The following is a 115343-nucleotide window of genomic DNA, read 5'->3' as shown; positions in this document are numbered from 1 at the left end:
TTGCTTCACTACTGGCGTAACCCCTAGCAGTATCTATAAAGTTTATACCATTATCTTTTGCAACCTGAAGAAGTTTAACTGCCTCTTCTTTACTAACCCTTTGAATTGGTATTCCACCAAATCCAACAACGCTAACCTCTAGCCCAGTACTACCTAATTTCCTATATTTCATTATATACCCTCTCCTATACTTTTATATCCAGTATACACCTCACTAACACCATGCAATGATTGTAATCTTGTTATTAGCTCATCTTTTATTTCTATATGCAAATGATTTCCAGCTAAAATAGTTTTTTCATTAACATGTATATACAAAGGTATGTAACCTGAGTATTCTTTAACTATATAGGTTATTTCTCTTAAATCTGTATCCTTTAACTCTTCATTTAACACTATGTGTAATGATTCAATATCTGAGGCAATTGAAGCACATTTATCTAATACTACCCCTGCTTTATCGTTACGAACATTTACAGATCCAGTTATTAATAAAATTTTACCTTCAGATAACTGTGATCGATACTGTTCATACGTTTTGGGAAATACAGTTACATCCACAGTTCCAGAAAGATCTTCTAATACTAAAAAACACATTAAATCACCTTTTTTGGTAGTAATTGTTCGTGATGATTTAATCATACCACCAAGCCTTACGCTCTGTTTATCTAGGTCATTGGTTAGCTCAATACAATCATGTGACACCGAATCCTTAAATGCCTTTTTATATTCGCCTAATGGATGTCCAGATAAATAAAGCCCAGTAAGCTCTTTTTCCATTTCTAACAATCTTCGAGAAGGAAACTCATCTATATCTGGTATGTTTATTACAATCTCACTGTTTTCATCCTCATGAAAATCAAACAATGAAAACTGTCCATTTTGTTTTTTTTCTGTTTCTTTTGAGGACTTACTTAAACACTCCTCAACTACAGCTATTAATTGTGATCTGCGCAATCCTAAAGACTTCATCGCCCCAGCCTGTATTAAGGATTCTATAGTCCGTTTATTAACTTTACCTAAATCTACTCTAAAGCAAAAGTCATAAAGTGAAACAAACGGGCCATCTTTTTTTCTAGCTTCAACTATAGAGTTAATTGCTCCTATCCCTACATTTTTAATAGCCAACAAACCAAAAGTTATTTTATTATCTCTTACTGTAAAGTTATGAGTTGAGTAATTAATATCTGGTGGTACAGTTTCAATATTCATTCTCTCTGCTTCATGTAAATAATAGGCTACCTTAGCTGTATCATTCATTACGTTGGTAATTTCAGCTGCCATAAAGTGAAGTGGATAATTGGCTTTTAAATATGCTGTTTGATATGCTAAATATCCATAAGCACTACTATGAGATTTATTAAAGCCATACTCACCAAAACTAGCCATCTGATCCCATAAAATAGCTAATTTTTTTTCACTATACGAAACCTTTTTTCCACCCTCAATAAACTGCTCTCTATACGACATAACTTGTTTCATTTTTTTCTTTGATAATGCTTTACGTAAATAGTTTGCTTCCATTGGTGTAAATCCAGCAATGTCTTGTACTATTTTCATGACCTGTTCTTGATATACTATAACACCATATGTTTCACCTAAGTGTTTTTCTAAGGAGTCAAATAGGTAGTTTATTTTATCTATATTTGAGTTATTAATGTAATCAGGAATAGACTTAATCGGACCAGGTCTATAAAGGGCATTAATAGCTATGATATCTTCAAGCCTTGAGGGTTTGAGTTGAGTAAGAATATTTCTCATTCCCTCACTATGACTTACGGTCATCTAGAGGTATCTCCTTCACCTAACATTTCATATGACTTACGGTCATCTAGAGGTATAGCATCTATATCTAAATCTTCACCTGTATCCATTTTTATATTTTCTAAGGTATCCGAAATTATTGTTAAGGTTCTTAGACCTAAAAAGTCCATTTTTAATAAACCCAAAGATTCTACTGGATTCTTAGATAATTGAGTAGATACAATACCATTCTTAACTAACACAGGAGCATAATTTGTTACTGTTTCGGGTGCAATTACTACTGCCGCGGCATGTACAGACGAATGCCTTGCTAAACCCTCAATTTTTCTTGCTAAATCATATATTTTTCTTACCTGTGGATCCGATTTATACAACGCCATTAAGTCAGGACTTTCTTCAAGGGCTTTTTGTAAGGTAATTTTAGGGTTTTCAGGTATTAGTTCTGCTATTTTATCACCCATTACTAGGTTCATTTTATCTTCTTTGGGTAACAAATATCTGGCCACATCTTTAACAGATCCTTTGGCCCCAAAAGTACCAAAGGTAGCTATTTGTGCAACCCTATCAGCACCGTATTTTTCTTTTACATATTCTATTACTTCATCTCTACGATTATCTAAAAAATCCACATCAATATCAGGTGGATCTGGTCGATTAAAATCTAAAAATCTTTCAAATAGGGTGTTATATTTTAAGGGATCTATTTCCATTATTCCTAAAGCAAAGGCAATAATGGAGCCCGCTACAGAACCTCTACCAGGGCCTACTCTAATTCCATTATTTCTAGACCAATTAATAAAATCCCATACAATTAAAAAATATCCTGAAAATCCTTTTTTCTCAATAACAGCAAACTCAGTCTCAACTCGGTCTAAAACCTCTTGGGTTATTTCTGGATATCGCTGTTTTAATCCTTCATTTACAAGCTGCCTTAAGTAAGTCTGTTCATTATAACCCTCTGGACAAGGAAACTTAGGTAAATGATAATTTCCAAACTCAATTTCAACATTACAACGTTCTGCAATTTTTTCAGTAATATCAAGGGCCTCTAAATGATTTGGAAAGAGCTTTGCCATATCATCATAGTCTTTAAACCAAAATTCATCAGAAGGAAACTTCATTCTACCAGAAGGGTTCTCATCTCTAGAAGGCTCAAATATACTTCGTTTAGTTTGAATACATAGAAGTAAGTCATGAAATAAGGAATCTTCTTTTTCTATATAATGGGTATCATTAGTAGCAACTAAAGGAATTCCAGTCTCTACACTTAGCTTATATAAACCCTCATTCACGTCTTTTTGAGCAGCAATACCATGATCCTGAATTTCTAAAAAATAATTGTTTTTTCCAAATACATTTTGATACCAAAGTGCTACTTTTTTGGCTTCATCGTATTTTTTGCTCATTAAGGCTCTTGGTATTTCTCCCCCTAAACAGGCACTTAACACTATAATTCCTTCTGAGTATTTTTCTAAAATTTCATGATCTACTCTAGGTTTATAATAAAACCCTTCTGTATAACCAAGCGAACACAGTTTCATAATATTTTTATAACCTGTATTGTTTTCTGCTAACAATACTAAGTGAGCAGGTCCACCATAGGTTTCACTATTGTCATTTTTTTTTCTTGATTTTTTTATAAATCTAGAGCCTGGCGCTACGTATACTTCACACCCTATTATGGGTTTTATATCTGCTGCTTTACATGCCTTATAAAAATCTACATAACCATGCATATTTCCATGGTCAGTAATTGCAATCGCTGGCATGCCAAGCTGTTTAGCTTTTTTAACTAAATCATTTATTCTACAAGCTCCATCGAGCAAACTATATTCTGTATGAAGATGTAAATGTACAAATTTGCTCATTAATAGTCCTCCGTATTACTTATGTTTTTATTCTATGATTCATTATAAATCATTTTCAGTTGCAAATAAATGATTAATAACTGTTTAATTAAAGTTAACACATACTATAACATGTTTAAATTTAAACTTTTTACTAAAAATAATAGGAGAACACAAGGTTCTCCTTATAATCTATTATTGAGCAATTGAATATTTTTATTGCCTATTTTCCTTCTTTTTCGTATGGCTTACCACTTGCTGCTGGATCAACTGTTTTACCAACAAATCCTGCTAAAGCTAGTATAGTTAAAAAATAAGGCAATGAAGCTAAGATTTTAGGTGACACTGAGGTAATTCCGGTGGCCTGTGCAACCAACTGTAATGAGGTTGTAAAGCCAAATAATAAACATGCTAACATAGTTCTAAAAGGCATCCAATTACCAAATATCATGGCGGCTAAAGCAATAAAGCCTCTACCTGCTATCATACCTTCTAAAAATGATGTACCTTCACCAATTGTAAATATCGCTCCAGCCAAACCACCTAATACTCCACTCATAATAACACCGAAATATCTCATTTTATATACATTAACACCTAAAGTATCTGCCGCACGTGGGTGTTCACCTACAGCTCTTAGCCTTAAACCTAATGAAGTTTTATAGAGTATAAACCACGTTACAGGTACCATTATAAAAGCAATATAGGTTATAGGAGAGTGACCTCCAATCATAGGCCCTATAAATGGTATTTTGCGCAGGCCAACAAACCACCTAGGTAATTGCCATGCTAAATCAATTGAAGGAGATTGTCCACCATGTCCATAAAATATATTCAATAAAAAAGCTGTTAATCCAGCTGCTAATATGTTAATGGCTACACCACTTACAGCCTGATTTGCTTTATATTTTATTGAAACCAAGGCATGTAAAGCCGCAATAACTGCACCAGATAAAATAGCAGCCAAAACCCCTAATAATGGATTATGAGTTGCATAGGTTACTACTAGTGCGAAAAAAGCACCCATAGTCATAATTCCTTCTAAAGCAATATTAATTACTCCAGATCGCTCCGAGAATATAGCACCTAAAGCTGTTAACAGTAAAGGAGCTGTCATTCTTAAGGTGATGTAAAAAAGTGAAATCCAAGCAGCTTTATTCATTGTTTGCAACTCCCTTCACTTTTTTATCTCGTCTTTCATAAATCCATTTAACCATTTTATCAGCTGCCACAAAGAATATAATTGCAGCCTGAACAATAGCTATTACCTCTTTTGAAATGCCATAGGTTTGCATAAGTGGTGCTCCTCGCTTTAAAATTGCCATTAAAAAAGCAGCCAATACAACACCTAAAGGATGATTTTGCCCTATTAAGGCAACAGCAATTCCATCTATACCAAAACCAATATTCATACTAAGTGAGGTTGCACGAGCTTGTGTGCCTAATAAATGAGTTACCCCCGCCAAACCAGATAAAACACCACTAATTAACATGGCTATTACAAAATTCTTTGAGACACTAATACCAGCATAACGGGCGGCCTCTTGAGATTTTCCTACAGCTCGCACCTCAAAACCAGTTTTTGTTTTCCATAATATTATATAAACAACCACAGCAGCTATGATAGCTATTAAAATACCCCAGTTAGCCCTAGACGGTGCAAATAGAGATATTTTAGGTAGCTTAATTGCCGGATTAATGGCCCTTGATCCTTGAGCATACTCATCCTTAAACCAATTAGTGCTTCCTACAAAATAGTTATATAGGTGAAATGCAATATAGTTAAACATTATTGATGTGATAACTACATGCAGTCCACGTTTTGCTCTCAGCCACCCTACCAAAGCACCCCATAGCCCTCCAGCTATTGCACCTGCTAAAATTGCTAAAAACATTTGTAAAATAACGGGGATATTATTAAATGTAAAACCAACATAAGCAGCTGCAAATAAGCCAACTAACATTTGACCTTCCGCTCCTATGTTAAACAAACCACATCTAAAAGCAAAAGCCACTGATAACCCTGTTAAGATAAGCGGTACAACATAAACTAAGGCCTCACCAAAGCCATACAAGCTTCCAAATGTACTGTTAAATAAAGCCCCATAACCTCTTATAGGTAGTAGTAGTACTTGTGATAAACTTAAACCATCTTGAATACCAACAAATATCATTATTGCAGCACCCACTAGTAAACCAAGCACTATTGCTGCTATTGGTAGCCTAAGAGCTAGCCAAGAATCTTGCAAAAATTCCTTTACTTTAGTTTTCTTCATTTGATACTACCACCTTACTAGAAACTTTTCCTCCTGCCATCAAAACCCCAACTTTTTGCTCGTTAGCTTCTTCAGCAGTTAACTCACCTACAATATTACCTTCATACATTACTAAAATTCTATCGCTTAGTGATAATACTTCATCTAATTCTAGTGATATTAGTAATACTGCATCTCCAGCATCTCTTTGTTCTACTAATCTTCTATGAACAAATTCTATTGCACCAACATCTAAGCCACGGGTAGGCTGTGCAGCAATAATAACATGTGGATTTCTTTCAATTTCACGAGCAATTATAACCTTTTGCTGATTACCTCCAGATAATTTTTTAGCTTCTACACTAATACTTGGAGTTCTTATATCGTACTCTTTAATTAATCGTTCAGCGTATTCATTGATTTCATTATAATTGAGTATTTCACCTCGCGAAAAAGGTTTTTGATAAAAGTTTTGTAAAACCATATTCTCAGCTAAATTAAAGTCTAACACTAAGCCATGTTTATGGCGATCTTCGGGAATATGGGCTAACCCCTGCTCGTAACGTTTACGAATGGTCATTTTTGATATTTCATTACCCTTCAATTTAATACTACCACTCTCAACTTTAGAAAGCCCTGTAAGTGCTTCTATAAGCTCAGTTTGACCATTACCATCAACACCAGCTATGCCAACTATCTCTCCAGCTCTAACCGTAAAGCTAACTCCCTTCACGGCTGGTAAGTTACGACTATCTTTAACATTTAAATCTTTTATTTCAAGATAATTTTCACCGATTTTTGACTCATTTTTTTCTACTTTTAAGATAACTTTTCTGCCAACCATCATTTCAGCCAAAACATCTATAGTTGCATCAGCAGTATTTAAGGTTCCGATAACTTGTCCTCTTCTAATTACAGTTACTTTGTCACAAGCCTCTTTTATCTCTTTGAGCTTATGGGTAATAAATACAATTGATTTTCCTTGTTTAGTAAGAGAGCGCATTATCTTAATTAAATCTTGAATCTCATTTGGAGTTAAGACTGCTGTTGGTTCATCAAGAATAAGTACATCTGCACCTCTATACAAAGCCTTGAGTATTTCTACTCTCTGTTGCATACCTACAGAAATTTCTTCTACTTTAGCATCAGGCTTAACCTCTAAGCCATATTTTTTGCTTATTTTTAAAATCTCCGCACGTGCTTTTTTAAAATCAAGAACTCCATTGTTAGCAATTTCAGCTCCAAGCATAATATTTTCTATAACTGTAAAGGGTTTTACTAACATAAAATGTTGATGAACCATACCAATACCATGGTTAATTGCTGTTTTGGGATCTTTAATACGCACTATTTTTCCATCAACTAAAATTTCTCCTTCTTCTGGCTCATATAAGCCATACAAAACGTTCATTAATGTTGATTTTCCAGCACCATTCTCACCCAATAAAGCATGTATTTCACCAGCTTTTATTTTTAGATTTACATCTTTATTAGCTATTACGCCAGGGAAACGCTTTGTAATATTTCGCATTTCAATTGCTAAAGCCATATTTCCACCTCACACTAATTCAACTTAACATAATTATAATTATAACAGCAAATAACGTAAAAACCAGACTTTCGTCCGGTTTTTACGTTATTTTATAAAGAATTTTATATTAACAAATGATTATTCAGACCAATTAGTAAATTCTTCTTCGCTTTTTGGAACTGTAATTTCTTTATTAATTATCTTTTGTTTGTACTCTTCAACTTTTGCTAAAATAGCTTCACGATTTTCTTCTGGAATTGTATCTTTGCTTGTTGGAGCAATATCAACGCCACCGTCAGCAAGATTTAGTTCAACTGTTTCTCCGCCTTTAAACTCACCATCTTTAACAAAAGACTCAGTTACCTTAGCCATAGCTGTACCTACGTTTTTCATCATAGATGTTAGCATGTTATCAGGAGCTTCTGCATATTGGTCACGGTCCACACCAATTGTCCAATATCCTTCAGGACCAGTACCACGCTCTTTAGCAGCCTCGAATACACCAACACCACATCCACCAGAGGCATGGTAAATAACGTCTACACCTTGTTCAAACATTGTATCTGCTAAAGCTTTACCTTTATCTGGTTCGCCAAAAGTCTCTGTATAAGAAGAGGTTATTTCAGCATCTGGGTTAGCTACTTTTACACCAGCTCTAAAACCATACTCAAACTTCTTAATTAAGGCACTGGTTTCTCCACCAACAAAACCAATTTTATTAGACTTTGTTGTCATACCAGCTACTAAACCTACTAGGAAAGAACCCTCATGTTCAGCAAATGTTACTTGAACTAAGTTTGGATGATCTAACCAATGCACATCAACAATACCAAATTTTTGGTCTGGCAAAGCCTCTGCTACTTCACTCATTTGGTCAGCTAGTTTAAAACCAACTGCCCATGTTAATGTACTACCTTTATCTACTGCTAAACGAAGATTAGTAGTATAATCTGTTTCTGAATTAGATAGTATGTAGTCAAACTCATAGTTTGTATACTTATCCTTTAATGTTGATAAACCTTCCCATGCACTTTGGTTAAAAGACTTATCATTGATTCCGCCGGTATCAGTTACCATATATACCTTTCCATCAAGTTCGCCTGGTTTTGGACCAGCCTCTTGATTACAACCTGCCATTACAGCAACAAGCATAATCATGGTAATGATTGCTATAGCCTTTTTCATACGATTTCCTCCTTGTTATATCCTGTTACTGTTAGTATTTTCGTCAATGAATTTAAAATTCCTTCAACATAGATGTAAGTTATAAAAAAATATTGGAATATTATAAAAAAAGCTTGATTTTTTAGTTCAGTATGTTAACATGCATTTTGGCTGTTATAACTTTACATGAGAGAAGGATTTATTATGTTATATATTGGGATACTGATAGTATCTGGAATGATTGGAGGAAAACTAGCGAGATTGTTAAAGGCTCCTTCTGTCACGGGGTATCTATTAAGCGGCATAATAGTTGGTCCAGCAGTATTAAATGTAGTAACAACCGATACATTGAATAGTATGGGTTGGTTCAGTAATTTGGCTTTAGCTTTAATTGCATTTGATATTGGTGCTGTATTTAACTTAAAAAATATAAAAAAGCTAGGGAAAAAGGTATTTATAATAAGTATATTTGAAGCTGGTGTAGCATTTATTTTTGTTTTTATTGCCACATTTTACTTATTCAAAATGTCTTTTGCTTTTAGTTTAATGATAGCAGCTATATCTTGTGCAACTGCTCCTGCTGCTACTATAATGGTAATAAATCAATATAGAGCTGATGGACCGTTAGTAAAAACTTTGCTGACTGTGGTTGCTTTAGATGATGCTATTTGTATTATACTTTTTGGAATTTCGTTTTCACTTTCTAAAACTGCAATTAGTGGAGAGTCATTGTCATTACTTAATATGATTTCTACACCACTATATGAAATATCTGTATCATTACTTTTAGGCTGTGTTGCTGGTATTATTTTCTGTTTAAGCCATAAACACTTTAAGAGTGATGATGAAACATTAATTGCTTTGCTTGGCACTGTTATTGTGGCTGCTGGGGTTGCTATGAAATTTAGCTTATCACCATTATTAACCTGTATGATGGTTGGGGCTATGGTAGCCAATCTATTGGGTGACCGAAAGAGAATTTTTCACTTGGGAGAAAGATTTTGTCCTCCTATTTTCTTAATTTTCTTTACAATAGCAGGTGCAACCTTGCACTTAAACGAATTAGCACATGTAGGTCTGTTAGGTGTTGCCTATGTTGTGGCAAGATCACTTGGAAAAATCATTGGTTCTGCTATAGGTGCTAAGCTTACTTCATCACCACGTGTTGTAAGTAGTTATCTTGGCTTAGGGTTATTACCTCAAGCAGGTGTTGCTATTGGACTTAGCTCTATAGTTAACAGTTCTTTACCCAGTATTGGTCCTAAATTAATGACAATTATTTTAGGTGGCGTAGTATTTTTTGAAATCATTGGTCCTTTTAGTGCTAAGTTCGCATTACACAATGCAGGTGAAATGGGTAAACGTGAGTAAAAAAATCCTTATTATAGAATAGAATAGGAGGATTCACCTATGAAACTATTAGTATTGATTCTAAATAAAACAACTTATCTAGAAGACATTTTGCACAAGTTTCATGATATTGGAGTTAAAGGTGCAACTGTTTTAGACAGCACAGGTGTTGGTAGAACTATTGCAGAACACAATGTTTCTAACTTTGCTATTATGCATTCTTTGCGTAAGGTTATTGATGGTGGTAGACCATATAATAAAACTATTATATCTGTTGTTAGTGACGATTTAGTAGAGCCTGCTTTTAAGGGCGTTGCTGAGGTTATTGGAGACCTCTCTCAACCTGGTGTTGGAATAATGTTTGCTGTGCCAATTGATAATGTTATGGGATTGCCTAAAGCATATTATTAAAATAAAAAACGGTTAATGCAAACTGCATTAACCGTTTTTTGCTTTACTTTTGGTATATTTAATAAATAAAACTTATGTTTTAAGCATAAGTATAATACAAAATAAAAATCACTTTTTGTTTTGGAGGTTTTTTAATGCCAATTACAATAAATACTCAATCTTTTGTTTACAAAGAGCAATACAATTTTGCTCGAACATATGTTTATGATGGGCTTAAGCCAAACCTAAAGGGCGATATTAAAGTGGATTTTAACGAAATAAAAACTCAAATAAAAACACCTACAAGAGTAAACAATGTAGTTCAAATAAGGCTTTTACTTGGACCATATACAAAACCTGCTACTTTAAATACTAGCTCAACTATTAAATGGAGAAAAAAAGATACAAGTTTTCCTGCAATTTATAGAAAATTCACATTAACTCAAAAAATTAAGCTCCCCGACAACATTCCTAAAATAAAAAAAATTATATCAACTGATAATCAACTAAATATTCAATCTGTTAAGATTTATTCAGGTAGAATAACTGTAAATTTTTTATTAAATACATGTTTGGTATACCAACCCAAATAAACAATAATAAATGTAGCTAAAAATATATATATTATGTGTATTTATAACTGCATTAACTAATTATAACTAGTATTTTACTGTCAGTTTATATTAATAAACATGTTAGGCTTAAATTTATTTCGCTAAACTAAATTTAGGACTAGCAAATTACTTAAGTACAGTATACAATATATTGAGACATAGAAATGAGGTGTTGTTAATATGACTCAAATCATTGGTATACTGCTTGCCTTTAGTTTAATCATTATTCTAGTAAATAAAAAAGTATCTTTAGGATATGCTTTAATTGTTGGCAGTATAATTGTGGGAATTTTTTCGGGTCTTGGATTTTTGGGTATTAGTAAAACCTTTTTTAGTGCCATAATTGACCCTGTAACTATTAGGTTAGTGGTTGTACTAGCACTGATAGGTGTTTTGGGATCTACAATGCAAAAACTTAATGTGTTAAATAGGTTAGTTTCAAGTCTTAATAAACTTCTAAAAAGTCCTAAATTAACTATATCTGTTATACCTTCAATAATGGGGACTCTCTTAGTTACAGGAGGAGCTGTAATGGCTGCACCTTTAGTAGATGAAATTGGAGAAGATTTAAATCTTTCAAAGTCTAAGAAAGCTGCTATAAATCTCATTTTTAGACATGGCTGGTATTTTATTTATCCTTTAATGCCTACCTTTATATTAATGGCAGAAACAGCTTCCATTAATAAATTTGATATTATTAAACTACAATGGCCATTAACTTTAGCAATGATTGTCTCGGGCTATTTATTATGGATACATCCTGCTAAAATTAAAGACAATATTAAAGATAAGTTAACAAAAGAAAAAGCTAGTAAAGCAGATATAAGGCAATTAATCATTTCTAGTTCTCCGCTTTGGGTTAGTTTATCTTTGGCTTTAATTCTAGAGCAAGTAAACTTTGTCACTCTAGGACTATCAGCTGGAGCAGCTAAATTATTGACACAAATGGCTTTTCCTATTGCTTTATGTCTTGGAATCCTTATAGCCTTAGTAATAGGAGATAAAACAGAAAAAAGTATTACCCAAACAATACTTAAAGGAATATCTCCTTCAATCATTCTAAGTGGTATAGGAATAATGATTTTTAAAGCAATGGTGGGCAAACTTACTGTACTAAATGATCTAGTTATACATTTTTTAGATACCGGAATTCCATTGTTTGTTATTTTTATTACATTGCCTTGGCTTACAGGATTTTTAAGTGCCTCAGCTACCTCGGCAATAGGTATTACTCTACCACTTCTTTTGCCTGCATTGGCTTTGAGCCCTAATCCTATTCCGTTAGTTATGTTAATGTACTGTTCTGCATTTATAGGTTATTTAATCTCTCCATTGCATTTATGTCAAGTATTAACTTTAGAATATTTTAAGGTTAAAATATCCGAACTTTATAAGGAATATATTATTGTTATTCCTCTAACGTTTGTTGTTTCTCTAGTAGTTTATTTTCTAGTGAGATAGAACAGCCATCACTTAATCGGCGGGCTAAAATTCCGCCGATTTTACCTGTTTCTTGAGCACTGAGTCCACCCCATCCATGCCTCACCAATTTATCTAAAAGGCCTAATTCGGCCGCTATTTCATATTTTAATAAATCTCGCTTTACTACATTAAACTTATTGTTTTCCATTAATATCACCTCTTATTATTATTAACACTGATTGCTTATATTATAAGATAAATTATGATCGACAGCCTATTTTTATATATGCAATCCATCATTTTACACCATTTGTATTATTATAGTATATATGTAGCATTTAAATGCTATTAGCGTATACTATTTATTATATTAGTGTACTCTATTTCGTTGTATCTCATGTTGTATTATGTTAAAATACAAACTGAAAGTTTTGAAAATTTAATTTAACTTATTTCGGAGGAATTCTGAGTATGATAAACACATCAGTGCGCAATGCTGATTCTGCTGGTAAATTTAATCGAACGCCTATACCTTCACGTAGGTTATATGTTAATCCGAGTCGTGAAACCTTAAGAGATTGGGCTAAAAGTGATGAACAACTTACAAGGCATAATAGCCCAGTATATGTAACCCAAATAAGATCGAGAAGTGCCAAGAATACCTACATTGTATCGGATAAAACTACTACAGGGGTCTTTCAGCAGGCATGGACAAAACAAGACAGCTTAAAGCTTATTAATCAAGTGCATACCTATTTAGCTAAAAGAGATGTTATTCAAATAGACCGAGTTTTAGGAAATTCTGATCGTAAAATGACCATGCGTATGTACATTACCAAAAAATATGCTCGTATAGCTATGATGTTAGTAAATATGTATTACCCCCCTACCCCTAATCAGGAAAAACTTCAAGATTCAGAGATAGATTTAATAACGGTTTTTGCTCCTGAATTAAACACCCAAAACAGACAAATATTTGCTGATGTAGACTCTAAAATTACCTATATAACAGGTACAGATTATTTTGGAGAAGCCAAAAAATCCTTTTTAAGACAAGCAATGTTTTGTGCAAAAGAATGGGGTGGCTTAGGACTTCATGCTGGTTCAAAAGTACTTAAAGTTAAAAACGATCAGGGTGAAATTGAACAGCATGGCTTTATTATGTTTGGTTTATCTGGAACAGGTAAAACAACATTAACTTTATCAGACCATGGCTTAACTGGCGAAGAAGAATCTATCATTAGACAAGATGACGTAATACTAATGATGCCTAATGGATATTGTTATGGAACAGAAGCAGGTTTCTTTATAAAAACCGATGGTTTAGATGAAAATCAAAAGATCTTATTTGAAGCAGCAAAATCACCAGATGCATCCTTTGAAAATATAGTTGTAAACGAAGAAACCGGTGAAGTTGATTTTGACGACGACTCATTAACTAGTAATGGGCGTGGTGTACTAATGAGAAAAGACATTCCGGGTATTAAAGATAAAATAGACATTGAAAAGGCTAATAAAATAATATTTATTACTCGTAGAAATGATGTAATGCCAGCTTTAGCTAAATTAAACGCTGAACAAGCAGCTGCCTTTTTTATGTTAGGTGAATCCGTAGAGACTGGTGCTGGTGATCCCACAAAACGTGGCCAAAGTAAACGCTGTGTAGGCACCAATCCATTTATAGTTGGTTTAGAATCAGATGAAGGTAACAGAGTACTAGAAATTTTAAGAAATAATCCTGATATAGAGTGTTATTTATTAAATACAGGAAGAGTTGGTACCTCTTATATTTATGGAACTGAAGGCAAAAAAATAAATGTAGCTGTTTCAACTGGTTTAATGAAGGAAATAGCCTGTGGTACCATAAAATGGGAAAAAGACCCTTATTGGGGGTATGAAGTTGCTGTGTCCGCTAAAAATGTTGATTTAGCAGGTTATAATCCTAAAAAATACTTTACAGATGAACAATACCATATCTTAAACGATCGTTTAATGCAAGAAAGATGTGCTTGGTTGCGCCAGTTTCCGGGCTTAAAGAGTGAAATTCTACATGCTGTTTGCAGTATGTAAGTAGAGATTTCGTTCCCTGGAGGCTTCTATAATTACATCGATATATGCGTCATACGCTAAAAAACACCCAAAATACATGCCACTTGTATTTTGGGTGTTTTATGCTGTTCCTTAATCTCAACTTAATTCTGGTGAGCCACGAATATTGTTCTTTTCAGGTTATTTAATAAATAGACGCCCAAAGGACGTCTATTAGATAGATTTATTATTTTTGGTATATTATGTTTCCATCAATCATGGTTACTTCAACAGCTGTAAAGTTACAGAATGGATGTCCGTCCCATACAACGATATCGGCATCTTTGCCTTCTTCTAGGCTACCAACTTTATCGTTAATACCCAAGAATTCTGCTGGGTTTATTGTTACTGATTTAAATGCATCTTCTTCTGTTAATCCAGCTCTCATTGCTAAACCAACATGAACAGGTAACCAGCGTGTTCCACCAGCTACGTCTGCATTTAAACAAACATTTACACCAGCTTCAACTAATACAGCAGGAGTAGTCATACGTACATCCCATAACTCTTGTTTGCTAGGACCCATTAATAATGGACCTACAATAGCTGTAACATTTTTGTCAGCTAAAACATCAGTTATTCTATATCCTTCAGTGCAATGCTCAATAGAGTATTTTAATCCAAACTCTTCAGAAACTCTAATTGCTGTAATAATATCATCGGCTCTATGGGCATGAATTCTTGCTCGATACTCACCACTTAGTACTTTACCTATCATCTCTAATTGAAGGTCTCTATCTGGAGCTGGCTTACCATCTTTTTTAGCTTGCTCAATTTTATTTAAATAGTTTTGGGCTTTAACTAAAGCTTTACGTAAAACAGCAGCATTACCCATACGTGTCATAGGAGATTTTTTATTTGTACCATAACAACGTTTTGGGTTTTCTCCTAATGCCATTTTCATACCTTCTGTACCTGGGTAAATCATTTCTTCTACAGTAGTACCCCTTAATTTAATTGCAACACCAGTACCACCAATAATATTAGCTGAGCCAGGACCGGTATACACTGATGTAACACCATGCTCTCGAACTAATTTAATAGCAGGGTCTTGAGGATTTATTGAATCCATTCCTCTTACTTCAGCTGTAATAGGATTAGTAATTTCGTTAAAATCCATTACCATAGGTACGTTTGGTTCACCCCACAAACCAATATGACTGTGAGCATCAATTAAACCAGGTGTAACCCATTTGTTAGTTGCATCTATAACTTTGGCATCACTTGGAACTTCAATATTTGAACCTACTGCTACGATTTTTCCATTTTCCACTAAAACAGTGCCGTTTTCAATAACGCCATTAGTTACTGTATAAACTTTACCGCCAGTAATTGCATATTTCATTTCATTCTCCTCCTCAACATTAATCTATAGAGTATTCTATTTTAATTTTAAAACTCCTGCTAAAGAGTTAAATTATTTCTGTAGTCTAATAACCATATTAAAAATACTATAAAACAAGCAGTTTATACAGCTACTCGTTTTATAGTATTTTGTGAGTTAATATATTTATTGTTTATTAAGGGGTTGAGGAAAAGCCTTCCATGTAAGCTGCTCTAGTTCTGTTTTTTCTTGCTTATTTTGATTATCTTCATTTTTAGCTAAAACTAACTCTTGTTGTTCTTCCGGAGTAGTATTATTATGCTCTAGCTCAATTTTAGGTTTTTCTATACTCTCTGCTACTGGTGGTTCAACTATTTGAGACTCTGGTGGTAAATGCTCAGATTGTACTTCATCATGGGCTTTGACCTTAGAAAACTGGATAATCTTTTCATTTTCTATGTTTTCCTCTATAGGTTTAACTACAACAATGTTAACATTTTCATTAATATCAGGGTATTTTAATAGCTCATCTTCTTCTTTTACGCTTACTTCTTCCTCATTGAGAGGTAATATTATTCTATCGTTAATATTAATACCTCTTTCAATTACAATATTACATAATGTATTATATACATCAAAATAGCTATCACACACTAAATCATAGTTTACTTCGGTACATAAATTCCATAACAATAAGGTAGGTAATGCTCTCCATTCAGCCTCACTCAAAGGATTTAGATGATTATACTTATTCAATGCTTCTTTGATGTTTTCAGTTTTATCGTACTTAAAGAAACATAATAAATTTGCAATATCAGTTATCTGCCAGTTCCAAATAAATATTTGTTGCCAAGGTTGGAACACACACTGTTCTTCTTCTTTGACTATTCGATTAATATTAAACTTTGGTAAAGTAATTGTAAGTTTTTTCTCAGGGTAATCATATAAGTTTAATTGATTTAAATTATCAATGATTGTCGATTTTAAGGATTCAACATTTTTCTTAACTGAGATTGCTTTTAATTGATTTGCTATATTTTCAGGTGTGGTTAGGCTATCTGCAAAGTCTTTTGCATATACTATTTCTCTACTTAAGTAATGCCATTTTCCCAAAAATGCCATATGATCAACTAAGGAAATTTCGGTAGTTAGCTTTGTATCATTGTACTTTGTTAGATAATAAAAACTACCATCAGACTCTAAAAAAGGAGCTCCATCCGATGTTGTAAACCAGTCACTTATTTTAAGCACATCATTACCTTTTAACGTTTTAAATACATTATAAGCTAACCAAAGCTGTTTACTCGTACCCTTATATTTTTGCATTAAAACCTTGCCTTTGTTACTTTCTAGTACCAAAAGCTTTTTATTAGGATTTACATTTTCCACATCATAAATAACAATGTCATAATTATCGAGTATTTTTAGGATATTTGAGGGCTGTTGGGAATTACTCATTTAAATACCTCCTATATTTACATATATTTTTAAAATATATATGCAACAAACAGGAAGTTTAAGCTTATTTTTTAAATATTTAATTTATACTATAAAATAGCATTATTTAAACATATTTGTTTACAAGGCATGTCACAATTATACTGTTTGCCTTGCATTTCACAAACCCATTCATATAACTCGTTTAAATTATTAAGCTTTGTATTAAAGTGGCATAATACATTACTATTATACTGAAAACATGCTTTTAAACATTTTCCACACGCAACACATTTACTATAATCCCAACTTACTTGTATCATTACATTATCCTCGAATAAGCATTGTGTAAATACTCTGCCTTCTTCACCAGTGACTCAAAATTATCTAAAGTTAAAGACTGGTCTCCGTCAGACAACGCCATTTCAGGCTTAGGGTGTACCTCAACCATAATTCCATCTGCGCCAGCAGCAATTGCAGCTAATGCCATTGGTTCAACAAGCCTCCAGTGGCCAGTGGCATGGCTCGGGTCCACAATTATCGGCAAATGAGTTCGTGCTTTTACAATAGGTACAGCAGATAAATCTAAAGTATTCCTAGTGCTCTTAGAGAAAGTTCTTATTCCTCTTTCGCACAGAACAACATTATTGTTGCCACGAGATACTATGTATTCAGCTGCACTTAACCATTCATCTATGGTTGAGCTCATGCCTCTTTTGAGTAAAATAGGAATATCCGTTTGCTCTCCTACCGCTTGTAACAAAGCATAGTTATGCATATTTCGTGAGCCAATTTGTAACATATCTGCATACTCACAGACTAAATCAATGTGATTAATTGCCACAACCTCAGTCACAATTGGCAACCCAGTTTTTTCTTTAGCTCTTCTCAAAAGCCGTAAGCCATCTTCTCCCAAACCCTGAAAACTATAAGGGGAAGTTCTAGGTTTAAAAGCACCACCTCTTAAAATATGGGCACCAGCTTGTTTAACTTTATAAGCAGTATTTAGTATTTGATCACTATTTTCAACAGCGCAGGGCCCTGCCATAATTGTTAAGTTGCCTGCCCCAATTCTTACACCGTTTACATTAACAATAGTTCTTTTTTTATTTATTGTTTTTCCTACTAAAGATAAAGGTGTCCAAGCATCTACAACCTGAGCTACCCCTTTACAGGTTTCTAAACAAAGAGAATTAATAATTTGAGGCTCAGCTGCTATTGTAAATAACATTCTATTACCACTTTTTGTAGTATGAAATGGCAGACTTGCTTTACTAAGCTTTTTGCTCACCTCTTGCATATCTATATCTTTTGCATCAACATTCATTACTACAACCATTAGCTTTTTCTCCTAACTATCTTTAAACAAGTTATAATCTTTACTTATAAATCAATCTTGACAACTATTGATAATTCTATCACAAAAGACACAAAACCTGACGTTTTTTTTTCGTCAGGCTTGTTTTTTATTATTAACTATTAAGCGTTTATTTAACCTATTTTCTTACCAAGATGATCCATAATTTCATCAGCTATAATTGCTAAACTTATTCCCGAGTTATAACGCTCAACTATATCTAAAGGCTCTTTATCTTTACTATATACCTTTCCATCGTTTGCAATAAATCCCCATGCTTTATAAACAGGACCTGATGGAACTCCAGTGCCAATTACAAAATAATCATAAGTACATCTTTCTTTAATACTATGTCCATGTTTTTCAATAGCTTGAAGTAATTCATGCCATAAATTATTATCTGGTGTCCTACTATAGGGACCTCTATACGGGCATATTTCATTTTCGATAGCAAAGCCCATATCATAATTAGCTATTTTCTGCACCACAGAAGCTAATACATTAACACATATAGTATATATAGCAGGTGTATTACTTTCAGTTATTTCAATATCTTTATTAATCATTGGCAAGCCAATCATTGTTTCTATTTTCTCTGTAATTTCTTCCTCTGTTTTTCCATCCTTGTAATCATTAAAATAATAATATACTTCTGAATCACTTACAGACCTAAAATTACCTAATGAGATATTAAAGTAGCCAAATGCTGAACTTAATGGACTAGCTGGATCTTGTGTTAAGTATACAGTATAATAACCTTTCGTTTTATTTATATATCCTAAAACATGAAGTCTATTGCTAAAGTGGTATTTCTTCACTAAAATATTAATTAATCGATAAGCCAACATAAAATTTTCCCTAGAGTTTGGGTCAACTGCTATAGATCTCATAATTTTCCCCCTAAATTTCAAGTATTAATTAATTTCGATATTCTTGTATTATATCCTGCCTATATACTGAAACTTCATTCTTCTTACTTAACTTTGATTATAATGTATATATAAACAGTATTATCAATTAATTCCTAAATTAACAGAGAATAATAATTTAATTTATCTTTATTTCTGCTCTAAATATATAATTCCATCTGGATGAATACCAGCATCTATTCTATTTACTTCTTTTAAGCTTGTAACATCTACAACAGAAATATCATTGCTTTTATTATTTGCAATATAAGCATATGTTCCACTGGTATTAAATACTGTACCTCCTGGCCATACACCTACTCTTATGCGCTTTATTTCCTTTTCTAAATCTGTATCTATAATAGATAAATCTCCTGATTCTCTGTTTGGAATAAAAGCATATTTACCGTTTGGACTAAATACTAAACGAATAGGTAAAGTGCCAACTTTAATAATTTTCTCTATCTCATAGTGCTCACTATTAATAATATATATATTATTATCATGTTGATTAGCTACATATAATTTGTTATTATTTTTGCAAACTGCAGCTCCTTCTGGACCTGCACCAACAGGAATGTGGCTTAGCACTTTTTCGGTTTCAACATCAATTATAGTCATGTTGTTAGAGCCAATATTAGGGACATATATTAAATCTTTGTTAGGTGAAAAATAAATCATGTGAGTTTTGAGCTGATTAGTAACTATTTCATGCCTTACTTGATTTGTTTGTGTATCTATCACATATACTCTATTGGCATAAGTTGATGCTATAAACACAGACTTATTGTCTTTTGTAACACCTACACCATGTGGAAACTTAAAACCATCATGTTTGATACGATATATTTCTTCTTTTTTATATGTATCTATAACAGATACTGTGTTTCCTCCAGAGTTAGTAACGTAAGCCAATGAACCGTTAGAGTTTAAATCTACTTCGTGTGGATTTATATCTACATCAATCTTTTTAACAGTGTCACCGGTACAAGGATTAATGAACGAAATTGTATGTTCATCCTTATTGAGTACGATTAAAAACCTTGTCATTTTAGCTACCTCCACTTCTATAATTTTAACGTTAATGTTAGAATTATAGCATAAAACTGAGATAAAATAGAGGATATAAAGATGAAAAAGATAACATTTTGCAAACAAAACTTTGAATTAGGTACAAATGTAGTAATGGAAAAACTTATTGAAATGAATCTCAAAAACTATGAGATTAGAACAACTAGGTGTTTAGGAGAGTGTGGAGACTGTTTTACTAGCTGTATTGCAGACTTTCATGGAAAGCTATTGGTTGAGGAAAACCCAGAATTGCTTTTAAACAAGATTTTGCAGTTAATTAGCGAAGATGATATTCAATAATACTCTCATACTACACTTGTACTACTTATAAGTAAAAGTAAGGGGCTATATAACATATTTCTTTATTACTTCGTGCCCTTGGTTTCTTAAAGCATTAATTACTTGCTTTAATCTTGATTAAATACTAAGGGCACAGAAAGATATTAGGAATTAATATAATAGATATTTTTTTGCATGTTCTATGTAGGTGATGTTAACTAGGTACCCTTTAATCAATATTACTTATGCTACTTACCATATTATAGTCTGCCAAGTTAACTATATTATAATCCTGTATCATTTGATTTGTAGTATCTTTGCCTTCCTTTATTATTTCTAAAAATTGCTTAGTTTTTAAGCTTATTTTTCCAAATTTTTCACAGTTAATATCAATTATAACGTCTGCATTTTCTCTTAACTGCTCAGTTGTTCGTAAACTACTTGCTATGTTCATGTATTTTTTTAGACTAGTTATTATACCTTTTACAGGTTCATTATCTACTAACCCTTTAACTTTAACTGCTACAACATAATCTGCACCCATGTTTTTAACTACATCTGCTGGATTATTATTTAATATATAACCATCGACATAAATATGGTCATTATACTTTACAGGATGAAAGATACCTGGAATTGCTATACTAGCTCTAATAGCTTTTGCTACCTCACCTGTGTTAATAACCTTTAAACATCCCTCAGTTAAGTCTATACACACAACTGATAATGGAATATCTAGATCTTTAAAATGCTTTCCTTCAGTTAATCGAATTAAGTCTTTGTATATTTTTTTACCTTTAATTAATGCCAAAGTTGGAAACTTCACATCTATATATCTTTTCCATTCAAGGTCATGGATTAAAGATATCATATTATTAGGTGATATTCCGGCAGCATATAAACCAGCTATTAATGCCCCACTGCTTGTCCCAGCTAAATAATCAATTGTTACCCCTTTATCTTCAAACTCCTGTAAAACCCCAATATGGGCAACCCCCCTTAGTGAGCCGCCACCAAGTGAAAGTCCTATCTTTGTCATTATATTATCCTCCTATTGTTTTGGTTAAATATTTACTGTTAACAATATTATTTAGAGTTTCAAAAATACTTGGCTTTAATTGCTGTAAATATGTATTAACATTATTCGTAATTTCAGTTTTTTTAGGGTTATTAATGATTATGTTTAGTAACTGTTTTTCGGTTATCTTTTTATTGAGCCCATCATATATTAAAGCTAAGCCTTTTAAGTAATGGTAGTTATAATATTCCTGACCAGGCAAACAACTATGAATATAAAACATCTTCTTTCTTTTTAAACATTCTGTTATTGTTATGCCACCAGGTTTACCAATAATAATGCTAGCTTCATCATATAGCTTACATATTTCTGTTGCAGAATTAACATATGGTAAAGGCTTTATGTTTTTAATGTGCAATGCTTCAATATTAGAGAACAGCTTGTTATTAGAGCCACACATAATTTTATAGTTTAGACTACCTTTACAATTTAGGTTGCTTAGTATTTTTAAGATAGATCCATAACCTCCACTGCCACCTGTTATTAATACTGAATTAGGTTTTTCTTTTGTAGCACTAGTTTTGTTAAACACCCTACTTACAGGTATACCTGTTATATATACAAGAGCGTTGTTATTACGTTTTAATATCAGCTTTTTCATTTTTAAGGATGATACAAAATGATACTCTACTTTACTGCAGCCCCAAAAGTTATTAATAAAAAAATCTGTATAGATGTTTAAAACAGGTATTTTACATTTATTTTTTTCCTTAAGTTTATTTATAATAGATGAAGGAAAACCATGCGTACATATAATAAAATCTGGTCTTTCCCTTTTAATTATCGCCTTCATGTTATAAGAAAATAAACAACCTAAACCCTTAGTAAAGTTAAGTTTATTATAGTTTTCTGGTCCAGCTATAAACCTATAGAGTGCTTCATAACTTTGCGGAAATATACCTAAAACTTTTTTATATATATTTGTAATACTTTTCTCTAAGCTACCCCATGAATCAGACAAAATATCTACTGTTATTACCTCATGATTCATTGCCTTTAATTCCTTAGAAACAACATCTGCCACTTTATGATGGCCAGATGTCATGGTTAATAAAGGAAGTATTAAAATTTTTGCCATGTTTATCACCTTTTTAGCTCCTGATTAACCTTAGTTTTCCTTGTAATTAATTACATTATTCTTTTAAATCATATTTATTAAACGAAAAAACTCTTTAATAATAATGTTTTTTTTAATTTGCCTATACTGTGTTTATTTACTTAATTATTACATTGTTCTTATTGTGGTATATTTTTACTTCCTTCAAATGTAAGGACTATGCTATAATATTCATGGTTGCCGTCGAATATTGAGGAGGAATTATAATTGGATGATAAAACAAAGAAAATAAGTCCATCAAACAAATCATTAAGTAAAAAAAGAAGAAAAAAAAGCATGGTGTCTTCTTCTATGTTATGGTTTCTTTTTTAGCTATTCTTTTAATAGCCGGATTAACTGTTGGAGGATTTGTACTAAAGTTTATACTAACTGCTCCTACTTTAAATCCTCATAAGTTAGTGCCAGTTCAAACTTCATATGTTTATGATGACAAAGATGAACTATATGCTACTTTTCATGGTGAAGAAGATAGAACGGTTGTACCTTATCAGGATATGCCTAAAAACTTAATAAACGCTTTTATTGCCATTGAAGATGAAAGGTTTTGGAGCCATATAGGTATTGATTTTGAGTCTATCGGTAGAGCTGTGTTTAAGAGACTAACTGGTGGCCGAATAGAGGGTGCAAGTACCATTACTCAACAGCTACTTAAGCTATCTATCCTTACCCCAGCAAGAAATTGGGAAAGAAAAATACAAGAGCAATGGTTAGCTATTAAATTGGAACGTCTTTACACCAAAGAGGAAATACTACAGATGTATCTTAATCGAGCATTTATGGGTCACTATGCGCATGGTGTTGAGGCGGGTAGTAATATGTACTTTGGAAAGACAGTTAAAGATTTATCATTAGCTGAGTGTGCTATGTTGGCAGGTCTTAACCAAAGACCTAACTATTTCTCTCCATTTAATAATCTTGAGAAATCAATAAATCGAAGAAATTTAGTATTATCTCAAATGGCTAAGCAAGGTTTAATAACTGAGGCTGAAGCTAGTGAAGCGAAAGAAGAGAAGGTAATATTAAATGGTTCAACAAGAAAAAGTCCTCAAAAATACCCTCAGTATACTTGGTACATGAAAGAAGTAGCAAAAAATGTGTTAATTGAAAATGGTTACTGTAGCAATTCAGTTGAAGCAGACAAACTTATTTTCTCTGGCGGAATTCATATTTATACTACCTTGAACCAAGAGATGCAAAAGGCGGTTGAGGAAACCGTGACCGAAATTATGGAAAACCTTGGTGAAGAAGAAGCCGATGGTACAATGGGTCCTCAAATTGCCGCTATGATAATTGATCCACAAACAGGTCATGTTAAAGCAGCAGTTGGTGATAGAGATATCACTCAAAACGGACTGAAACGTTATGCACAATCATATGTACCAACTGGATCAAGTGTTAAACCTGTTATTGATTACGCAATAGCAATTGAAGAAAAAGGATACACAGCAGGAACTATTATTGATGATGCTCCCGTTTCATATAAAGGTTGGGGCCGTGGTGAATATCGTCCTCTAAACTTCTTTAGAAACTTCCAAGGATTATTACCAATGCGAACTGCTATTGTAAAATCTTTAAACATACCTGCAATGAAAACATTTATGGACATAGGCATTGAGCCCTGTATTGAATTCGCCCATAAATTAGGTATAAATAGTACAATTCAACCTTACCCATCGTCAGCATTAGGTGGTTCTGAGCTTAACCTAGAAGAAATGGTTAGAGCCTTTGGGGTGTTTGCCAATGAAGGTCTGCTAGTTTCAAGTAAAGATAGCTCAGATAAATGGCAGAACATTTATATAACCAAAATTACTGACAGCAATGGCAATACAATATATGAGCCTAAAACAGTTAAAAGCAATATTATGAAAAAAGAATCAGCTTATATAATGACAAATATTTTGGAAGGTGTTACAAGCTACTATACAAACGCTAGAACTATTGGTGATTATCCTGCTGCTGGTAAAACAGGTACATCTCAGGGATCTCAGTATACTTGGTTTGTTGGCTATACTCCAGAATACGCAGGTGGTGTATGGATTGGTCATGATAGCTATAATTACTCCCCTGGCTCTGGAGATAATAAAGGCAATATACCTCTTTCGAAAAGAAAGTGGCAAGAACGCGGCGCTGGTTTAACAGGTAGTAGATATCCTGCAAAAGTTTGGGGTACTATGATGAATAAAGCCCTTACAGCTATTGGAGCACCTAAAACTAAGTTCGATGTGCCTGACAATATTATAGGACCTATTCCAATTAGTTCTAAAACAGGATTATTACCAGGACCAAATACACCAACTCAATTTATCTATAATGAGATATTTATAAAGGGAACAGAACCAACAGAAGTAGAAGATTTCTTTAAAACTGTTCGTATTTGTAAAGATACCAGTCAATTAGCTGGACCAAATTGTCCTGCTGAGTCAGTGGTGTTAAGACAGAGGTTTGTTAGAGAAACTGATTATGATAGATATGATATAAAGGGTAATCCATTACAATTACCTAAGGATTCAGTTTGGGAGTTACCTAAACATACATGTACTCTACACACTGGGGTTACCCCTCCTGTAGACCCAAATAATCCTACAGATCCTAATAATCCTGATAATCCAACGGACCCTAGTAACCCAACTGATCCAACAGACCCTAACGACCCTAATGATGGAGATAATCCAAATCCAAATAACCCACCAGCTGATGGTGGAAACTAAAACAAAAAATCGCTCGCAAGAGCGATTTTTTTGGTTTGGATAATTGTAGGCAATTATGGGGTGGACTCGCCTTTGGCATCGTGGGGTGGGTTTGTTAGGGCAAAACGGTTTGGGCTCACCTCGTTCGCGGTGGGGATTTGCTTTGCAAATGGTTGAATATACGTTTCACTTTGTAGCGCCGAGATATAAACATGGCTTGCAGATGCTACTAATTCACAATACATTCTACTACAAATAGATTGAAATTATTTGAATGTAGGGGTTGGTTTCCATTCCAACCTGTGGTTTAGTTATGAGATTTAATTAAGAGCATTATTTCATTAAAACCTTTTTTAGTCGCAATATCTATGGCTGTTTTTCCTTGAATATTTTTTTTAGTTATGTCAGCACCTGCATCTAATAGATATTCAACTACTTCTATTTGGTTTTCTTCAGTTGCAAATATAAGTGGACTATTTAAACTAGGTAGGTTTACTTTTGCACCTTGTTCTATGAGGTATTTAACTACATTAAGATGACCAAATCTTGAAGCTATACATAAGGGAGTTGTCTTTAGGTCATCGCCAGAGGGTTTGTTTATATCAGCCCCACAGGAGATAAGAACTTGTATTATATCTAACTCACCACTATATGCTGCAGCATACAAAGGAGTAAAAACTGTATTATTGTTCACTTGAGCATCAAGTGAAATCAAATATTTAACAATATCTAATGCGCCAGACTTAGCTGCTAAAGATAAAGATAAACAGCTCATCATATCTAATTCTGCACCTTCATTGATTAAAAACTTAACTAGGTTTAAGTTTCCTGTTGCAGCAGCTGTGTTTAATGCACCAGAACCCTTATAGTCTGAATAACTAGATACATTTAGATCGGCACCATATTTCAATAATAATTTAATCATACTCAAATCTTCATTACCAGTTGCATCGTTAATAGGATAATCTTCCCACCCTTTATTTGGGTCAGCTCCATGTTTTAATAGTATCTCAGCTATTTCAGTATTTTTGTTATCTACCGCTAGAGTTAAAGGTAATCCAAAACCAAGATTAACATTCGCTCCTTTTTCAATTAAAAAATTTACTATTTGTGTATTATTTTTTTGGACCACAGTGGATAATGCAGTGTTACCGTAGAAACCCAAAGAGTTTATATCTGCACCATTTTTAAGTAGTAGTTTTAGCAGTTTAGTATCACAGTGTTCTGCGATAATTGTAATTGGATAATCATGTAAATCAAATTTTAAATTAGAGTCAAATCCCTCTCTTAGGAAAAAGCTGATAGCATCATAATCGCCATTTCTTAGACTATTTTCAAAGCCTTCATTGTTGTATTTGTATCCTAATTTTAAGGCTTTACTATGAAAAACCCCTTCGTTTTTAATGCTACTAATATCTGCTCCATTGTTATAAAGAAGTTTAACTATTTCAAAGTGATTTTTATCAATTGCCAATTCTATTGGTGTTGTATCTACTCCTTTGTTTATATCTACACCTTTGTCAATTAATAGTAATCATTTCTAGGTTATTATTGCTAATAGCTATTATTAGAGGGTTTGCAATGCCATTCAATTTAGCATCGTGTTTTAATAGTAGGTTCAATATTTCAATATTATTATTTTTTACAGCTAATTCTATGGGCATGGGTTGAGTTGTTATGTTTGGGTCTACTCCTTTTTTAAGCAGAAACTCAATAATATCATAATTATTTATTTTAACTGCATTATATAAACACCTATCATTATGTAAAATATCAGCACCATTATCGACTAATAATTTAGTAACATAAAAATTACCATAGGATATAGCAGTTTCTAGAGGTTTAGACGATGAATTAACATCAGCACCATTTTCAATAAGTAACTTAATAAGCTCAGTAGATTTTGTACTTATTGCAATTGTTAAGGTACATTGGTTTTTAGTAATTTTTTTCATAAATCCATCTTCGATAAATAATTTGACTGCTTCTATATCACATTGCTTAATACTCTTAAAAAAGCTTTCTTTGTTATATTGATAACCCATAGTTTGTAGTTGAGATTCTATGCTTGGTTGGCAGGCTATGAAGATAAGAGTAACAATAATTAAGGATAATATTTTAAACAAACGTAATGTCATTATGTAACCACCCTAAGGATATTTGGTGAAAGAAATGATTTCTTTAAAATTATGGGAACGCATTGCATGCGTTCCTCAAACTAAAATTATTTTGCATAAGACTCTAGAAAATCAATCATTACTTGTTGTCTATACGATTTTGCGACCTCTAGAGCTGTTTTGCCTAAATGATTCTTAATATTAATGTCTACACCTTGTTCTAAAAGATATTTAACGACTTCTATTCTGCCCATTTCAGCAGCAGTTACTAAAGGGGTAGCTGCATCTGTTCTATGAATATCTGCACCGTTTTTTACTAAAAACTTAACAATATCTAAATAATCATTTTTAGCTGCTTCACTAATAGCTGTTGTTCTATAAGGATCATTAGTTGCATATTTATCTATTTCTGCTCCGTTTTTAAGCAATATATCTAAGAACTCAATATTACCCATGCAGGCTGTTTGACAAATTGGGAGAGGTAAATCACCACTCTTATTAGGGTCTGCACCAAAGTGAATAAAGTAATGAAAAGCTTCAACTGCTTCTCCTGCAATAGCATTTGTTAAGCACCTTTCATAATTAGCCCCATTCTCAACTAGAAATTGTACAAGTTCCAATTTGTTATTATAGGTAGCGATTTCCAAAGCACTAGAGTAGTTCGCATAATTAGATTCAACCTTGTCTTCAATATCTGCTCCATTGAATAATAATAGCTCCATCATTTCATAGTTTTCTTTTTCTGTAGCAATTATAAAAGCAGATGCAGGGAAACCTGCATTTGGGTTAGCTCCTAAGTTTAAAAAGTACTTTACTAAATCAATATTATCTTTACTAACTGCGCAAGCAATACCATCACTTGGGTTAGCCCCTTTCTCAATTAAGTATTGAATTATTTCAATATTTTCAGAAGAAACAGCTTCATACAATGCTGTATTTAAGTAAAACCCACATATATTAATATTTGCCCCATAGTCTAACAGTAATGTTATTAAGTCTTTTCTTTGTTTTTCAGTTGCAACTATTATTGGAAATCTATCGTAATTAATCTCTAAGTTAGGGTCAAATCCTTCAATTAAAAACAGTTTGATTGCTTCATAGTTACCATCATGTAAGCTTTTAATATAATTATCTTCATTAAACATGTAGCCCAAATTAAACAAATCTTTATGGTAAAAACCAGAGTTTTTAATTTTATTAACATCGGCACCATATTCAACAAGTAAATTAAATATCTCAAGATTATTGTTATCAATTGCTGATTGTAAAGGGAGTTTTTTAAGTGCATTATTCGGGTCAGCTCCACTATCTAAAAGTAATTTTGTTATTTTTATATTATTTTTTTGGATAGCTTCATTTAACGGATTAGCAATATTATTTAACTCTGCACCGTACTTAATTAGTAATTTAATCATTTCAGTATAGTTATCTTGAGTAGCTAGCTCTATTGCCATTGGTGTACAAAAATAATTTGGGTCAGCTCCATTTTTAAGAAGGAGTTCAGCAATTGCAATATTTCTTGTAATTATTGCATTTAACGGTTTAGGTGATAAATCTAACCTAGCTCCATTATTCAACAATAGTTTTACTATTGTTAAATTAATTCTTTTACAAGCTGCTTCCAAAGGGCAGTCTGATGAATTTATATTAGCACCATTTTCAATTAGTAAATTAACAATCTCTTCTGATTCAGAATCTACAGCATAGTAAAGAAGACTTTTATTCTTAGAATCAAAAATGTTTACATCAAATCCATCTTCGATAAATAACTTAACTGCTCCTATATCGCATTGCTTAATACTCTTAAAAAAGCTTTCTTTGTTATATTGATAGCCCATGGTTTGTAGTTGAGATTCTATGCTTGGTTGGCAGGCTGTAAGTAGCGATATAATTAAAATAACAAATATAATTGAACTTGTAATATGGTTTTTCATGGCATGGTCACCTCAATAAAAGTCTAGTTGGTAATATATATTGATTATATCAAATAAATAAGATATATGGTATCAGTAATGAATATTTTTATAAAATGGTTATATTATTAGTAATTACTGATTAAAAAAAGAGCCACTTAAATAAATGAACCTCCGAAAATAGATACGGTGAAAAAAGAGTCGTGGTAAAATTACTTTAGGAGATTTTTATATTAGAGAGCAGAAATACACGATTTACACACAAGAGTTGAAAAAATAAATTACCAAAGCATATTTAAGTAGAGAGTATGCTAGTTATAGAGCAGTAGCTATAAAATTTAATGTACAGAATAACCGACCAGTATGAAAAAATCAGCTATAAGAATTTGGAGGAACATATTTTCTATTAGAAAAACGAAGGTATTAAATCTCCGGGTAGACCCAAGACAATAAGTTATAAAAGCATGAGACTAAGAGATCCCTTATAGCTATCCTAGTTGTCTTAGAAGCATGATACTTTTTCAGAATATCACATACCATTTCCTTAAATCTCTATAATTCATGCATTGGACAAATACTCTATAAAAGCTCTATGTTTTTATCTTAATGTTGTAGATCTTATAAAAGAAATCTTTAATAAATGGCCAAAAGATCTGTTATAGACCATGCAACTTAAACGGAAGGATAGGCTAATAATTATCCCTAAAACAACTTATCAATACATGAGAATCCTTGGACTAAAATCACTAATAAGAAAAAAAGGTATCGATATACGACACCTTATAAGGAACAGAAAAACAGATTGTTTCACCAAACATTCTTAACCAGAGATTTTAGAGCTTGTTCACCATTACAAAAATTGTTACTGATATTAGCTATATATACCACAAAAGTGGTCGATTATATCTTAGCGTTATTAAAGACCTTTATAATAATTCAATTTTAGCATATAATATCTCTAATTTAACAACTATAAATTACTTTTTGATACATGAATATGTTGATTGATAAATTCGGAAATGTTCTTGCTGGAGCTATTCTTCATCCTGATTAGGGCTATCAACACACTCTTAAGAAATTTAAATACTACTCACTAATAATAAGCTGATCCCTAGTAATTCTCGTAAGGGTAATTGTTTAGATAATTCACCTTGTGAAATTTTCTTTTCACACATGAAATCTGAAGATCTTAAGTTTTGCATTCCTTCTTGTCAAGATGATTTGGTTTCAAGGGTAAATCATTATATTGAGTTTTATAATTGTGATAGACCTCAATTAAAATTAAATGGCATGACTCCTAATGAATATAGAAATCATGCCTAGTGACTCTTTTTCTGTGTCTACTTATTATGGTTCAGTTCATATTGCATGCGCTTTTTTATTAAAGTAATAGAAGTTGATTAAGGGTATAGGTTTTTCCCGATTGCTTAGCAATCTTCCAGTTTGGTTCTATATTTTCATTTATATCGTAAAACATTATGAGATGTTTGTATGGGGATATTGGATCATCATTCGCATTGTTTCTTTGAAAATGCAGATGTAGTCCGGTACTTCTTCCAGTAGTACCTAAAACACCAATTTTATCACCTGGGTTAACATAATCATCCTTAACAACACATATGGAATTCTCTTTTAGATGCATATAGTCAACTATAGTACCATCATTTAGCATTATACGTACCTTATTACCTCCAGAATGATAAGTAGTTCCACAATTAGTTCCAACTACATTATCTCTTTTTCCGTCTCCATCTTTATCAAAGTATTTGCAATTACAACCATCTCGTACCTCTAAGACTCTACCGTAATCAACTGCACATACATCAATATTTAGGTTATAGATTCCGTTCGCCCAATCTACTCCTTTATGACGACTTCCCCTTGGATATTTTGGATATCCTGCCGTTTCTACACAATTATAGTTTTTAATATCCTCAAATGCAACCGGTGGATGTAAATAATACTCCCTAGGACCTATAGGGTTTGCATTCGCAATATCTGTCCTAACCCAATTTCCTATATAACTTAATTGTCCATTATCATTATTAACATAAGCAGTATCATCTAGAGGATAATACGGTGTAAAATAGGTATATGATCTCATAGTTATGTTACCATTAATAACTTCTCCAACATTTTGTGGTATAAACCCACAATTAATAAGATCGTTAACTGCCTTCTGATCCATAAACCGAACACCGTAACTTAATTGTAATGCCATAAATAACATCTCCTTAGTATTTATTTTGAAAACTAGCTTTCTATTACTTAAAAGACATCGTCAACAACAAAACGTGCAAATTTTAATATTTATTTTTCAAGTTTAAAGCTTCTAACAACTCTTATTACTTCTATATAGAGTACTTGTCTTAGGTCATCACGATATTGTGAGGGGACATATCTTGAGAGAGAATTAATTAAAGGTTCTAATTTATCAAGCATTTTTTGCCATGCAACTTCATTGTCTGTGACTTGAATTTCTTCTATAAGTTCAGTGAATTTCATATTAATCAACCTTAAGATATTTTAGATCTCTAATACTCTCTGTTAGCTCAAGTAGAGATAACCTTAATTGCTCAAGTTTACCTTCAATTCGTACTAATAAGTAGATAGTTATTACAATAGGAAATCCAAAATTACCTATTGACTTTAACATTTCATCCACAAAACATACCTCCTTTTTTAAGATTTATCTTGATCTTATTCAAAGCTTTTTTACGTACTCTAGATACTGTAGATCGAGAAATATTTAAACTACCTCCTACTGATTCATCTGTTCTATTCTCAATTACTGTTAGGGTAATGACTTTATGTTCTCTGGTAGATAGTATGTTTTTAAGAAATTTATGCAGTATTTCTTTGCTAAAGCAATAAAAAAAATCTTGTATTGATTCATCAGGTAATAATTCTAATATTTCAAAAGCTTCTTTTTCCACTTTAGAGTTTAAAATTAAAAGCTCTTTAGAGTAATAATCATTAATATGTTTTTTAAAACGAATAGTTTTGCCCTTTAAGCATATCTTTATATAACTCAAGAATTGTCTGTCTGTAACTAATATAAAAATCACTTCCTTAAATTAAATTATTAGTTAATTTTAATATGTAAATACAGAGATCTAAATTTATAGCTCAACTAAAAATAAACTATCTAATATTAAAAAGGCAAAAAGAAAAGAAAAATGTGCATAAATATAACAGTAATATTAAAAAATATTAGAATAATATTATTTTAATAATTAGAGATTATTATTTCATTAATACTTTATATGCCCAAACATCGATTGGGTATAAACTAAGAACTTGTGGAGAACTGTTAATTAAGTTGTTATGCTCTTAGCAAAAATACAAAACTTGCATAAAAAGAAGTAAGTGTATCGTAGCCAAAGTTGTGATGGTTGTTCACATAAAAAATGTTTATATAAGTACACAGAAAAAGACATAAATAAAAATAAAAATTGAGAATAAATATACTTGGGAAAGGCTTAATGTCACATCGGATAGTTTAATACAAAGTGACCAAGGTATTAATAGAGTTATTCGTTCTATTGAAACAGAAGGTTCTTTTTTAGGAAATGAATAGAAAATAATGGTTTTAGAAGGTTTAATAATCGCTCCCAAGAGAAAGTGTATAAAGAAATACTATTCTATGTATTTGCTAAAAATATTAATAAATATCATAGATTCATGACTAATCAACTCTTAAAATACGAGATAAAAGCATCTTAATTCAATTTTTGCTCTAGTCTATTTTTAAGCTTATTTGTTGTACTTTAAATTAAGCTCACTACCTAATTATTACCATAATATCAAATTTTAAATTTGAATTTTTATTGAAATCTAAACAATTCTAAATAAAAACAGCCGGGAAACTGTTTTTAGTCATTTCCCGACTGCCCCTTTTTTGGTGTGGATAATTGCAGGCAATTCTGGGTTGGACTCGCTTAAAATCTTCGTGGGGTGGGTTTGTTAGGGCAAAACGGTTTGGGCTCACCCGTTCGCGCGGTGGGGATTTGCTTTGCAACGTATCACTTTGTTTACGTGATAATTGCGACGCGATAGCGAGCATAAAGTCCGTGAGCAAGGCGAACCCACCCCGTAGTTGACTTATCAACTACCCACCCCACGATGCCAAAGGCGAGTCCACCCCATATTTCACAAAGTGAAATATCCACCCCGTTAAATAAAAAATAGTTGCCCCCTGCAGGGCAACTATTTTACTTATTTAACTCAACAATGGTTATTCCATAACCGCCTTCAGCCGCTACTCCATAACGCATTGTTACAACTTGTGGATGGTTTTGCAGGTATTCTCTTACGCCTTTTCTTAGGGCACCAGTACCTTTACCATGTATAATACCAACTTCTTTTCTACCATCTAATATAGCTTTATCGAGGTATAAATCAATTTCCTGTTCAGCTTCAGATATTGTTTTTCCTCTTATATCTAACTCTAAACCAATTTTTACAGATTGATTTCTGGTTATTATAACACCAGAGCTTTTCTTTTGTGGTTTTTGTATTTCATCTAAAATATTAACATCTACCCACATTTTCATTGAACCAAACTGAACCTGAACTTGTTTCTTATCGTTAATTTCTGATACTACTACGCCCTCTCTATTCCACTGTAGGTGGCGTACATGCATATCTTTTTTTATTTCTCCTGTAGTAGACTTTTTAACTTTTTTAGGTGGCAATTGTTTCTTGTTCACTATTTTTTTATCATCTTCATGAATATTAATTTCAACTTCACCTAATAATTGTCTGGTTACTTTAATACTCTCTTCCAGATCACTTCTATCTTTAATATTAGCAAATTCTGCTCTAAGGTTGGCAATTAACTCATCTAGCTCTCTTTTTACATTTTTGGTATATTGTTTTGCGTCGTCAATTGCTTTTTGCTTGTGTTCTTTTTCGCGCTCTTGTAGCTTAGCAACTTTTTGCTGGTATTTTTCGTGTAGTTTTTTATTTTGCAGTCTAATTTTATCTGCCTCTAGGTAGGCATTCTCTGCTTTCTTTCTATTGTCCTCAAGCTCCGATATCATGTTTTCCACGTGTTTTTCTTCAGAACTAATATATTTAGTTGCTCCATTTATAACTTCTTGCTGTAGACCTAATCTTTTAGCAATTAATAGAGCATTACTTCTTCCGGGTACACCAATTAGCAATCTGTAAGTTGGCCTTAATGTTTCTACATCAAATTCTACTGAACCGTTTGTAATTTTATGATGGTTATAGGCATATGCTTTTAGCTCACTATAGTGTGTTGTAGCAATTACATAGGTTCCATTTAGAATTAATTCATCTATTATAGACATAGCTAAAGCTGCACCCTCAACTGGGTCAGTTCCTGCCCCCAATTCATCGAATAAAACCAGTGATTTATCGTCAGCTTCATCTAATAGTCTTATTATATTGGTCATATGTGATGAAAAAGTACTGAGGCTCTGCTCTATACTTTGCTCATCACCTATGTCTGCTAATATGTTATTAAAAATACTAACCTCGGAGTTTATATTAGCAGGAATATGTAGTCCCGCTTGCGCCATAAGCTGTAGTAAACCAACTAGTTTTAAAGTAACAGTCTTACCACCTGTATTAGGTCCCGTTATAACTAAAGCCTGAAACTCTTCTCCTAGCTCTACATCTATTGGTACAACCTCTTTACGGGGTATTAGAGGGTGTCGAGCCTGTTTTAAGTTAATATACTGATTATTATTAATCTTGGGTTCAACACCACCCATGTAAAGGCTAAGTTGTCCCCTAGCGTACAAGATGTCTAATACAATACAAAGATCTATAATAGTGCCTAGGTCTTCATAATAGCTATATAAAACATCTCCTAGCTCTCTTAAAATACGCTCTATTTCTTTCTGCTCTTTTTGCTCCCACATTCGTAGTTTATTGTTAAGCTCAACAACCGCCATTGGTTCAATAAAGAGAGTAGAACCACTTGCTGATTTATCGTGAATAATTCCTGGTACCTGTTGTCTACATTCATATTTTACAGGTACAACATACCTATTTTGCCTCATTGTAACAAGTTTTTCTTGTAGATATTTACTAAGTGTAGCAGAGCTCACAATTGAATCAAGCTTGTTTTTAACTTGGCTCTCAATTCTTCGAATTTGTCGTCTTATTTCACCTAACATACTGCTTGCAGAGTCTAGGATAAATCCACTCTCATCTATACACCTATCAATATCTTTAGCTATAAATTTTAGCTCATCTATGCCAACAGTAAGCTCATTCATTAACGGGGCTTTATCATTATTTCGGCGTATAACTTTTAAAGCAAAAGCAAAACACTTTAAGGTAGAAGACATGTTCAATAATCCTTCTATACTTGGTACGGCATTTATTCTTGCTCTTTCTAAAGTTGGTCTACAGTCTTTTAGTCCTCTTAAAGTAAATTTATCGGTAGAAATTAAAAATCGGGCCTCACTAGTCGCCTTTTGTTGGTATTTTACTATCTCTATATCCTTGTATATTTCTAAATTCTCTATTAGATTTTTTGCCATTACACTAAAGGCATATTCACTTAGCTTATTTTTTATTTTATAAAATTCCAAGGTATTTATAGATTTTTTGTCCACTTATACTCACCTCTTTATACATTCTTCTATACCAGCCAGAGCACCTTACTATTATACTTCAAAGTATATGTTTTGCTCAAATTTAAAAAACTGCCGAAACTTATTAGCCTAAGCTATTGTTTCAGCAGTTTGTTGTTTGATGTTAACTATTTTTGCTTTTTTAGTCCACCCAATGTTTCCTGTACCGCCTGATGTTTAAAATCCTTAAAGAGTGCTAATTGAAAGCCTTTTGCATACTCATCTTTTAGTTCATTTAGTTCTTCTAGTATTCTTAAAGCAGCAAGTACAGCAACTTGATGTGTGGATAGCTCTGGAGTAATATTAGCAATTTCGTGCATTCTACCATTTAATTCAGTTGCAAGCTCACTAATATGGTTTTCACCTTGAGGACTTCGCAATCGATATGAATGCCCATAAATATTTACAGATATGCTTCTATTTTCTCCCATCTTTATCCTCCCACTAGAATTATAAGAACTATTATTTACATTATAGCAGAAGCAATTCATTAACACTAGAGTTTATCTTAACTGAGCTGCCAGCTTTTCTTCCATCGCTTTAAGCACTTTAGTATGTGCTTCATTTACTTCTTCAGTTGTCAAAGTTCTATTTTTAGCCCGGTATCGCAATTTTATGGCGCATGACTTATTGCCTTCGCCAATTTGTTTTCCTTGGTAAATATCAAAGATATTAACATTCTCTAACAATTTACCAGCAGCTTTTTTAGCGATAGCAATTATTGTGCTAGCTTCACAGCTATTAGCTAAAACTATAGCCATATCTCTTTCTACTGCTGGATATGGTGCTATTTGTTTATACTTAATTGTTTCTTTAATAAACCCATTTATAGTATGCAAATTAAGTTCTGCATAGATTAGTTTCATATCCGATTCTATTCCTAAACCCTCAACTACATCTGGATGTAACTCCCCAAGATAACCTAGTTCATTTTTACCTAAACTTATCTTAGCTGCTCTGCCAGGATGAAGATAAGGTCTTGTAAATCTTTCATATTTAGGTGTTAATTTAAAGGCATCAAATAAACACTCTACAATTCCTTTCACGCTATAAAAATCGTAATTAGCTACTTCTTTTTTATGCCATTCTTTTTCTCCAATTGGGCCACCAGCCAAAATGCCAATCATTTCATTTTCAATAGGTAACTCCCTATCTTCTACTTTATGAAATACTCTTCCTATTTCAGAGATACACACACTGGCTTGCTGCCGATTTAAGTTATATTTAGCGGCTTGTAATAAACCCGGTAACATAGAGGTTCGCATTATGCTTTGATTACTTGATAAGGGATTGCTAATTTTAATATAGCTTTTAAGTTTATCGTTTTTTGACAACTTTAAATTGTTAAGTTCTTCTTCACCGTGAAATGCCAAAGCTACAACTTCACTAACACCAAGTCCCCTAAGAGTAGTACGTGCTAAACGCCTGTTTTTTATTGGCATTGGTAGCTTTCCAGACTCCTCTATATGGGGTAATGTTGAACCAATTTTATCATATCCACGTAGTCTCAAAACCTCTTCAACTAGGTCTATTTTAGTTGTTATATCCGGACGTCGTGTAGGAATAGTTACTAGCAAGTTGGAATTTTGCTGCTTTACTGAAAAGCCAAGTTTTTGAAAATAAGCTACCATTTCCTCAGTTGGTATATTAGCATCGGCTACAGCTGAGGCTTGTTGTGGATTAAAGAGTATTTCAACCTCTTGTTCAACACTTTTAATATCGCTGACTACTCCATTTACAACTGTACCAGCATTTAAATGCTCTATTAAATAAGCAAAACGATTGAGACCATGCAGTACACGGCTTTGCTCAATTCCTTTACTAAATCTTGAAGAAGCCTCACTAGCTAAACCTAAAGAACGAGATGTTCTTCTTATACTAGGTCCTGTAAAACAGGCAGACTCAAGTAGAATAGTTTTTGTTTCATTTGTTACTTCACTATTAAAGCCACCCATTACACCAGCTATTGCTACAGCCTGTTTATCATCAGCTATAACTAAGTCATTTGTATTGAGCTTTCTTTGTACTTCATCTAGGGTTGTAATTTGTTCATTTTCTTTAGCTCTACGTACTATTATTTGTTGATTTTCTATTTTATGATAATCAAAGGTATGCAGAGGCTGACCATGCTCAATCATAACATAATTTGCTATGTCAACTATTAAACTTATTGGTCTCATGCCAGCATGTCTTAGCCTATTTTGCATCCAAAATGGAGACTGACCATCTTTTATGTCTTTAATAACTCTGGCACTATATTGACAGCATAAATCACTATCTTCAATAGCTATTTTAATTAATTCTTGAGCTAAATTATTATCTTTTTTATCTACATAGTATGAGGGTAACTTTACTTCTCCTCCTAAAAGAGCAGCTACCTCATATGCTAAACCAACGACAGAGCTACAGTCTGCTCTATTTGGGGTTAAGTCAAGCTCTAACAAATAATCTTCCCTATCAAAAACTTTGCTTAAGGGTGTACCAGGTTGTGCTATATTATTTGGTAAAATAAATATACCTTCTTTTTCTTCTTGATGCATTACCTTGTTATCATAACCTAGTTCTTCAAGTGAAATTAACATACCAAATGAGTCTACGCCTCTTAGCTTAGATTTCTTTATTTTAACTCCATTAGGTAAGTTAGCACCCACTCTTGCCACTGGTACAAGTTGATCTTGCTTTACATTTTGGGCACCAGTCACTATTTGTACGGTTTCTTCTCCTACATCAACCTGACAAAGCCACAGTTTATCTGAATTAGTGTGACGCACTACTTCATTTAACCTACCTACCACACAAAAATCAAAGCCTGCTTGTTGGTCATAGATGTTATCTACCACAACGCCTGCATCTGTAAGTCTCTTAGCTAAATCGTAGGCATCTATCTTTATATCAACATATTCTTTCAGCCAATTATATGAAATCAACATAGTTTAACACTCCTTAGTACTGTTCTATCATGCGTAGGTCGTTTTGAAACAATAGCCTTAAGTCATTAATGCCCAGTTTAAGCATTGCCATTCTATCAATACCCATGCCAAATGCAAATCCTGATACCTGTTCTGGATCATAACCAACGTTTCTTAAAACATTTGGGTGTACCATGCCAGATCCTAATACCTCTATCCAACCAGTCTGTTTACAGGTTTTACATCCTTTGCCTTTGCAAAAAACACATGTAATATCAACCTCTGCACTAGGCTCTGTAAACGGAAAATAGCTAGGTCTTAATCGAACCTTTGTATCCACACTAAACATTTGTCTAAAAAATTCCTCTAGCGTTCCTTTAAGGTCTGCCATTGTAATATTTGGACCTACAACTAAACCCTCAATTTGATGAAACATAGGTGAGTGAGTTGCATCATCATCTCTTCTATATACTCTACCAGGACAAATAATTTTAACAGGTTCATTTGGCTGTTTTTCTTCCATTGTATGGATTTGCATTGGTGATGTATGGGTTCTTAAAACTACATCATCATTTATATAAAAAGTATCTTGCATATCTCTGGCTGGGTGATTTTTAGGAATATTAAGGGCCTCAAAACAGTAGTAGTCAGTCTCTATTTCACGACCTTCTCGCACCTCAAACCCCATACCAACAAAAATATCTACCATGTTTTCATAAATCATATTTAAGGGGTGCCTGTGACCTTGTTGTGGTTTTTTACCTGGCAGTGTAATATCCAAAGTTTCTTCTGCTAATCTCTGCTGTTTATGCTGTTCATTTAATTGGTTTACTTTATTATTAAATACAGATTCTAATCCATTTTGGATTTCATTTGCTAGTTTACCTATAATAGGTCTTTGAGTTGCATCGAGTTTACCCATACCTCTTAGCACTTGTCGCAGTTCACCTTTTTTACTTAAATACTGAACTCTAATCTCTTCTAAATGCTCTAAAGAGTTAGCATTTTGTAGCTTCTCTAAGGCTATTTTTTTTAGTTCATTTAATCTAATTTCCATTAAAGTCACCCTTTCATATTTTAAGCTGAAAATATTTTAAATAGTTTAATTTATATTAATGCCCTCAGCTATTTAGCTAAACACATAAAAATGTTTAAACTAAAAAACTGCTTTCGTGCAGGGACGAAAACAGTACGCGATACCACCCGGCTTGATTACATATAGTAACCCACCTCAACAATTATAACGGATTTAACCGAAAAAGCCTACTGTTAGTTCAGCTTTTAGCTCCATGGTGAATTCATTACCTAATTTTGCAGTAAACTCTCAGTCAAAGGTTTACTTTTCCTTTCCAAAACTAGTTAGCAATTACTAGTCCACTTCTTTGCCATGATGTATATAAATTTTTTTTGTATTATATCATATATTATAGCTATTAACAACTAAAATGATACATTATAATACTGCCTGCTATTGCCACATTAAGTGACTCTACTTTTCCATACATTGGTATTTTCACTACTATATCAGCATGTTGTTGCCAAATATCTTCTACTCCATTACCCTCATTACCTAATACAATAGCATAGTTATTAGTTCTATTAACCCTACTAAGCTCTACACTAGCTTCTGTTAAAGAAGATGTAATTATTTTTATGTTATTGTGTTTTAAGAAATCAATAATTTCTACTGAACTTAATCCATAAACAATTGGTATATTAAATATTGAAGACATTGTGCTTCTTAAGGTTTTTTGATTGTATACGTCGCAACTACCTTTGGTGACTAAAATTTGATTAATTTTAAATGCGTCAGCTGTTCGTATCAATGTCCCTAAATTCCCAGGATCTTGAACATTGTTTATCACTAATATATTACAGTTGTTCTTATTAATACTGTATAAAGGTTTTTGGGCAATCGCTAAAACACCTTGGTTATGCACTGTATCACTAACCATATTAAATAGCTTAGTACTTAGTATATGTTGTTTAGTATTATGGGTTATTAAATTTGAAATAACACAGTAATTTTCTTTTTCAATAAACTGCTCACTATAAAAAATTTCACTTATAACAACTTCATTTTCAAGAGCATCTTTAACCATACGAAAACCTTCAATTAATATTTTATTAGCTTTTTTTCTACCCTTTGAGGTTTTTAAGCTATTGATTAATTTAATGTTTTTATTAGTAGTGTTAATAATTATCTCTTTCATTAGTTTAACTCCCGCAGTTTTTGCAACTTAGCAATGTCACCAATTAGTAAAAGGCTTTGCTCTTCTTTTACTAAATCAGCACTACAAGGGTTAAAATTTAGTTCATTATTATTACTCTTTATAGCCACAACTGATACTTCATACTTTGCTTGTAAGTCTAACTCTCTAATACTTTTATTAATCATACTCTCAAATGGCGTAAATTCTACAATACCAATAGTTTTACTTAATTCAATAAACTCTTTTAAATTGGGCGCAGAAATGCTACGTGCTAGTCTTTTTCCCATATCATATTCAGGCAATACTATCTTATCTGCGCCAACAGCCTTGAGTATTCTTTTATCTAACAAATTATCTGCCCGAGCAATTATGTGTTTAATATTCATATCTTTTAATAGTGTTATAATACGAGTAGCAGATGTTATTGAACCAACTGCAACTACAACAACCTCACATGCTTTAATACCAGAGGCTCTTAAAGCTGACTCTATTGTTGCATCACACTCAACAGTTCTAGTAATACTTGGTAACACTTTATTAACTTTTTTACTGTTGTTATCTATAGCTAATACTTGATAACCTAAGTCATTTAAGGTATGAGCTACGCTTCTTCCAAAGCGGCCCATACCAATAATTGCATATTGTTTCATTTAATCACCTAACCAACAACTATTCTTTCTTCGGGATATCTAATAGCCTGATTTTTAACTTGTCGAGCAAAAGCAACTGCTAAAGTCATAGGGCCAACTCTGCCCACAAACATGGTTAAAATTATAGTTATTTTTCCAAAGTAACTAAGAGAACTAGTTATGCCAGTACTCAAACCGACTGTTCCAAAAGCTGACATGGTTTCAAAAAATACATCTAAAAACGGCAGTTGCTCAGTTATTGTTAGTATCGTTGTTACTAATAAAACTAGTGCCAACGATATAAACACTATTGTAAAGGCTTTGTTGATTGTATCTTGAGGAATTCTTCTACCATAAATATTTGCATCACCTTTACCTCGTATAACAGACCCAATCATAAATAATAGAGCACCTGTCGTTGTTGTTTTAACACCACCACCTGTACTTCCTGGAGAAGCACCTATAAACATTAATATAATTGTTATAAATAATGTAGCAGTAGTTAAGCTACCTGTGTCTACAGTGTTAAAGCCAGCTGTCCTTGGAGTAACAGATAAAAAGTAGGAAGAAAGCACCTTGCCTTTTACTGACATTGTTCCTAAGGTAGCTGGATTATTATACTCTAAAGCAAAAAACACTATGGTACCAAAAACTAATAAAGTTAGTGTCATTGTAAGTGCAATTTTAGTATGTAATGAAAAAGCAGAAAATTTTCTACGATAATAAATATCTACCATTACACTAAATCCTATACCACCCATAATTATCAGTGCTGTTATTACTAGGTTAACCACAATATCATCAGCAAATCCAACTAAACTGTTACCAAATAAATCAAAACCAGCATTACAAAAGGCTGAGATTGAGTGAAAAACACCTAATCCTAATGCATTAGGCATTCCATAAATAGGTAAAAATCTGATAGTTAAGATAGCAGCCGCAATACCCTCAATCAGCAAGGTAGTTTTAACTATAACTAAGGTTAGCTTTACTAAACCCTCCATGCTAAAGGTGTTTAAAGCCTCTTGCATTAATAAACGTTCTTTTAAGCTTATTCTTTTACCAATAGCCAATGCTACCATAGTTGCCATAGTCATTATTCCTAAGCCACCAAATTGGATCAATAACATAATTATAAACTGACCAAAAGTAGAGAAAAATTCACTAGTATTTACCACAATTAATCCAGTTACACATACAGCTGATGTTGATGTAAATAGAGCATCTAAAAAGGGTAGGCTACCCTCTTTTGCTGATATAGGTAGCGATAATAATATCGCACCAATTAATATTAAAATTGCGAACCCAAGAGCAAGTATTTGCGCAGGCTTCATTTGAGATATTAAACTACCTCTTCTTTCTATGTGATCTATACTTTGATTCGCATCAGTCATTTATTGCACCACCTTTATCCCATTAAATGTATTATATACATTGCTAATTTAGCAGTCAAAAATTTTTTAGTATCTTTCATTCCATAAGCAATTATTGGATACTCTTTACCACCAATAATTTTTACTTCTTCTCCAACTTTTACTGTGGACATTTTTTTGTAAAAGTATTCTGCACTATTACCCTTTAACATCCAAATAATTATACTGTCTTTACCCTGTTCTTGTAAGCTTTTAACTATTTTTTTAAACATTCTTTTACCTAAGCCATGTCGGGCATGTTCTCGAAGAATATATACCAAACAACTCACCTTCAAACTGACAATACTTAGGATTTCTATTGCTACCTGCACAGGCAAAACCAATAATTTTAGCTTTATATTCAGCAACAATTGAGATAACATATTTATTGCTTACTGTTTTGCTAATCCCCTTAATGGAGTTTTTAACTGATAAATTATCCAGAAAATCTTTATGTAAAATACCTGCATAGGTAGTTTGTCAAGTTTTTTTATGTACTTCTGCCATACCAACTATATCTTGCTCAGTTGCATCTCTTATATTTATCATCTTTAATCCTCATTAAAATAGATATTTATTCATTATAACGTAGTATGTTATTAATTACTAGTATTAACAGATCCCTTATTATAAAGGTTCTCAAGTTTTAATTGTAACAAGGTCAAGCCTGGTTACTCACTACGAACTAAAGTGAGTACACCTAGACTTTTGTATTTTGCTTTACTTGCTGATTCAAATTCATGTATGGCTTACTCAGATCAAATAACCCCTTTATCCAAGTCGATATGCACATTCGCTTTCTGTATTATCTCTTCTTCATTAGAAGACGCAATAATGATATACTGCTTAGATAATACTAGTCTATCTATGATCTGATCTCTGGTATTTACATCCAACCCTGCTGTAAAATCATCAAGTAAGAGAACTGCTGGATTAGCATATAAGGCTCTTGCTAAGGCTATCCTTTTTCTTTGCCCCCCAGATAGTTTGGCTCCATTGTTACCAACTAGCGTATAAAGACCCTTTTCAAGTGTTTTTAAATCATTTTCAAAATCCACTTGATAGAGAATTTTATGGATTAAGGAAATATTCTCTTTTTTACCCATGCAAATGTTATTTATCAGCGTATCACTAAAGAGATAATTTTTCTGAGGTACATAACAGGCAACTGGAGGTATCAGGTAACTATCTTTGACCGTATTCTGTGCTTTTGTAAAGGAAACTTGTACTTTCTCATTCCATTCTCCTGCCAAACCTCTAATAATGGTCGTTTTGCCTGATCCTGTTTTTCCGCTGATTACCACTAATTCACTTGGCTTGATTGGAAATCTTATATCCTTTACCACAGTATCCGTTTCATACCTTACTGTTACCTGATATCCGTTACACAATACCTTTTTGATACCTTTCCTTTTATCTATTATTTTAGACGCTAACTGGCCTCCTGCTACATTTTCCAAACGCCTGTATGAAATACCAGCTTGAATGTAGCTTTTAAAAAGGTTCCCAATTATACCTGGGAGCATGGTTAGAAAATAAAAATAAGATTGAAAGATAGTAAAATCCCCAATTGAAAAAGACTCACTGAAAAAACGCAATCCAATCAATAGTAAAATAACACCCAAAACTATATCCATCATTCCTATTGATACAGCTCTTAACATTGCCCCTAACAACTTGTCCTTCGTTTGATCAGTTTTGCGCTTGCTACATACATCTTTATATTTTTTATACATCATTTCTTTTACAGGCATTACTTTGAAGCTTTCAATATTATTAAATACATTGCCTATATATTCAACTGTGGACCCCGTTGCCAATCTTGCATTGTTTCTGTAGTTTGTAATCTTGTTTTGTAAAAGCTTGGAAAGACCAACAATAACAATAATGGGAATAAGGCTGATAACAGTAAAAAGCGCGTTTATGTTTACTAAAATAAACAATGCAGCAACTGACATGATGACTTTTGGTATCAAATCAATAAATTGCTCAATAAACTTTGTTAAGATACTGACATCACCACGGTAGTAGTTAATACACTCAGTAGATCCAATTCTTCCTTTGCGTGCTATTTTTAATTCTATTGATTTTCTATAAAGATCTTGCTTCATCGTATTTCCAAAACGTGTTACTGAAGAGGTGATTAAATATTCATTGACCTGCTTCCCTAAATTTACGAGAATTGGAAGCATACCTATAAGTATTAGCATGAGTGTAATAGAGAAACCAAAAAGTGTTTCCTTGTTTTCAAGTGCATAAAAAAGGTCCCTGCGAATCAATCCACTGCATAATAAACTTCCCCCGTAAAACACCAGTTCAATGAACAGAGCTAAAAAGTACATCCCGCCATTTTTTTTAATAACAGACCAGCAGTATTTAAGCATCGGTAATCAACTCCTTGAGCATCTCGTCTGTAAAACCACTGCGCGAATCGTGACCTACTAGGGTGCCATTCCTTAGAGCAACCACTTCATCAACAATCTCCAGTGTGGTAATTCTGTGGGCGTTGATAATGATTGTTCTCTCCTTTATCATTGCTTTAATAGCAGACTGAATCATTTTTTCTGTCTTGGGATCTACGTAAGAAGTAATCTCGTCAAGTAGTATAAGAGAAGGTTTTTGTAAAGAAAGCCTTGCCAACGCTATAAGCTGAGCCTCTCCTGCAGAAATGCTATTTACGTTAATTACTGTGTCTAGTCCATCTTTCAATGTTTTATACCAGTGATCCATTCCAAAAAGGTAAAGAGACTTGATAATATCGCTATCTTGTGTTAGCGGCATTCCATAGGTTAGGTTTTCCCTTAGGGTTCCACTAATAATGCTCGCACTTTGCCCTATAAATGATACACTTTGGTAATAGGTATCTAGGTTATACTCTCGGATATCCACACCATTAATTTTGATTGCTCCTTGCTCAGTTTGGCACAGTTTGGCTAACAGGTTCATCAGTGTGGTTTTGCCACTGCCTGTTTTTCCAACCACCCCAACAGCCTTTCCTTTTTCAATGTGTAAATTAATATTTTTTAGCACGGTCTGATTTTTCACATACGAAAACGACACATTCTCAAGGTCCACTGATACAGGGCTATTTTTTAAAAGGTTTAACTTACCAGAACTAATTGAGGACTTGATATCGAGCAGGGAGTAAATTCGGTTCATTGCCGCCATTATTTTTTGCATATGATCAATTTCTACTCTGAGAATCCAGATTGGGGTACTCAATAATCCAACATAGCTGATGAAAGTATAAATTGTTCCAATAGAAATATCATTGCTAAGATAAAGCACTACCCCAATTGCAATGGATAGCACATCGCCTATGTTAAGCAATGTAAATAAACCGGTAAAAGGTATATTTCCTATAAAGCGTGCCTTAACTGTAATTTTGTGAGTTTTGTCTAGTATACGCGACAATAAGTGGCGAGTATATTCCTGTTTGCCAATACCCCTTATGTCTTCTTCTCCCCTTATATGTTCTTCTATGTAGCCAAATTGGGTGGTTTCCGCCTCACGCATCTGCATATATAGGGAAGTTATTTTTTTTCTTGGCAGATAAAAGATCAGCATAATTCCAGTTAGTATTATCGTAAAAAGTATTCCTAGCTCTATGCTGTAAAAATAGAAATAGACTAATATACCACCTATCATCAGTAAACTTCCTATAAGGTTAATAAAAAAAGTGGAGAAGAAATTGGCAAGAAAGCTCACATCACCATCAATGCGTTCTATAATCTCCCCACTTAGATTCTTTTTGTGATAATCCATATCAAGTGAAACAGTGTGCCTGAATAAAACTAGTCTCATCCTGTTTGATGCATGCCAACCAATCGTTTCACTTATAAAAGTATTGACAACATTAAGAAATTCTCTAATTATAGTAAAAAGAATATAAAATATAGGAATTGCAAGTGTAATCTGACCACTGTTAAGTCCATCTAAATAAGAACCAGCAAGTCTGGGAAGCATAAACTTTAAGCTGACACTAACAATGAGTATCAAGAACAATCCGATAATTTGCAGCGTAAATGGTTTCATATATCGCATAGCCATGCGCATTTTTTTGTACATCAGTTACCTCATTTCAATCGCATTCGGATGCCAGACGGCTATTCTTGAATTGTGTGGACATCTTGCTGATAGATTTTATTATATTTGTAGAGAATTATAAATTTGTAGTTAGTTAGTAGAAATGATATTTATTTTACCAGTTTTGAAAAACTGTATCTTAAGGTTTATTGGCTATTTTTTTTGTATGTAGTTAATTCAATAACTTACAATCATAGAATTAAAGCCATCAGAATACTATAGTAGCAAAAAGATATACTAAACATCGTAATACAACTATTGATTGATTATTATTATTTATTTTTTAGTTCAATATGTAGTATATCTTAGAATAATAGGACATAGCGACGCTATATCTCATTAATTAGTAATAATATAATAAAACTATGTTATTAGCAAATCTGTTAACATTTCATTTAGTATATGTTTGCTGATTTCAATAAGTACTTTCATACTTTTCTTAATGGTTGATTGACAACAGATTTTCTTGTATATTTATAACTGCTGTCTAGCAATGAACATATCTTGGGATTATATGTGTTTAGATGCATCCTCACCACACGATAAAATTTTAGAATTAGATGGTTGACGTAATGAAACATTATGTGGTAGCTCATAGAATTTCATTAATTAGGAATAAGAAAAATCTCCCAAAAGACATACCACTGTATTGTCTTTTGGGAGATTTATTCGCATGATAAAGATATCGATGCAATTATGCAATCCTTCGTGGAACGAAGACTTACCCTTATATTTATTGTAAAGCTTCTTTAGCTACATTTACTAATTGAGTAAAAGCTGCTTTATCATTAACTGCTAATTCAGCTAATTGTTTTCTATTAATATCAACATTGGCTAGCTTTAATCCATGCATTAAACGATTGTATGTGATATCATTCATTCTTGCACCAGCATTAATTCTTGTAATCCATAACTTACGGAAATCTCTTGCCCTACGACGACGGTCACGATAAGAATTAGTTAATGCTCGTGTTACAGCTTGTTTAGCCATTCTTAGGTGACGACTGCGTGCACCTCTAAAGCCTTTAGCAGCTTTTAGTATTTTACGTCTACGTTGTCTTGATTTAACGCTCTTGCGTACTCGTGCCATATTATAATCCTCCCTGCGTCAACCTAAAATTGATAAGGTAATAATTTTTTTACTGTTTTTACATTACTCTCGTGTACATAAGTACCTTTTTGTAAATCTTTACGCTGGCGTAAACCTTTACGCATAGCTCGGTGATTTGAATATGCTTTATGTCTCTTAATTTTTTTACCAGCGGTAACTTTCATTCTCTTGGCTGCACCACGCTTAGTTTTCATCTTAGGCATAAGCTATTGGCCTCCCTCTATTTTTTGAGTAATGGGCTGTAAACAACTGTCATGTTACGCCCTTCCATTTTAATCTTTGAATCAGGTTTACCAAATTCTTGTAATTGATTACCTAATTTAATAAGTACTTTTTTACCAAGTTCACTATGAACAATCTGTCTACCTCTAAATCGAACTGTTAATTTTACCTTGTTGCCAGCTTCTAAAAATTTATTTGCTGCTCGAGCTTTTGTCATTAAGTCATTTTCTTCAATAGTTGGAGATAATCGAATTTCTTTTAAATTCACAATATGTTGTTTTTTTCTTGCTTCACGTTCACGCTTGCTTTGCTCATATTTATATTTACCGTAATTTAATATTTTGCAAACAGGTGGACTTGCTTGTGGTGACACCATAACTAAATCTAATCTTTGTTCAGTGGCAATTTTCATAGCCTCGTCAAAAGATATCACCCCAAGTTGAGCTCCATCGCTATCAATAACTCTTAACTCTCGGGCTTTAATTTGATTATTAATTTCCAGTTCTCGACTGATAGTTTACACCTCCTAAAATAAAAAACAGGTAGCAACGCCACCTGTAATTATTAATTAAAATACGGATTTAATTATTAATAACCTCATAATACTCTCATAAGGTGAGAAGCGGTGGCCTCTACTTGCTCTCATATAACATAAGAATGTTACCATAAAGTTTAATCTATGTCAATACAATAGTCAATATTATTTATGATGTGTCTACAAAAAAATCTTACTAAACCTATTCTATAATATTTAATTCTATTGAATTTAACTCCGCACCATAACCACTTTTGTAATGAACTAAACCTTTATTCTTTTCCCAAACAAAAGTCTCATAATAACCTGTTTCAGTACCATTATTATAACTATGATATACACATTTATTATCATTTACAGTTATATAACTGTGAAAACCTTTTTCTGTTTCTGCAACTGAATCTTTTACTGCTGTTTCCTGACAAACTATAACACTATCAGCAGGTATTTCTGCTTTTTTATTAACTTGATTTAAATTTTCCTCTGTAGGATTTATTTTATAAATACAGTCTTTTGTTATGTAAAAATAACCTATTATTAGTCTTTCTTCGTTTAGTACCTCATCAGTATTTAATTTTAGTTGATACAATATTCCTTCTTTATGTTTTACAACTTCATTCACAAACAAAATAATATCTTGTTCATTGTAACTTGCAAATAAAAATTTACCTTGATAATTAACTTGCTCCACATCATTACTAAAAAAATAATTATTGCTAGTTGATTCACCTTTAGTAAGTACATAGCATAAAAGCAATATACTTATAGATATTACTAACAAAACTTTTCTCACTGCAATTCTCCTCTTACCTATACAATATAATTATACTTGCTCTTTACTAGCTATCTCCCAATTTGTTTAATTATATATCTTAGAAATCTGCTGTCAAGCGCTACTTTGCTTTACTTTTACTCATATCTTACCCCTAACCCGTAAGTATTTTTATTATTTAATTTAAAAATATTTACCTTACTATAAAAACAAAAGACACCTACAATTTAAGTAGGTATCTTTACATCGTTATTAAAATGAGCAATTTGGGTACTATTCACCCGTTTTTAATAGCTGACTAACATAGGGTAATATAATAAGGACAACGATTAGTGTGAACTCCACAAACTTTTGACAAATCAGTATCAAGAGTGTTTCTTCCTGTAGCTTTACCAGGATCCATTAAAAATACCATATGATTTACCTCCTTTTTATAAAATTTCTTATAACATTTTTACTTATTAAAGTAAAAAATATTTTTTTATTTAGCTTAGCATGCAACTACTTTACACACACGATCAAAAACAATACAAATATCTGAGAGTTTAACTTTAGTATCATAGTTAATATCTGCATTTTTTTTGCTTGGATCTACTAAATATGTCATTTAATTCACCTCCTTAATATAATCTTATAAGTTTTATTTAACCTATTTTTTGTAATTTGTAATTACAGGTATATATTAACATTATTAAAGTATATTACGTGTCGATATTTGTTGATTCCTTTGTTAGTTTGTAACATTATAAATTCTGTTTTTAATTACATAAGCAATTATAGTGATTTAAAAAAAGAAAAAGCAGAGTTTAAATACGATCTACTCTGCTTTATATTATATTAAGTAATTTACGTATATTTTAAATTTTTATTGATCACTATGTTGTAAAATATTATATTAACACGCCGTTTGCCAATAAGGACATTTATCTGTGTGAACACCACATATTTTAGAATGATCTATAAAATAATATGTGCCCCTACTATTAGGCTCTAATAAAAACTTCATACTGTTAATCCCTCCTTAAATTAAATTAAATTAATGAATTGCTCAATAATATAATTAAGCATCTTCATCTACATATTACCATTTAACTCATTATTTTATTGTCGTAATTTGACGTTTTAGGTGAATAAAAAAACTTTAATTTTTTCCACAAATAAATAAGGGCTGCCTAAGCAGCCCTTATTTATTTGTGGTTTGAATCAACCCATTCTTTAGCATCAATTACATCTTGCAAACTTGGAACAGCTACTTTAGAGCCCTTTATCTGACTATTAATACCTGCCCATGCTGCTGTATAATTGTTTTCAATAGGTCTATTCTCAAGCAACCAACGCACATTACTTTTTTTCATAAATACCTCCAAGATCAGTACGGTAATAGTATCTACTCATTCTCGAAGATATTGCATAGTAATTAAATGTAATTTAATGTTTTATTGGAATTAATTTATCTTCTTATTTTTTATTTCTTCTAATACCAAGTCAATGAAATTATTTAATTCCATGCTACCTACGTCACCCTCAGATCTTTGTCTAATAGCTACATTGTTATTTTCAACCTCTTTGTCTCCAATAATAATCATATAAGGTATTTTTTGAAGCTGTGCTTCTCTAATTTTAAAGCCAACTTTTTCTTTACGTGTATCTACCTCTACTCTTATTTTAGTTTCTTTTATTTTGTTAGCTACCTCTAAAGCATACTGAGCATGTCTATCTGTAATTGGTATAACTTGTACTTGAACTGGAGCTAACCAAACTGGAAATGCTCCTGCATAGTGCTCTATTAAAACCCCAAAAAATCTCTCAAAGCTACCTAAAACTGTTCTGTGAATAGTTACAGGTCTATGTTTTTGGCCATCTTCACCAACATACTCTAACTCAAATCTCTCAGGCATTTGCATATCGAGTTGAATTGTAGCGCACTGCCATGTTCTGCCTAATGAATCTGTTAAATGAAAATCGATTTTAGGACCATAAAATGCTCCATCTCCTTCATTAACTATATAGTTCATGTTTCTTTTTTCTAAAACGTTCCTTAATGAATCTGTGGCAAATTCCCAATCCTCATCACTACCTATTGCTTTTTCAGGTTTGGTACTAAGCTCTACATGATAATCAAATCCAAATACCTTATAGATATCATCCACTAAGCTAATAACACTATCTACTTCTTGCTCAATTTGACTAGGTAACATAAAAACATGGGCATCGTCTTGAGTAAAAGCACGTACACGCATTAAACCATGTAAAGCACCCGATAATTCATGTCTATGCACTAAGCCTAACTCACACATTCTTAATGGTAAATCACGATAACTATGCATCTTTGTTTTGTAAACTAACATACTGCCTGGGCAGTTCATAGGTTTTATGCAACTCATATTATCATCGATTTCAGTTGTATACATATTTTCTCTATAGTTATCCCAATGACCACTCAACTGCCATAGTACTTGATTCATGATAACTGGTGTTCTAATTTCTTCGTAACCATACTCATCATGCTTGATACGCCAGTACTCTTCTAAAATGTTACGTACAATCATACCCTTGCCATGATAAAATGGAAAACCAGGTGCAAACTCGGTATTAAGACTAAATAAATCTAGCTCCCTACCTAATTTACGATGATCTCTTCTTTTTGCCTCTTCTATACGATGTAAATATTCTTCTAAATGGCTTTTTTTCTCCCAAGAAGTGCCATAGATACGCTGCAACATAGGACGCTTTTCATCACCTCTCCAATATGCTCCAGCTATACTCATTAATTTTATTGCTTTAATTTTTTTACTTCCAGGAATATGGGGACCAGCACATAGATCTAGGAAATCGCCTTGGTCATAATAAGTTATAATAGCATCTTCTGGTAAATCCTTAATTAACTCAATTTTATAAGGCTCATTTTTTTCTTTAAACAACTTCATTGCTTCTTCTCTAGAAAGCTCATGTCTTGTAAATTTTAAGTCTTGTTTAATTAGCTTATTCATCTCTGCTTCTATTTTAACTAAATCATCAGGAACTAAACGATGCTCCATATCAAAGTCATAATAGAATCCATCTTTTATTGAAGGACCAATAGCAAGCTTTGCATCAGGCCAAAGGTTTTTAACAGCCTGAGCCATAATATGAGCGCTACTATGGCGAAATATATCCAGTCCTTCAGCTTCATTGATTGTAATTAAATCTAAAGATACGTCGTTTTGTATCTCAAAATTACTATCAACTAATTTGTCATTTACTTTTGCTGCAACTACAGATTTTGCTAACCGAGAGCTGATATCTTTAGCAATTTGCATTGCAGTTATGCCTTTATCATAGCTTCTTTGTGATCCGTCTTTTAAGGTTATTGTTATTTTATTCATCGATAAATCCTCCTTTAAAATTATAAAACTCGTCTCTTAAATAAAGAGACGAGTTATTCGCGGTTCCACTCTTTTTCTAAATAAATTTTTTATTTATTTAGCAACTCGATGCTGTAACGTAGCAAACGTTTTAGCTTATTCTCCAAAGATTTCAGCTAAAAGGTTTGAAGGTGGTCTTCACTAAACAAAATTATAATACATTTTCAGCTACCTGTATCTCTCTTTTATAATTTATTGAATAGCTACTGTCCTTCGCATTACCTATTGTCTATTTCTCACTATTATAAATTTTCTTATATTCAATGTCAACCTATACGAGATTTTAAATTTAATCGACTGCACTTTGAGTTGTTACAGATTTAGTTGACTGTTCCATTTTAATTACTGTAACTCCCAACAAAACCATAATGCCGCCAATAAGTTGCATTACACTTAAATTTTCTTTAAGTAACAACAATGCAAATATAGAAGCAGATAAAGGTTCTATTGAGCTATAAATAGAAGCTGCTGCTGCACCTACCAATCTTATACCTACTATAAGTCCAAACATGCCCACAACAGTACCAAAGAATGCGATACCCAAAACAACTAACCATTGTGACATATCAAGTGATGTCCATAAACTAATTCCTGGTCTAGTAATAATATTTAACGTTAAAGCACAAAAGCTTACTGAATATACTGTTGATATATATCCATCACAATCCGCTTTAAAGGCTTGATTTGTAATTGCAAATATTGAGTAACATAGACCGCTTACAATAATTAAGTAGACACCAATCATTTTATAATCAAAGTGGCCACTGCTAATTCCAACTAATAATAGTATACCTACAAAAGTAAGTAATAATGCTCCCCATCGTTTTAAAGATATTTTTTCTTTAAACATAACGATTGTAATAAAAAAAGTGTATATAGGATGTAAGTAAAATAGTATAGCTGTTAATGAAACTGGCAAATATTTTAAAGCATAAAAATATGCAATTGAAGTAGAAGCATATGCTATTCCACCTTGTACAAACAATTTAGCCATATTAACAAAACCAATATTTACTTCATTTCTATGCTTAATTAAAGCATATATCCACAATAAAACAGCTGCAAAAGTAAATCTCATAGTTAATAACTCAAGCGGTGATAAACCAGCATCATAACCCAATTTACTCCAGATTCCTAAGGTCCCAAATCCAATAGATGAAACAGCAATTACCAGAAATCCTTTTTTGTCTTTTGTCACTTTTTTTTCCTCGCTCTTACATGATGTTAAAATTCCATAGATACTTTAACACACTTTTTTGGTAAAAGCGATCTTTAATTTTGAGTACATAATTTACATGAATTACATATGACTATTCTGTCTTTAAATATTCTATTTAATAGCTCAAGTAAGTCTTTACTTACATTTCCTTTATTATGAATAACTAGTTTACTTGGTGCCATTTTTATTAAAACACTTAATAACATATCGTCCATTGAGATTCCAACACTTTTCAGCTTTTGCGTTTTTGCATCCCATAATTTTTGTAATGAGTTTTCATCTTTATCATAAAGTTTAAACTGACCATCCTTTTGGAATACTACGTGTATACACGGCACTTTATTGCTTTGTAGTTGGTAGAAATATTGAAGAAGTTTAGTAAACTCCTCTTTTTCTCTACTAAGTAAAAGCTCTTGTAAAGCATTATCTGTATATTTACGTAGTTGTTCAAGATATGGTCTTAGTCTAAAGTTTATAAAGCCCTCTAGTATTAGAGTATCATTATCTGCAAAATACTCGAGCAAAGCGTATAAAACTCGATTACGTCTCAGCATATTATCTTTTTCGTTTACTGATGAAGATAAGCTTTTATGTAATTTTTTTTGTGTAAGTATAAATATTTTAGCCCTATCAGATGATGTATATTGAACATAATCTTGATTGATTATATGCCAAATAATTCTTGGCTCTAAATGTTCAATTATAATATCAGCTAAAGCACTAGCAATAAATTGACGAGCTATTTGTTGAACTTCTGAATTGGCAGCGACATCATCTAAGCTAAACCTTATCATTTCTAAGTCACGTAACGGCATCTGTTCCATTTTTAAAGGGTAATTAGTTTTAGAGTAGTTTTGTAACTTTCCCGATAAGCTTTTCCATATAGCACCAATTGGGGCACTTGTTCCAATATATGCAATATCCACGCTGCCCACTCCTTTCTACACGTACATGTATTATTGCCAGACGATTAAATACAATATTCTTAAAACGCTTATAAAAAATAAGGCGTTATAGTAATATAATGCAATATTTAAAATCCCTCTATTATAAAATAAAAAAAAAGTAGGCAAAACGTGCATATAATAGGAAAAAAAATCAAAATTAATTCCTTATTTTCATGCTAACATATTCATTATATATCATTTTTTTACTTTAATTTTTTTTAAAATTTTTGTTCATATTTTAAACTAGTTAGTAAGAAATTTAGAACAATATAAATATTCATGTTCTGTAATTAAGTCTCGAATACGAATATCTATACTTATTATAATGTTAATTAACTCATAAAGTGTACATAGCTAGCTACTTTTTAAAAATGGAAATTTTTTATTAAAAAAAACTACACATTTTCATACGTAGTTTTTTGGTGCCTGGGGTCGGACTCGAACCGACACGGTAATCACTTACCGAGGGATTTTAAGTCCCTTGCGTCTGCCAATTTCGCCACCCAGGCTTATTAAAATGGAGCGGAAGACGAGATTCGAACTCGCGACCCTCGCCTTGGCAAGGCGATGCTCTACCACTGAGCTACTTCCGCATATTACTTGGTGGCGCAGGGCGGAATCGAACCGCCGACACAGGGATTTTCAGTCCCCCGCTCTACCAACTGAGCTACCGCGCCATGTATATTAATACTATTTTTATTTTGGTGCCTGGGGTCGGACTCGAACCGACACGGTAATCACTCACCGAGGGATTTTAAGTCCCTTGCGTCTGCCAATTTCGCCACCCAGGCTTATTTTTTAGTACAATATTATTCTTTTTACTGATTTAATGCCAAAAAAAAAATCTATGTATATAGATTTGCCTACTTTATGGTGAGAACGACGTGACTTGAACACGTGACCTCTACCGTGTCAGGGTAGCGCTCTCCCAGCTGAGCTACGTCCTCCTAAAAAAGTTGGTGCCTGGGGTCGGACTCGAACCGACACGGTGATCACTCACCGAGGGATTTTAAGTCCCTTGCGTCTGCCAATTTCGCCACCCAGGCTTATTTACTTTTATGGAGGCGGCACCCAGATTCGAACTGGGGATAAAGGATTTGCAGTCCTCTGCCTTACCACTTGGCCATGCCGCCGTAAAATGGAGCGGAAGACGAGATTCGAACTCGCGACCCTCGCCTTGGCAAGGCGATGCTCTACCACTGAGCTACTTCCGCATATTTACTTGGTGGCGCAGGGCGGAATCGAACCGCCGACACAGGGATTTTCAGTCCCCCGCTCTACCAACTGAGCTACCGCGCCTTATTATGTGTGACAAAGTTATTTGGCGGAGCCGACGGGACTCGAACCCGCGACCTCCGGCGTGACAGGCCGGCATCCTAAACCGTCTAGACCACGACTCCACTATTTGGTGGGCGAAACAGGGCTCGAACCTGTGACCCCCTGCTTGTAAGGCAGGTGCTCTCCCAACTGAGCTATTCGCCCTTGCCACAGCGGCGAGATTAATTATAGCTAAATATATTTAAAATGTCAACACATGTTCCCAAATTTTTTATATTTTTTTTACACATTATGCTAGTTATTGTACCTATAATGATTGTACGTATTGTTTAAATAGATTGCCTCTTTCAACAAAGTTTTTAAACATATCAAAAGATGCACACGCTGGTGATAATAATACAACATCACCACTCTCAGCTAAATTATAGGCGGTTTTAACTGCCTCTTCTAATGATTGTGTTTTTTTAATAGTCATTTCTTTACTCTGTTTCTTTAATGCATTTACCGTAGATGTATAAATTTTGTCTGTAGTTTTACCCAATAGAACCAAAGATTTTACTCGATTAGCAACTACCTCTCCAAAGTTATCAAAAGGAACATATTTATCGGAACCACCTGCTATTAAAACAATATTATCAGTAAATGAATTTAGACCAGCTATAGCTCGAGTAGGTGAACTTGCAATGCTATCATTATAAAAGGTTATACCATTTAGTTCCTTAACATACTCAATACGATGCTCTACACCAGTAAAGCTTATGGCTACTTTTCGTATTGACTCTAACGTTGCACCAGCTGAAAATGCCAAACTTGCAGCCCCTAGTATGTTTTCAATATTATGTAAACCCACAAGTTTAACTTCATTTTGTTTACAAATAGGGTATTTACAGCTGTTCTCAATTAACGTTAGTTCACTCTCAATTAAACAGGCACCCTCACTTACAGTTTTATGTCTACTAAACATTTTTACTCTTTGCGAAACCAATTTTGCTATTAAAGAAGTCTCTGCATTGTCAAGATTCAAAACCAAAGCATGATTATTCTTTTGCCATAAATATATATTACTTTTAGCATCAACATATTCTTGATAAGATTTATGGTAATCTAAGTGATTTGGACTTAGATTTGTAATTAAAGCATATTGTGGACTTTTTTTCATTGTCATTAATTGAAAACTACTCAACTCTAATACTACTCTATCATTTTCTTGATAATCTAAAACCTCCTCAATTAGGGGTGTACCTATATTTCCGCCTAAATGAACACTATAACCACTATGTTCTAACATAAGAGCTACTAATGTTGTAGAGGTTGTTTTGCCATCGCTACCGGTTACCCCTATAATTGGAGCTTTACACAATTCAAATACTAGCTCTATTTCACTTGTAAGCGTGGCACCATTACTTACAGCATAAACAAACTGTTTTATATCTGGCCTTATACCAGGTGATCTCACTATTAAATCAAATCTTCTATCATACAAAACATCTAGGTAGTTAGAGCCACTTATTACCTCCACACCTTGTTTTTCTAGCTGAATAATACTAGAACTTAGTTGCTCTCTTTCCTTACGGTCACAAGCTGTTATTTTTGCTCCATAGTTATTTAAAAACCTAATTACAGGTATATTACTCACTCCAAGACCAACTACAGCTACAGAATAGTTTTTTAAAGCCTCAGAGCCTGTTAGCATATCTCTGGTTAACATTTAGCCACCCCTTCTATAGATACGGATGTATTTTATTATTTATTAATGAACAATTATAATTATAACAAACTAAATGAGATTGTAACAGAGGTCAAACTCAGACCAATACAAGATAGAACGAACACAAGGTTTCCCCCTACCAATCAGGCTAACATATCAAACAACCTCTCAGTTATTTAAACATCAAAAAAAGCGAACCTCGAGGGTTCGCTTTCACTTCTATGTTTATAAATATCTATAACGCAAATAAAATATCATCGTAACCTGGCCATGGCCATACTTTTTTGTCCACCATTTTTTCTAGTGTATCAACAATTTCACGTAGTTTTTCCATTTCTGGTACTACCGAGTAACGCAAAAACTCTCCCTCAGCATAATAATCATTTTTACATGTAGACTCACTTAATAGGCTACTAATTCTATCACAATTTTCTGTGAGCTTGCTGTAGTATTTGCAAATTATCTCTATCTTATTTTTTTGAATAGTTAAATAACTTTGAGTTCCCACATCACTAAGTTTTTGGTACACTGCTCCTAATTGAAAAAGATACTCATCAATAGCAGGTATGATATAACGTGTTGTTAAATCACACATAGTTAGGGCTTCTATTCTGGTTTTTTTAATATAATTCTCAACATGTATCTCGTACCGAGACTCAAGTTCATCAGCCGACAACACATTCATTTTTTCAAATAACTGCAACGATTTTTCTGCAATTAAATGTGGAACTGATTCTATAAATGAATTGATACAAGGCAAACCTCTTCTCTCTGCCTCAAGTTTCCAATCTTCAGAGTAACCATCACCATTGAATATTACTCTGCCATGTTCGTTGTAAACTTCACCAATTATTTTTATTACTTCTGCCTCTAAATTGTGGCAGTTCTCGAGTCTATCTGCAAAATCAGCAAGTATTCCAGAAACAATTGTATTAAGAACCGTACATGGTCCAGCAATAGACATAGATGATGCAACCATTCTAAACTCAAATCTATTGGCTGTAAAAGCAAATGGTGAGGTTCTATTTCTATCTGTTGTATCGTGTTCAAACTCTGGAATTGTTGTTACACCTAACTTTAGTACATTCTTCTCAGTATTGTCAACATCAACACCAGAAGCAAACTTAGCTAATATATCTGTTAGATGTTGTCCTAAAAATATTGATATAACTGCAGGGGGAGCCTCTGCAGCACCTAAGCGATAATCATTGCCTGGTGTAGAAGCAGCAAATCTCAACAGTTCAGGGTATTTGTCAACTGCTTTAATTATAGCACTTAAAAATAATAAGAATCTTAAGTTATTTTGTGGATTATCTCCTGGCTCTAGAATATTATCTCCATCACAACTTAAAGACCAGTTCACATGTTTACCAGATCCATTCATTCGAGCAAAAGGTTTTTCATGTAATAAACATACTAAATCATGTCTATTAGCAACACGGTCTAATACATCCATTACTAACTGGTTTTGATCTGTTGCAACATTAGTTGTACTAAATAAAGGAGCTAGTTCAAATTGACCTAAAGCAACTTCATTATGCTCTGTTTTAACTGCAACACCTAGCTTCCATAGCTCTTGATCTAGTTCAAACATAAAGTTATGAATTCGCTCTTTTATTGTAGCAAAATAGTGATCATCTAACTCTTGACCTTTAGGTGGCATAGCACCAAACAATGTTCTGCCTGTGTAAATTAAATCTGGTCTTTCATTATAATGTTTTTTATCTACTAAAAAATACTCTTGCTCTGCCCCTACTGTTGGAATAACTTTTTTCGCACTATCATTACCAAATAGCTTAACTATTCTTACTGCCTCTGTAGATAACGACTCCATCGACTTCAGTAATGGTGTTTTTTTATCTAAGGCATGACCATAGTATGAGCAAAAAGCTGTAGGTATACAAAGTATTCCTTCTTTTACAAATGCAGGAGATGTACAATCCCACGCTGTGTAACCCCTTGCCTCAAATGTTGACCTTATTCCACCATTAGGAAATGAAGAAGCATCTGGCTCACCTTTAATTAATTCTTTTCCTGAAAATTGTGCTAATATTCCGTCTTGGGTAGGTGTTAAAAAGGCTTCATGTTTTTGAGCAGTTAACCCTGTCATTGGCTGAAACCAGTGACAGTAATGGGTAGCTCCTCTTTCAATAGCCCAATCTTTCATTACTGTTGCAATTACATCAGCTACATGTGAATCTAAAGCAATACCGTTATCTATTGTTTGACGATATGATCTATAGATGTTTTTTGGTAACCGAGCCTTCATTACAGAGTCACTAAACACATTTATTTCAAATATGTTTTCTAAGTTTACTTTATAAGTCATGTTTTTTCCCCCTTAAACGAATAATTATTAGCATATTCACCGTATTATACACGAAAACACGAATAATATTAGAGATATTATACTTTATATACGGGTTTTTGACAATTGATTTTTTATAATTTCATGAATTTTATCATAAATTATATATAATGTGTACTTAATCTTCTTTTTAATATGCTTTTACATTCAGTTATGTTACCCATATTTACTGTATTTAGTTTACCTAGTAAAACTTAACCATAAACATAAAAGCAAACCAACCTTTTACAGTTAGTTTGCCTCTCTTAAGTTAATATATAGATGTTATTTACTTATTATGAACTATTTTTACTCGTTCGATTTTATTACCATCTACCTCTAAAATAATAACTGAAACACCTAATTCATCAAATACTATTATTTCTTGTTCATCTGGTACTTTACCTAAACGTTCATATATGAGCCCTGATAAAGTTTCTACCTCTTCACTAGTAAAGCTGATATTTAAGTCTTCTTGTATTTTCTCTAAACTTACTCGCGGATCGAGAGTTACATCTCCATTCTGTTGTTTAACTACCTCTGGCAAATCATCATCGTATTCATCTTGAATTTCGCCAACTATCTCTTCTAAAATATCTTCTAAGGTAACTAACCCACCAGTTCCACCGTATTCATCTAATACAATTGCAGCATGTATGCCATGCTCCTTTAACTCGTGCAATAAATCTCCTGCTAATCGTGTTTCGGGAGCAAAATAGGGTTCTCTTAAAAGCCCACGCAGGTTAACAGCTACTTTGCTAGGCTCTAGTAATACCTCTAGTACATCTTTAGCATTAACAAAACCTATGATATTATCTATGGTCTCTTCATATACTGGAATACGAGAAAATCCTGTTTCCATTATTTTATCCACTATATTATTAAAGCCATCGTCAATATCTGCAGCCACTATATCAACACGCGGTATCATTATCTCTTTAAGGTGTGTTTCGCTACTATCAAACACTCCATATATCATATCGCGCTCTGCCTCTAACACATCGCCCTCTTCTTCACCAATAGTAACCATTGTTTTAATGGATTCCTCAGTAAGGTTTAAACCAGATGAGTCTTCTTCCATTTCTTTTCCTAACAATAATTTATTTAGTTTATTAAATACATATACAAAAGGTGCAAATAGTTTACCACACCATTCTATATATTTTGTAATTTTTAATGATAAGGTTGTTGCATGTCTGCCACAGTAATTTTTGGGTAATATTTCACCAAAAATCAGTACTAAAAATATCATGATTATAGTTGTTACAGCTACTCCTTTATCACCAAAAAGTGCTAACTCTAATGTGATACTTGTTGCTAAAACAGTAGTTAGTACTCCTGATAGATTTGTGCCTATCAGCACTATACTAATTAGCCGCTGCATATCACCTATAAGTTTATCTAAACGTACTGCATCTTTATGACCACTTCTTGCTCTATTTCTCACAGCAAGTCTATCTACCGATAAAAATGCTATCTCTGAACCAGCAAAAAATGATCTTGCTGCAAAGGCCAGTACAAATAAAATTATTTTCATTATTACAGAAGGGGTCATTATCCTTGCCCTCCTTCTGATTGAACTGCTAATAAATCCTCATAATCATGTTCATCCATAATATCGCCCACTATTACTTCAAGTAAGTCTTCTAAAGTTACTAAGCCTACAATTTTGCCATTACTTTCTCGAACAATAGATAAATGTCTACTAATCTCTTTCATTTCATTTAATAGCTCACTTACTTTTTGCTGTGGTCTACAGAAGTGGGCAGCTCTCATATACTGAGCTACTGGAGTTTTATACAGCTGTTGCCTTAGTGGAGGCAATAAATCTTTGGCGTATAATACCCCACAAACAAATTCTGAATCTGACTTGTTTGATATTACAGGCATTCTTGAAATGCCTTCTTCTGAGAGTATTTTAGCTGCTGTTTTTAGTGTTTCTTCTTCACCAATACAAATCATTTCTTTTCTTGGAATCATTACTTTAGAAACCAACGTATCTGTGCTTTTAAAGATATTAATAATCATATCTTTTTCATCTGTTTCTACTGCACCCGATTCCTCACCAATTGTAACAGCTGTTTTAATTATCTCCTCTGTTACAATAGAATTTTTAAAGCTACCATCTTTATTACCTGATAGTTTTAATACGAAACTGTGAATTCCATCAACTAAGAATGTTATAGGCTTAAGAATTAAGCCAATCCATTGTATAGGTGATACAACACTAAAAGCAAACCACTCAGATTTATGGGCAGCCAATGCCTTTGGTGTAACTTCACCAAATATTAATAACATTACTGTTACTAATATAGTTGCCAAAAGATTTCCTATTTCATTTGAAAACCAACCAGAACTTATCTTTAATACAATAACTGTCAACATACTAGTAAAAGCAATATTTACTGCAGTATTTCCAACTAACAATGTTGTTAGTAAAGTATTTGGCTTATCTAACAAAGAGCTTACTTGCTGAGCCTTTTTATGCCCTCCATCTTTTAGTTCTCTTATTCTATAAGGACTTAGCCCAAAAAAGGCTGTTTCTGAACCAGAAAACAAAGCTGATAATGCCAATAATACTACTAATACTAATAGTGACAACATACTACTCCCAGGGTCTTCCAACTATTTCTCCCTCCATAAAAAAAAACTTTTTTCAATAATTTGATTTATATAAATATAAAAAACTATATTTATACCATAATATAATACAAGTTCTAATCAAGAATCACAAGTAATTTTGAGTTATTCTTCTGATATACTGCCTTTTATTACTAATTTATTTTAAGTACTTTCTTTTTAACTTAACACTTGCAAAGAAACTTATTAAGATTTTTAACAATACTAATACAGGCACTGCTATTAAAAATCCAGCTACTCCCATGAACTGCCAACCAATTAGCAGGCTTATTAACACAGCAGCTGGTTTTTGGTTTATTCTCCTACCTATAATTATCGGCGTTAAAATCATGCTTTTTACTATTTGAGTAGCTAAAAGCAAAAATATTATTGGCCAGATGTAATCTACATTTGATAAGAAGGTTATAAAAGTGCCTAAGCCTATGCTAATTATTGCTCCGAAATAAGGAATAAAGTTAAATAACCCATTAATTGTACTAAGTAGCAGGGCATATTTTGCTCCTATTATGGATATGCCAAAAAATGTTGTTAAAAATACCATAAAACTAATTAGCACCTGACCACGTATCCAACGACCAATAACAATATTTAGTCTTCTCCCTAAAACGTTTGCGTTTGATCTCCATCGTTTGGGTAATAAATGTTGTAATGCTAAGTACCATTTTTCTCTTTCTAACATCATATAAAAACTTAATACTGGTATTACAACAATTATTGCTAAGTCATCTAGTATATTAGACGACATTAAATGATTTATATACTGTGAGAAAAGGACAGGCAAAGATCTCCACTGCTCTATAAAGATATTTTGCATTGAAACTGGTATTAGGTTAGTTATCTTTACACTGAGCTGTGAATTTACACTAAATATTTCCCATTGATTTGTTATTAAGCTTATCTGTTTAAATATTATGGGTATTAATAGGGCTATTATTATAAGAATTGTAATAACAATAAGCAGCCATATTATTAGCACAGCTAAAAATCGAGGCCACTCTCTTTTTTCAAATTCATAAACAATTGGTGCTAACAAATAAGCCAAAATAAAGGACCAAGTTACACCTTTTAGGGTATAAAAAATAATTGACCTCGATGATATCATGAAGGTTATCACTAATACTATAAATAGTATTTTTAATACCCGTTGTGGTTGTTTTAATTTGCTAAGTAGCTTATTCAAATAGTACACCTCAAAATTTGTATATTACTATCATTCCCAATTTTGAGGCACCCAAAACATAAACTTCTACCAAGCTTATTGCGATAAAAATATGTATTTTAGCTAATTAATATTCTCGAAGTATAGAGGCCTGCAATTGTTATGGTAACCAATAACTTAAAAGTACAAGCAGTAAACTCATAATAAATAAAATCCGACCAAAGATGGTCGGCAGATTATTATGTTAAGTTTATGTTATTTTTACTTGAAAGTAGACCTATAAGCCGGGTTCTGTCGTGAGTAATCATCTATCTTGAATGACAGTTGCCTGCCACTTCATGCGACCAACCCGAAGAACTGGACGGGCTATCCTTATCTTCTTCCTATTAGGTCTTGCTCCAGATGGGGTTTACCTAGCCGATTAGTCACCTAATCGCTGGTGAGCTCTTACCTCAACCGTTCCATCCTTACCAACTATGTTGGCGGTTTATTTCTGTGGCACTATCCTTAGGGTTACCCCCACTTGACGTTATCAAGCATCCTGCCCTATGGAGCCCGGACTTTCCTCAGAGTACGGCTTTGCAGCACTGTACCTGCGATTACTCAGTCTACTTAACAAGCATAAGATAATGTAGCACAGCTTGCTTGAAAAGTCAACTCTAGGCTCGCTTTGCTCACGGTTTTGGCTGCTCGCTTCGCAACGCATTATTTAATAGAAATACTATATCACGTAAGCAAAGTGCTACGTACTTATCCATTTGCAAAGCAAATCTCCACCGTGAACTATATGTTTTATGGAGCGTAGCGTAATAAAATCATTACCTTATAAAACATAATAATAAAGTGAACCCACCCCGTTTTGACCTGTCAAAACCAACCCCATGTAGAGCGAAACTCAAATCCAAACCGTGACCCCTTAGGGGAGCCCCCACCTAAAAAATCTTTTGCTATTATGCACAGTTTGTACTGTGCAACAATATACTAAACTGTAAATCTAATAATTAGGGGGTGACATCATAAGCCAAAAAGTTAAGTTCCCACCTGACTTTTTAGATTGGGTTGGGCAAAATATTGATAAGTTTGATACTAAAACTGGAAAATACTCTGGAGGTAAGTTTCCGGCCAAATACCAAAGTATTCAGAATCAAATTAATCAAAAAGAAGAATACAAGTCTAGTTTTATAGGTTGGCTTCCTTTGTTATTGCTCTTTAGCGCTTACTCTCGCCCTTATTATTACTACAGAAGGCGGTATCCCCCTTACTACAGAAGAAGATACCGAAGAGGTAGAAGGCGTAGACGTAGACGTAGAAGGTAAAGCTATATTTATCTCTTTAAAGGAGGTGAACTAATGAAAGCTTGTGAATGGTGCAAAATGTTAAATAAAATGATGCACAATGCCCATATGGAATATAAGATGTTTCACGAGATGGCTGGTTACGCTCCAAATATGGAAGTTGAAGAGTGGTGCAAACTAATGTCTCGTTGTCGTCATCGTGATTACAATGCCATGAAACGTGTTTATGATATGTATTGTATGAAGAGTGGAACAGAATAAAAAGTTGGATTAGGGTCCCGTAAAGGTTACGGGAGCCATTACATAGTAATTAAATACCGGCCACAGCCTTCACATCTAACTACCTTTTTGCCAACTACTTTTTTATTAATATTATTGGATATTTTAATATGGCAACCACCACATACTTGGTTTTCCATTACTATACTTACAATTTCATTTTTTAGTTTTTTTCTTTTATTTTTATATTCTTTTTTTAATTTATCATTTAACTCTACAACTTTAGATGCTTTAAGCTTCTCTAACTGCAAAATATTTTCATTATGTTTTACTTCTTCTTGTTTTATACTTTGCTCAATTTCTGCAATTTTTTTATTGATATCTCTTAAAACATTTTTTTGCTCAATATGTAGACTTTCTTTTTGATCAATCTCCTCTAGCAGTATTATTATATTATTTTCTAATTCATTTCCTAAAGCTAAATTATTTTCTTTTTCCTTTAACATATACTCTAACTCTTTACTGGTTGTTTTACTGTCATAAATTTTGTTTTCAATTTGATCTAAATGGTGAGATACTTCAACTAAATTTAACTCAGCTGTTTTTAGTTTCTTCTTACTTACAATCAATTCATTATGAGTGTTTTCCCAAACCTCACCAAAACTACACTGATACTCTTTCATTTTTTTTAGCCGGGGATCATTCTTTAATAACTCAACATCTTTCCTTACCCTATCTATTTGTTTATCTAGCTCTTGAACTTCATGCAATATTAGAATTTGTTGATACATATGGTTACCCCCATAAGATTTCTATGCATATACTAAAAATAGCGCATTTTTATTGCGTAATTTGTAAAAAGTTGACGAATAACAAAATATTTTTAGGTATTCTATTATTTCATGTCACTTAACAGTTTTTCTATATCTTCAATTATAGCCATAATGTGTGATATTTTGTCATATAACGTAGTTGTTTTTGCAGATTTTAACTGGTTTAATACTTTTTTGTAATGCTTTAAATCCAGGTTTAATAGGTAATGTAATTCTGCTGATTTGCTTAAGATATTGATTTTACCGTATTCTGCTTCTAGCCAAGAGTTAATTTTCATTTTGCCTTTTTTAACTAGTAAAATTTGATAAACTATATCATTTTCAATAACTAAACTTTCATTAATAACTGAAAAACCATTGTGAGCTAGGTATTCTCGCAAAGCACCATAGGCATTTTGAGGCTGTAATACTAAGAAATCTAAAGTAGAAACTATTTCTCTTCTATTATCAAATATTTCAATAATTGTTGCACCACCTACACCAGCAATAACAACACCATTAACTTCTTTTTTTCGCAATACCGTTAGGCCTGAGCCACATCTTACTTCAATATTGTTTGATAGTTGGTATTTTTTTACCTGTCGTTCTCCTTGTTCGCAAGGCCCTTTAGCTATGTCACCTGCTATGGCATTTTTACAGATATTATTTTGAACGAGGTAGATAGGTAAAAAAGCATGATCTGAACATATATCTGCCATGCTTTCACATTTTGGCATCATGTTAGCGACAGCTTGCAACCTTTTTGATAATTTAATCATCTTAAACCTTAACCAATCCTAAATAAGTTTTTGTGTCAGTAACGTTATTATTAATGCTAACCTTACAAAGGATAACTATACTATAGATATCATAAATAAACAACAGGGTTGCGTTTGCGACCCTGTTGTTAAAAATTATCCTAAGATTTATAATACATATTCTTGCAATGCCATAACTCCTATATCTTCGCTGTGCACTTTTTTCATAACCTGTAAAATTGCCTTGGTTGTATCTGGTGATGTTAAACAAGGCAGACCCATTTCGGAAGCAGCTCTCCGTATTTTAAAGCCATCAGTACTTGATACTTTACCTTTGGTTAAGGTGTTTATTACAATTTGAATTTTATTGTTTTTAATATAATCTACAACGTGGGGCCAGCCTTCAGAAATTTTATTAACTTGCATTACATTAACCCCATACTCTTTAAGTGCTACAGCTGTACCACTAGTTGCCACAATATTAAAGCCCAAATCTGCAAATTGCTTTATATAAGGAATTACTTCATCTTTATCTTTATTGGCAATGGTAGCTAAAATTGTTCCATTGCGAGGTAAATCTATGCCTGCGCCGATTAATCCTTTATAAAGGGCATTATAATAGTCTTTATCAAGACCTAATACCTCGCCAGTAGATTTCATTTCGGGACCTAGATTAGTATCTACCTCAGTTAACTTAGAGAAAGAGAATACTGGTACTTTTACAGCATAGAGATTCTTATTTTTTACAACTCCACTCTTATAACCATAATCAGCTAGTTTTTTACCCAGTAAAGCATAGGTTGCTAGCTTTACCATAGGAACATCAGTTACCTTACTAAGATATGGTATGGTACGGCTTGATCGTGGATTAACCTCTATAACATAAACGTTTTCACCATCTACAATGTATTGAATATTCATTAAGCCAATTATATTTAGTGACTTAGCCAGCTTTAGGGTATAGTCTGCTATTTTCTCAATTGCTTTATCAGTAATAGTTCTAGTTGGATAAACCGCTATACTATCTCCTGAATGAACTCCAGAGCGTTCTATATGCTCCATAATACCTGGTATAATTACTGTCTCACCATCTGAAATAGCATCTACCTCTACCTCTTTGCCAAACACATATTTATCGATTAAAATGGTTTGATTTTCCGCTGTATCTAGGGCAGTTTGCATATATTTTTTGAGATCTTTATCGTTATACACAACCTCCATTGCCCTTCCACCTAAAACATAAGATGGTCTCACTAGTACTGGGTAGCCAATTTCATTAGCTATTGTTAAAGCTTTAGTTATCGATTTTGATGTTCCACCTTTAGGATAGGGTATATTTAGTTCATCTAGCTTAGTGATAAATCTGTCTCTATCTTCAGCGATATCAATATTATCTACGGAGGTTCCTAAAACCTTTACACCTGCTTCAGCTAATGGCCTTGCTAGGTTAATAGCTGTTTGACCACCAAACTGTACTACAATTCCTTCTGGCTTTTCTAGCTCTATAATGTTTAGCACATCCTCTACAGTAAGAGGCTCAAAATATAGTCTATCAGATGTATCAAAGTCTGTACTCACTGTTTCTGGGTTATTATTAATAATTAATGACTCGTAACCAGCCTCTTTTAAAGCCCATGCGGAATGCACACTACAGTAATCAAACTCTATCCCTTGCCCTATTCTTATTGGTCCAGATCCTAACACTACTACTTTTTTGTTTTGATTTGGTAGTGCCTCATTATATTTATCATAACTTGAGTAAAAATAAGGAGTAGTTGCTTCAAACTCACCTGCACAAGTGTCTACCATTTTATAAACAGAGTTTAAGCCAATCTCTTTTCTCATTTCTCTAATATCAACTTCACTCTTATGGCTTAATTTAGCAATTTCTTTATCAGCAAATCCTAACTGTTTAAGCTCAGTTAGTAAACCAGTTGTTAAACCATACCTTAGCAATTGCTGTTCTGCTTTAATAATGTTATTAAAAGCCCTTAAAAACAAGTAGTCAATGCCAGTTAATCTATTTAATCTTTCAAGTGAATAATTTCTCCGTAAACACTCAGCAAGTACAAATAATCTTCTATCATCTGGGTTTACTAATAATACCTGAAGCTCTGTATCATTCAATGCAGCAACTTCCTTTAAGGCAAAACCACTCACGCCAATTTCTAGCGACCTTACGGCTTTAAGCAAAGCCGATTCAAGGGTTCTGTCTATGGCCATAACTTCACCAGTAGCTTTCATTTGAGTACCTAAAGTCCTATTTGCATAGTGAAATTTGTCGAAAGGCCATCTGGGTATTTTAACTACCACATAGTCTAGAGCAGGCTCAAAACAGGCTTTTGTCTTGTTTGTTATGCTGTTCTCTATTTCATCAAGGTTATAACCTAAAGCTATTTTGGTAGCAACTTTTGCAATAGGGTAACCTGTAGCTTTAGAGGCTAAAGCACTAGAACGGCTTACCCGTGGGTTTACTTCTATTAAATAGTATTGCAAACTATGGGGATCTAGGGCGTATTGAACATTACAGCCACCCTCAACCCCTAGTGCATTTATTATTTTTAGGGAGGCGTTACGTAACATGTGATATTCTTTGTCTGATAGTGTTTGGCTAGGTGCTATTACAATACTGTCTCCAGTGTGTATTCCTACTGGATCTATGTTTTCCATATTGCAAACAGTAATGCAGTTACTATTGGCATCTCTTATTACTTCATACTCAATCTCTTTCCAACCCTTTACACTGCGCTCTACTAAAATCTGACCTATTTTACTATGTTTAAAGCCTCTTAAGGCTATCTGTTCTAGCTCGTCTTCTGTTTCTGCTACTCCTCCACCAGTACCACCCATCGTAAAAGCTGGTCGAACTATTATAGGATAACCGATTTCCCGGGCAATCTCTAAGGCCTGTTCAATTGTTTCTGCTGTTCTGCTCTGTAAAACAGGCTCACCTATTTCCTCCATAAGTTGCTTAAACAAATCTCTATTTTCTGCTTTTTCTATGGTATTTAACTGAGTACCTAAGAGCTCTATTCCTAGTTCATTCAATACCCCAGAGTTAGCTAGCTCAATTGCCATATTCAAGCCTATTTGACCACCTAAAGTTGGTAACAGACCATCAGGTTTTTCTTTTTTTAATATTTGGGAAATAAATTCAACTGAAATTGGCTCAATATAAACCCTATCTGCCATGTCACTATCAGTCATGATGGTAGCAGGGTTGCTGTTTACAAGTACAACCTCTATCCCCTCTTCTTTTAAGGCTCTACATGCCTGACTGCCAGCATAATCAAATTCTGCTGCCTGACCAATAATAATTGGTCCTGAACCTATTACCATTACTTTTTTAATATCTTCTCTTTTAGGCATAGTTTTTCCCCCTATTTTTTTAACATAGCTACAAATTTATCAAACAAGTATTTTGAGTCTTCGGGTCCGGGTGCTGCCTCAGGATGATATTGCACTGAAAAAGCTTCGTATATTTTATGACTGACTCCTTCAACTGTATTATCTGTGAGGTTTACATGAGTTATTTCTAAATCTGTATTGTTAAGTGAGTTATCTATAATAGCATAACCATGATTTTGAGATGTTATATATATTCTGTTATTGGTAAAATCTTTAACTGGATGATTACCGCCTCGATGACCAAATTTCAATTTATAAGTCTTTGCTCCACAAGCTAAACCTAACACTTGATGACCTAAACATATACCAAATATAGGTTTTTTCCCAAGGAGATCTTTTACTGTATTAATAACGTAAGGTACATCTTCTGGATCTCCAGGACCATTACTAAGTATTATTCCGTGTGGGTTCATATTAAGAATATCTTGGGAAGTAGTATGAGCAGGAACCACTGTTACCTCACAGCCACGCTCTACTAATGACCGTGCTATATTTCTTTTCATGCCACAATCAAGTATTACTACTTTTTTGTCACCACTACCCATTTTATATTTAGTCTTGGTTGTAACTTCTGCTACTAAATCAGTACTTGACTTTATTCTTAGTTTTGCTATTTCAGCTTCAATTTCTTGTTTACTTAAAGATTTTGAGGTTATTAAACCTTTCATAGTACCTTTATTGCGTAATTTTTTAGTTAAAGCTCTAGTATCTATATTGCTAATTGCAACTATTTCGTTTTTTTGCAAGTACTCAGCAATCTCACATTCAGACCTAAAGTTACTAGGATCATGGCATATTTTCTTAACTATTAAGCCTTTTATTTGAGGCTGTAATGATTCTTTATCATGTTCTGTAAATCCATAGTTGCCTATAAGAGGGTATGTTAATGTAACTATTTGATTGCGGTAAGAGGGATCTGTAATTATTTCTTGATACCCTGTCATACAGGTATTAAAAACAACCTCTCCATCTGTATCGCCAGTGAATCCAAAGTTTTCTCCATAAAATATTGTTCCATCTTCAAGTATAAGCTTGGCTTGTTTCACTTAAAGTTACCTCCTAGTATACCAAAAAGCCCCTGCCAATGATCGACAGGGGCTTATAATAAGCGTACTAACAACTACCCCTTATCAACCTCACTGGATTGCTTTAAAAGGACTATATGGTGACTTTATTTTGTCTTTTCAAACCTCTCGGGCTTATTTAAAAGACGAGTCATATGCATAATAGCTGTAAAACGGGCTAATGTCAATAGTTTTTACTCTAAAAAATCTTTTAACTGTTTACTTCTACTTGGATGACGCAGTTTCCTTAAGGCTTTGGCTTCTATTTGGCGAATTCTCTCTCTAGTAACACCAAATTGTTTTCCAACTTCTTCTAGTGTTCTAGCTCTACCATCCATAAGACCAAATCTTAGTTTTAATACCTTTTGCTCGCGATCCGTAAGGGTATCTAAAACCTCGTTTAATTGATCCTTTAATAGTTCGTAAGCTGCAGCATCAGCAGGAGCAATAGCATCATCATCTGCTATAAAGTCTCCCAAATGAGAATCTTCCTCTTCTCCAATTGGAATTTCTAAAGACACAGGCTCCTGAGCAATTTTAAGTATTTCGTGAACCTTCTCTTCTGGTATCCCCATTTTTTTACCAATTTCTTCAGGGGTAGGGTCTCTACCAATCTCTTGTAAGAGTTGTCTGGAAATTCGAATAAGCTTATTGATTGTTTCTACCATATGAACTGGAATTCTTATCGTTCTTGCTTGATCTGCAATAGCTCTTGTTATGGCTTGTCTTATCCACCATGTTGCATAAGTACTGAATTTATATCCTTTAGTATAATCAAATTTCTCAACAGCCTTCATTAAACCCAAGTTTCCTTCTTGAATTAAATCTAAAAACTGCATGCCTCTTCCTACATATCTTTTTGCAATACTAACAACTAATCTTAAGTTAGCCTCAACTAGCTTTCTCTTCGCTGAAAAATTACCATCTTCCATCAATTTTGCTAGCTCAACTTCTTCTTTAGCTGTTAAGAGAGGAACTCTTCCAATTTCCTTTAAATACATTCTTACAGGATCATTGGTTTTTATGTTAGCAAGATAATCATTTTTAATAGAGATAATCTTTTTTTCATCTGGAGTTTCCTCTACTGCATCTTCCTCAACTAACTCGATGTTTAATTCAGATATATCATCATACAATGCTTCAATTTGATCTACTGTCAAATTAATATCTTGCAATGCATCTGTAATTTCATCATAAGTAAGGCTACCTTTTTCACGACCTTTATCTAGAAGCTCTTTTATAGTTTCTTTACGTATGTCGTTTTTATTCTTTCCGCTCATAATAGCCTCTCCCTTCCTATCATACTAAATCATCTTCTTTAAAAAGCTGCGCTCGCGCTCTCTCAAGTTTACTAAAGTCCTTCAATAAGTCACTTGGGTCTTCACCAATGCTTACAACCTCTTTTATTTTTTTTCTTAATGCTGTTATTTTTCTCTCTATCTTAAAATTACTCAATTGCTGTATCAATTCTTGTTCCGTTTCATAATCCTCATCTATCATTAAAATACTAGCAAGAATTTGTTTTTCTTTTTCGGATTGACATACAGCAACTAAGTCTTTTGGTGTATCCCATTTAGTGTTTTGAATTAATCCATAAATAGTCACATGAGTACTATTAGAAAAAATATTCTCAGCCACTTCGTTACGAGAGTTTATTAACAACCGAAGCAACTTCCTTTCTTTTTTGTTCACTGCATTACGAACTTTATCTGCCTTGTGAGAGTTATTATTTATATTTCTGTTAGTATTAACAGTATCTCTTTTATATGCAGTTGCTACGTTTTTTTTATAACGTTGCACTTCGAGTTCTAAAGCTTTTTTGTCCAAGTTATATTTTTCTGCATACCTAGCTATATATCCTGCTTGTTCTATGTGATTTTCTACTTTAGATATTAAACTTACTAGTTCTGCTGCAAACTGAAGTTTGCTTTCGTTATTGTTTAGGTTATATTTCTTTTCAGCAGTTATAACTAAAAAGTCAAAAGCATTTCCTGAATTATTCATTATTTGTTTTTTAAACTCTAGTGCACCATACTTCTTAATATAGTCATCAGGATCTAAACTATCCGGTAAAGAAATAACCTTAACATCCATGTTTACTTGTCTTAACATCGACACAGCCTTTTGGGTTGCTTTCAATCCCGCTTTATCTCCATCGTAACAAAGCACACATGTCTCAGCATATCTTTTTAAAAGCTTAGCTTGCTCAATTGTAAATGATGTTCCTAAGGTAGCAATTGCATTTGTTACACCTGCTTGCCATGCCGCTAAAACATCAATGTATCCTTCCATAATTATCGCCACTTTTGAATCCTTTATACTTGACTTAGCCTTATATATGCCGTAAAGTGACTTACTCTTATGATAAAGTGTCGTTTCAGGAGAGTTTAAATACTTAGGTTGACCATCACCTATTGTTCTACCTCCAAAGCCAACAATCCTACCTAAGATGTCTTTTATTGGAAAAATAATTCTATTTCTAAACTTATCATAGTACCTTACTTCGCTGTTTGCTGTATTATTACTAACACTTAACAGTCCTATTTCATAGGCAATTTTTAAAGGAATTTTTTGCTGTCTAAAATAATTTACTAAGTTTGCCCAACCATTACAAGCATAACCTAGTTGTGCTTCATTTATGGTATCCAGAGTAAAACCTCTTCTTTGCAAATACTGTAAGGCTACTTTACCATTAGATTCCTGCAGCTGACCTATATAAAAATCAAGCACCATATTGTTAACTTTAAATAGCTTGTCTGTTCTACTATATTTAACATTACTTTGAACTAACTCAACATTATATTCATCGGCTAAAAACCTTAAAGTTTCAACAAAATTCCACCCCTCAATATTCATCAAAAAGGTAAAAACATCTCCACCCTGCTGACATCCAAAACAGTAATACAGTCCTGTACTAGGGTCAACATAAAAAGATGGAGTCTTTTCTCCATGAAAAGGACATAAAGCTTTATATTTTTTCCCTGATTTTTCAAGAGTTACATAGCGAGAAATAATATCTACTATATTTACTCTCTCTCTTACATTTTGGACATTATCGTTTCCTTCAAAGGTCATTCTTTCACATCTTTTCTAAGATATTAACTAAACTTATAGTGAAAATATCGGCCATGGCTTCGGTAAAAATAGAAGCTGATAAAGCTTTAAAATATATCTATCTGTCATTCCACTAATATAATCACCAACAATAACATAGTCTTTTTCTATAGAAAGCCTTTGCTGTTCTTCTAAAGGTAATTTACTAGTATCACTAATATAATAATTGTATACCTTATAAATTATCTCTCTTATCTTAATCTCTTCCGTTTTTGCAATGCTACCTATATATACTTTATCGAACATAAAGTCTCTAAGTTTATCCATTGCCTTAAAAATTTTTTCACTCATTATTATTTCTTTGCTTTTTTTACTAGCATAAATAATATCTGTTACCATTGTATTAATACGTTTGCTATGAGAATCTCCAAGTATTTCAATTTGCTCTTTTGGTAACATATTTGAGGTAATTACTCCACCCCGAATAGCATCATCTATATCATGATTAATATAGGCAATCCTATCAGCAATTTTAACAATTTGACCCTCTAGGGTAAAAGGTTTTACAGGGCCAGTATGGTTTAAAATACCATCCCTAACTTCATACGTACAGTTTAAACCCTTACCACCAGATAAAACATCTATTACACGTAAACTCTGTTCATTATGGTTAAAACCACAAGGCATTATACTACTTAAAACTTCCTCACCAGCATGTCCAAATGGTGTGTGGCCTAAATCATGGCCTAAAGCAATAGCCTCAATTAAATCCTCGTTTAAGTTAAGTGCTCTACCTATAGTTCTAGCAATTTGGGAAACCTCTAAAGTATGTGTTAAACGAGTTCTGTAATGATCACCAGTTGGTGAAATAAATACCTGAGTTTTATGTTTTAGTCTTCTAAAAGACTTGCTATGCAAAATTCTATCCCTATCTCTTTGAAAACAGGTTCGAATTTCACATTGTTCTTCAGGAAAACGTCGTCCTCGGCTATGAATAGCTGCACATGCTTGTGGTGATAAGTTATTCAGTTCTCTTTTTTCGTAGTCTTGTCGTATAGACATAATAATCCCACCTAACATTATTATGTATTATGTTTATATACAACAAACACTGTGTTTTTCCTTCCTAAACCCAAATTTCTTTTTTTAGAACATTAAACAACAAAACAAGAATGCTAATAGAAGCACTCTTGTAAAAGTTAACAGAGTTAACATTATTAATTAAAAAAATGAATTAAATCATTAAAATTTATTTATATTTTATACAATTCCATAATAATACTTGCTGTTTCTTCTACAGCCTTATGAGTAACATCAATTACAGGGCATCCTATGTTTTGCATTATAACTTTAGCATAGTCAAGTTCATTTCTAATTCTATTATCATCTGCATAACTAGCACCCCGTCCTAAACCTAAAGCCTTTAACCTCTCACATCTTATTTCTGTTAGCACCTGAGGTTTTATCATTAAACCTATAACCTTGCGTTTATCAACTGCAAAAAGTTCTTCTGGAGGCTCAACTTCAGGCATTAAAGGAACATTGGCTACTCGGTACCCTCTATGTGCCAAATACATGCTTAAAGGTGTTTTTGATGTTCTGGATACTCCAATTAGAATTATATCTGCACTTAATAGACCTCTTGGATCTTTTCCATCATCATATTTAACAGCAAATTCCACGGCCTCTACCTGTCTATAGTACTCTTCATCAAGTGCATGTAACAAACCAGGTTCATTTTTGGGTTCCCATCCTACAACAGAGTTTATAGTATGTATTACAGGACCCAAAATGTCAATAGTTTTATACTTTTTATCTTTAGAATACTGCTCTAAGAAATGTGATAAACCAGGAACTACTAACGTATAAGCCACAATGTCCGCCTCTATTGCTGCTTCATTTAAAATTTGTCTTAATACGCCTTCTCCTGTTACATAAGGAAATCGGCGAAAAACTATGTCATAACCATCAAATTGGCTACCAGCAGCCCTTAAAACTCGTTCGCCAGTTTCACCAATTGAATCAGATAACACATAGATAACACATGTATTGGTCATAACTACTCCTTTCATTACCTGCAACCTAATTCTACAAAGAGTTTTGTAATAGTTGTTTTAGAAATTCTACCTATTACTTTATAGCTTTTATATAAATCATTTTCCACTTCACGTATAACAGGAAGACTATCTATTTCATATTCTGTAATTTTACGTGCAGCCTCCCAAACAGATTCTGTTTCTGTTGTAACATGAACATTGGGCATTCTTGTCATAATTATACTTATAGGGATTTTATCTAAATTTGAATTACCAAGCATAGATTTAAGTAAGTCTTTTCGTGAAACAACACCCTCTAGGAATCCATCATTATTAATTACAAATAACGTTCCTACATCCTCTAAAAATATTGTTACCACTGCGTCATAAATACTTTGATTACTATTTACAACAACAGGTACAGACTTAATTTCACCAACCTTAGTTTGTTTAACTCTATCTGCAATAAGTGAGTTAACAGTTTTACCCGAATACATATAACCCACGCGTGGTCTAGCTTCTAAATAACCTGTCATAGTTAAAATAGCTAAATCAGCACGCAATGCAGCTCTAGATAAGTCTAAATTATCGGCAATATCTTCACCCTTTATTGGGCCATTTCTCTTTACAATAGAAATTATTGTTTTTTGTCGATCTGATAGCTCTATTTTTATCTCCCCCTAGTATGACATTACAGTTTATATAATAGCAAAAATATAGTTTTAATGTAAGTGTTCCTGCGGAACAGCGTTGGGCTCGTCTTTGACTTCGCGGTTTGGGTAATTCATAAATGAATTACGGGGTGGGTTCGCATTCTGCTCACGGAAACATATGCTCGCTAAAGCATCGCATTATCCGCGCTAGCCCAAACCGTGAACGTAGTGAACCCAAACCATATTTCATAAAGTGAAATATCCAAACCGCGATACGAAGTAAGCCCACCCCAAAATAAAAAAGGGTCATCGACCCTTTTTTATTTTCTTTCAATTATTATTGTACATGATGTTGCTACAGCTGCAATGCCAGCCAATACAGATAAAAATGGAGCTAACACAACGGCAGCTATACCAAAGTTAACTGGAATATTTAATACAATTTCATCGTCTTTTTTAATAGATATTCTGGTAACATTACCTTCGTGAAGTAGGCTTTTAACTTTTTCTACTAGCTTACCACCAGACACCTCAATGTTTTCAATTTTTTTACTAAAATTGTTATTTATTTTATCTTCAGTGAGGTTGCTATTTTCGTACGAAATAATTGCTTCTATCACATTTCCTTCATTCTCAGTAAGTAATTCTACAGCCTGCTGATAAGAAGCCCCAGTTCTTTCTCTAACTAAATCAATTTTATCGAGTGTTAAATTAGTCATTATTACCTCCAGTTAATATCCCCTTATCAATTTTAAATAGGTAGCCCCATTTTGCTCTTTTCCAATTAAAATTTTTAAGTAGTATTCAAGATCAATTATAAAGTTTTTTGGAATATCAAACCATTTGTTTTGAGCCAAGTTAATATTAGCAAGGTTACTCCAAATAGTGCTAAAATCATTCTGTATAAGTTTACTATTACTAGTTTTACATTTATCACATAAAAATAACCCTTTATCTGCACTTAAATAAATATTTTTGTTAAATAATTTATCACCACAATTACCACAGTATTTTGGATTACATGCTATTCCATGATGTTCTATAACTTTTATAAGAATATAACAATGTAAAAAATTAATCTCATTATCTGTTTTAAGTAAGTTTAAGGCGTTTAAAAATCCGGTTAACAAATAAAAACTAAAGTTATCTTTTTCGGTTATATCAACTAAGTCTGCAATAGTATTTGTTAGGTAGCCTGCAGAGGCTAGTTTTAGCTCATTTTGCTTTATTAGCTTATAGTTATTTAATATCTCTGCTTGATTTAAATAATAAAGGTTATCAGAGTATTTACACTTTCTTACATTAATAAGTCCATTACAAAGAACTTGGCAGTATGATTTTAGAGGATTATTTTTAATTGCTCCTCTTGGTGCTAATACATAAATTTTACCAAGCTCTTCAGTTAAACAAACTAGTAAATAATCATGCTCATTTCGTTTTTCAGCTTTTAGCACTATTGCTTTTAAATTATTCACAATATGCTTATTCTGTTACCATTTTTATGCCTGAGCTAGTTCCTATTCTTGTAGCTCCAGCTTTTATCATCTGTTTAGCTTGCTCTACATTACGAACCCCACCAGAGGCTTTAACACCTAAGCTTGCACCAACCACTTTTCTCATTAAAGCAACATCTTCTACAGTTGCTCCACCAGTTGAGAACCCTGTAGATGTTTTAACATAAGCTGCTCCAGCCTCTTTAGATAATTCACAAGCTTTAATTTTTTGATCTTTATTTAACAATGCTGCCTCAATAATTACCTTTACTGGATATGAAGCTGATGCTTTAACGACTTCAGTTAAATCCTGTTTCACGTGATCAAAATCACCATCTAAGAGTTTCCCAATACTTAATACTACATCTATCTCTGTAGCACCATCTGCTATTGCCTGTTTTGTTTCAGCCACTTTAGCAGCAGTTGTAGTAGCACCTAACGGAAAACCAATCACTGTAGCCACTTCAACATCGGTATTATTAAGCAACTCAGAAGCATATTTTACCCACATTGGATTAACACATACAGCCTTAAACTTATATTGCTTTGCCTCTTCACATAAGTTCTTAATTACATCTTTTGTGCCTGTAGCTTTTAAAAAAGTGTGATCAATAAAATTGTTTAATTTCATAAGTTTACTCCTTACTGTAACCTAAATCTCTTAATATATTATTCTTATTTCGCCAATCCTTTTTATGTCTTACATGTAATTCTAAATCAGCTTTATAACCCATAAATCTCTCTATGTCTTTCCTTGCCTCCAGTTTTATTCTTTTAATCATGGAGGCCTGTTTACCGATAATAATTCCCTTTTGTGAATTACGTTCTACAATAATGTCAGCAGCTATATACAGTCTACCATTTTTTTCTGTAAAGGATCTAATATCAACCGCAACTGAATAGGGTACTTCTTCTTTGGTTTTATTAAATACTTTCTCTCTAATCATTTCAGCAATAATGAACTTTTCGGATTTGTCTGTTAACATATCATCAGGATAGTACTGTGGTCCTTCAGATAAAAAGCTATATACTAGTTCAATTACTTTATTAACACCCTCACCGTTTTTTGCTGAAATTGGTATTATTTCAGTATAATCTAAAATATTTTTCCACTCATTTAGCAGGGGTATTATTTTTGTACTATTTATCGAGTCAATTTTATTTACGCAGAGTATTATTGGTATAGAAATATCTTTTAATACGTTGGCAATATACTTATCACCTATACCAATTTCTTCATCTGGCTCTACCATAAATAATACAACATCTACACCCTTTAAACTACCTTTTGCATGGTCAACTAATACCTGCCCTAATTTATGATGTGGTTTATGAATACCTGGGGTATCTAAAAATACTATCTGCCCTTTATCATCATTATAAATACAACTTATCTTATTACGCGTAGCCTGAGGCCTAGATGACTCTATTAATACCTTTTGTCCCATAACTTTGTTTAAAAAAGTTGATTTACCAACATTGGGTCTACCTACTACAGCTACAAATCCCGATTTTTTTTTGTTCATTATACCTCACTTAAACTGCTTTTATTAAAAGAGAAGGGTAGCAGTTCATCTACTGTTTTTATTTCATATTTTCCTGTATTTGTTGCTAAAACAATTTTTGCGTTTGGGGCTAACTCCACAATAACTTGTCGGCAGGCTCCACATGGAGAAGGCAAAACATCCCCTTTAATCATTACAACAAGTTCTTTTATATTGGTATATCCTTCACTTTTAGCCTTAAACAACGCTACTCTTTCCGCACAAACTGTTAAACCATACGAGGCGTTTTCAATATTACAGCCACTAAATATCTCTCCAGTATCAGTTAACAACGCAGCCCCTACCTGATACTTTGAGTATGGGCAATATGCTTTTTCTAATGCCTGTTTAGCGGCATTAAACAACCTCTCATTCATAAAAACCCTCCTGCTTCATACTGTTAATTATTTTTAATAATAGAGTAATTAAACCTTAAACACTAAGTTCAATATCTATTTGCTAAACTATTAAGGCATTGCTTTTTTATATGCAGGTAATATAATATTCTCTGATTTCGTAATTTCTATCTCCATGCCTTTAACTAATTTTAAGGTGTTTTTGATAATCTCTAAACTACTTTCAAGCTTTATAGGGTCACCTACTACGTTTATAACAACAGGGTCAACTGCAATTGGTGTGTAATTTACTAAAACAACTGCTCCTACACATCTAATTGGTGATGTTGTAATAATTCTTTGTCCTCCAACACTTACACCCAAGGCACCCGCTGAATATAGTTCATTCAACATATCTCTTATGTCGGAGTCATGCACAATTTCATGGGCTTGATATCCGCCTTCTTTGTCGTATATTTTAATCTCAAGACCCTCTCCAACCATTGGTCGCAAACCTGCAAAAGACTCTCTATCAATAAGGTTTTGTTGCAATAAGGCGACCTCATTCTCTAATGAGCCTAGTCTATCATAAACACGCCTATAGTTTAAAACTTTAGGAACGCCAGACTCTACACCCACTGCTACTTCACTAAATATTGTAGGCAGTGCATCCGAGCTTTTTAACATTTCAATGGTTTGTTTGGTTAAAACACCACTTCCATCTCTAACTTGAATACCATTTTCATTATCTGCCCAAACAAAAATAGTCTCTTTATCTTTTACTCTTTGCAAATTTTCATCGGTACTAATTATGTTAAGAATAATTTGATTACGATTATTCTCGGTCTCTCTAACAATTGTTTCTTGCACTAATCTACTCTCAATAATTACTATTTGGGCTAGTTCATCCTCGGTTTTAGCAGTTTCAATTTTATATTGAAACAAACCAATGCTATCTTTAACAGCTGCATTATTATGAACTTTTAAATCAGTAGCATAATTTCTAAGGTAAGATATCATAGCTGTGGTACCAGCACGTGCCATATCAATACTAGATACTTCTCCTGGTAAACTAATAAGATTAAATGATCTTAATAAAACTACTGAATTAATAACCATTAATAGCGCTAAAAAAACTATTAACAACTTGGGAATACGCATTTTTCTCCTCCATACACCTGTAAAACATCTTGCAAAATTGTTTTACGAAGTACTTACATGTTACCTTCATCACTTTTTTATATTAATAGTAATATTCGTGGAATAAATACTATTAAACCCACTAAAACTGCTGTAATAGAAGCCAATAAAACGGCTCCAGCAGCAACGTCTTTAATATGACCAGCTAAAGTATGATACTCTGGTCTAATCAAATCTACCCACTTTTCTATGGCTGTGTTAAAAAGCTCAGCAGATAATACAAACCCAGTAGTTAGGATGATTAAAGCCAACTCTGTTCCTGTAACTCTTAGTACTATTACAGATATAAATAGTAAAGCTACAATCAATAACTGCCTTTGAAAATTCTTTTCAGTAAGTCCTGTATTTTTTACACCTTTAGCTGCATTCTTTAAAGAATCTATAAAATTTTTATTTTTCAAAAAATCACTACCTATTTTTTTAATGAAAGCCTCTCAGTAATTTCTTTTTCTTTTTCTCTCATCTCTCCACTATGACTTTCATCGTGGTCATAACCACATAAATGGAGTATTCCATGTAAAATCAAAAAACTAAGTTCTTGTTTAAGGTTATTATTATACTCTTTTGCTTGCTCCTTAGCTACTTTAGCACATATAATAATCTCACCCAACATTTCTTCATTACTATCTACTGCTGACAGCGGGAATGACAATACATCGGTAACATAGTCTTTATCTCTGTATTGACAATTAAGTGTTTTGATTATATCACTATTTGCTAACACTATACTAATCACTTTATTGTTAATATTAAGTATATTAGCAATCTCTAGCGCAGTGCTTTTTAACTCATCTAATATGTCTGCACTTAGCTCAACATCCTCTTGATTATTTAATATTTGAATTTCTACCAAGTTTTTTACTCCTTTCGAGGTCAGCTATACTTCTTTCTGGGTAGGCGATTCTATTGTGATAAACCCCTGAAAGAACTCTTATATATGTTTCAGCTAACTTTTCTAAATCTCTCATGGTTAAGTCACACTCGTCTAATTCTCCATCTTGTAAACGAGATTTTATTATCTTTCTAACAACCTCTTCTACTTTAGCTGGTGATCGACGCTTAAGTGACCTTACAGCAGCTTCAATTGCATCAGACAACATAATGATCCCAGCCTCTTTAGTTTGAGGGCGAGGTCCATCATATTTATAATCTGCTTCCCTAATACTATCTTCACTTTCGTTTTGGTTAACTGCTTTATGATAAAAATAACTTACTAATGTTGTACCATGATGTTGTTTAATCATATCAATAACCTGCTCAGGAAGTTTTTCTTCTTTAGCTAGTTCAACGCCATCTTTAACATGAGACATAATAACTAAGGCACTTAGTGATGGTGTATATTTGTCATGCGGATTATTTCCATCTAATTGATTTTCAACAAAAAAACCTGGACGTTTAAGCTTACCAATATCATGATAGTATGCGCCAACTCTAGCAAGTAATGGATCAGCACCAACAGCCTCGGCAGCTGCCTCAGCTAAGTTACCCATAACTATACTGTGATTATAGGTACCTGGTGCTTCTAATAATAGTTTTCGCAATAAAGGTCTGTTGGGGTTAGATAATTCGAGCAGTCTTATCGTAGAAATAATGCCAAAAGTATTTTCTAACAATGGCAAAGAACCAATAGCTATAATTACCATAGCTATACTACTAAGAATTATTAATAACGCAGAGTTTGCAACTACACTTAGCTCCGAACCAATTATTAAGTTACTTGCAACTACTGTAGAACCACTAATTGCAGCTACATATAAAGCAACCTTAATCATATCTGCTCTCTGACTCATTTTATAACTACTTACAATAGATGTTACACCAGTAATTAGGGATATTATTAAGGCGTAAGAAGTATCTATGATCATGGGTGCTATTATAAAGTTATATGCTAATACAGAGATTAAGGCAGCCTGCCAATCTAATAAGGCAGTAATTAATACTCCAACAGTTACACTAACCACAAATAGAGGTGAAAACGGAACTATTACTGTTGTAATTAGTACACAAACTATCATAATGAGTGCTAACATTAATAACGAAATCACTTTATTAAAGACTGATTTGCAGAATATTTTAAGAAGTGCTACAACAACAATAAATATAAGCAACAAATAAATTGTCACACCCAAAACCATTTGGGTTCTGCGCATATTGCTCAGTAAGCCAGATTTCTCTAAATACGAGTATATTTGATCAGTTATAACTTGATCTTTAGTAACAAGCACATCCCCTTTATGAATCATAACTGGTGCTACATTTTGTCTTGCTTCTTTTTTTTGAGCAGCTGTTTTAGCTTCACTATAAGCTGAACTCGGTTGAAAAACTGATTTTACAAGACTTTCTACATATATTTTTTCAGGTATTGTATAACTTAACTGGGTTACATTATGCTGGATTAAAGCTAATCCACTCTCAGCTGTTATTATGGTTTCTTTATAAACCTCACTTAACACATTTTGAGCAGCATCATTTAACTCATTTATATAATCTGCTTCTAGTCCTACTATATAATAAAGCGTATTGTCCGAAATTATATCTGTTTTTGAGTCTATATCATCTGGTAATTTTTCAATTAAGGCTGATCTTAAATCTTTTATACTTAAACTTTTATTTTCAATAATTAATGATCCTATTGTTGCCATATTATCGTAAACCTGTTGCTCTAAATTACGATCACGCACATACTGATCATTAACACGTAGCTCTGCTTGATTACGAGCTTTTTCAGTAGCAATTTCATCTTCAAAAGTAATTGGTGCATAAATTGTACGGGAACTAACTTGTCCAATATTAATGTTTACCTCAGCAGGAACAACAGATAATATTAATGTAGACAGAATTATTACATAGGTTATAAAGCCCAACAACAGCCGCTGAACATTGGGTTTTCTTAAAAAATATTTATTAAATATTCTTTTTACATCTTTAATAAACTCTGTCATTTTAGTATCTCCTTAGCGCTTTCTAGAGCGCTCACTTTTCTCATAGGCTTTTATAATTCTCTGAACTAAAGCATGTCTTACTACATCTTTCTCAGTTAAGAATACAATACCAATATCTTTTACTTTATCTAGTATTTTTACGGCCTCTTTTAAGCCAGATTTTCGATCTCTTGGCAAATCTGTTTGAGTTATATCTCCCGTAACAATTGCCTGAGAACCAAAGCCAAGCCTTGTTAAAAACATTTTCATCTGCTCTTTTGTAGTGTTCTGAGCCTCATCAAGTATTACAAAGCTATTATCTAGAGTTCTACCTCTCATGTAGGCTAATGGAGCAACCTCAATCACACCTTTTTCAAGATACTTTACAAACTGTTCAGCACCCATAATATCATATAATGCATCATAGAGAGGACGTAAGTAGGGATCTATTTTAGCCTGTAAGTCACCTGGTAAAAAGCCTAATCTTTCACCAGCCTCTACGGCAGGTCTAGTTAAAACAATTCTACTTACCTCTCTATTTCGTAATGAAGCAACTGCCATTGCTATTGCAAGATATGTTTTACCAGTACCAGCTGGCCCTACTCCAAAAACTAAAGTATTGTTTCTAATACTTTCAACATATTTCTGCTGTCCTTTAGTTTTTGGGCTAACTACTTTGCCTCTTGAGGTTATCACAAGCTCATCATCCGAGAGGCTTGTTAAATCTATGCTTTCGTTTTCCAAAAACATTCTTATGGCGTATACAACATCTCGTTCTTCTATTATTTGCCCATTTCTGATTAATGTTAACAATTGACGTAAAACACCCTCAGCTTTTTCTACTGACTCATTCTCTCCATCAATTATAATCTCACTCTCACGAGTGACCATTTTAACATGAAAGCTATCTTCGATATTTTTGAGAAATACGTCTCTTTCACCAAATAACTTTCGCATCTCATCCATAGTACGAATAAATAGTCTTTTCTCAATTACATTTGCCAAAACATGGCCTCCTATCTATGATGATAACGAAACTGCGTTATGTTTTCATGTGCTTTAATTATTGCCTCAGCATACAGCATATTTCCTAAATCTATATATTTATAAGTAACCTCAACGGGTGAACTTATTGGCCCCACTTGATTTAAGGCACTTGCTAGCGCTTGATTTTGAGCCTTTTCTTTAATTTCAGTGGAGTTTAAGCTAACTTTAACTGCTTTTTGCTCTAAATAAACACGCTTAACCACTTCGACAGATGCAGAAATATTCCTCCATTTTAGCGGGTAACTATACTCATAAAACTTATATAAATTAAAGTCATTTCTGTCACCATAAATATGGCTTTCTTTGTTATTGTATTTAAGAACAAACTCTGTTTTTTTTCTGCCTGTATTGTGTAGTTCTATATATTCTTGACTTGCTAAACCATTACCATAATACCAAGTAACAGTTTTTACTATTGCCCTAGCTTGAACACTATGTAAGTATTTATCTTCGCTGTAAACATTTCCTTCTACTATTATTTGACCACCAACAACTATTTCGCCGTCTTTTACTCTAGCTGTTCCATCTAGTACTATTATCTCTTCAATGTAGCCGTCTCTAGTTGCTACAATATCTCCAGTTTTAATTTTGCCACTATGATTAATAGGACTTATCTCAATATTAACCTGAGCCTTAACACCCTTTAATTTTATATCTACCCATCGTATATTTGGGAACTCACTTTTAAGAGCATTATTAATGTCCCTAATGTTTATGTTTGATCGTAATGTGCCTCTCTTTAAGCCAGCACTAGCTACAATACGCTGAATCTTACTTGAATCATAGTTTTGGGGAACATTTATGTTTATAATCCATACATAAAAGCTACTAAAAATACCAGCCAAAATTAGTATAACTAAACAACCTACTAACCACTTGTATCTTAACATATTGTCAATAATAAATGGCAAGCCTTTTTTCTTTAATATTTTAACACTACAATTAGCATTTTTTAAAATTGGTCTCATTCTTTTAAAGCCATCTATAGAGGTATATAGTTCAATAAAGTTATTTTGGTAGTTTAAACCCCATATTTCAATACCTTTTACTATACATAAATTAATGAAACGCTCTGGAAACTTTCCTGCAACTTTTATTTTAACATAACCATTATTGTATTTTAGAATTTTACTCATGTTTAGCACATGCCTCAAAATGTATTTTAGTTATATCTCCATCAATAATCATTTCATCAATATTTATTACTCTAATTGTTAAGCCATCACCAGTTATTACTATTACCCCTTCTGAAAAAGCTAATTTAATAATGTCATCATTATAAAATATAATTCCTTGATGATTTTCTATATAGATTTGCATACTACCAATTACTGTTACTCGAGGCATATCCAGAACTACATCAATTGGAATATCAAAGGTACCTGCGATATTAGCTTTTAAGCGGTCTATTCTTTTACTATTTTTCAAAATATCACCTCGTTATAAAATATAAATATGATAACAAGGCATACTATATTACGAATGTACAAGTGTAATCCTAGTAAACTTAGTTTATTATAAAAATATTAAAGCCCGGTATTAACCGGGCTATAATACTAATTTAATTTGTTTTTCAATAAAAATAACATTTGCTAAATTTATTGTTTAATTAAAAAGATTTACGAGTGTTTTTGCGACGTGCCGCTTCAGCCTTCTTTTTGCGCTTAACACTAGGCTTTTCATAATGCTCTCTTCTGCGCACTTCTTTAAGAATACCAGCCTTACGGCATTCCCGGTTAAATCGGCGCAGAGCCTGGTCTAAACTTTCGTTCTTACCGACCTTTACTTCTGCCATCTGCCTTAACCCCCCTCCCGGAAATAGCCATGGGATAACCCCAATCTATTATATATATATACTCTAATACTGTCAAACAAAAATTTTTACTAACCTGCTGGTTAATCAAATTTTCGTCCTCCTAACAAATGAAAATGTAAATGAGGTACTGTTTGACCTGCATTCTCACCTACATTTGTTACAACCCTGTAATTATCGTCTGGGCAATGCTCTTTAGCAATTAAAGAAATCCTGCCCATAATTCGTCCTATTAATGATACATCATTTTCCTTTACATCTGCAAGAGAAGTTATGTGAATCTTTGGAATAATTAATATATGTATAGGAGCGACAGGATTAATATCCTTAAACGCAAGAATTTCATCATCTGAATATATGATATCTGCAGGTATTTCTCCTGCTACTATACGACAGAATAAACATTCAGACACGACCTACCCCTCCTCTCATAACAATATCTTTAGTATTATAACATAATACCTTTTACACAGTAAGTACTAGTTTGGATAATTTGTACTTTAATTAAACTATTTTTTTCAATATTAGTATTATCTATATGAACATTAACATAGTTTTCTGCATGTCCCTCACAATAATGCTCATTACATTTTTCAACTAATACCTCATAAACTTTGTTTAACATAGCTTTTTCATACTTTTGTTTAAGCTCTATTGCTACTTTATGCAGTAAATCACTACGTGATTTTACAATATCACCATGAACTTTATTCTTCATTTTTGCAGCTTTAGTACCTGGCCGTGTTGAAAATCTAAAGATATGCATAGCTGAAAATTTGACCTTTTTAATAAATCTCATTGTGTCCTCAAAGTCTTGCTCCGTTTCACTAGGAAAGCCTACAATAAGATCTGTTGTTAAAGCAATATTAGGAACTTTATCTCTTATTTTTTTTACCAGACCCAAATATTCACCAGTTGTATAGCGCCTATTCATGTCTTTTAGTAGCTTATCGCTACCTCCCTGTAAAGGCAAATGTAAATGTGAAGCCACCCTTTTATTGTTTGCAATTATATTTATTAGTTCATCTGTGACATCGTTTGGTTCAACAGAGGATAGCCGTAAACGCTTTATAGTAGTTTTTTCGAGTATTGACTTTACTAACTGAGTTAAATCAGTTTTAGTGGGTAATTTTTTGCCATAAGACCCTAGATGTATGCCAGTTAAAACTACTTCTTTATAGCCGTGTTCAACTAAGTAGTTAATTTCCTTAATTACATTATTAACTGGTCTGCTACGCTCTGGACCACGCATATAAGGAATTAAACAGTATGAGCAAAACTGCTCGCAGCCATCCTGCACCTTTACCTCAGCCCTAACCCTACTACCCTCCGCGTAGCTGGGCATTTCATCGAACTCTGTTGCTTCACTTATATTAGTAACTGAGTTTTGATTAAACTTAGCGTTATTATTTTTAGACCATCTCATTACTATATCGACAACTTTGCTTTTATCTTCACTTCCTATAAAAACATTCACTTCATCTTTTAGCTGCTCCTTTGTTGTTTCAAGTTGCGCTAAACAACCTATAATGATTATAAAAGCGTTTTCATTTAATCTACGCGCCTTTCGTATTAACTGACGCGATTTACGAGTTGCTTGCATAGTAACTGCACAGGTATTTACAATAATAACATCTGCTTTTTCATCTATAGAAACCAACAAGAACCCTTTATCTTTAAAGTAGTTTTCAAAGGTATGACTCTCGTACTGATTTACCTTGCAACCTAACGTTATTATACATATTTTATTGTTACTCAAAGTATTACCTCCTCATATCTCCTGAACAATAAAGTAAAACAGAAATAAAATTAAGGGCAGCAGTTTCTGTTCTCATTATTCGTGGACCTAGGGTAATCACTTCAGCCTTTATTCGATTTAAAAAACTAATTTCACTCTCCTCAAAGCCACCTTCTGGCCCCACTATTACTGCTATTCTTCCTTGAATATTGGTTATATTATAATCATATATAGATTTATCCTCTTGATTTTCATACAGCACGAACACCCTATCAAAATCCTTTAAACAGCCTAACATTTCGCTAAAATTATGGACTGGTAAAACCCGAGGGATTAATTGTCTTTTAGCTTGAGACGAGGCTGAATTGACAACTTTCTGCCAACGCTCTTGTTTCTTTTTTGCTTTATTATCTTTTAACACTACAACAGACCTTTTCATGGCTACTGGAACAAACTCACTTGCCCCAATTTCGGTTGCTCTCATAACAACTTGCTCCATTTTATCGCCCTTTGGTAGTCCTTGAAATACTGTTATTTTAAGGCTTGGTTCTCTATTAATAAAAATCTGTTGCAATACTTCTATTTCAACATATTTACCTTCGGTATTAACTATTTTTGCCATATATTCATGAGCATTATTATCCACAATATCTAATAAAGAGCCATTTTTAACTCTCAATACATTTTTTAAATGATGGCTCTCTTCGGCGCTTAGTTTATACTTAATATTGGGTTTTAAACTAACCCCTGCAAAAATTCTTGTCATTTCTTACACCCTTTTAGCTGTTAAGGAAACCCAATCGTTTTTTATTAACCTGTCAATAACAATGTAGCCATGCTCTAATAAACACTTTTGCACTTCATATTCATATTCATCTATAATACCAGCACAAATAAATAAACCCTCTTTATTTAGGATACTCACTGTTTGAGGTATTAATTTTGTTAGAATTGGGGCAGTTATATTAGCTAATATAATATTTGCTTTTTTACTGATTCCATTTAGTAAATCATTTTGATAAACCTCAATCTCATTGTCGTTAAGATTGTTAATTTTCATGTTACTTTTAGTCATGCTAACAGCTTGATTGTCATAATCTAAAGCTGTTACTGTTTTAGCTCCTAGTTTATGGGCTGTAATTGAAAGAATCCCTGAGCCACATCCTACATCAATTACTTTACTATTATCTTCAAGGTATTTTTCAAGCATTATTAAAACCTGCTGGGTGGTGGCATGTGAACCAGTACCAAAAGCTAAACCAGGATCAATATTTATAACAACTTTGCCTGGCGCTACCTCTATGTCTTCCCATATTGGTCGCACTATTAGGTTTTTGCCGACATTTATAGGTACAAAGTACTTTTTCCAATTATCTTGCCAATCTGCCTCATCAACTATCCTATATGATAAAACCCCTTTACCAATATCTATATTAAAGTCTCTTAATAACTCAATTTCAGCTTTAATATCTTCAATAGCCTCTAAAATATTCTTTATTAAAGGCAAATAAGCCACAATGTATACCTCTTCTAAGGGTTTATCTACTACAGGCAAACTACTGTAATCCCAGTCTATGGTTGATTGCAAATCAACCACTGGAGTTAAATCTTCATATACTAAACCATTTACTCCATTTCTATATAAAACCTCACCAACAGCATCGGAAGCACTGTATTTTGTTAGAATTTTAATTTCCATCCATTGAGTCATTATTAATCACCTTCCTAATTACCAGTACCATTATACAAGAAAAAATTTAAATTAAAAACTAATATTAAACTCTTTGTATTAACTATAATAATTTTTTTAATTATGGTTGTTTAACAACCCTCTATAGAGGGCAAATTTTAGATAGTTAAACTACCTACTTAGAATTTATGTTTACTTAAAATATTAAATTATGTTCATTATTAATTAACAAAAATTTATCTAATATATTTTATGTGAAATAGCTTATTATACCAAAAAAGTATTGTATAATAAAGATTATCGTAAAGAGAAAGGAGCTAGCTAACGTAAATACATGTTTACATAATTCCTTATGAAATACTAAAGCAGGCTTTATATCTTTATTAAAAGATCATAAGTAAAGTTTACACTCTTATTCAACCTAATACATAAAAGGAGAAACACTATGGTTAATAACAATAAATTGCTAAAGTCTTTTTTAGCATTATTTTTACTTATAGCAATGGTGGCATTTAACAATCATAACATTGCTTTTGCTAGTGAAAATATAAAAAATGCAGATGCAGAATATGAAATAACTGATATAGCAGTAAGTCATGAATATTACTCTGTTTTGAGGAGCGATGGCACCGTTTGGTATTGGAATAGAGACAGTAAAAGTCCTAAACCTCATTTAGTAGAAGAGTTAACTAATGTAAAAAATATTGTTTCAACTTCAAACAATTATGCCATTAAAGAAGATGACTCTGTCAGCAGCTGGTATGCATATGACATGGAAGACCCTGAAACAAAACAACCCTATAAGTATTACGTAGCAGATGAAGTTAAAAATTTTGAAAACACAGCAACTCTTATGCAAGGAGATCATGTACTTTCATTAAAAAAAGATGGCTCTGTATGGGGTTATTATTCTAACTATTATGGTGAATTGGGTCCAAATAATCTAGGAATATTTGCTAAAGAAGTATTTCAAGTTGAAGGTTTAAATAATATTCATAAAACTGCTGTTGATTTTGGTATAACCTTAGCTTTACAAAAGGATGGTACGTTATGGTTTTTAGGTGAAAACAGAGGTCAATTGGGCACTTGTTTAAATACAAAACTGGCTTCAACACCAATTAAGGTTGATATTCAGTATATGGCAAGTGAAATTAAAGATATCTCGCTTAGTCAGTGGAACTCTGTTTTTTTAAAAACAGATGGCACAGTTGACGTTTGTGGAGATTATTTTATGGCTAGTTATGATAGCCCTACTAAAATATCCATTGATAGTGTTGTAGAAATAGAACATGAGGGTGACTTTGTATGTTTTCTGAAAGATGATGGTTCAGTGTGGATGCAAGATTACTCTAAAAAAATACCCTATAAAATTACTGAGCTAAGTAATATTACCTCCATTGAACATAATTATAAGTATCTATCTGCTCTAAGCAAAAATGGTGAAGTATTTGTATGGAAGCTAGGTGAAACACCCCAAAAAGTTAGTTTTCCATTCAATGCTGCTAAAAAGAATATTATTAAAGCTGACTCACAAATTTTAGATATTTCAGCTAATTATAACAGCTACTCAGTTTTAAGAAACGATGGAACAGTTTGGTGCTGGAAAGCCGATGAAGACATAGTAAAGCCAAGAATGGTAAAGGGTTTAAACAATGTAAGTAACATTGTTTCGGGCCTTAAAAACTATGTTTTAAAAGAAAATGGCACTGTTACGTTATGGAAAGAATATGACATTGTATATGCCTACAATGACAATGTTGATAAGGGCTATGAGATATCTGCAGTTGAGGGTTTAACAGATGTAATCTCACTTTCACAATACAATCATCTTGTTGCTTTAAAAAAAGACAACACAGTTTGGGGTCTAGGAAGAAACGATTGTGGTGAATTAGGAACAATGGAATCAACAACCAACAAGGCTTACCCAATTGTAGGGTTAAACAATGTTATTGATATTAAAACTGGGTATCATATTACAGTAGTTAAAAAGAATGATAAGAGCGTTTGGTTTTTAGGATATAATAATGGCCAGGGTGGAGAAGATTATGAATTATTTATATCGTATGATACACCCCAAAAAATAACAAATTTAGAATCCTTAAATGATGAAAAGGAAATAAGACCAGGTTCTTTTTGCTGTGGTTACCTTATGGGTGATGGCTCTTTTTATAAATACGGAAAATATCGATGTAACGATAAACACAAACCCATTAAATTTGAGATAAGTAATATTAAAGATATTATTCTAGAGAATATGTATATGTGTTTTATAAAAGACGATGGTACTGTTTGGTTTCATGACTATATAAATAATGATAAGCTAATTCAATTAAAGTCCTTAAATAATATAATTGCAATTAAAAGTTATGGTCATAATTTAATAGCATTAAGCAATAATGGAGATGTATACACTTGGAGTTTAAAGAACTTAAATCCCAAAAAAATAAATCTACCATTTCAACCTGTAGAAATAAACTACAATGAAATCTGCAGAGTAGATATGACTTACGAAGAAACAGACCTAGCTGGTGTAATGCAAGCCAAAGTAGAAGCACATATGCAAGATGGCAGTGTATATGATGTAACCCATGCTAAAAATATGTATTATAATTCAGAAGATAAAAGCATTGCAACTGTTACAAATAAAGGTGTTATTGCACTCTTTAAAAACGAAGAGGCTCAAATAACTGTAACCTTTGTTACCGACGAGGGAACAGAAATAACCTTTACTGATGAAGGTAAAATAACAAAGCTACTTAATAGTGATGCAGTGATTTTTGCTCCATATCGTACCTTAAGTCAATCTTCCGAAAATGGCAATAACAAAATTATTAAGGCAACCAACGATACTCTAAGAATTGATGGTAAAAAGTCAAAATCAATTTTTGAGGCTATTGGCAGTTTTTTTAGTGGATCAAAAGAGGAAGAAAAAGAGGATAGTAATGTTGATGAGAATGGTGTTTCTCATTATTATCATACTCTAATTGATAGGTGTTATTTAAGCTATGAGCCAATCTATGTTCCCCCTAAAAATACGTACGTAAAACGGGAATATAAGGCACCAGCTATGCCAGCAAAAGCACTACGAATTACAGCTATTTATGTATTTAAAAATGGCGTTGAAGTAGAGCTACCACCAGAGTATACAAAATACTCCACCAGTAGTGGAAATATTATATCTAATGTTAGTGAAGGTGAAGACCAAGATGAAGCCCGTATTATTTACGCAGATGATTTAGAATGTGGAGAGCTAAAAATATCTACAAAGTTTAAACTATTTGATGGTGAAAAACTGGAAAAAGGTTATGCTAAAAAGCTTGCATCAGAGCTTATTTTACAGGTACGACCCAATATGGTTGGTGAAAATTTATTCTACAATAATGGGATATTGGGCACCTATAGAATAACCTCCGCTTCTAGTTTTAAATCAGGTGCTAGTCAATACATATCTGCTATTACTGATAGCTGTATAGGCATTGGCGTTGAAGGTCTTAATAAGCTTCCAGTTACTATTGCTAATCAATATCGTAATATTAAAAATGAAGCAGCTAAATTAAAAGACTCAAAATGGAAAAAGAAAAATGAGAATCTTTTAATACCAGAGTATGCAATTGGTGATTACTTTAAAGATATTAATGGCAACTACTCTCTTGCCTACTCCTGGACAACTGGTAGTGGAAAAAAATCGGTTAAACACGTTGCTTTTGGTACGGGTGACTCTATTGTTCATATGAGTTGGGCTGGCACTAGTATTGAAACCAAAGTATATAAAGGTACATGGGTACCGGTGAAACATTAGTTAAAAACAGTAAACAAAAAAGCAGGCAATCCTGCTTTTTTTATTGTAGTTTTAAAGCAAATTTTATTAAAAATGTAGGTCACACATCAATGTGTAACCTACATTTAGTATTACAGTTATTAAAACATATCTTTTATTTTATCCCATATAGTTTTATCTGGAGGATTAACCTGTTCACCACTGGCCTTGGCAAATTCAGATAACGCCTTTATTTGCTCGTTGTTTAGCTTTTTGGGAACATGTACCTGTACAGTAACATAAAAATTACCACGTGCACCTCTGCGATTATAAGGTACACCTTTATTTTCTATTCTAAAGGCACTTCCAGTTTGAGTTCCAGCAGGTATCTTCAACTTCATTTTACCATCCAATGTTTCTACAGATATCTCTGAACCCAAAGCGGCTTGAACAAAAGAGATTTTCTTTTTAGTGTGTAAGCTCTCTTTTCTACGCTCTATATGAGGGTGAGTTTTTACTCTAATAAATACATATAAGTCTCCGTATGGCCCACCATGTTCACCTGCTTCACCCTTACCAGCAACTCTTAGGCGTGATCCATTATCAACTCCAGGTGGAATTGTTATATTTATTCTGCGTTTTTTAATAACCTTGCCTTGACCATGGCAAGTTTCACAGTGTTTTTCAATCGTTTTTCCTTTTCCATTACATTTAGGACAAGTTACAACATTAACAAATTGTCCAAATGGTGTTTGCTGAGCTCTCTTGATCTTACCAGCACCTTTACACTGAGAACAGGTATGAACCTTACTTCCAGGCTCTGCACCGCTTCCGTTACAGGTATCACATACTTCATTGCGTCTTATGGTAATTTCCTTCTCAACACCAAATACGGCTTCCTCAAGGCTTAGTGTAATGTCATACCGTAAATCAGCACCAGCTTGTGGGCCTGTTCTACTTGCACGACCACCAAATCCACCATTAAACATCATATCAAAGATATCTTCAAAGCCACCAAATCCGCCTTCAAAACCACCTTGATTGCCCATACCAGCATGACCAAATTGATCGTATTGTTGACGTTTTTGAGGATCACTAAGTACCTGATAGGCTTCATTAATTTCTTTAAATTTCTCCTCAGAGTTAGGGTCATCACTTACATCTGGATGATGAGAACGGGCTAGCTTACGATAAGCCCGTTTAAGTTCATCACTAGATGCTTCTCGGTTTACACCTAATATATCATAATAATCTCTTTTATCTGCCATAATATCACTCCATAAACAGCCTATTGTTTAGTTATCACAATTATGCTTATTTAGGATCAGCTTCTGGATCGACCTCTTCGTATTCTGCATCAAATACTCCATCATCCTCAGGATTTTGTGATTGTTGACCCTGTTGTCCAGCTGCTTGCTGAGCTTGTTGAGCTTGTTGATATAAAATAGTTGATAGTTCATTAACGTGTTTAGTTAATTCTTCAACGGCACTATTAATAGCCTCTAAATCTTCGCCATCTTTAACTGCCTTAACAGCCTCAATTGACTTTTTAACCTCTTCAGCTTTAGCACTATCTACTTTATCACCTAGCTCAGTTAACATTTTCTCTGTACTATATACCATAGAATCAGCTTGATTACGCTTTTCTATTAATTCTTTTAGTATCTTATCTTCATCAGCATGCTGCTCTGCCTCTTTAACCATACGATCAATCTCATCATCACTTAATCCACTAGAAGATGTGATTGTAATAGTTTGCTCTTTTCCTGTACCTAAATCTTTAGCACTTACATTTACAATACCATTTCCATCAATATTAAATGTAACTTCAATTTGTGGTATTCCACGTGGTGCTGGTGGGATATCACTTAGTACAAATCTACCCAGTGTTTTATTTTGAGTTGCCATAGAACGTTCACCCTGTAAAACATGGATATCTACTTGAGTTTGATTATCTGCGGCTGTTGAGAATATTTGGTTTTTCTTTACTGGAATTGTGGTATTTCTATCAATTAATTTAGTAAATACTCCACCAAGTGTTTCAATACCTAAAGATAGAGGGGTAACATCTAGTAATACTACACCCTTAACTTCACCCGCTAACACACCAGCTTGAACAGCAGCACCTAAGGCTACTACTTCATCAGGATTAATTCCTTTAAATGGCTCTTGATTAGTAATGCTAAACACGGCCTTTTGAACAGCTGGAATTCTGGTAGAACCACCTACTAAAATAACCTTGTCAATCTCAGATGTAGATAAACCAGCATCTTTAATTGCCTTACGAATAGGATCTAGTGTTCTCTTTACTAAATGAGCTGTTAGTTCATCAAATTTAGCTCTTGTAAGTGTTATATCTAAGTGCTTTGGACCTGTAGCATCGGCTGTAACATATGGTAAGTTTATGTTTGCTTGGGCTACAGTACTTAACTCTTTTTTAGCATTTTCAGCAGCGTCTTTTAATCTCTGCAATGCCATTTTATCTTTAGATAAATCTACGCCTTGATCACGCTTAAACTCTTTCACTAAATAATCCATAATGGCTTTATCAAAATCGTCTCCACCAAGGTGAGTATCACCATTAGTAGACAATACCTCAAAAACGCCATCTCCTAAATCTAAAATAGATACGTCAAAAGTACCGCCACCCAAGTCATAAACTAATATCTTTTGAGCTCCATCATTCTCCAACCCATATGCTAAAGAAGCGGCTGTTGGCTCATTCACTATTCTTAACACTTCTAAGCCTGCAATTTTTCCAGCATCTTTAGTTGCTTGACGTTGTGGCTGAAACCTCTAAGCAGGAACTGTAATTACCGCTTGGGTAACAGTTTCACCTAAATATGCCTCAGCATCAGCCTTTAATTTTTGTAATATCATGGCTGAAACCTCTGGTGGTGTGTACTCTTTATTTCCTAACTTTACACTATATTTTTCACCCATATGACTCTTAATAGAGCTAACTGTGTTATCTGGGTTGCTTACAGCTTGGCGCTTAGCTACTTTACCAACTAATCGCTCATTATTTTTAGAATAAGCTACTACCGATGGAGTTGTTCTATCTCCCTCAGCATTAGCTATTACTACCGGCTGACCACCCTCCATAATAGCGACACATGAGTTTGTTGTTCCTAAATCAATTCCTATAACCTTAGACATCTATATTACCTCCTAATTACTAGATACTTTAACTTTTGCTGCTCGTAATAACTTATTATTAAACCGGTAGCCCGGCTCAAACACTTGTAAAACTGTATTATCTGCTACCTCTGAATTTTGTTCTTGCATTAAAGCCTCATGAATATGGGGATCAAACTGTTCTCCCTCGGCTTCAATTTTCTCTAATCCTTCAACGCTTAATATATCTATAAGCTGTTTGTAAATCATGTTTACTCCCTTAGTTACTTCTGGGTCGCTTATAGTTTGAAGAGCACGTTCAAAATTATCTATTACAGGCAAAATCTTACCTATTAAATTAGCATTTGCAGATGTCAGTAATTCACGCCTCTCTTTTTCAGTACGCTTTTTTAGATTTGTATAATCTGCTACCGCTCTAAGATATTGATTCTGTAATCTTTCGTTTTCTGTTGTAAGCTTATTTAACTCACTATTAATATCAACACACTCTTCTTCCACTGAAACTGTTTCTACTACCTCTTCACCATCAGCACTCTTTGATTTAGAGTTCTCAAGGTTTAGTTCTTTTTCTTCATTATTTCGCTCTTTCATCACTCTACCTACCTAAAAATTAAAATTAGGATTCATTTCTCCACTATCTTTTTTGCTTTTCATTTTAATAATGGTATCAATCCTTAAAATGGCTTCTGCAATTTCACCAGCCGCTTTAATTGCATGATATTTTACAAGTAGTGGATCAAATACTCCCATTTCCTTCATATCAACAATGTCTCCACTATCACAATCAATAGCTAAACATTCGTTACCTTGATCAATTTGTGCTGCAGTTATATCTTCGAGCTTCTCTAAGGGATTAAAACCTGCATTTAATATTATTTGAAAAACAGGTTTACGCAAAGCCCTACTGACACAATCAACTCCATATGCTGCCATTCCTTTAACAGTCTCACGTAGGGTCTCTACGGAACGAGAAACAGCAAGCTCTACTGAACCTCCACCAGCAACGTAACCACCTTTAATAGCGGCCTGAACAGATGAAGCAGCATCTTTAGCTATTCTTTCACGTTCATCAACAACCTCTGAGGTTGCAGCTCCAACCAAAACTGTTGCCATAGGTTTGTCATATCCTTCAATAATTCGAACCTTTTTAAGCCTTACATCTTCATACACTTTTTTAGCTTTACCTATTACCTCTTTAAGCTCTGTTATATCTTTGTTTAATCCAGTTCTTTTAATTAGTCTGGCACCAGTATGCTCTGACACGATTCGTAAATCTTTACTACCTACTCTAGTGCATACCAATACCCCAGCATCTGTTAAAAACTCTTCGGCGTAGTTATCTACAGCTCTATCTACTAAAACAACGTTTACTCCCAACTCAACTAATTTATGTAGATTAGTAGTAAATTTATTTTTTAGCTCCATATAACGCTTAAAGCCCATCTCGGTAGCTAACGCCTCTTCTTCTAATTCTTCTGGCTTTAAAGCATCATCTATAATCAGTATTTTTGCGTCTTCTATATTAAGTGGCATTTGTCTATTTAGTCTTTTTTTATCAATAATAACACCACTAAAAACCTCATTTTCAGCACCCTCTTCGGCGATTACAGTATCAGCTAATTTAAATACTTCATCTTGAAATTTATCTTCACCAATCATTTTTGCTGCTTTAACAATTAGTTCAGCTATATCTTTATGTTCTCTTCCAGCAATATAGGCAATCCTAGTTAATACAGGATCTTCTAACCCTTTTATATTAAAAGCCTTTTCCTTAATTGCTTTAAGAGCCTCTTTTATTCCAAGCTTAATACCCTCAATTACCCTTGCAACCGGAACACCTTTAACAACCTGGTCTACTCCCTCACTAACAAGAGCACCCGCCATAACTGTTGCCGTAGTTGTTCCATCACCTATCTCTGCTTGCTGAGCTTTAGCTATATTAATTAACATTCTAGCAGCAGGATGTGTTACATCCATTTTCTCTAAGATAGTAACACCAGCATTAGTAATGACAACATCATTGAAGCCATCCACTAACATAGTATCTAAACCCTTGGGACCTATAGTGCCTTCTACGGCAGCGGCCACTGCTTTTATTGCTCTAGCATTAGTCATTAAAGCCGCTAATTTTTCATCAATTTCAGATGTTCTTGCTGTTTGTTTAACTGACAAAATAATCCCTCCTAATCCTGCAATATATCTTCTATTCTTCTACTAACATATTCTAGCAAAGATATCACCCGAGCATACGTCATACGTTTTGGACCCAAAACTCCAATAACACCTGCAATATGGTCATTAATTAAATATGGAACTTTAATAATACTACATTCTTGCATTTTTACATTGGTAATTTCTTTGCCTATAGATATATTTAGGGTACTCATGTTTTCTGATGATAGTAACTCAGCTAAGATATCTTGGGCATTTAAGGCCTCAACCAATTGTAAGTATTTATTCTCTGTTTTAAACTCAGGTTGATTAAGTACATTAATAATTCCATCAGCAACAATGGGTGTTTTATGAACCTCAACTACCTGCTTAATGATTGACATTAAGGTTTTATCCTCATTATTAATATGCTCACTAATCATTGATACTAACTGCCTTATTTCAGAGCTCTTTATATCGTTTAAACATCTACCTTTTAAGCGGGCATTAAGAACTCTATTTATATAACCAATATCTTCAGCTAAAATTTCATTTGGTAAGTGTAACGTTTTATTTGTTGTAAGTCCATTATCAGTAACAACTAATGCGATTACATCTTTTTCACTGACTGGTATTAAGGCAAACTCTTTTAATCTGCATGCCTTAATATATGGACCACTTACTATTGTTGCATATGAAGTTAACTGAGATAGTGTTTCTGCAATATTTATTAAAAGCTGTTCTTTCTCTACTATACGTTGTTCAATTTCCGACTCAAAACGGGAGACCGATTCTATATCGGGCTTTTGTTTGGTATTTAATGAATTAACATAAACCCTATATCCTAAGTCACTAGGAATTCTTCCTGCAGAGACATGAGGCTGAATAAGTAACCCCATCTCTTCTAGGTCAGCCATTTCATTACGTACAGTAGCAGGGCTAACGCCTAAGTTAAAGTGTTTTGTGATAGTACGAGAACCCACTGGCACTCCTGACTCAATATAAAATTTTACTACTGCTTGCATAATCTGAAGCTGTCGTGGGGATAAAAACATATTCTCACCTTCTTATTTGTTAGCACTCTAGCTTAGTGAGTGCTAAAATCTATAAAAAAAATACCACCCAACATCGAAACTGTCAAGGCATTAACAGTGAATTAGTGAAAAAAAACATACTTTTTTTATATGTTGGATGTTTTATAAGGTGTTTAGTAGCAAAAATAGAGCAACTGATCATGTATTTAAAGAATATATGTCTTTTTTAGCTGTAAAAAAAGAAAGGAATGAGGAACAGTTACTCCCCCATTCTTTTATTTATAAATCTCTTTAGCCTCTTTTAGAGCGTCTTATAATTTTTAACACTTCATGACTTAATAATACCACAAAAGCAGCAGCCACAACGTATAGCCAATCCATCATTTGAAGGGGCGCAAATTTTAAGAACCTGCTAATAAATGGTACGTAAATAGCAAGCAACACCATTCCAAACGAAATACCAATAGATATCAGCAACTTGGTATTTGTAAAAAATGATTTATTGAATACAGATGTAAACTCGTATCTTCGTGACATTATATTAGCATACTGACATAAAGCAATAGTTACGTAACAAATTGTTGTAGCACGCATATATAAAGGATGTGTATCTGTTAAAGTTACACCCATTCTATTTCCAAACCAGGCAAAGTTAATAAATGCTAATGCACCTATTAATACTCCAAAGAATATTACCTCAATCCCGCTTTTCTTATTTAAAATATGCTCATCACGATTTCTAGGAGGTGCATTCATGAGAGTCTGTGAACCAGGATCAAACGTTAAAGCTGTTAAGGGAAGTACCTCAGCCAATAAATCAATTGCTAAAATTTGAATAGCTAAAATTGGTATTGGCATCTTAAATAAAGCAACACTAGCAAAACCTAACATAACAACTGCAAGCTCTGCTGCATTTGTTGTCATGGATGCTAAAATTGTTTTTCTGAGGTTATTAAATATTGTTCTACCTTCTCTAACAGCATCTACTAAGGTAGTAAAACTATCATCAAGTAAAACCAGTTCTGAGGCCTCTTTTGCAACATCTGTGCCTATGGTGCCCATGGCAACGCCTATATGAGCATTTTTTAAAGCTGGTGCATCGTTCACACCATCACCAGTTACAGCAACAATCTCATTTTCTTGTTTAAGGTTTTTAACTATTCTTAGTTTATCTTCAGGAGACACCCTTGAGAATATAACAGCCTCTTGCCCTTCCATTTTTTCTTTAAGCATTTTATCCGACATTTTATTGAGCTCTGCACCAGTAACTACATCTACATCCTCACCTGTAGAAGACAAGTTAACTTCACGACCAACAGCTTGAGCTGTAATAGCATGGTCTCCAGTCATTATAAAAGTACGAATATGGGCTTGATGGGCATTTTCAATAGCCTCTTTTACACCCTCTTTAGGAGGATCTATCATTGCTACCATACCTAAAAAGATAACATCTTTCTCAATTTCATCTTCAACATAGTCTTTACCGCTTGGGTCTAACTCACGATAAGCAATAGATATAACACGCATAGCTTGTTTTGAATATTTAGTGTTAATATCTAAAATATTCTTTTTGTCTTGTTCTGTTATGGGTACAGATTTACCATTCTTATAAATATGTTTTGTAATAGCTAAAACACTATCTGTAGCACCTTTCATACATAAAACTTGTTTATCGCCAAATTTTCTTACAGAACTCATTCTCTTTCTAAACGAGTCAAATGGAAACTCATGTAGTTCTGGATTCTCTTCATCTTCTTTAGGCGACCTTGTACCAACCTTTGTTGACAATGTTATTAAAGCTGCCTCAGTGGGATCACCTATTGGGTACCAATTAGCATGGTTCTCATCAGGATGATGAATTTCTGCATTAGAAGCCATAGTAGCTGCATCTAACATAATCTCCATTTCAGAAAGTTCTTGAGTAGTTATAGGCACTTTGTTTTCATTTACAATGTTACCAGTTGGTTCATAACCTAGTCCTGTAACTCCATACTCTTTATCATTAAAGTAAAGGGCTTGTACAGTCATTTCATTCTTTGTTAATGTTCCTGTTTTGTCTGTACAAATAACTGTTGTAGAGCCAAGTGTTTCTACAGCAGATAGTTTTTTAACAATAGCATTCTTAGCAGCCAATCTACCGCTACCCTGAGATAATGCCACTGATACTTGTGCAGGCAGAGCCTGTGGTACAGAAGATGCCGCAATACCTAAGGCATAAATTAAAGCAGCTCTAAGTGAAAAACCCTGCCATACAGCTACTCCAAACAATACTATACTTATAAAAACTGCAATAGCAGTTAAGGTATTACCCAAGGTGCCTAACTCCATTTGTAATGGAGATAACGAAGAGTCACTTGTTTGAGTAAGGTCGGCAATTTTACCTAACTCGGTATTCATACCAGTACTCACTACAATACCCTTAGCATTACCAATAGCAACTGATGTGCCCAGGTATAACATATTATCTCTATCACCAATGGTGGCGTAATCTTCAACTTTATTGCTGTGTTTTTCTTGAGGCATTGATTCACCTGTTAACGCAAAATCATTCGACTTTAGATTAAAGCTTTCAACTATTCTTATATCAGCAGGTACTTTATCTCCCTCTTCAATAATCACAAAATCACCAGGAACCAAATCCACCTGCAGTGTCTCTTGTAACTCGCCATTCCGTATAACCTTTGCGGGTGATTGAACTAGGCTTTTTAGACTGTCGAGTATTTTTTCGGCTTTAAACTCTTGATAAAATCCTATAGTTGCATTCACAAAAACTATTATGAACATTATAATTCCATCGGAATAACTACCAATAAAAAATGACATTAGTCCAGCAGCTATTAAAACTAAAACTAATACATCTTTAAGCTGCGATAAAAACATGGCTAGCTTAGATACTTGCTTTTTTGTTTCTAATTTATTAGCACCAAATTTTTGTTGTCTTTGCTTTACTTCCTCACTAGCTAATCCTTGAGGGCTTGTTTTTAAATGCTCCATAACATCCGGAACGGACATACTATGGAAATTTAATTTCTCATCCACTATGTATCCTCCTTATCAACATCGTAAGTCTTATTGTAGTATACAGTTTGAGAGATAGCTTGACAACTAACTTACATAAAATTTACCCATTTTACAAATTGCCTCACTTCTATACTAGTTTAACCTAATAAGAACTCACATAAAGATATTTACCCAGTTTTTTATCTTTTAAGCAACTACTATTAATAATTTTTTTTATCTTCATTCTATAAAAATAGTTATTTTAGTAAATACAAAGAGAGAATTTCATAGAAATTCTCTCTTTGCATAAAGTTGATAAGACCCTTAATTATCCTAATAGATAAATTAAGGTTGTACTGGTTGTACTGGATGAACTGGATCAATTGGATAATCTGGAGAAGACTTAGACCAGAGTCCCCAATCGCCACCGATTTCTTTAATTCCGTTATATTGATTCTCAGGATATGTAGCTAAAATACTAGGTGATGTATACATTGATAGGCCCCCTTTCATTAAGGTTTTATGAGCATTACTCTTGAACAGAGTCGCCCACAAATACACAAATCTAATCTAGGTTTGTGTTATATAAATAACCAACTTTAAGATTTAGTTAGTTATTTACAATCTATCAATATATTTTTATTAATTACAAAGAGAGAGTCTCATAGCGATTCCCTCTTTGCATAAACTTGTTAAGAACTTTAATTATCCTAATAGGTAAGTTAAAGTTATTTTGTTGGGTTATCTGGCACACCAGGAGAAGATTTAGACCAAAGTCCCCAATCTCCACCAACATCCTTAGATCCGTTGTATTGATTCTCAGGATATGTAGCTAAAACACTAGGTGATGTGTACATTGATAGGCCCCCTTTCATTAAGGTTTTTATGAGCAATATTCTTGAACAAAGTTGCTCACAAACACACAAATCTAATCTAGGTTTGTGTTATATAAATAACTAATGTTAAGTTAGTTATTTACAATCAATTAATGTATTTTCCTATATACAAAGAGAGAGTCCCATTGCGATTCTCTCTTTGCACAAACTTGTTAAGAACTTTAATTATCCTAACAGGTAGTTAAAGCTTATTTTTCGATTGGCTCAGATGGAGAAGACTTAGACCAAAGTCCCCAATCACCACCAACACCCTTAGATCCGTTGTACTGACTCTCAGGATATGTAGCTAAAATACTAGGTGATGTATACATTGATAGGCCCCCTTTCATTAAGGTTTTTATGAGCAATATTCTTGAACAAAGTTGCTCACAAACACACAAATCTAATCTAGGTTTGTGTTATATAAATAACTAATGTTAAGTTAGTTATTTACAATCAATACTATGCATTATATTAGATGTATTTCTATATTATGTATATATTAGGTCAAAAAATTAAGTAAACCTATTAATAAAAAGACTTACTTTCATATAACTTTCTGTTAACTAACACTATGCTCATATAATGTTTTTAAAAACGTATGCGCATCTTCTTTAATCCAAACATCTCTTCTTTTTAGATAGTTAGGTTTATCAACATTTACCGCTATAACTAAACAGTTATTATCCTGTACATATTTTATAGCGCCTTGATGATCTCCATCTAACCCTAATGTTAACATTATTTTCTTTCCTTCTAGTAGCTTATACTTAATTTTATCATATGCATATACCTTAGCTGCTGTCTTTTGGTGAAGCAAATCAATATTCTCCGTTAACAACAAAAAATCGTATTTATCTTGTAAAGTTTTAATTATTTTGTGCCCTACTGTTGGATTAGTAAAATACAAAGAGTTAACAAAGCTAACATATGCTTTTTTTAATCTTTGAGGGTTTTTAACTATGGCTTCTTTTAATTGGCTTAAATTATATAAACACAAACTATCTTTTAGCTCAAAAGAATCCATAATTCCAGCCGCCTTTGAAAGACCAGCTCCAGTATAGAATACAAAATCTTCTTTATAAAGCTCCATATTACTATTTAGTTGATTGTAGTTTGCTTGTTTTGATATAATTTTTGTGTTTTTAGTTATTTTTTTGTGATTAAACTTTATTTGAGACTTGTATTTGTTAATATCAATATCCCCTGTTTTAAATAAATAAAAATCTTCATATTTTGCAAAAATGTTTTCAAATAATGGATCTTCTTTAAATGCTAAAAAGCAGCCAAAGCTCTTTGCAAATAAAGTATACTCAATACCAAAACTAAATTCTGTGTTATCTTGTATCTCATTAAAAACTAACGTATGTGTTTTCATTACTAATACCTTTCATTAATTAAGACCTCCCAGAAAATTATTCATGAAGTTATTACATATAATGAGGTCTTTAATAGAACTAAATTTTGATTCTATAGTTATAACTCCTTGGTAATACTCATTAATAAATGAGTGGATTTTCTTAAAGTCAATAATACCTTTACCTGGCATAACATACCTTTTTAAAGGGCTATAATCTCTAAAGTGAATATTATAAATATAATTACAAAATGTCTGGTACAGTAATATATCTTCTTTTCTAAGGTATAAGTGTTCTAAATCTAAGGTTAAGCCAAAATTGTTATGTTGCTTTAAGGCTTTAGCTGACTCAAATAAATTTGTTATATTAGCAGTATTTTCTATTAACAGCTTAAGCTTTGGGCAAATTTTAAATAGGCTTTTATATAATTTATGCGCTTTGTTTAAATCAATTTTGCTATCATTAACATGTATAACAAGTAAATTACAACTGTTTTGCTCTGCAAATTTTATAAATGAACTAAAATCGGTAATTAAAGATGTATTTAGCCCCATATCTTTAGGTAAATGTATGGAATATATTTTAGTATTTATATATGCTAAGTTTGCAGTTATAGCTTGTAACTGTTTTTCACTAATACCCGAGCATAATACTAATTCAATATTATTAATCTTAAAATTTTTTAGTAGTTTAGTTGCCGATATTACTTTATTAACAAAGCTTGTTTTCCATAAGCTCTCTAGGCCTATGATTGAATAGCTAATTGGATTATTTAGCTGCTGCTTCATTTAGTATTCCAAGCTGTTTAAACTGAGATATAACTAGTTTAATATCAGGCTCAACAACCTCACGCTTTACTCCAGCATACTCTTTAATAACTTCATCAACTATATCTTCACAGGTCATAGTCCCATTACATAAACCCAAAACGTAATATGCAACATTATTTATTTCATGAACAAGTCCTTTATTTTCATCATAAACAATATATTTGTTTTCATCTAACATTGTTTCATAAATATTTTCATTTTTAGTTAATATCATAATATAACTCCTTATAAAAAGTTTTGTTTGGGGCATAAGAATAGTGTCTTATGCCCCAACTGATTACAAAGTTTTGTTACAAAAAGATTTAGCTACTCTTACTCCATAAACCCCAATCATCAATTGGTTTAACAGCATGCTCTGACTTAGCTGAGTAAGTAGTTAAAATACTAGGTGTTGTATACATTGTTACACCCCCTCTCATAGAAAAGTTTTTATCTAATAATTAAGATAAGCAATTTATTGTATATAATCTATATATTTACATAGTTTATTTAAAATTTTTAGTGTTTTGTTTAATCACTACAGGCCTTAACACCTTTTTTACTAATCATGTAAGTTATCATAGCTTTATAATACTCACATAGTGGAGGAGTAGCACTAAGAGATTTATCTCTATAAACAACCTGTGCTGGACAACCTAATGGACATATGTAGCGATAACTACACTTCACACAGCTTTCTATATGACTAAAGTCTCGATTTTGAAACTGCTTAATAAGCTTAATGGAAAGAGGCTCATTTATAACCTGTTTAAGATTTTTATCTATATGTCCAATTATAAAATTTTCATCTCCAACAAACTGATCACAAATATATATGGAGCCATCTAAATCAAAGCCCAAAGTATTAATACCAGCTCCACACGGGGCGTTTAAACACATATAATTAGAGCCACCATTAAATATTTTTCTATGTAAATGATCTAGGTTTCTTTCAGTTATTTTAAATCCTTGTATGCTTTGCTCATTCATCCAATCGTATACTTTTTTACTAGCTTCAATATATTTCTCAACAGGGAATTCTAAACTACTTGCTCTTCCATGAGGTACTAGTACATTAAAGACAACAGAATTTATACCTTTATTTTTTAAATACTCGCAAAACTCAAGCATATAATCTACATTGCTATGTGATATTACAGTAGCTATACCAGGCTTAAAATCATTTTTTATACACAAGTCAATAGCTTTGTCTACTGCAGTAAAACTATTTGTACCATCATAAAACACCCGACCAACATTGGTTTGATCATTATAACCATCAATGCTTATTCCAAAGCCAATATTGTGTTTCTTAAAAAAAGCTATCATCTCTTCATTTATTAGTACCCCGTTTGATTGTAGATTTATTGATATATGATCATCTAAACCATTTTTTTGTATATATTGAACTATGTCTTTTATTAATTGATAGCTTATAAGGGGTTCTCCGCCGTGCAGAATTAATACAAGCTTTCTATCTCCCGAATACTTATTTAAATCTATACTAGATAATATCTTTTTAAATACTTCTAATTTTATTTGAGGTCCACCGGTCTCACAATCTACATAACAATAAGAGCAGTTAAGATTACACATTTTATTTAACTTAAATACTAAAGAGGTAAGGAGATTTGCTGTAGTCTTTTTGGCTAATTTGTTTTTTAGAATATTCTCTTTTATCTCCATTAATTTTTCTTGACCGTTCATTTCAAGCCTCCTATATCAATTGCATTAGCTCAGCTAAGTTGTTTATTACCTTACAGTCATACTTATTGTGTTTTTGCTTACTATACAAATAGGGCTTAAAACCACATTCTTTTGAAGCAAGAACATCTAATTCATAATTATCTCCAACATAAACTGAATCATGATTTTTGCTTAATCCAGCTCTTGCTAAAGCCACCTCAAAAATTCGAGAGTCTGGTTTGCTATAGCCTATATCATCTGAGCAGATACAAAACTGCATGTAATCATTAAACTTAAATCGTTTGATCATATTGTGAAAGGAAAAATCCCAGTTAGAGATAATAGCTAAGTTATATTTTTCGTTTAGATAATTAAGTAACTCAATAGCGTACGGTTCAAGTTCCCAATTACAATCATCTCTAATATAGCTATTCGTTTTACTCAAAACCTCTATTACCTTAGTGAGATTATTACTATTTATTTGACTTTGTTTTATGAAATTAACTGCTTGAGAAAGATACAGTGCAAATGTACTTTTAGTTTTTACTTCATCATATACACCTGTATTAGCTGCATTAATGCTCTTAATAATAGACTCTTCAGATAGATAAATATTTTGCTCAGATAAATACATATCCAAAATTTCTGAATGAGACTTATTTAGGTTTATTAATGTACCACCTAAATCAAAGAAAATATATTTTTTATTTTTCATTAGCATACACTCTTTTAGATTTATAACATATTAAAAAATGACTGACCTTATACAATTAGGGTTTAAGTAGGTTCATAAACTAAATTGAAATCCATCTAGATGTTTTACTTACTATTTTTATTCTCACGAACATGTTCACATTGTAGCTTTTAAAAACTAAAAATGTGGTATAAAAAATTAAAACTTTTGCAAAAATAACACAATTTTAATAAAGGCTATTGATTGATAATCAGCATAGTTTAAAAGAAACTTGTTTTTTAAAGACGATATAAAATATAAGCAATATGTAATTAATTTTCACTTATTTGGAGTATATCACACTAATTTCAGAATGTAAACTATTTGTAAATATTTTCTTTTAAACTTTTTATTTGGATTTATTTAGTGCTTATATCCATTAATTATCGTTGTTATTTTCTACTAGTTTAAGTTAATTTTATTTTTACAATAATTTATTGCTTTGTTATAACAAAAAATGAGCTTTATAAAAGCTCATTTTGTGGATTTACTATTTATATTACCTTGTCATTTTTTGATTTTTTTAATCGATATCTTTTTTTAATAATACGCCATAGTTTAACACAAATAAATATTGCAATAATTATTAGTGGAGAAAATGGAATTATCCAGATTAAAGCAGCTATACCTTTAATGCTAAAGTTAAGCATTGCACTCCAACCATCTTTTAAGGCAAACTTTAATCGTTCAATACTATTTTTTTCAATAGTAGCTGTAGGATTTCGTTCAAATACACTAATTGAAATAGAACTCATTGCTACATTTCTATCTAAATACTGGAGCCTTCCCTTAACCTTTTCAATTTCATAAATAACCCTATTTAACTCGTTTTCTATCTGTAATATTTCTGATACATTTTTAGCTTTTTCAAAGAGCTTAGTTAATGAGTCTTTTTTGGCGTTTAAACTCTTAAGTCTAATCTCTTGATCGTAATAATCTTCAGTTACATCCTGAGATTGTGTTTGATCTAAAGTCACCTCACCTAATCCTAAAAGTTGCTCGTATAGTGAATCAAAATTATTTACTGGAACACGTATTATCATATTTAATCTATTATATTTTTCATACTCATGTCTTTTAGAGGATTGTATGTAACCTGCTCTACTAACTATTAAGTCTTTAATATCTTGAGTTACTTTATCTAAGTCAAATACATCAAGGCTAAGTGAACCTGTTTTAATTATCTTTTTAGCAATTTCTTTTTGATCATTGCTCGTATAATTCACTTTAGCACCATTAGATAATACCGTAGAGCCACCTTTAATATTTACGGGGTATCCTGATTCATCAGTCACTGAAAAATCAAACTGCACTGGCTGTTTTAATTCAAATGGTACATCATTACATTCTGTAGTACTTTCATTTTTCATACAGCCAGCTAAAAACAATATGGTAATTAACAATAAAATAATTAATTTTTTCTATTTTAAAAATTTCAAGAGAAAACCCTCCTTTTACTAATTATTAGACCAGTAATAGTTCCAGTTGTTCCCTTTAATTGAAATTAAATATAACTTTATTGACTTATGAAATTTGTTATTGCAGGTTATTTATGATTGCTTCAGCTACTCTTATGCCATCTACCGCAGCGGAGATAATTCCACCTGCATAACCAGCTCCTTCACCGGCAGGGTAAAGCCCTTTTACATTGCTTTGAAAGTTAGAGTCTCTAACTATTCTTACTGGTGCTGAGCTTCTGGTTTCTACCCCTGTTAAAACCGCATCGGGATTATTAAATCCCTTTATTTTATTGTTCCAAGCTACAATTGCATTTTTTAAGGTTTCGATTACATAACTTGGCAAACAATCTTTTAAACTCGTTAATTTAACACCTGGTCTATAACTTGGAGTTATGGACTTTAATTCTGTAGAGGGTCTGTCTGCTAAAAAGTCTACTACTAGTTGAGCAGGAGCAAAATAATTACTACCGCCTATTTTAAATGCCAACTTCTCATATTTTTTTTGATACTCTACTCCCGCTAAGGCGTGATTGTTAGCAAAATCAGCTGTTGTTACCCCCACTAATAAAGCACTATTTGCATTTTCTTTGTCTCGTGCATAATAACTCATACCATTTGTGACAACCTCTTCTTTTTGGGATGAAGAAGCAACAACAACTCCACCAGGACACATACAAAAACTATAGGCTGACCTGCCATTTTTATCGTGGTATTTTAGTTTATAGTCTGCGGCTTCTAAATTTTTATGACCTTCATATTTACCATACTGTGATTTATTAATATCACTTTGTTTATGCTCAATACGAACCCCTATTGAAAAAGGTTTTTGCTCCATATAAATATTATTATTATATAGCATTTCATAGGTGTCTCTGGCACTATGCCCTATTGCTAATATAATATTGTCACTTTTAATTAATTGGTCATTAACTTTAACTGCTAAAACTTTCTTTTCTTGAATAATAATATTCGACACCAAAGTGTTAAAGCGTACTTCTCCACCCAAGTTTATAATGTGATTTCTGATATTTTTAACAACTTGTCGTAATAAATCTGTACCAATATGAGGTCTATAGCTATACATAATGCTCTGAGGAGCCCCAAACTGCACAAAAGTCTCAAGCACGTATCTACACCTATTATCTTTAATATTAGTTGTTAGTTTTCCATCAGAAAAAGTGCCAGCTCCACCCTCTCCAAATTGAACATTAGTTAAAGGATTAAGTTTACCACTCTGCCAAAACTCTTTTACTTGTTTACTACGACTCTCTACATCAGCACCTCGTTCTAGCATAATAGGTTTCAATCCTGCTTTTGCCAATATGAGCGTTGCAAATAAACCACATGGACCACTTCCTATAACAAGTGGTCTATTTTTTAGGGGTTTAGTAATTTTATTAATTGAATAATTATTAAGTTTTGATTCTGCTACATCAGCAAATTTCTTTTTTAAAATACTCTTTTCATTTTTTAGTTTTACATCTACTGAATATACAAATGACTCTTTATTTTTTCGAGCATCAAGTGACTCTTTATAGATTGATAAATGAATAATTTGATTTTGATTTATTTTGAGCTTTTTACACAGAGCCTGTTTTACTTGCCCCCTATGCTCGTATGAAACCCGAATATTGCTAACTCGAAGCATAATATCGCACCCTTAATTTTTTAATGTTATTCTATCACTAATGTGATTATGGAACAATTATTAAGCAATAAAGAGCTAAAGGTAATTAAGCCGTTTAATAATATATTTAAATAAAGTAATAATACTAAGAATTATTTTATTTGCATTAACAGTATAAATATATATTGTAGTACACATAAATTTAATTTATAATAATATATAGTTTGTGATACAAAATAATATAACCTGAAAAGAGGTATTTTAATGAATAGTATAGATTGTCGTGGACTAAATTGTCCTCAACCTGTTATAAAAACTAAAAAAGCAATTGATGAGTTAAGTAATGGCTCTATAATAGTAGTTGTTGACAGTGAAGTTGCTAAGAATAACGTATTAAAGCTTACTAAAAAGCTACAATGTAGTGCCAAAGTTGAAAATAAAAACGGAGAGTTTCACATTTCCATAACTAAAGGTAAGGCATCTGCACCTCTACAGCAAGTTATTGCAAATCCTAAAACTGTAGATAATGGAACGGTAGTATTCTGCATGAGTGATGTATTTGGAGTTGGTGATGACAAGCTTGGAAAAGTATTAATGAAGGCTTTTTTCTATTCACTCACCCAGCTTGAAACTGCTCCTAAAGCTATTGTGTTAATGAATAGAGGTATTAACTTAGCCTTAAAAGAATCTGCTGTAATTGAATCTCTACAAGAACTTGATAAAAAAGGTGTTGAGATACTAAGCTGTGGAACTTGCTTAGATTTTTATCACCAAAAAGAAAACCTAGCAGTTGGTGAAATAACTAATATGTACACCGCTACAGAGGTATTAAATGAAGCGGGAAAAATAATTAGAATATAAGAATATAAAAATTGACGCCTTTGTGGCGTCTTTTTTATATTGGAGAGGATTCGCCTTTGGCATTATGGTTTGGGTAGTTGATAAATCAACTACGGAGTGGGTTTGAGCTGACGCTCTGCACGGTTTGGGCTCACTTTCGTTCGCGGATTAGTTAGCTGGTAAACATCACGCCACATGAGCAAAACAAAATGCGTACATACCATTTGCAAAGCAAATCTACCCCACGAGCTTTAAGCGAGTCAACCCCGTATTTCTTAAGAAATACCCACCCCGCAATTCCGTGCAGGAAAGCCCACACCATTTGCGTAAGCAAATAAAATACGATAAAATATATCTCGATAGTCGAAATATTGAGGAGAAATAGATAATGAGCTCAAATGCTGCAAATAGAAAAGAAAGTGTGTCTAAGTTAGTAGTTTTATCGAAAAAAAATATGCCTAAGGCAATAATGCTTTTAGCATGGCCTATAATTGTGGAGATGTTATTACAATCTACTGTGGGTATTGCTGATGTTGCTATGGTAGGTAGACTTAGCCCAGCTTCTATTGCTGCTGTTGGTTTAGGAAACCAGTTTATAATGTTTTTATTAACTGTTTTTGCAGCTATAAGAACAGGGGTAACCGTTTTAGTAGCACGTTTAGTTGGAGCTAATGATTATAATGCAGCCAATAATGTAGCTCGTCAGGCATTAGTTTTAACAGGCATTTTTGGTAGTACTATTGCTATTATAGGTGTGTTCTTTCCAGAATACGGCTACAAGCTTTTAGGCGCTAAACCCGATGTAATAGCTGTAGGCATTGGTTATATGCGGTATAGATATTTAGCAACGCTTTTTGCCTGTACAATTATGGTAATT

100 protein-coding genes, 11 tRNA genes, 1 other RNA gene, 1 pseudogene and 3 other annotated features (2 of these 116 only partly in view) are annotated in these 115343 nt (G+C 33.0%); of the genes and pseudogenes, 12 read left to right on the top strand and 101 right to left on the bottom strand.

Annotated elements, in window-relative coordinates; translation table 11 throughout:
* The 7 genes from IMX26_RS02185 to IMX26_RS02155 form a co-directional block, all read right to left on the bottom strand.
* On the bottom strand, positions 1-172 hold the beginning of the coding sequence (locus IMX26_RS02185) for an aldo/keto reductase (protein ID WP_195160073.1). 845 nt of this gene lie to the left of the window's left edge; 172 of the gene's 1017 nt are visible here — the first part of the coding sequence; its start codon is at positions 170-172; its stop codon lies beyond the left edge, outside the window.
* On the bottom strand, positions 172-1785 hold the full coding sequence (gene dnaE / locus IMX26_RS18050; RefSeq protein WP_195160072.1) for a DNA polymerase III subunit alpha: 1614 nt from the start codon (positions 1783-1785) through the stop codon (positions 172-174). The genes IMX26_RS02185 and dnaE (IMX26_RS18050) overlap by 1 nt, the downstream gene beginning before the upstream one ends.
* Complete coding sequence (gene dnaE, locus IMX26_RS18045) at positions 1782-3632, bottom strand: DNA polymerase III subunit alpha (protein WP_195160071.1); 1851 nt, start codon at positions 3630-3632, stop codon at positions 1782-1784. The genes dnaE (IMX26_RS18050) and dnaE (IMX26_RS18045) overlap by 4 nt, the downstream gene beginning before the upstream one ends.
* Before the next feature lie 202 nt (positions 3633-3834).
* Entirely contained in the window at positions 3835-4773 is a 939-nt protein-coding gene (locus tag IMX26_RS02170) for an ABC transporter permease (RefSeq protein WP_195160070.1), read from the bottom strand.
* Positions 4766-5887 (bottom strand): ABC transporter permease, encoded by a 1122-nt coding sequence (locus IMX26_RS02165; RefSeq protein ID WP_195160069.1) that lies wholly within the window; start codon positions 5885-5887, stop codon positions 4766-4768. The genes IMX26_RS02170 and IMX26_RS02165 overlap by 8 nt, the downstream gene beginning before the upstream one ends.
* Entirely contained in the window at positions 5874-7415 is a 1542-nt protein-coding gene (locus IMX26_RS02160; RefSeq protein ID WP_195160068.1) for an ABC transporter ATP-binding protein, read from the bottom strand. The genes IMX26_RS02165 and IMX26_RS02160 overlap by 14 nt, the downstream gene beginning before the upstream one ends.
* A gap of 120 nt (positions 7416-7535) precedes the next feature.
* Entirely contained in the window at positions 7536-8582 is a 1047-nt protein-coding gene (locus tag IMX26_RS02155; protein ID WP_195160067.1) for a BMP family ABC transporter substrate-binding protein, read from the bottom strand.
* 165 nt (positions 8583-8747) lie between these two features.
* On the opposite strand from IMX26_RS02155, the gene IMX26_RS02150 reads away from it, so the two are divergent.
* The 4 genes from IMX26_RS02150 (at position 8748) to IMX26_RS02135 (ending at position 12376) form a co-directional block, all read left to right on the top strand.
* Complete coding sequence (locus tag IMX26_RS02150) at positions 8748-9932, top strand: cation:proton antiporter (RefSeq protein ID WP_207729307.1); 1185 nt, start codon at positions 8748-8750, stop codon at positions 9930-9932.
* A 39-nt stretch (positions 9933-9971) separates the two neighbouring features.
* A complete protein-coding gene (locus IMX26_RS02145; protein WP_195160065.1) occupies positions 9972-10322 on the top strand; it encodes a P-II family nitrogen regulator in 351 nt (116 codons plus the stop codon).
* Between the two features lie 134 nt (positions 10323-10456).
* Positions 10457-10894, top strand: coding sequence for a hypothetical protein (locus IMX26_RS02140; protein ID WP_195160064.1), 438 nt, complete (start codon positions 10457-10459; stop codon positions 10892-10894).
* Positions 10895-11095: 201 nt separating this feature from the next.
* Complete coding sequence (locus tag IMX26_RS02135; RefSeq protein ID WP_195160063.1) at positions 11096-12376, top strand: DUF401 family protein; 1281 nt, start codon at positions 11096-11098, stop codon at positions 12374-12376.
* On the opposite strand, the gene IMX26_RS02130 is transcribed toward IMX26_RS02135, so the two are convergent.
* A complete protein-coding gene (locus tag IMX26_RS02130) occupies positions 12324-12545 on the bottom strand; it encodes a small, acid-soluble spore protein, alpha/beta type (RefSeq protein WP_195160062.1) in 222 nt (73 codons plus the stop codon). The two genes, IMX26_RS02135 and IMX26_RS02130, sit on opposite strands and share 53 nt — an antisense overlap.
* 263 nt (positions 12546-12808) lie before the next feature.
* Here IMX26_RS02130 and IMX26_RS02125 point away from each other — a divergent pair, with 263 nt between their 5' ends.
* The gene (locus tag IMX26_RS02125; protein ID WP_195160061.1) at positions 12809-14407 is read left to right on the top strand and encodes a phosphoenolpyruvate carboxykinase (ATP); all 1599 of its coding nucleotides are present in this window, start codon (positions 12809-12811) and stop codon (positions 14405-14407) included.
* Between the two features lie 205 nt (positions 14408-14612).
* On the opposite strand, the gene IMX26_RS02120 is transcribed toward IMX26_RS02125, so the two are convergent.
* From IMX26_RS02120 to IMX26_RS02095, 6 genes are all read right to left on the bottom strand, one after another.
* Positions 14613-15770: an amidohydrolase gene (locus IMX26_RS02120; RefSeq protein ID WP_195160060.1), complete on the bottom strand. Its 1158-nt coding sequence runs from the start codon at positions 15768-15770 to the stop codon at positions 14613-14615.
* A gap of 165 nt (positions 15771-15935) precedes the next feature.
* On the bottom strand, positions 15936-17207 hold the full coding sequence (locus IMX26_RS02115; RefSeq protein WP_195160059.1) for a hypothetical protein: 1272 nt from the start codon (positions 17205-17207) through the stop codon (positions 15936-15938).
* 89 nt (positions 17208-17296) lie between these two features.
* Positions 17297-17509: a 4Fe-4S binding protein gene (locus tag IMX26_RS02110; protein ID WP_195160058.1), complete on the bottom strand. Its 213-nt coding sequence runs from the start codon at positions 17507-17509 to the stop codon at positions 17297-17299.
* Positions 17509-18525 carry a 3-deoxy-7-phosphoheptulonate synthase gene (gene aroF, locus IMX26_RS02105; protein ID WP_195160057.1) on the bottom strand — a complete coding sequence of 339 codons (1017 nt, stop codon included), beginning with the start codon at positions 18523-18525 and terminating at the stop codon, positions 17509-17511. Before aroF ends, IMX26_RS02110 begins: the two co-directional genes overlap by 1 nt.
* A 152-nt stretch (positions 18526-18677) precedes the next feature.
* The gene (locus IMX26_RS02100) at positions 18678-19433 is read right to left on the bottom strand and encodes a hypothetical protein (RefSeq protein ID WP_195160056.1); all 756 of its coding nucleotides are present in this window, start codon (positions 19431-19433) and stop codon (positions 18678-18680) included.
* A 168-nt stretch (positions 19434-19601) separates the two neighbouring features.
* The gene (locus IMX26_RS02095; RefSeq protein ID WP_195160055.1) at positions 19602-20501 is read right to left on the bottom strand and encodes a YncE family protein; all 900 of its coding nucleotides are present in this window, start codon (positions 20499-20501) and stop codon (positions 19602-19604) included.
* Between the two features lie 81 nt (positions 20502-20582).
* Between IMX26_RS02095 and IMX26_RS02090 the strand changes: the two genes are divergently transcribed.
* Entirely contained in the window at positions 20583-20822 is a 240-nt protein-coding gene (locus tag IMX26_RS02090; protein ID WP_195160054.1) for a DUF1450 domain-containing protein, read from the top strand.
* Positions 20823-21030: 208 nt separating this feature from the next.
* Here IMX26_RS02090 and IMX26_RS02085 read toward each other — a convergent pair whose 3' ends face one another.
* Both IMX26_RS02085 and IMX26_RS02080 read right to left on the bottom strand, forming a co-directional pair.
* Entirely contained in the window at positions 21031-21840 is an 810-nt protein-coding gene (locus tag IMX26_RS02085; protein WP_195160053.1) for a patatin-like phospholipase family protein, read from the bottom strand.
* A gap of 4 nt (positions 21841-21844) precedes the next feature.
* Positions 21845-22957, bottom strand: coding sequence for a hypothetical protein (locus IMX26_RS02080; RefSeq protein WP_195160052.1), 1113 nt, complete (start codon positions 22955-22957; stop codon positions 21845-21847).
* 335 nt (positions 22958-23292) lie between these two features.
* Here IMX26_RS02080 and IMX26_RS02075 point away from each other — a divergent pair, with 335 nt between their 5' ends.
* A complete protein-coding gene (locus IMX26_RS02075; RefSeq protein WP_195160051.1) occupies positions 23293-25704 on the top strand; it encodes a PBP1A family penicillin-binding protein in 2412 nt (803 codons plus the stop codon).
* Between the two features lie 286 nt (positions 25705-25990).
* On the opposite strand, the gene IMX26_RS02070 is transcribed toward IMX26_RS02075, so the two are convergent.
* The 3 genes from IMX26_RS02070 to IMX26_RS02060 form a co-directional block, all read right to left on the bottom strand.
* Positions 25991-27157 carry an ankyrin repeat domain-containing protein gene (locus tag IMX26_RS02070; RefSeq protein ID WP_195160050.1) on the bottom strand — a complete coding sequence of 389 codons (1167 nt, stop codon included), beginning with the start codon at positions 27155-27157 and terminating at the stop codon, positions 25991-25993.
* Positions 27158-27203: 46 nt separating this feature from the next.
* On the bottom strand, positions 27204-27821 hold the full coding sequence (locus IMX26_RS02065; RefSeq protein WP_195160049.1) for an ankyrin repeat domain-containing protein: 618 nt from the start codon (positions 27819-27821) through the stop codon (positions 27204-27206).
* Positions 27822-27907: 86 nt separating this feature from the next.
* Positions 27908-29734 (bottom strand): ankyrin repeat domain-containing protein, encoded by a 1827-nt coding sequence (locus IMX26_RS02060; protein WP_195160048.1) that lies wholly within the window; start codon positions 29732-29734, stop codon positions 27908-27910.
* A 1062-nt stretch (positions 29735-30796) separates the two neighbouring features.
* On the opposite strand from IMX26_RS02060, the gene IMX26_RS17755 reads away from it, so the two are divergent.
* Positions 30797-31036 carry an IS3 family transposase gene (locus IMX26_RS17755; protein ID WP_195161315.1) on the top strand — a complete coding sequence of 80 codons (240 nt, stop codon included), beginning with the start codon at positions 30797-30799 and terminating at the stop codon, positions 31034-31036.
* Between the two features lie 58 nt (positions 31037-31094).
* Here IMX26_RS17755 and IMX26_RS02050 read toward each other — a convergent pair whose 3' ends face one another.
* The 39 genes from IMX26_RS02050 to rnpB form a co-directional block, all read right to left on the bottom strand.
* A complete protein-coding gene (locus IMX26_RS02050) occupies positions 31095-31934 on the bottom strand; it encodes a M23 family metallopeptidase (protein WP_195160047.1) in 840 nt (279 codons plus the stop codon).
* 89 nt (positions 31935-32023) lie between these two features.
* Complete coding sequence (locus IMX26_RS02045) at positions 32024-32218, bottom strand: helix-turn-helix domain-containing protein (RefSeq protein WP_195160046.1); 195 nt, start codon at positions 32216-32218, stop codon at positions 32024-32026.
* A 1-nt stretch (position 32219) separates the two neighbouring features.
* Entirely contained in the window at positions 32220-32369 is a 150-nt protein-coding gene (locus IMX26_RS02040; protein ID WP_347707907.1) for a YvrJ family protein, read from the bottom strand.
* A gap of 1 nt (position 32370) precedes the next feature.
* Positions 32371-32748, bottom strand: a complete 378-nt coding sequence (locus IMX26_RS02035; RefSeq protein WP_195160044.1) for a sigma factor-like helix-turn-helix DNA-binding protein — start codon at positions 32746-32748, stop codon at positions 32371-32373.
* 1179 nt (positions 32749-33927) lie between these two features.
* Positions 33928-36309 (bottom strand): endonuclease MutS2, encoded by a 2382-nt coding sequence (locus tag IMX26_RS02030; RefSeq protein WP_195160043.1) that lies wholly within the window; start codon positions 36307-36309, stop codon positions 33928-33930.
* Between the two features lie 146 nt (positions 36310-36455).
* Complete coding sequence (locus tag IMX26_RS02025; protein WP_195160042.1) at positions 36456-36758, bottom strand: cell division protein ZapA; 303 nt, start codon at positions 36756-36758, stop codon at positions 36456-36458.
* Between the two features lie 72 nt (positions 36759-36830).
* Positions 36831-39257: a phenylalanine--tRNA ligase subunit beta gene (gene pheT / locus IMX26_RS02020; RefSeq protein ID WP_195160041.1), complete on the bottom strand. Its 2427-nt coding sequence runs from the start codon at positions 39255-39257 to the stop codon at positions 36831-36833.
* Positions 39258-39270: 13 nt separating this feature from the next.
* Entirely contained in the window at positions 39271-40293 is a 1023-nt protein-coding gene (pheS, locus tag IMX26_RS02015; RefSeq protein WP_195160040.1) for a phenylalanine--tRNA ligase subunit alpha, read from the bottom strand.
* A gap of 116 nt (positions 40294-40409) precedes the next feature.
* Positions 40410-40628 (bottom strand) — a binding site (T-box leader).
* A gap of 41 nt (positions 40629-40669) precedes the next feature.
* The gene (locus IMX26_RS02010; RefSeq protein WP_195160039.1) at positions 40670-41449 is read right to left on the bottom strand and encodes an RNA methyltransferase; all 780 of its coding nucleotides are present in this window, start codon (positions 41447-41449) and stop codon (positions 40670-40672) included.
* Complete coding sequence (locus IMX26_RS02005; RefSeq protein ID WP_195160038.1) at positions 41449-42099, bottom strand: TrkA family potassium uptake protein; 651 nt, start codon at positions 42097-42099, stop codon at positions 41449-41451. The genes IMX26_RS02010 and IMX26_RS02005 overlap by 1 nt, the downstream gene beginning before the upstream one ends.
* An 8-nt stretch (positions 42100-42107) precedes the next feature.
* Entirely contained in the window at positions 42108-43412 is a 1305-nt protein-coding gene (locus IMX26_RS02000; protein WP_207729336.1) for a TrkH family potassium uptake protein, read from the bottom strand.
* 74 nt (positions 43413-43486) lie between these two features.
* Complete coding sequence (locus tag IMX26_RS01995) at positions 43487-43771, bottom strand: GNAT family N-acetyltransferase (protein ID WP_207729306.1); 285 nt, start codon at positions 43769-43771, stop codon at positions 43487-43489.
* Between the two features lie 477 nt (positions 43772-44248).
* The gene (locus tag IMX26_RS01990; protein ID WP_195160035.1) at positions 44249-45874 is read right to left on the bottom strand and encodes an ABC transporter ATP-binding protein; all 1626 of its coding nucleotides are present in this window, start codon (positions 45872-45874) and stop codon (positions 44249-44251) included.
* Positions 45867-47558 (bottom strand): ABC transporter ATP-binding protein, encoded by a 1692-nt coding sequence (locus IMX26_RS01985; RefSeq protein ID WP_195160034.1) that lies wholly within the window; start codon positions 47556-47558, stop codon positions 45867-45869. Before IMX26_RS01985 ends, IMX26_RS01990 begins: the two co-directional genes overlap by 8 nt.
* A gap of 751 nt (positions 47559-48309) precedes the next feature.
* Positions 48310-48666 (bottom strand): 50S ribosomal protein L20, encoded by a 357-nt coding sequence (rplT, locus tag IMX26_RS01980; RefSeq protein WP_195160033.1) that lies wholly within the window; start codon positions 48664-48666, stop codon positions 48310-48312.
* Between the two features lie 23 nt (positions 48667-48689).
* Positions 48690-48890 carry a 50S ribosomal protein L35 gene (gene rpmI / locus IMX26_RS01975; protein ID WP_195160032.1) on the bottom strand — a complete coding sequence of 67 codons (201 nt, stop codon included), beginning with the start codon at positions 48888-48890 and terminating at the stop codon, positions 48690-48692.
* Between the two features lie 17 nt (positions 48891-48907).
* Positions 48908-49405 carry a translation initiation factor IF-3 gene (gene infC, locus IMX26_RS01970; RefSeq protein ID WP_347707906.1) on the bottom strand — a complete coding sequence of 166 codons (498 nt, stop codon included), beginning with the start codon at positions 49403-49405 and terminating at the stop codon, positions 48908-48910.
* A gap of 28 nt (positions 49406-49433) precedes the next feature.
* Positions 49434-49553 (bottom strand) — a sequence feature (ribosomal protein L20 leader region).
* Positions 49554-49646: 93 nt separating this feature from the next.
* A complete protein-coding gene (locus tag IMX26_RS01965) occupies positions 49647-50237 on the bottom strand; it encodes a hypothetical protein (RefSeq protein WP_207729305.1) in 591 nt (196 codons plus the stop codon).
* A 1166-nt stretch (positions 50238-51403) separates the two neighbouring features.
* The gene (locus IMX26_RS01960) at positions 51404-51571 is read right to left on the bottom strand and encodes a DUF3787 domain-containing protein (protein ID WP_195160031.1); all 168 of its coding nucleotides are present in this window, start codon (positions 51569-51571) and stop codon (positions 51404-51406) included.
* Positions 51572-51661: 90 nt separating this feature from the next.
* Positions 51662-53581 (bottom strand): threonine--tRNA ligase, encoded by a 1920-nt coding sequence (gene thrS, locus IMX26_RS01955; RefSeq protein ID WP_195160030.1) that lies wholly within the window; start codon positions 53579-53581, stop codon positions 51662-51664.
* A 41-nt stretch (positions 53582-53622) separates the two neighbouring features.
* Positions 53623-53848 (bottom strand) — a binding site (T-box leader).
* Between the two features lie 61 nt (positions 53849-53909).
* On the bottom strand, positions 53910-54818 hold the full coding sequence (locus tag IMX26_RS01950) for an EamA family transporter (RefSeq protein ID WP_195160029.1): 909 nt from the start codon (positions 54816-54818) through the stop codon (positions 53910-53912).
* Between the two features lie 74 nt (positions 54819-54892).
* Positions 54893-55765 carry a putative sporulation protein YtxC gene (locus tag IMX26_RS01945; protein WP_195160028.1) on the bottom strand — a complete coding sequence of 291 codons (873 nt, stop codon included), beginning with the start codon at positions 55763-55765 and terminating at the stop codon, positions 54893-54895.
* 441 nt (positions 55766-56206) lie between these two features.
* A tRNA-Leu gene (locus tag IMX26_RS01940) sits at positions 56207-56295 on the bottom strand.
* A gap of 9 nt (positions 56296-56304) precedes the next feature.
* A tRNA-Gly gene (locus IMX26_RS01935) sits at positions 56305-56379 on the bottom strand.
* Positions 56380-56387: 8 nt separating this feature from the next.
* Positions 56388-56463 (bottom strand) — tRNA-Phe (locus tag IMX26_RS01930).
* Positions 56464-56488: 25 nt separating this feature from the next.
* Positions 56489-56577, bottom strand: a tRNA-Leu gene (locus IMX26_RS01925).
* Positions 56578-56657: 80 nt separating this feature from the next.
* Positions 56658-56733 (bottom strand) — tRNA-Val (locus tag IMX26_RS01920).
* Positions 56734-56743: 10 nt separating this feature from the next.
* A tRNA-Leu gene (locus tag IMX26_RS01915) sits at positions 56744-56832 on the bottom strand.
* 13 nt (positions 56833-56845) lie between these two features.
* Positions 56846-56919 (bottom strand) — tRNA-Cys (locus IMX26_RS01910).
* 6 nt (positions 56920-56925) lie between these two features.
* Positions 56926-57000, bottom strand: a tRNA-Gly gene (locus IMX26_RS01905).
* 9 nt (positions 57001-57009) lie between these two features.
* Positions 57010-57085 (bottom strand) — tRNA-Phe (locus IMX26_RS01900).
* A 23-nt stretch (positions 57086-57108) separates the two neighbouring features.
* Positions 57109-57186, bottom strand: a tRNA-Asp gene (locus tag IMX26_RS01895).
* A gap of 6 nt (positions 57187-57192) precedes the next feature.
* A tRNA-Val gene (locus IMX26_RS01890) sits at positions 57193-57268 on the bottom strand.
* Positions 57269-57371: 103 nt separating this feature from the next.
* Positions 57372-58772: a UDP-N-acetylmuramoyl-L-alanine--D-glutamate ligase gene (gene murD / locus IMX26_RS01885; RefSeq protein WP_243259297.1), complete on the bottom strand. Its 1401-nt coding sequence runs from the start codon at positions 58770-58772 to the stop codon at positions 57372-57374.
* Positions 58773-59007: 235 nt separating this feature from the next.
* Entirely contained in the window at positions 59008-61101 is a 2094-nt protein-coding gene (locus tag IMX26_RS01880) for a glutamine synthetase III (RefSeq protein ID WP_195160027.1), read from the bottom strand.
* A 307-nt stretch (positions 61102-61408) separates the two neighbouring features.
* The gene (locus IMX26_RS01875; protein ID WP_195160026.1) at positions 61409-62674 is read right to left on the bottom strand and encodes a hemolysin family protein; all 1266 of its coding nucleotides are present in this window, start codon (positions 62672-62674) and stop codon (positions 61409-61411) included.
* The gene (locus IMX26_RS01870; RefSeq protein ID WP_195160025.1) at positions 62674-63744 is read right to left on the bottom strand and encodes a hemolysin family protein; all 1071 of its coding nucleotides are present in this window, start codon (positions 63742-63744) and stop codon (positions 62674-62676) included. Before IMX26_RS01870 ends, IMX26_RS01875 begins: the two co-directional genes overlap by 1 nt.
* A gap of 154 nt (positions 63745-63898) precedes the next feature.
* Positions 63899-64939 carry an AI-2E family transporter gene (locus IMX26_RS01865; RefSeq protein ID WP_195160024.1) on the bottom strand — a complete coding sequence of 347 codons (1041 nt, stop codon included), beginning with the start codon at positions 64937-64939 and terminating at the stop codon, positions 63899-63901.
* Positions 64940-65182: 243 nt separating this feature from the next.
* An RNA gene (gene rnpB, locus IMX26_RS01860) (RNase P RNA component class A) lies at positions 65183-65533 on the bottom strand.
* Positions 65534-66267: 734 nt separating this feature from the next.
* Here rnpB and IMX26_RS01855 point away from each other — a divergent pair.
* Entirely contained in the window at positions 66268-66474 is a 207-nt protein-coding gene (locus IMX26_RS01855) for a hypothetical protein (RefSeq protein ID WP_195160023.1), read from the top strand.
* Positions 66475-66512: 38 nt separating this feature from the next.
* On the opposite strand, the gene IMX26_RS01850 is transcribed toward IMX26_RS01855, so the two are convergent.
* The 27 genes from IMX26_RS01850 to prmA form a co-directional block, all read right to left on the bottom strand.
* Positions 66513-67223 carry a C4-type zinc ribbon domain-containing protein gene (locus IMX26_RS01850; protein ID WP_195160022.1) on the bottom strand — a complete coding sequence of 237 codons (711 nt, stop codon included), beginning with the start codon at positions 67221-67223 and terminating at the stop codon, positions 66513-66515.
* 104 nt (positions 67224-67327) lie between these two features.
* Positions 67328-68023: a class I SAM-dependent methyltransferase gene (locus tag IMX26_RS01845; protein ID WP_279324880.1), complete on the bottom strand. Its 696-nt coding sequence runs from the start codon at positions 68021-68023 to the stop codon at positions 67328-67330.
* Between the two features lie 147 nt (positions 68024-68170).
* Complete coding sequence (gene carB / locus IMX26_RS01840) at positions 68171-71371, bottom strand: carbamoyl-phosphate synthase large subunit (protein WP_195160020.1); 3201 nt, start codon at positions 71369-71371, stop codon at positions 68171-68173.
* An 11-nt stretch (positions 71372-71382) separates the two neighbouring features.
* A complete protein-coding gene (gene carA, locus IMX26_RS01835) occupies positions 71383-72456 on the bottom strand; it encodes a glutamine-hydrolyzing carbamoyl-phosphate synthase small subunit (RefSeq protein ID WP_195160019.1) in 1074 nt (357 codons plus the stop codon).
* 212 nt (positions 72457-72668) lie between these two features.
* Complete coding sequence (gene rpoD / locus IMX26_RS01830) at positions 72669-73754, bottom strand: RNA polymerase sigma factor RpoD (protein WP_195160018.1); 1086 nt, start codon at positions 73752-73754, stop codon at positions 72669-72671.
* Positions 73755-73773: 19 nt separating this feature from the next.
* Positions 73774-75549, bottom strand: coding sequence for a DNA primase (gene dnaG, locus IMX26_RS01825; RefSeq protein ID WP_195160017.1), 1776 nt, complete (start codon positions 75547-75549; stop codon positions 73774-73776).
* Positions 75550-75582: 33 nt separating this feature from the next.
* Positions 75583-76590 carry a deoxyguanosinetriphosphate triphosphohydrolase gene (locus IMX26_RS01820; protein ID WP_195160016.1) on the bottom strand — a complete coding sequence of 336 codons (1008 nt, stop codon included), beginning with the start codon at positions 76588-76590 and terminating at the stop codon, positions 75583-75585.
* A gap of 191 nt (positions 76591-76781) precedes the next feature.
* Positions 76782-77585, bottom strand: coding sequence for a pyruvate, water dikinase regulatory protein (locus IMX26_RS01815; RefSeq protein ID WP_195160015.1), 804 nt, complete (start codon positions 77583-77585; stop codon positions 76782-76784).
* 14 nt (positions 77586-77599) lie between these two features.
* On the bottom strand, positions 77600-78205 hold the full coding sequence (locus tag IMX26_RS01810) for a helix-turn-helix transcriptional regulator (RefSeq protein WP_347707905.1): 606 nt from the start codon (positions 78203-78205) through the stop codon (positions 77600-77602).
* A 332-nt stretch (positions 78206-78537) separates the two neighbouring features.
* The gene (locus tag IMX26_RS01805) at positions 78538-78936 is read right to left on the bottom strand and encodes a DUF4342 domain-containing protein (RefSeq protein ID WP_195160014.1); all 399 of its coding nucleotides are present in this window, start codon (positions 78934-78936) and stop codon (positions 78538-78540) included.
* A 12-nt stretch (positions 78937-78948) separates the two neighbouring features.
* Positions 78949-79692 carry a DNA repair protein RecO gene (gene recO, locus IMX26_RS01800; RefSeq protein ID WP_195160013.1) on the bottom strand — a complete coding sequence of 248 codons (744 nt, stop codon included), beginning with the start codon at positions 79690-79692 and terminating at the stop codon, positions 78949-78951.
* Between the two features lie 7 nt (positions 79693-79699).
* Positions 79700-80341 carry a deoxyribose-phosphate aldolase gene (gene deoC / locus IMX26_RS01795; protein WP_195160012.1) on the bottom strand — a complete coding sequence of 214 codons (642 nt, stop codon included), beginning with the start codon at positions 80339-80341 and terminating at the stop codon, positions 79700-79702.
* A gap of 4 nt (positions 80342-80345) precedes the next feature.
* Positions 80346-81236, bottom strand: a complete 891-nt coding sequence (era, locus tag IMX26_RS01790; protein ID WP_195160011.1) for a GTPase Era — start codon at positions 81234-81236, stop codon at positions 80346-80348.
* Complete coding sequence (gene cdd, locus IMX26_RS01785) at positions 81236-81631, bottom strand: cytidine deaminase (protein ID WP_195160010.1); 396 nt, start codon at positions 81629-81631, stop codon at positions 81236-81238. Before cdd ends, era begins: the two co-directional genes overlap by 1 nt.
* 90 nt (positions 81632-81721) lie before the next feature.
* Entirely contained in the window at positions 81722-82750 is a 1029-nt protein-coding gene (locus IMX26_RS01780; protein WP_195160009.1) for a DUF881 domain-containing protein, read from the bottom strand.
* Positions 82751-82827: 77 nt separating this feature from the next.
* On the bottom strand, positions 82828-83190 hold the full coding sequence (locus tag IMX26_RS01775) for a diacylglycerol kinase family protein (protein WP_195160008.1): 363 nt from the start codon (positions 83188-83190) through the stop codon (positions 82828-82830).
* 11 nt (positions 83191-83201) lie between these two features.
* On the bottom strand, positions 83202-83642 hold the full coding sequence (ybeY, locus tag IMX26_RS01770; protein ID WP_195160007.1) for an rRNA maturation RNase YbeY: 441 nt from the start codon (positions 83640-83642) through the stop codon (positions 83202-83204).
* Entirely contained in the window at positions 83617-85731 is a 2115-nt protein-coding gene (locus tag IMX26_RS01765; protein ID WP_195160006.1) for an HDIG domain-containing metalloprotein, read from the bottom strand. Before IMX26_RS01765 ends, ybeY begins: the two co-directional genes overlap by 26 nt.
* Positions 85732-85743: 12 nt before the next feature.
* A complete protein-coding gene (locus IMX26_RS01760) occupies positions 85744-86715 on the bottom strand; it encodes a PhoH family protein (protein ID WP_347707887.1) in 972 nt (323 codons plus the stop codon).
* Positions 86716-86726: 11 nt separating this feature from the next.
* The gene (locus tag IMX26_RS01755) at positions 86727-87893 is read right to left on the bottom strand and encodes a sporulation protein YqfD (RefSeq protein ID WP_195160005.1); all 1167 of its coding nucleotides are present in this window, start codon (positions 87891-87893) and stop codon (positions 86727-86729) included.
* A complete protein-coding gene (yqfC, locus tag IMX26_RS01750; RefSeq protein WP_195160004.1) occupies positions 87886-88185 on the bottom strand; it encodes a sporulation protein YqfC in 300 nt (99 codons plus the stop codon). The genes IMX26_RS01755 and yqfC overlap by 8 nt, the downstream gene beginning before the upstream one ends.
* A 181-nt stretch (positions 88186-88366) precedes the next feature.
* A complete protein-coding gene (gene rpsU, locus IMX26_RS01745) occupies positions 88367-88552 on the bottom strand; it encodes a 30S ribosomal protein S21 (RefSeq protein WP_195160003.1) in 186 nt (61 codons plus the stop codon).
* Entirely contained in the window at positions 88530-88661 is a 132-nt protein-coding gene (locus IMX26_RS18040) for a hypothetical protein (RefSeq protein WP_279324879.1), read from the bottom strand. Before IMX26_RS18040 ends, rpsU begins: the two co-directional genes overlap by 23 nt.
* A complete protein-coding gene (locus IMX26_RS01740; RefSeq protein WP_195160002.1) occupies positions 88654-88983 on the bottom strand; it encodes a histidine triad nucleotide-binding protein in 330 nt (109 codons plus the stop codon). The genes IMX26_RS18040 and IMX26_RS01740 overlap by 8 nt, the downstream gene beginning before the upstream one ends.
* A gap of 35 nt (positions 88984-89018) precedes the next feature.
* Positions 89019-90329: a tRNA (N(6)-L-threonylcarbamoyladenosine(37)-C(2))-methylthiotransferase MtaB gene (gene mtaB, locus IMX26_RS01735; RefSeq protein ID WP_195160001.1), complete on the bottom strand. Its 1311-nt coding sequence runs from the start codon at positions 90327-90329 to the stop codon at positions 89019-89021.
* 4 nt (positions 90330-90333) lie between these two features.
* On the bottom strand, positions 90334-91074 hold the full coding sequence (locus IMX26_RS01730; protein WP_195160000.1) for a 16S rRNA (uracil(1498)-N(3))-methyltransferase: 741 nt from the start codon (positions 91072-91074) through the stop codon (positions 90334-90336).
* Between the two features lie 3 nt (positions 91075-91077).
* Positions 91078-92019 (bottom strand): 50S ribosomal protein L11 methyltransferase, encoded by a 942-nt coding sequence (gene prmA, locus IMX26_RS01725; RefSeq protein WP_195159999.1) that lies wholly within the window; start codon positions 92017-92019, stop codon positions 91078-91080.
* A 424-nt stretch (positions 92020-92443) separates the two neighbouring features.
* On the opposite strand from prmA, the gene IMX26_RS01720 reads away from it, so the two are divergent.
* The gene (locus IMX26_RS01720; protein ID WP_195159998.1) at positions 92444-95797 is read left to right on the top strand and encodes a hypothetical protein; all 3354 of its coding nucleotides are present in this window, start codon (positions 92444-92446) and stop codon (positions 95795-95797) included.
* Positions 95798-95916: 119 nt separating this feature from the next.
* Here the strand turns inward: IMX26_RS01720 and dnaJ are convergent, their stop codons facing one another.
* The 16 genes and pseudogenes from dnaJ to IMX26_RS01650 all read right to left on the bottom strand — a co-directional run bounded on the left by dnaJ (position 95917) and on the right by IMX26_RS01650 (position 113647).
* On the bottom strand, positions 95917-97023 hold the full coding sequence (dnaJ, locus tag IMX26_RS01715) for a molecular chaperone DnaJ (RefSeq protein WP_195159997.1): 1107 nt from the start codon (positions 97021-97023) through the stop codon (positions 95917-95919).
* A 46-nt stretch (positions 97024-97069) separates the two neighbouring features.
* Positions 97070-98914, bottom strand: a pseudogene (gene dnaK, locus IMX26_RS01710) (molecular chaperone DnaK).
* 12 nt (positions 98915-98926) lie between these two features.
* Positions 98927-99484, bottom strand: coding sequence for a nucleotide exchange factor GrpE (gene grpE / locus IMX26_RS01705; RefSeq protein ID WP_195159996.1), 558 nt, complete (start codon positions 99482-99484; stop codon positions 98927-98929).
* 12 nt (positions 99485-99496) lie between these two features.
* Positions 99497-101065 carry a TCP-1/cpn60 chaperonin family protein gene (locus tag IMX26_RS01700; RefSeq protein ID WP_195159995.1) on the bottom strand — a complete coding sequence of 523 codons (1569 nt, stop codon included), beginning with the start codon at positions 101063-101065 and terminating at the stop codon, positions 99497-99499.
* Between the two features lie 11 nt (positions 101066-101076).
* Complete coding sequence (gene hrcA, locus IMX26_RS01695) at positions 101077-102099, bottom strand: heat-inducible transcriptional repressor HrcA (protein WP_195159994.1); 1023 nt, start codon at positions 102097-102099, stop codon at positions 101077-101079.
* 270 nt (positions 102100-102369) lie between these two features.
* Positions 102370-105117 carry a cation-transporting P-type ATPase gene (locus IMX26_RS01690; RefSeq protein WP_207729303.1) on the bottom strand — a complete coding sequence of 916 codons (2748 nt, stop codon included), beginning with the start codon at positions 105115-105117 and terminating at the stop codon, positions 102370-102372.
* Positions 105118-105423: 306 nt separating this feature from the next.
* A complete protein-coding gene (locus IMX26_RS01685) occupies positions 105424-105573 on the bottom strand; it encodes a hypothetical protein (RefSeq protein WP_195159993.1) in 150 nt (49 codons plus the stop codon).
* Positions 105574-105806: 233 nt separating this feature from the next.
* The gene (locus tag IMX26_RS18035) at positions 105807-105935 is read right to left on the bottom strand and encodes a hypothetical protein (RefSeq protein WP_279324878.1); all 129 of its coding nucleotides are present in this window, start codon (positions 105933-105935) and stop codon (positions 105807-105809) included.
* Between the two features lie 227 nt (positions 105936-106162).
* Complete coding sequence (locus tag IMX26_RS18030; protein WP_279324877.1) at positions 106163-106285, bottom strand: hypothetical protein; 123 nt, start codon at positions 106283-106285, stop codon at positions 106163-106165.
* Between the two features lie 230 nt (positions 106286-106515).
* Positions 106516-107331, bottom strand: coding sequence for a Sir2 family NAD-dependent protein deacetylase (locus IMX26_RS01680; RefSeq protein ID WP_195159992.1), 816 nt, complete (start codon positions 107329-107331; stop codon positions 106516-106518).
* A gap of 15 nt (positions 107332-107346) precedes the next feature.
* Complete coding sequence (locus IMX26_RS01675) at positions 107347-108099, bottom strand: TIM barrel protein (protein WP_195159991.1); 753 nt, start codon at positions 108097-108099, stop codon at positions 107347-107349.
* A complete protein-coding gene (locus IMX26_RS01670; protein WP_195159990.1) occupies positions 108080-108355 on the bottom strand; it encodes a PqqD family protein in 276 nt (91 codons plus the stop codon). The genes IMX26_RS01675 and IMX26_RS01670 overlap by 20 nt, the downstream gene beginning before the upstream one ends.
* A 296-nt stretch (positions 108356-108651) precedes the next feature.
* Entirely contained in the window at positions 108652-109827 is a 1176-nt protein-coding gene (locus IMX26_RS01665) for a radical SAM protein (RefSeq protein WP_195159989.1), read from the bottom strand.
* A gap of 10 nt (positions 109828-109837) precedes the next feature.
* Positions 109838-110521, bottom strand: coding sequence for an HAD family hydrolase (locus IMX26_RS01660; protein WP_195159988.1), 684 nt, complete (start codon positions 110519-110521; stop codon positions 109838-109840).
* Positions 110522-111033: 512 nt separating this feature from the next.
* On the bottom strand, positions 111034-111909 hold the full coding sequence (locus IMX26_RS01655; RefSeq protein ID WP_195159987.1) for a DUF4349 domain-containing protein: 876 nt from the start codon (positions 111907-111909) through the stop codon (positions 111034-111036).
* A 166-nt stretch (positions 111910-112075) separates the two neighbouring features.
* Positions 112076-113647: an FAD-dependent protein gene (locus IMX26_RS01650; RefSeq protein WP_195159986.1), complete on the bottom strand. Its 1572-nt coding sequence runs from the start codon at positions 113645-113647 to the stop codon at positions 112076-112078.
* A 243-nt stretch (positions 113648-113890) separates the two neighbouring features.
* Here IMX26_RS01650 and yedF point away from each other — a divergent pair, with 243 nt between their 5' ends.
* Both yedF and IMX26_RS01640 read left to right on the top strand, forming a co-directional pair.
* Positions 113891-114487, top strand: coding sequence for a sulfurtransferase-like selenium metabolism protein YedF (yedF, locus tag IMX26_RS01645; protein ID WP_195159985.1), 597 nt, complete (start codon positions 113891-113893; stop codon positions 114485-114487).
* 367 nt (positions 114488-114854) lie between these two features.
* A protein-coding gene (locus IMX26_RS01640; RefSeq protein ID WP_195159984.1) for an MATE family efflux transporter crosses the window boundary here: on the top strand, positions 114855-115343 show its 5' end (the start). The gene runs 897 nt beyond the window's last position; only the first 489 of its 1386 coding nucleotides appear in the window; the start codon lies at positions 114855-114857; its stop codon lies beyond the right edge, outside the window.

This window comes from Clostridium sp. 'deep sea' (assembly GCF_014931565.1).
In the GTDB taxonomy this organism is placed as follows: Bacteria; Bacillota; UBA994; order PWPR01; family PWPR01.
This window is presented reverse-complemented; position numbering and strand designations above follow the sequence as displayed.

Bases quoted from the DNA above. Each gene is read 5' to 3' on its own strand.
- pheS (WP_195160040.1), bottom strand. From the start codon at position 40,293: ATGGAAATTAGATTAAATGAACTAAAAAAAATAGCCTTAGAGAAGCTA.
- IMX26_RS01855 (WP_195160023.1), top strand. From the start codon at position 66,268: ATGAAAGCTTGTGAATGGTGCAAAATGTTAAATAAAATGATGCACAAT.
- IMX26_RS01720 (WP_195159998.1), top strand. From the start codon at position 92,444: ATGGTTAATAACAATAAATTGCTAAAGTCTTTTTTAGCATTATTTTTA.
- era (WP_195160011.1), bottom strand. From the start codon at position 81,236: ATGAACAAAAAAAAATCGGGATTTGTAGCTGTAGTAGGTAGACCCAAT.
- IMX26_RS02170 (WP_195160070.1), bottom strand. From the start codon at position 4,773: ATGAATAAAGCTGCTTGGATTTCACTTTTTTACATCACCTTAAGAATG.
- IMX26_RS02100 (WP_195160056.1), bottom strand. From the start codon at position 19,433: ATGAGATCTATAGCAGTTGACCCAAACTCTAGGGAAAATTTTATGTTG.
- cdd (WP_195160010.1), bottom strand. From the start codon at position 81,631: ATGAATGAGAGGTTGTTTAATGCCGCTAAACAGGCATTAGAAAAAGCA.
- IMX26_RS01805 (WP_195160014.1), bottom strand. From the start codon at position 78,936: ATGACTAATTTAACACTCGATAAAATTGATTTAGTTAGAGAAAGAACT.
- IMX26_RS18035 (WP_279324878.1), bottom strand. From the start codon at position 105,935: ATGTACACATCACCTAGTGTTTTAGCTACATATCCTGAGAATCAATAC.
- IMX26_RS01685 (WP_195159993.1), bottom strand. From the start codon at position 105,573: ATGTATACATCACCTAGTATTTTAGCTACATATCCTGAGAATCAATAT.
- carB (WP_195160020.1), bottom strand. From the start codon at position 71,371: ATGCCTAAAAGAGAAGATATTAAAAAAGTAATGGTAATAGGTTCAGGA.
- IMX26_RS02115 (WP_195160059.1), bottom strand. From the start codon at position 17,207: ATGAGTAATTCCCAACAGCCCTCAAATATCCTAAAAATACTCGATAAT.
- IMX26_RS02155 (WP_195160067.1), bottom strand. From the start codon at position 8,582: ATGAAAAAGGCTATAGCAATCATTACCATGATTATGCTTGTTGCTGTA.
- IMX26_RS01680 (WP_195159992.1), bottom strand. From the start codon at position 107,331: ATGAAAACACATACGTTAGTTTTTAATGAGATACAAGATAACACAGAA.
- IMX26_RS02045 (WP_195160046.1), bottom strand. From the start codon at position 32,218: ATGAAATTCACTGAACTTATAGAAGAAATTCAAGTCACAGACAATGAA.
- IMX26_RS02165 (WP_195160069.1), bottom strand. From the start codon at position 5,887: ATGAAGAAAACTAAAGTAAAGGAATTTTTGCAAGATTCTTGGCTAGCT.
- IMX26_RS01850 (WP_195160022.1), bottom strand. From the start codon at position 67,223: ATGTATCAACAAATTCTAATATTGCATGAAGTTCAAGAGCTAGATAAA.
- IMX26_RS01670 (WP_195159990.1), bottom strand. From the start codon at position 108,355: ATGATATTAACTAAAAATGAAAATATTTATGAAACAATGTTAGATGAA.
- IMX26_RS02110 (WP_195160058.1), bottom strand. From the start codon at position 17,509: ATGATACAAGTAAGTTGGGATTATAGTAAATGTGTTGCGTGTGGAAAA.
- IMX26_RS02135 (WP_195160063.1), top strand. From the start codon at position 11,096: ATGACTCAAATCATTGGTATACTGCTTGCCTTTAGTTTAATCATTATT.
- IMX26_RS02065 (WP_195160049.1), bottom strand. From the start codon at position 27,821: ATGACATTACGTTTGTTTAAAATATTATCCTTAATTATTGTTACTCTT.
- rpsU (WP_195160003.1), bottom strand. From the start codon at position 88,552: ATGGCAGAAGTAAAGGTCGGTAAGAACGAAAGTTTAGACCAGGCTCTG.
- hrcA (WP_195159994.1), bottom strand. From the start codon at position 102,099: ATGTTTTTATCCCCACGACAGCTTCAGATTATGCAAGCAGTAGTAAAA.
- IMX26_RS02120 (WP_195160060.1), bottom strand. From the start codon at position 15,770: ATGAAATATGCAATTACTGGCGGTAAAGTTTATACAGTAACTAATGGC.
- IMX26_RS02080 (WP_195160052.1), bottom strand. From the start codon at position 22,957: ATGGCAAAAATTTTAATACTTCCTTTATTAACCATGACATCTGGCCAT.
- IMX26_RS02160 (WP_195160068.1), bottom strand. From the start codon at position 7,415: ATGGCTTTAGCAATTGAAATGCGAAATATTACAAAGCGTTTCCCTGGC.
- IMX26_RS01880 (WP_195160027.1), bottom strand. From the start codon at position 61,101: ATGACTTATAAAGTAAACTTAGAAAACATATTTGAAATAAATGTGTTT.
- IMX26_RS02010 (WP_195160039.1), bottom strand. From the start codon at position 41,449: ATGAAAGAGATAATTATTAACACTACTAATAAAAACATTAAATTAATC.
- IMX26_RS02000 (WP_207729336.1), bottom strand. From the start codon at position 43,412: ATGAAGCCTGCGCAAATACTTGCTCTTGGGTTCGCAATTTTAATATTA.
- rpoD (WP_195160018.1), bottom strand. From the start codon at position 73,754: ATGAGCGGAAAGAATAAAAACGACATACGTAAAGAAACTATAAAAGAG.
- IMX26_RS01660 (WP_195159988.1), bottom strand. From the start codon at position 110,521: ATGAAAAATAAAAAATATATTTTCTTTGATTTAGGTGGTACATTAATA.
- IMX26_RS02095 (WP_195160055.1), bottom strand. From the start codon at position 20,501: ATGACAAGGTTTTTAATCGTACTCAATAAGGATGAACATACAATTTCG.
- thrS (WP_195160030.1), bottom strand. From the start codon at position 53,581: ATGAATAAAATAACAATAACCTTAAAAGACGGATCACAAAGAAGCTAT.
- deoC (WP_195160012.1), bottom strand. From the start codon at position 80,341: ATGAAATTAAACAATTTTATTGATCACACTTTTTTAAAAGCTACAGGC.
- IMX26_RS01665 (WP_195159989.1), bottom strand. From the start codon at position 109,827: ATGAACGGTCAAGAAAAATTAATGGAGATAAAAGAGAATATTCTAAAA.
- rplT (WP_195160033.1), bottom strand. From the start codon at position 48,666: ATGGCACGAGTACGCAAGAGCGTTAAATCAAGACAACGTAGACGTAAA.
- IMX26_RS02050 (WP_195160047.1), bottom strand. From the start codon at position 31,934: ATGGCATTACAATTAAGTTACGGTGTTCGGTTTATGGATCAGAAGGCA.
- IMX26_RS18030 (WP_279324877.1), bottom strand. From the start codon at position 106,285: ATGTATACATCACCTAGTATTTTAGCTACATATCCTGAGAGTCAGTAC.
- IMX26_RS02060 (WP_195160048.1), bottom strand. From the start codon at position 29,734: ATGAAAAACCATATTACAAGTTCAATTATATTTGTTATTTTAATTATA.
- IMX26_RS01780 (WP_195160009.1), bottom strand. From the start codon at position 82,750: ATGCGTATTCCCAAGTTGTTAATAGTTTTTTTAGCGCTATTAATGGTT.
- IMX26_RS01875 (WP_195160026.1), bottom strand. From the start codon at position 62,674: ATGACCCCTTCTGTAATAATGAAAATAATTTTATTTGTACTGGCCTTT.
- aroF (WP_195160057.1), bottom strand. From the start codon at position 18,525: ATGGTTGTAGTAATGAATGTTGATGCAAAAGATATAGATATGCAAGAG.
- IMX26_RS01675 (WP_195159991.1), bottom strand. From the start codon at position 108,099: ATGAAGCAGCAGCTAAATAATCCAATTAGCTATTCAATCATAGGCCTA.
- IMX26_RS02075 (WP_195160051.1), top strand. From the start codon at position 23,293: ATGGTTTCTTTTTTAGCTATTCTTTTAATAGCCGGATTAACTGTTGGA.
- IMX26_RS02150 (WP_207729307.1), top strand. From the start codon at position 8,748: ATGAGAGAAGGATTTATTATGTTATATATTGGGATACTGATAGTATCT.
- IMX26_RS01655 (WP_195159987.1), bottom strand. From the start codon at position 111,909: ATGAAAAATGAAAGTACTACAGAATGTAATGATGTACCATTTGAATTA.
- prmA (WP_195159999.1), bottom strand. From the start codon at position 92,019: ATGACTCAATGGATGGAAATTAAAATTCTAACAAAATACAGTGCTTCC.
- dnaE (WP_195160071.1), bottom strand. From the start codon at position 3,632: ATGAGCAAATTTGTACATTTACATCTTCATACAGAATATAGTTTGCTC.
- IMX26_RS01765 (WP_195160006.1), bottom strand. From the start codon at position 85,731: ATGACAGAGTTTATTAAAGATGTAAAAAGAATATTTAATAAATATTTT.
- IMX26_RS02085 (WP_195160053.1), bottom strand. From the start codon at position 21,840: ATGACAAAGATAGGACTTTCACTTGGTGGCGGCTCACTAAGGGGGGTT.
- IMX26_RS02125 (WP_195160061.1), top strand. From the start codon at position 12,809: ATGATAAACACATCAGTGCGCAATGCTGATTCTGCTGGTAAATTTAAT.
- IMX26_RS02005 (WP_195160038.1), bottom strand. From the start codon at position 42,099: ATGAAACAATATGCAATTATTGGTATGGGCCGCTTTGGAAGAAGCGTA.
- murD (WP_243259297.1), bottom strand. From the start codon at position 58,772: ATGTTAACCAGAGATATGCTAACAGGCTCTGAGGCTTTAAAAAACTAT.
- yedF (WP_195159985.1), top strand. From the start codon at position 113,891: ATGAATAGTATAGATTGTCGTGGACTAAATTGTCCTCAACCTGTTATA.
- IMX26_RS02040 (WP_347707907.1), bottom strand. From the start codon at position 32,369: ATGTTAAAGTCAATAGGTAATTTTGGATTTCCTATTGTAATAACTATC.
- IMX26_RS02090 (WP_195160054.1), top strand. From the start codon at position 20,583: ATGAAAAAGATAACATTTTGCAAACAAAACTTTGAATTAGGTACAAAT.
- IMX26_RS01990 (WP_195160035.1), bottom strand. From the start codon at position 45,874: ATGCTTAAATACTGCTGGTCTGTTATTAAAAAAAATGGCGGGATGTAC.
- IMX26_RS02140 (WP_195160064.1), top strand. From the start codon at position 10,457: ATGCCAATTACAATAAATACTCAATCTTTTGTTTACAAAGAGCAATAC.
- rpmI (WP_195160032.1), bottom strand. From the start codon at position 48,890: ATGCCTAAGATGAAAACTAAGCGTGGTGCAGCCAAGAGAATGAAAGTT.
- dnaJ (WP_195159997.1), bottom strand. From the start codon at position 97,023: ATGGCAGATAAAAGAGATTATTATGATATATTAGGTGTAAACCGAGAA.
- IMX26_RS01845 (WP_279324880.1), bottom strand. From the start codon at position 68,023: ATGATTAAATTATCAAAAAGGTTGCAAGCTGTCGCTAACATGATGCCA.
- IMX26_RS01815 (WP_195160015.1), bottom strand. From the start codon at position 77,585: ATGACCAATACATGTGTTATCTATGTGTTATCTGATTCAATTGGTGAA.
- IMX26_RS01960 (WP_195160031.1), bottom strand. From the start codon at position 51,571: ATGAAAAAAAGTAATGTGCGTTGGTTGCTTGAGAATAGACCTATTGAA.
- IMX26_RS02025 (WP_195160042.1), bottom strand. From the start codon at position 36,758: ATGGGAGAAAATAGAAGCATATCTGTAAATATTTATGGGCATTCATAT.
- grpE (WP_195159996.1), bottom strand. From the start codon at position 99,484: ATGAAAGAGCGAAATAATGAAGAAAAAGAACTAAACCTTGAGAACTCT.
- IMX26_RS02145 (WP_195160065.1), top strand. From the start codon at position 9,972: ATGAAACTATTAGTATTGATTCTAAATAAAACAACTTATCTAGAAGAC.
- IMX26_RS01730 (WP_195160000.1), bottom strand. From the start codon at position 91,074: ATGACAAGAATTTTTGCAGGGGTTAGTTTAAAACCCAATATTAAGTAT.
- IMX26_RS01820 (WP_195160016.1), bottom strand. From the start codon at position 76,590: ATGTCTATACGACAAGACTACGAAAAAAGAGAACTGAATAACTTATCA.
- dnaE (WP_195160072.1), bottom strand. From the start codon at position 1,785: ATGACCGTAAGTCATAGTGAGGGAATGAGAAATATTCTTACTCAACTC.
- IMX26_RS01755 (WP_195160005.1), bottom strand. From the start codon at position 87,893: ATGAGTAAAATTCTAAAATACAATAATGGTTATGTTAAAATAAAAGTT.
- dnaG (WP_195160017.1), bottom strand. From the start codon at position 75,549: ATGACCTTTGAAGGAAACGATAATGTCCAAAATGTAAGAGAGAGAGTA.
- IMX26_RS02130 (WP_195160062.1), bottom strand. From the start codon at position 12,545: ATGGAAAACAATAAGTTTAATGTAGTAAAGCGAGATTTATTAAAATAT.
- IMX26_RS01985 (WP_195160034.1), bottom strand. From the start codon at position 47,558: ATGTACAAAAAAATGCGCATGGCTATGCGATATATGAAACCATTTACG.
- IMX26_RS01650 (WP_195159986.1), bottom strand. From the start codon at position 113,647: ATGCTTCGAGTTAGCAATATTCGGGTTTCATACGAGCATAGGGGGCAA.
- pheT (WP_195160041.1), bottom strand. From the start codon at position 39,257: ATGTTGATTTCATATAATTGGCTGAAAGAATATGTTGATATAAAGATA.